The following is a 114,053-nucleotide window of genomic DNA, read 5'->3' as shown; positions in this document are numbered from 1 at the left end:
GCGCATCGGCGGAGTGCTGTCGGTACGCAATCCCAATCCGCGCATCGCCCGCATTCTGCAGACCGCCCGGCTGGACCAGATCCTGCCGGTGCACGTCGACGGCGCGGCGCCGCCGGCCGGAACCACCGCCCCTGGGGCTGTATCCAGCGACGCGGCTGTGAGTGCCGCCGGTCATCCGACGGTGTACGGCCGGGCGGCCGTCACCGTACGCAGCTGACCCGGCGAACACCGCCACTGCCAGGACGAGGAGCAGCATGACAATTCCCGGGATCGCCGCAGCCATCGCCGTCGGGCTCACCGTCGGCGCGCTCGGCCGGCTCGTCGTTCCCGGCCGTCCCGGTGTCCCGCTGTGGCTCACCATGACCATCGGCGCCGCCGCCGCGCTGCTCGGCGCCATCAGCGCCTGGCTCGTGGGTGCCCGCGAGCTCAATCTGCTGGCGCTGATCGTGCAAGCCGGTCTGGCCACGATCGGCGTGGTGATCGTGCTCGCCACCGCCAGCAAGGAACACTCAGACTCCCGCTGAGCACACCTGGCGACGGCCCAACGGCCGCCCGCCCCGAGTCCCGTCCCGCACCCCTGCACCGCCAGCACCGGAGAGGAAGCAGGATGACCGTCGTACCGGACGACAACCTGATGACCCTGATCTGCGACACGTGCGGCGAGACCACCACCGGCATGGCCTGCGTGCTGCCCGACGCCGAGGTCGTCTGGACGCTGGTTTCCGATCACGGCTGGAGCGGCTCCCCGTTCGCCACCGGTCCGCACCGCTGCCCACGGTGCAGCACCCTGCCGCCGGGCGTCACGACGAACGGCCGCACCGACCGCTCCGGTGCCGGCGACTCCACGGCCGGTGGGCCCGGTGCCGGCGGGCAGAGTCACGAGGTGACGGTGCTGAGCAGCGACGCCGTCATCGGCGCGGAGTCCAGCGAGGCGCTGCGTGCCGCGTTGCGCGCGGCCGCCAGCCTGGCCGGGACGGTCGTGGTGGACCTGGCACGGGTCCAGGTCATCGACTCGGTCGGGCTGGGCCTGCTGGTCCGTGCGCACCGGGAGGTCCGCGAGCGCGGCGAACGGCTCTGCCTGGCCGCCCCGTCGCGCTTCATCCGTACCGTGCTGCACACGATGAAGCTCGACGGCGTCTTCCCGATCTTCGCCAGCCTCGACGAGGCCCTCACCCAACTGCGTGCCCAGGCCTCCGCCACCGGCGACCCGGTACGGGTCGACGTGACGCCGGCCGAGGCCGGCCGGGTGCGCTCCACCGCGCCCAGAAACGCCGCCACCAGCCGCCCGGTCACCCGCGTCACCGTCTGAGCCCCGGCCACCGGTCGGGCGGGAGGACCCGGCCCGGGAGCGCAACTCGCGGGCGAAAAGCTTTTCCGGCCGGTGTTGAACCGATCCACTTCCGATGCCGTACCTGATGGCGAAGGGAGTGGCCCATGAAGCGCCTGACCCCGTTGCTCACCCTCCTGTCGGGGGCGGTGACGGCTGCCGTGCTGTTCACGATGAGTGCGCAGGCATCACCGCCGCGCACCCAGCCCACCGGGGAGAACGCCCCACCGGCCGTCGCCGCGCCGTCGCAGGACGAGGCGGACGTCGACGACGAGGCTCCGGTGGACGACGAGCAACCCGATCCGGAGAACAGCCGCCAGCCTGGAGTTTCGCCGCCCGACGAGCCGGAGGAGTCGCCGGACGACGTCGACGCCGACTCGGTCGAGCAGAACTGGATCGGCCAGCTGGAGAACGGCGCCACCATCGCCATCACGGTCTCCGGCGGCAAGGCCGAGGCGTACGTCTGCGACGGCCGGAGCATGGAGCTGTGGCTGTCCGGCACGGTCCGCGACGGAAAGATCGAACTGACCGGCAAGGACGCCAAGCTGACCGGCATCATCCGCGGTGACAGCGCCAGCGGCGAGATGATCGTCGGCGTACGCCGCTGGAAGTTCACCGCCCGACCGGACAACGAGAAGGCCGACGAGGCGGAGACCAAGTCCGGTGCGGGCACCGCTCCGGCGATCTACCGCGCGACCGACGAGATCCGCAAGGCCGGCATCGACGGCGGCTGGATCATGCTGCCCGACGGTACGCAGATCGGCATCGTCACCTGGAACGGCAAGCCGATCCCCGCGCCGCCGCTGGACCCGGCCTTCAACAGCACAGTGGTCAACGGAGTCACCATCGTCGCCGAGCCGGTCATCCCCGGGGCGCGGTGATGTCCCAGCACCGTCAGGGCAACGTGCGTACGGTGCCCCGCCGCCCGTCGGAGCCCGACGTCGAGGTGATCCGCGAGTTCGGCGCGGCACCGGCACCGCGACGGCGGCCCTCGATGATGGTGCCGCTGCTGGTCGGGGCGGGCGTGGCGGTGGCGCTGGGCGTCTACGGCCGCAACCACACCCCGACCGGCATCGCGGTCAACGTGGCAGGCTTCTCGTCACCGCTGACGGTGAAGGTGTGGCTGGGTACCGGGGCGGCGTTCTTCGCCGTCATCCAGCTGCTGTCGGCGTTGTCGATGTGGGGCCGGCTCGGCGGGTTCTCCCCGTCCTGGGCCGGTGCCGCGCACCGCTGGTCGGGGCGGGTCGCCTTCCTGCTGACCGTACCGGTCGCGGTGCACTGCCTGTACGCGCTCGGCTTCGACGGCTACGACACCCGTACGCTGCTGCACTCCCTGCTGGGTTGCTTCTTCTTCGGCGCGTTCGCCACCAAGATGCTCACCCTGCCCAAACGCGGTCTCGCCGGTTGGGTGCTGCCGGTGGTCGGTGGGGTGGTCTTCGTCGCCCTGATCGGCATCTTCCTGACCTCGTCGGTGTGGTACTTCACCACCTTCGGCATCCAGTTCTGATCTTCGAAAGGGCGGAGCAGCCACGATGAACCACGAGCAGGCCGGCTGTTGCCGGTCGCGACGGGCCCTGTTGGCCGGCACCGGCGCGGCGGGAGTGGCCGCGCTGACCGGCTGCGCGACGTACGGCCAGCCGGCGGCAGCCCCGCCGCCACCTGCCGCGCCGGGCGGCAGCACCGCGCCGGCCGGAGGTGGTACCGCCCCTGGCGGGGGCAGCCCCGCTCCCGGCGGGTCCGGTGCGCCGGACGACGAGCCGGGCCCACCGGCGCTGGCCACGCTCGCCGACATCCCGGTCGGCGGCGGAGCGATCTTCGCCTCGGCCGGGGTGGTGGTCACCCAGCCCACCGAGGGCACCATCAAGGCGTTCTCGGCCACCTGCACCCACCAGGGCTGCACGGTCACCTCGGTCGACAACGGCGCCATCACCTGCGCCTGCCACAACAGCGTCTTCGACATCGCCGACGGCTCGGTACGCAGTGGACCGGCGCGTGCCCCGCTGCCGGCCGCGAACGTCACAGTCGACGGTGACGCCATCCGGCTGGCCTAGACGCGGCCCATCCCAGGCCCGGGCCGCGCGGGGCCGTCCGGATCACGTGATCCGGACGGCCCCTGCCCCACCCGCCGGGCGGATGGGGCAGGTGTCCGGGCCGTTCGTGTCAGGACGCGACGCAGCTCAGCCCGGTCGGCACGCCCGATCCGTTGCCGGTCAGCCCGAAGGTGGTGCTGGCCGAGGCGGCGAGCTGCCCGTTGTACGGCTCGTTGCGCACCGTCACCGAGGTGCCGGACGTGGTCAACCTGCCGTTCCACAGTGACGAGATGGTGGTGCCGGCCGGGGCGGTCCAGCTGACCGTCCAGCCGCCGATCGCCGAGGTGCCGGAATTGCGTACGGTCACCTCCGCCTGATAGCCGCCCTGCCAGGAGTTGACCACCCGGTACGTCGCCGCGCAGCCCTGATCGCCACCACCGCCGTTGTCGGCCGGTGTGGTCAGGGTCAACGGCGGCGAGGCCGCCGAGATGTTGCCTGCCGCATCGCGTGCCCGCACCGTGAAGGTGTAGCTGGTCGAGGCGGTCAGGTTGGTGGCCCGGTAGCTGGTGCCGGAGACCGTGACCACGCTGGCCCCACCGGAGCCGCTGGTGGTCCGCAGCACCTCGTACGCGGTGACACCCACGTTGTCGGTGGCGGCGGCCCAGTTCAGCGTGGCGGCGGTGGCGGTCACGTCGGTGGCCGTGGGCTGGCCCGGCGCGGTCGGCGCGGTGGTGTCCACCGGGTCGGTGCCGTCGGCGTAGCGCTCGGCGAGGCTGATGCCGGTGGTGGCACCGGCACCGCCGAGGCGCACCTGGTGGTCGAGGCCGACGAACTTGCCGTTGTGCTGCCACAGCGCCGGCTTGAGCATCTGGTTGTACTTCGTCTCGTCCCAGCTGGTCCAGTCGTCGAGCAGCAGACCACCGGTGTCACCGGAGTTGGGGTTGAGGCACCAGAAGGTGTGGTGGATGCCGTTGTCGATCATCAGGTCGCGCAGCGCGGCCATCCAGCGGTCCTGCCGGGCGTCCTGGCCCAGCCGCCCACCCCACTCCCCGATCAACAGCGGGGCGATGTTCTGCTCGTGGATGTAGAACCAGTTCGGCCGCCACACGTCGTTGGTCAGCGACTCCTTGTCGAAGTCACCGGCGAACCAGGGCTGCTCGAACACCAGCGGCCCGTAGTCGTGCGGCGAGTAGACCAGTTGGTCCTGCTGGGCGCCCAGGTCGACCGGGTGCTCGGCGACACCGCGCAGGTTGCCACCCCACCAGTTGTAGAAGTAGTTGGGGCTGCGGTCCGGGTTGGTGTTTGGCGAGTTCCAGGTGGCGCCGGGACGCGGGTATACCTCGATGCCCTCGCAGAGGATCAGCAGGTTCGGGTTGATGGCCAGGATCCGCTTGCCCGCCGTCTCACAGGCGTACTTGAAGTTGTCCTGGTCGGTGCTGGAGTCCCACTTGGCCCGCTGCGGGTCGTTCGGGGTGCCGTGCGGCTCGTTCTTGATGTCCATCGCGACGATGGTGTCGTTGGTGCGGTAGCGGGCGGTGACCCATTCCCAGCCCTGGTAGAACAGCTCCGAGGTGACGGTGCCCTTCCACCACACCGGATAGGTGTGCCCGGAGTTGTCGGCCTCGGCGCTGTGCACGTCGAGCATGACCTTCAGGCCGTACTTCTCGCACAGTTGGAGCCAGTAGTCGAAGACCTGGAGGTTGTTCATGCCCTCCAGCTCCGGGTTGACGTACGTGTTGACGTTCGGCCGGATCGCCTGGCCGGCCTTCCACTCCAGCAGCAGCTGGGTGGAGATGGGCACCCGGACGATGTTGATGCCCCGCTGGGCCATCTGGCGGGTGATGTTCTCGATGTTCGCCGACCACAGGCCGTGGAAGACCCGTTCGGTGGCGTTGAAGCCGAACCAGTTGGCTCCGGTCAGCCAGACCTGGTTGCCGGCCTCGTCGACGATCTTGTTGCCGTCGGTACGCAGCCAGTCGTTGGCCGGGACGGCGGCGCTCGTCACGGCGTCGGCCGTGGGGGCCGCCGTTGCGGCGGGCGCGGCGGCAGCCAGGCCGAGCAGCACCGCAGCCGCGGTGGCGACGGCCTGGATTGTTCTCCGTGCGGACATGCGACTTCCTCTGTGGTGGGTGACGAGGAACGTCGACACAACGGCCCTGCCCGAGGCCGTGGGAGCGCTTCCATCGACACCTTATGCGGTCGTCGCCAGCAGCGGAAGTGGACGTACGCCGTTTCGGCGGCGCCACCGCCGACCGGACGCCGCCAATCCGGCGAAACGGAGTCGATCAAGCGCCGTCGCTACACGGCGAGAGCCTCCCGGACGGTGTGCTCCGCGTCGCCGCCACCCTCACCTGAGGAGGTGACCCGCCCGGACTCCAGCACGTGGTAGCGGTCGGCGACCCGCAACGCGAACCCGAGATGCTGCTCGACCAGCAGCACACTGAACCCGGTCTGCGCGATCAACGCCACGATCCGGTCCTGGATCTCGGCCACCACCGACGGCTGGATGCCTTCGGTCGGCTCGTCGAGCATCAGCAACCGGGGTCGGGTGATCAGCGCGCGGGCGATGGCCAGTTGCTGGCGTTGCCCGCCGGAGAGCAGCCCGGCCCGCCGGCGCAGCAGCGGTTGCAGTGCCGGGAACAGGTCCAGCACCTCGGCGGTGGCCGCCGCACCGTCGCGGCGACCGTCGGCCACCAGGCGCAGGTTCTCCGCCGCCGTCAGGTGCGGGAAGCACTGCTGGCCCTGCGGCACGTACGCGATGCCCCGGGCGACCCGCTGGTGCGGGGCGAGCCGGGTGATGTCCTCACCGTCCCACTCGACCTGACCGGCGGTGGGCCGCAGCAGCCCGGCGGCGACCCGCAGCAGGGTGGACTTGCCGGCACCGTTGTGCCCGAGCACCGTGGCGACCCCGTCGCCGGGCACCTGGACGTCGACGCCGTGCAGCACCCGGCTGCGACCGTAGCCGGCGTGCACGCCACGCAGACTGAACATCATGCCTCCAGAGGGGTCGGACCGGCGTCGACCGGGTGGCCGAGGTAGACCTCCTGCACCCGGGGGTCGGCCTGCACCTGGGCGACGCTGCCCTCGCTGAGCACCCGGCCGGCGTGCAGCACGGTGACCGTCCGCGCGAACCGACGCAGGAAGTCCATGTCGTGCTCGATGACGACCACCGTCCGGTCCCGGCTGACCTGCTCCAGCAGCTCACCTGTGGCGTCGCGTTCCTCGTGGCTCATCCCGGCCACCGGCTCGTCGAGCAGCAGCAGCCGGGCGTCCTGCACGAGCAGCATGCCGATCTCCAACCACTGCTTCTGACCGTGGGCGAGGGTGCCGGCGAGTTGGTCGGCCCGGCCCGCCAGGCCGATCACCTCCAGAGCCTCGGCCACCTCGTCGGGGATGCCGTGCCGGCGGCGCAGCAGGGTCGCCCAGCCGCGCCGGGCACCGGCCGCGATGTCGAGGTTCTGCAGGACGGTCAGTTCCTCGAACACCGTCGAGGTCTGGAAGGTACGGCCCACCCCGAGGCGACTGATCCGGTGCACCGGGCGGCCGAGCAGTTCCCGGTCGCCGAAGCGTACCGAGCCGGTGGCCCTGACCAGCCCGGTCACCGCGTCGACAAGGGTGGTCTTGCCGGCACCGTTGGGGCCGATCAGGAACCGGATGTCCCCCGGCGCCACGTCGAGGCTCACCCCGTCGACCGCGGTGAAGCCGTCGAAGCTGACCCGCAGATCCCGTACGTAGAGTCCGGGTAGCTGATCCGTCATGACGCCTGCCCTTCCGTGCGGCGGGTCCGACGCAGCCGGCCGAACCACCGCTCACCGTCGCCGCGCCGGGCCAGGCCGATAAGCGAGGCCAGGCCGCCGGGCAGGAACGCCACCACCACCACGAACAACAGCCCCTGCAGGTACGTCCAGCCGCCCGGAAACCGTTCCGACAGGGCGGTACGCGCCCAGGCCACCGCCACCGCCCCGAGCACCGGCCCGAGCAGGGTGGCCCGCCCACCGACGGCCACCCCGATGACGAACTCGATGGACGGGACTATCCCGATCAGGGCCGGGGAGATGATGCCGACCGCGGGCACGAACAGCGCACCGGCCAGCCCGGCCATGCCGGCGGCCACCACGTACGCGACGAGCTTGACCGTGGCCGGGTCGTACCCGAGGAAGCGGACCCGTTCCTCGCCGTCGCGTACGGCCACCAGCAGTTCGCCGTAGCGGCACTGCATCAGGTGCCGGGCCAGGGCCAGCAGCGCCAGCAGGGTGCCGGCGATGATGAAGTAGACCATCCGCTGGTTGACCGGGTCGTCCAGGTCGTAGCCGAAGAAGCCCTGGATGTCGGTGAGGCCGTTGGTGCCGCCGGTGGTGCCCTGCTGGCCGATCAGCAGGATCACCATGGCGGCGGCGAGGGCCTGACTCAGGATGGCGAAGTACGCGCCGCGGACCCGGCGGCGGAACACCAGCGAGCCGAGCACGAACGCCACCGCCATCGGCAGCAGCACCGTGGCGGGCAGCGCGAACCAGGGGCTGGCGAAGGGTCGCCACCACAGTGGCAACTCGTCGAGTTGCCCGTACAGCAGCATGAAGTCGGGCATGTTGCCCGGTCCCGCGTCGGCGAGCTTGAGATGCATGGCCATCGCGTAGCCGCCGAGGCCGAAGAAGACGCCCTGGCCGAGGGCGAGCATGCCGCCGCGCCCCCAGGCCAGGCCGATACCGATCGCGACCATCGCCACGCAGAGGTACTTGGCCAGCAGGGAGAGCCGGAAGTCCGACAGCACAAGCGGTGCCACGGCGAACAACAGCGCGGCGCCGAAGGCGAAGCCGGCCACGGCGCGGAAGCGGTGCCGCGACGGCCCGGCCGCCGGCTTGGCCGGTGGCGGCGCGGGGTCGACGACGGTACGGGAATCACGGGCGACGGTGGTCATGCCAGGCTCCGGGTTCGCAGGGTGAACATGCCCTGGGGCCGCCACTGGAGGAACGCGACGATGGCGACGAAGACCATCACCTTGGCGACGCTGAGGGTGGTCAGGTACTCGCCGGTGGCCTGGAGCACGCCCAGGGCGAAGGCGACGATCACGGTGCCCTTGAGCTGACCGATCCCGCCGACCACGACCACCAGGAAGGCGTCGATGATCAGGTTGGTGCCCATGGTGGGGCCGATCGGGCCGAGCAGGGTGAGGGCGACACCGGCGATGCCGGCCAGGCCGGAGCCGATGAAGAAGGTCATCCGGTCGACCCGGGCGGTGGCGATGCCGGAGACGGCGGCCAGGTCGCGGTTCTGCACCACGGCCCGGATCCGGCGGCCCAACGGGGTGATGCGCAACGCGACGGTCAGCGCGACGACGGCACCGCCGGCCAGCGCCAGGATGAACAGCCGGTTGTTGGCGACGGTGATCCCGCCGGGCAGCGCGATGTTGCCGGTGAGCAGCTCGGGGGCGCGGGTCTGCACGTTGGGGCTGCCGAAGATGTCGCGGGCCAACTGTTGCAGGATCAGCGACACCCCCCAGGTGACCAGCAGGGTGTCAAGTGGGCGGGCGTAGAGGCGGCGGATCAGCAGGAACTCCAGCAGCACACCCATCGCGCCGGCCACCACGAAGGCCACCGGCAGGGCGATCAGCAGTGACCAGCCGGCCGCCGAGATGACCTGTTGCAGGACGAAGGTGGTGTACGCGCCGGCCATGATGAACTCGCCGTGCGCCATGTTGATCACGCCCATCTGGCCGAACGTGAGAGCCAGGCCGAGCGCGATGAGCAGCAGCACCGCTCCGATGCTGACGCCGGTGAAGAGTTGGCCGATGAGAACTGTCACGGTGGGTACTCCGTACTGCTGGTGGGGCGGTTCGGGCGGAACCCGCAGGTCCCGCCCGAACCGGTTGCCGGCTAGCTCAGGCCACCGGCCCACGGGTAGCTCTTGAGGTACGGGTCCGGGGTGATCGGCTTGCCGGAGTTCCACACCTCGGTGATCAGGCCGTCCGGGCCGACCTTGCCGACGCGGGCGGTCTTGGCGATGTGCTGGGTCGCGCCGTCCACGGTGACCAGGCCCTCGGGCGCCTCGAAGGTGATGCCGTCGGAGGCCTTGCGGACCTGCTCCACCTCGAAGGTGCCGGCCTTCTCCACCATCGCCTTCCACAGGTAGACCGAGACGTACGCGGCCTCCATCGGGTCGCTCGTCGGCTTGTCCTTCCCGTACTTGGCCTTGTACGCGGCGACGAACTTCTCGTTCGCCGCACCCGGCGTGGTCTGGTAGTAGTTCCAGGCGGTCAGCTGCCCCTCCAGGTACTGGGTGCCGATGCTCTTGACCTCCTCCTCGGCGATCGACACCGACACCACCGGCATGCTGGTGGCGGTCAGCCCGGCGGACTTGTACTCCTTGAAGAAGGCGACGTTGCTGTCACCGTTGAGGGTGTTGAAGACCGCGTCGGCACCGGATGACTTCACCTTGTTGGTGATCGTGCCGAACTCGGTGGAGCCGAGCGGGGCGTACTCCTCCCCCAGCACCGTCATTCCGTTGGCCTCGGCGTACGCCTTGATGATTTTGTTCGCGGTGCGCGGGAAGACGTAGTCGGAACCGACCAGGTAGAGCGACTTGGCGCCCTGTGCCTTGAGGTAGTCCAGGCCGGGAACGATCTGCTGGTTGGTCGTCGCCCCGGTGTAGAAGATGTACGGCGACTGCTCCAGTCCCTCGTACTGCACCGGGTAGAACAGCAGCGCCTTGTGCTTCTCGAAGACCGGCTTGACTGCCTTTCGGCTGGCCGAGGTCCAGCAGCCGAAGACGGCTGCCACCCGGTCCTCGCGGATCAGTTTCTCGGCCTTTTCGGCGAAGGTCGGCCAGTCGGAGGCGCCGTCCTCACCGACGGGTTGGATCTTCTTGCCGAGCACCCCGCCCGCCGTGTTGATCTCCTCGATCGCCAGCATGATCGAGTCGCGGACGGTGACCTCGCTGATGGCCATCGTGCCGGACAGGGAGTTGAGCAGGCCCACCTTGACGGTGTCGCCGGAGGTGTCGGCGGTGACGCCGGCGGAGACCTTCTCGTCGGTGGTCTTACTGCCGCACGCGGCCAGCGCGGCCGCGGCGACCAGGGTCATGGCACCCGCCAGGATGCGTCGTCCCCGGAACAGTGTCATCAAATCTCCCTGCGTCGCACGTGAAGCGTGGAGTCAGTTGCCCGGAAACGAACGCCGGTCCCGAGCGAGGATGTCGAGCTGCGATTTGCGGTGCGGTCCGGTGGAACATCGCGGCGTCCGGCGGGGCGGGTGGACGCCGGCCGGGCACCGATTCGGATATCGGGCAGGGAAAGCTTCGATCCGCTTCATTGCGCGGATGTTTCCCGATCCTCAATAGACTGTTTCCGCTGCCGCGTAACGGCCGGTGTCGTGGACACGGAAAATGCCGGCACCTGCTGCCCCAAAAGGGCGTACAGGCGACCGGCATACGATTATCGGCCGCAGTGGACGGCAATTATTGGACTGCCGTCGAGCGGTTGGCGACTTCCGGCTCGGCACCGGATACTTCACGCAGGAAGTATCTTATGTGGCCGCTTCCCGGGCGTGTCAAGGCACGGTCGGGTCACGCCCTGATCGATTCGGCCCGATCACGCTGCCGCGGGTCAGAGCTCGGCGACGACTGTGAAATCCAGACCGTCGGCCTCAGCCAGGTAGATGCGCTGACGCACGTGCCGCCGCCGCAGCCGCAACTCACCACGCGGTCCGTCGTACGACACCACGTCCGCCGACGCCTCCACCGCCCGGACGTCAAGCGTGCCGGCCTTGGCGATGAGCGCGGCCAGCAGCATGACCCCCTCGTAACAGGACTCGCCGAGGCTGCCCAACGGCGGTGCCTCCAACCCGAAGCGGCGGGCGAACGCACCGTGGAAGTCCAGATTCTCCGGAGTGACCAGGCCGGCGAAGAAACCGGCTGTGCTGAACAGCCCTCGGGTGCCGGCCACCCCGCTGGCCAGCAGCATGTTCTCGTCCATCAGCGTGCTCAGCCGCAGACAGCGCTGATCCAGCCCGGAGCGGGCGAACGCTCGGTTGAAGCGCACCGCGTCCGCGCCGACCAGCAGCATCAGCACCGCGTCGGCGTCGCTACGCTCGATACGCCGCAACACCTCGGCGTAGTCGTGGGTCTCCAGCGGCAGGAAATGATGCCCGACCACGCGGCCACCGTTGCGCTGCGCGTACCGGTAGGCGGCCTGCGTGGTCCGCCGAGGCCAGACGTAGTCGTTGCCGACCACGAACCAGCGCCGCACCCCCAGGTCGGTGGCGAGCACCCGCATCGCCGGCAACAGCTGCGCATCAGGGGTCTCGCTGGTCAGGAAGACCCCTTCGGTACGCTCACCGCCCTCGTACAGCGCGGTGTAGACGTACGGCACCCGGTGCGCGATGCGCGGTGCCACCGCCTGACGGACCGAGGAGATGTGCCAACCGGTGACGCCCTGCACCGCACCGACCGACACCAGCGCCTCGACCTCGGCGGCCACCTCGGCCGGCGGTGCCCCGCCGTCGACCGGGATCAGCCGCAGTTGGCGACCGAGCACCCCGCCCCGGTTGTTGACCTCCTCCACCGCGAGTTGGGCGCACAGCTCGCAGCTCGGGCCGAACATCCCGGCGGGCCCCCGCATCGGCACCACCAACGCGATGCTGACCACGCCCCGGTCGACAGTCAGCCAGGACGTCCCGGCGGCGACACTCGACGTCGCCGATGGACTCCCGTTCCCCGATGCCGGACCGGACATGAACACATCGTGGCCGTCGCCGATCCCGGTGACCAGTTCTCCCCATTGGGCGGGACGTCTCGGTACGATGACCGGCAACCGCAAGGCGGGAGTGACATGTCAGAGTTCCCCGGCTCCGCAGCCGACCTGCTGCCCCTGCTCACCCGCGCCGAACGACTGCTCTCCCGCCGGGTCGGCGCCCTGCTGACCGACGAAGGGCTCACCATCGAGGCGTGGCGGGTGCTCGGTCTGCTCGCCGACGGGCTGGGCCACCCGATGAGCGAAGTGGCCGCCGAGGCGTCCCTGCCCCCGGGCACCCTGACCAAGCTGGTCGACCAACTCGTCGACCGCAACCTGGTCTTCCGTCGGGTCGACCCGATCGACCGCCGCCGCATCCGGGCCTACCTGACCGCCCGAGGCCGCCGCGAGCACGAACGCCTCTCCATGCTGATCCAGGCCGACCTGGCCGCCCTCAGCACAGTGGACGACCCCACCCTCGCCACCCACCTCTCCGCCCTCATCACCCGCCTAACCCCCCACCCCACCCCCACCCCCGCCTAACCCGGCCCCCTCCCCCACCCCCACTCGCCCCACCCCACCCCACCCCACCCCGCCTCGCCCCGCCCCACCCCGCCCCGCCCCGTCGATCTTGCACTTTTGGTCGCGGATTCGCGGCTTTTGGGGCGTTATGCCCCGACAGAAAGTGCAAGATCGACGGGGTCAGCGGGGGCGAGGTCGAGGCCAGGGGGAGGGAGCGAGAGGGTGGGAGGGTGTGAGGGTGGGGTGGTCAGCCGCCGTTGTTGGGGTGGAAGCGGGGGACGCGGTGGCGGGCGGGTGCGGTGCGGTTGGTGGTCGGGGAGATGGCGTCGAACATGGTGCGGCCGAGAACCGCATGGGCGCGTACGGCCGGGTGGGTGCCGCCGTAGTTGTCCAGGTCGCCGAGGGAGTCGGCGAAGAAGGCGTAGGTAAGGGTGGGTGCGCCGGTGGGGTCGAACATGACGCCCACCTCGTGTCGGGCAGCTCCCTGCGAGTCGTAGTCCGCGCCGTACTTGGTGGCCACCCGGCTGCGCTCGGCCGAGGACATGTCACGACGGATTCCGTCGTGGTAGCCGTTGATCCAGCGCAGGATCCCGAGCAGGAAGTCGCTGGACCGGGGGGACAGCAGGGTCTTGTTGACCAGCCGCCACAGCAGGTCGTGGGTCTCGCGTGGGGTGGTCACGCCGAGGAAGAACCGGTTCGGGTTGGCCACCGGCTCGACCCGGGTGTGGGTGAAGCCCTTGGCCGCGAGGATCTGGTTGATCTCCAGGGCCGGCACCACCCGGCCACACATTCGTACGGCGGTGTTGTCGGAGACGAGCAGCAGCGCGGTGAGGAAGTTCGCCACGGTGATCTCGTCGCCCCAGACGGTGTGCAGAAAGTAGATCCCGCTGCCGCCGAGGATGATGTCTCCGGTCAGGTCCAGACGCTGACCGAGGGACAGCTCACCACGGTCGATCTTGTCCATGACGGCCACCGCGACGGCGAGCTTCTGCACGCTGTAGCCGTGCGTCACCCGGTCGGCGTCGTCGTCCACGACGACACTCAGCCCACCGGCGGCACCGACCATCGCGACATGCGTGTGCCACGAACCCCCCGCCAGCGCCTTCTGCCTCCGGTACGCACGCCGGATCACCTCCGCCGCCGGCCGGGTGCCGACCGACGAGCCTGCGTCGGGGCCCGGTGCCGCCACGGCTCTGCCTGGCGTTGCGACAAACGCCGCCGTCGCCGCCCCGATCCCGATGGCGGCCCGACGACTCATCTGCTCGGCCATTCGCCACTCCTCCGCTCAGCGCTCCAACCCGGCAGGTGCCGGCACCGGACACACGGTGCCATATCACCTGATCCAGTGCAGTACCGGTCAGCGGCGGATCAGAGCGAAAACTCCCCAGCCCAGGTGGTCGCGGCGGTAGCGCACGTGGCGCAACGGATCCTCGGTCAACTCCTGACGTAGCTCGGGAGCGAGCGGGTCGTCCGGGTTGTCGTCCAGCCAGCGGCGCAGGTTGAGCCAGTGGGCCGCCGCGTAGCGGTCCCAGCTGTCCTGGTCGGCCAGCACCATCTCGACCACGTCCCAGCCCTGCTCACCGAAGAGCCCGACCAGGCCGGGCAGGTCCCGGAAGTCGTCCCGGTTGGTGACGTCGCAGCCCTCGACGGTCGCCTGGTCCGGCGGGTCGATCCGCCAGTACGGCTCACCGACCAGCGCCATCCCACCGGGCCGTAGTCGGCGGGCCAGGATCTCCAGAGTGCCGGGAACACCGTCGCCGATCCAGGTGGCCCCGACACACGTTGCCACGTCGACCGGTTCGTCGGCCACGTACGAGGCGGCGTCGCCATGGACGAACTGGACCTGATCGGACACGCCCAGCTCGGTCGCCCGCTGCCGGGCGGCGGCGGTGAAGGCGGTGCTGATGTCCACACCGGTGCCGGTCACCCCGTGATCGCGGGCCCAGGTGCAGAGCAGCTCGCCCTTGCCGCTGCACAGGTCAAGGATCGACGTGCCCGGGGCGAGCTTCAGTGCGCGGCCCAGGGTGGCCAGCTTGTCCGCGTCGAAGGGGTTGAGGATGCGCAGGTCACCCTCGCGGATGACGAATTGTCGCGGCAGGTCCATGCACCGGGACGCTAGCCACCGGCGACATCGGGGCCAACCGGATTACCAGGGACCGGCCGGATTACCAGGGACCGGCCGCTCAACCCAGGCTGGCAGGTGGCACGGTCGGTCCCGGGTCGACACGCAGGCCGAAGTCCGGCTGTCCCAGCCAGTCCAGCCGGGCCGAGGTCTGCTCGGCGTGCTCGGCCAGCAGCAGCCGGACCCGGTACGCGGCCAGCAGCAGCGCTTGTAGGGAGTCCACTCCGTACGCAGTCTGCACCGAATCCTCGCCCAGCCCTTCGACCTGGAACGGGCAACCCCAGTCGCCGTTGTGCGACAACGGATCCGGATACGGCCTCCCGAGGCGGACCACCAGTTCCGAGGTGGCACCTTCGGGGTCGATGACCACGATGCGCCGCTCGGCGACGACCTCACCCAGTCCGGACAACCTCGTGCTCCTCTCCCCCGACCGAATCTCCTCCGGTCCGATCTCCCCTGACCGAATCTCACCCGGCCGAATCTCACCCAGCCGAATCTCACCCGGCCGATCTTCCCCCGGTCGCAGCAGCGAGGCTGTCCGCAGGATCGTCCGGCTCAAGATACGACCGCAGGGTGTGTGCGTCGGGAGCGGTGGCGGTCCAGAGGGTCGCCGGCCCACCGGCCAACGGCAGGCGGGCGAGCGTGCCCCGTACCAACGGTGTGGCGGGGGGTAGGGTCGGGTCGACGACGAGCAGCGAGCCGGTGGCCGGTGCGCCTCCGAGGACCGCCGGGCCGGCCCAGCCTGGTGCCTCGGGTCCGACCGTCAACGACTGGCGCAACAGCGGCCGACCTGCCAGGTCCACCCAGGTGTTGATCTCGGCGTGACCGGGCTGCTCGCCGTGCCGGCCGCAGATCAACTCGTCCCGCCAGTGCAGGGTGCCGCCTTCGGCGACTTCCACCTGGGCGTCGGCGACGTGCGCGCAGCCGGCCGCGGCGACCAGTTGCTCCGGCAGCCAGTGCAGGACGGCCTCCGCCTCGACGGTGGCCCGTACCAGCATCCGGGAGACCGCGCCGGGGCGGCCCGGCAGCGCGATGGAGGCGGCGACTGTGTGCACGCGTACCACCGCACCCGGGCCGACCTCGACGTCCAGCCGCAGGTCGTCGCCGGCGAGCGGACCGGCCGCCCCGCCGACGACGTACACCGTGACGCCACCGTCCGGGCCGGGGACCTGGCGCAGCAGCAGTGGGCTCTCGCCGCGCAGCTCGGCCAGGGTGGTGCGGCCGTGCCGGTCGGCACGGGCCACCAGCCGGGCGGTGGCCCGCATCAGGCCTGCCCGGCGGGAACCGCCGCCCGGGTACCGGCGCTGGGCGCGGAATCGAGGCCGGTGGCGCGGTGGTGGGCCAGTTCGTGCCGGATCCACGCGGCGACCTGGGTGGCGAGGGGATCCTCGGTGATGGACTGGAACACCGTGGGCAGGCTGCCGCGCCGGGCCCGGGCGTCGCGGTCCATCACGGACAGGTCCGCGCCGACCATCGGCGCCAGATCCGTCTTGTTGATCACCAGGAGGTCGGCGGCGGTCACTCCCGGACCGCCCTTGCGTGGCACCTTGTCCCCGCCGGCCACGTCGACCACGAAGATCTGCCGGTCGACCAGCCCGCGGCTGAAGGTGGCGGTCAGGTTGTCGCCGCCGCTCTCGACAAGCACCAGGTCCAGCGGGCCCAGTGCTTCGGCCAGTTCGTCGACCGCGTCGAGGTTCGCGCCGATGTCGTCGCGGATGGCGGTGTGCGGGCAGCAGCCGGTCTCCACCGCGCGGATCCGGGACGGGTCGAGCACCCCGGCCCGCTTGAGGAAGTCGGCGTCTTCGGTGGTGTAGATGTCGTTGGTCACCACACCGAGGCGCAGTTCGTCGGCGAAGGCCCGGCACAGCGCGGCGACCAGGGCGGTCTTGCCGGAGCCGACCGGGCCGCCGATGCCGACCCGCAGCGCCCGGACGGCGGTGGGCAGCGGGGCGTGCGGGTCGACCCCCGGTTCGGGGTGGGTGTGGGGAACAGACTCGTCGTGCGCGATGTCAGGACGCAAAGAGACGCACCTCCCAGGTGGCATGAGCTTCGGCGTGGATGTCGGCAAGTGGCGCTGCGGCGGCGGGCAGCCGCCGCGGTGGTAGTTCGGCGGCCCGCGCCGCGCGGGTCGCGGTCGCGTCGCAGGCGTCGGCGAGCCGCACCAGCAGGGCCTGCACCTGGTACGGATCGAGACCGAGCAGGCGTACGGCGGCGCTTGCCGACCCGGTCACCGTGGCGTGTACGGCGACCGTGGCGACCTGTGCCGCGTCGAGGCCGGCGGCGGCCCCGACCAGACCGAGCGCGAGCGGTTGGTGCGGGCCGCCCGGTGTGGCGGGCAGATCGTCGAAGGTCGCGGCCGACCAGATCTCCCGACCGGCCCGCAGCAGCGCACGGCCCTGCCGACGGGACACCGCCCGCTGCGCCGGCGAGGCGGTACGGGCATCCAGTTCCGCATCGAGCAGGGCGAGCGCTGACCGTCGACCGGGGGCCTCGTCCGACCCCGGCGGCGCGGCCACGGACCGGGCCGCCGCCGCGAAGGCCGCCGCGACCAACCCGGCGGTGGCCAGTCGACCGCGCAGGTACTCGTCGAGCGTGGACAGGTCGGTCACCCGCCCGGCCGCGACGGCCGCCTCCAGACCGGACGAGTGGGCGTGCGCCCCGGCCGGGAACCGCCCGTCGGCGACAAGCAGCTGAATCGTCGTCGCGGTCATCAGAACAGGAAGTACCGCTGGGCCATGGGCAGTTCGGTCACCGGATCCGGTTCGACCACCTCGCCGTCGATGCGGACGGTGAAGGTGTCCGGGTCGACCTCGATGCGCGGCAGGGCGTTGTTCTCCGGCAGGTCCGCCTTGCCACGTGAACGCACGTCGGCCACCGGCACCACCCGGCGGCGTACGTCGAGGCGCAGCCCGGCCTCCAGCGCCGCCGGGGCGACGAACGCCAGGCTGGTCGCCGCCGCCGCACCGCCGTAGGCACCGAACATCGGCCGCGGCAACATCGGCTGCGGGGTCGGGATCGAGGCGTTCGCGTCCCCCATCTGCGCGTACGCGATCATGCCGCCCTTGATGACCAGGTGCGGTCGTACGCCGAAGAAGGCCGGTTCCCAGAGCACCAGGTCGGCCAGCTTGCCCGGCTCCACCGACCCGATCTCGTGGTCGAGGCCGTTGGCCATGGCCGCGCAGATGGTGTACTTCGCCACGTACCGCCGGGCCCGGTGGTTGTCGGCGGCGCCGTCACCCGGCAGCGCCCCCACCCGGGCCTTCATCACGTGCGCGCTCTGCCAGGTACGCAGCACGACCTCGCCGACCCGGCCCATCGCCTGCGAGTCGGAGCCGATGATGGAGATCGCGCCGAGGTCGTGCAGCAGGTCCTCGGCGGCCATGGTGGACGGCCGGATCCGGCTTTCGGCGAAGGCCAGGTCCTCCGGTACGGCCGGGTTCAGGTGGTGACAGACCATCAGCATGTCGAGGTGCTCGGCGAGGGTGTTGCGGGTGTACGGGCGGGTCGGGTTGGTCGACGAGGGCAGCACGTTGGGTTCCCCGGCGACGGTGATGATGTCCGGCGCGTGCCCGCCCCCGGCCCCCTCGGTGTGGTACGAGTGGATGGCCCGCCCGCCGATCGCCCGCAGCGTGTCGGCGACGAACCCGGCCTCGTTGAGGGTGTCGGTGTGGATGGACACCTGCACCCCGGAGGCGTCCGCCACCCGCAAACAGGCGTCGATGGCGGCCGGGGTGGTGCCCCAGTCCTCGTGCAGCTTGAACCCGCCGGCACCGGCCCGCAGCTGCTCCCACAGCGCCTCGGTGGAGACCGTGTTGCCCTTGCCGAGCAGCAGCACGTTGACCGGGAACGCGTCCAGGGCCTCGTGCATCCGGGCCAGGTGCCAGGCGTTCGGCGTGACCGTGGTGGCCCGGGTGCCCTCGGCCGGCCCGGTGCCACCGCCGACCAGGGTGGTGACCCCACCGGCGAGGGCCTCGGTGACGATCTGCGGGCAGATGAAGTGCACGTGGGTGTCGACCGCTCCGGCGGTGAGGATGCGACCGTTGCCGGCGATGACCTCGGTGGCCGGGCCGATCACCAGGTCGGGGTGCACCCCGTCCATGGTGTCCGGGTTGCCGGCCCGGCCCAGCGCCACGATCCGCCCGTCGCGCAGCCCCACGTCGGCCTTGACCACACCCCAGTGGTCGAGCACCACGGCACCGGTGATGACGGTATCCAGGGCGCCCGCGGCCCGGGTGGCCCGGGACTGGCCCATCGACTCGCGGATCACCTTGCCGCCGCCGAAGACCGCCTCGTCGCCGCCGACGCAGTGGTCGTGTTCGACCTCGATGAGCAGGTTGGTGTCGGCCAACCGGATCCGGTCACCGGTAGTCGGCCCGTACAGGGCGACATAACGGTTTCGCTCGACGATGCTCATGCCGCTCCTCCCGGCTCGGCGTCCAGTGCCCCGCCGCACTCGCCCCGCAGGCCGGGCACGATCCGGGCACCGGCCAACGGCACCAGGTCGACACTGCGGCTCACCCCCGGTTCGAAACGCACCGAGGTGCCCGCCGGTACGGCCAGCCGCTGCCCCCAGGCGATGTCCCGGTCGAAGTCCAGCGCGGGGTTGGCCTCGGCGAAGTGGTAGTGCGAGCCGACCTGCACCGGTCGGTCGCCGGTGTTGACCACCAGCAGGGTGGTCACCGGCCGACCAACGTTGATCTCCACCGGGTCGGCGGCCGGCAGGATCTCCCCCGGGATCACGGGATCGGGTGGTGCACCGTCACCAACTTGGTGCCGTCCGGGAACGTCGCCTCCACCTGCACCTCCCCCAGCAACTCGGGGATGCCGTCCTGGACGTCCTCGCGGGTCAGCACGGTACGACCGGCGGACATCAGGTCGACCACGGAGCGCCCGTCGCGGGCACCTTCGAGCAGGAAGGCGGTGATCACCGCGACGGCTTCGGGATAGTTCAGACGCAGGCCGCGTTCACGACGGCGCCGGGCGACATCGGCCGCCACGTGGACGAGCAGACGATCCTGCTCATGGGGAGTGAGATACAAGGGTGGCTCCCGGTGGGTGTCCGCGCCCCGTCGACCGCCGGCAGCGACGCCTCGACGCGCCGTCCCACGGTTCGGGGCTCGCCCGTCGAGTCCCGCCACGTGTGCGGGCCTCGGGAGTTCCACCCTCCCGGCCCACCTGGCGAGGCACCGACGGTGTCTTCTCGGATGCGGACCGCACCGCCCACCGCTGAGCCGACCGTAAGGGATCACGCGGCCGTCGGCAACACCCGTACCAACTTCGGTATATCGCGACACCAAATAGCGCGGTATTATGCCTCGCATGGTAGTGGCAGAAGGCCAACCGACCGACGACAACGACCGTCAGACCCAGCTTCTGCGCGGCGTGCTGGACATGTGCCTGCTGGCGCTGCTGTCCCGCGAACCCGCCCACGGTTACGAGCTGGTGCGGCGGATGGAGTCGGCCGGCTTCAGCACGATCAGCTACGGCACCCTCTATCCGCTGCTGACCCGGATGCGCCGCCTCGGCCTCGTCGCCGACGAACAGCAGATCAGTCCGACCGGCCCACCCCGCAAGGTGTACGCGCTGACCAGGGCCGGACGCGCTCGCCTCGATGCCTGGCAGAACCAGTGGACCCGCTTCGCCGGCACCGTCGACGCCATCCTCGTCCCGACCGACCACAGCCCGCCCAGGAGTTGACCGTGGAGACCATCGACAGCGTCCTGTCCGAGGCCGACCGTGCGTGGCGGGCCTACGGCGTCAGTTCGGCCGATCGGCGGGTACTCGCCGCCGACCTGCGCCTCGATCTGGCCGCCGCGGCCGCCGACGGGGGCGACCCGGTGCAGTTGGTCGGCGGTGACGTGGCCGGCTTCGCCCGACGGCTCGCCGACGAGGCCGCTGTCCGGCGGGTACGCCCGGAATACCACCGTCTCCTGCTGACCGCGTTGGCCGGTGCCCTGCTCGGCAGCCTGCTCGGTGCCGGCATCTTCACAGCGCTGTATCCGCTGCTCGTCCGTTTGATCGACATCCCCCGTTCGATCGAGATCCCGGTCCAGGTCGCTGTAGTCGTCTACTACGGCGTGCCGGCCGCCGTGGTGGTGGCCGGGGCGGTCACCGCGGTTCGGCTCCGGCTACGCGACCTGCCCCAGATCCGGAGAACCGCCCTGCTGATGAGCCTGCTGCTGCCGGCGGCCGGCATCGTCGTCACCCCGATCACCATGGCGTACGCCTGGTCCACCGACTACAGCACCGCACCGGAGGTGCTGGTCGTCGAAGTCGTCATGGTGCTCGCCGCGCTGGCCGGCGCCACGGTACTGGCCCGTCGCCTGTCGCTGCGCGAGCGCCGGCGGGCCACCGGCGCTGCGCCCGACGCCGCAGTCGAACCCGCCTGACGTGCCCGCGTTCAGCCGCCGCCGGGCAGGTCGACCCGCTCACCGGTGACGGCCTCGACCTCCCGGGCGCAGATCTCCAGCAACGGCATGTCGTCGTAATTGCTCAGAACCACACCGACCCAACCGGTGTCCGGGTAGACGGTCCAGTTCGCACCGACGCCGCCGGCGCCGCCGCCACGCCCGATCACCCACTGGCCGCCGATGATCGAGACAGGCATCGTGTACGCCTCGAACCCGGCGGGGCCGGGACCGGGAAGCTTGGCCCCGGCGAACAGATCGGCGTAGGGCCGCTCCAGCAACGTGCCGTCGTGCAGCGCGTACGCGAACCGGGCCAGGTCCGGTGCGGTGGCGAAGCCGTCGCTCGAGGCGTACCCGATGAAGCTGCGCCCCGGATTCCTGCCCCGGATGGGCGGGCTGACGCTGCCCTTGTCCAGGTTACGTACGGCGTCCACCCGGCTGCCGTCGTCCTGGCGCATGTACGGGTGCGCGATGCGCGCGTCGGTGAGCCACTGCGTCCGGGTGAAGAACCCCGAGCCGGTCATGCCAGCGCGTTCGAAAATGTGCTCGTGGGTGTAGTCCCAGTACGTCATGCCGGACACGACCTCGACGATCTGCGCCGCCATGGCCAGACCCACACCGCCACCGGGGAGATGAGCGTTGGCTCCCGAGCCGGGGACCCCCATCAACCGCGCCTGCCGGACCCACTGCTCGCCGACCTCGTGCACCTCTTGCCGACTGTGGTAGACGCGTTGCCAGTCCGGCATCGGAGCATCGATGCCGGAGGTGCTGGTGAGCAGGTGGTGGATGGTCACCTGCTCGGCGATCTCCGTCGCCACTCCTTCCAGGTGGCTGCCCACCGGGTCCGACAGCGACACCTTCCCCCGCTGCACCAACTGCAGGATCGCCACCGACAGGAACGGTTGGCTCGCCGAGGAGAGGTGGAACGCGACATTCTCGTGGTTGCGGATCCCCCGCTCCTTGTCGGCCATGCCATAGCTGCGTGACAACACCGTCCGACCCCGGTACGACAGCAGCACCACGCCGGAGAACCTGTCCTGTGCCGCCAGCTTCGCCACGAACCGGTCATAGGCCCCGCCGGGCCGGGTCTCCGGCGGGACCCGGCCCGATCCGGGCGGTCCGGCGGTGACGCGGCTGTCTGCGGTCGGCGGGGCGGCGCGGGCGAATTCGGTGCCCACCAGTGGCGCCCCGGCCGCCGCCAACCCGCCCCACTCGATCAGTCGCCGCCGGTCGATGCCACGTGCCGATTCCGGATTCATGTTCACGGTCCTTTCCTGTTCGACGAGCCGACCGGCATCGTCAGATCACGGTGGTCTGCGCTCTACCGAACAGGAACGGCTGTTGCGACGGCGTACGCGTTTTTCGATACGCCGACGACATGTCGCACCTCGTAGCATCGAGGGTGTGCGGGTGTTGATCGTCGAGGACGAGCCCTATCTGGCCGATGCCATTCGCGATGGTCTACGCCTCGCGGCGATCGCCGCCGACATCGCCGCTGACGGCGGCATCGCCCTTGAGTTGCTGGACAGGAACGCCTACAGCGTCGCCGTCCTCGACCGCGACATTCCCGGCCCGTCCGGCGACGAGATAGCCGAGAGAATCGTCGCCTCCGGCAGCGGTACGCCCATCCTCATGCTCACCGCCGCCAGCCGACTCGACGACAAGGCGTCCGGATTCGCACTCGGTGCCGACGACTACCTCACCAAGCCCTTCGAACTGCGCGAACTCGTGCTCAGGCTCAGAGCACTCGATCGGCGCCGCGCCCCCACCAGGCCACCCGTGCGGGAGATCGCCGGGCTGCGTCTGGATCCGTTCCGCCGCGAGGTCCACCGCGACGGCCGCTATGTCGCGCTGACCCGCAAACAGTTCGCCGTGCTCGAGGTGCTCGTCGCCGCCGAAGGCGGTGTGGTCAGCGCCGAGGAACTGCTGCAACAGGCGTGGGACGAGAACGCCGACCCGTTCACCAACGCCGTACGCATCACGGTCTCGGCACTGCGCAAACGACTCGGCGAGCCCTGGATCATTTCCACCCTGCCCGGCGTCGGCTACCGCATCGACGAGGCACGACCGTAGCCCGGCCACCCGGTTTGAGCGTTCGCCTCAAACTCACCCTCAGCTACGCCGGGTTTCTCCTGCTCGCCGTCGCCCTGCTGCTCGCGGTCGTGTGGCTGTTCCTGCTCCGCTACGTGCCCGACGGTGTGCTGGTCACGGGACCGCCGGGGTCGCCCCCCCGCCTCTTCATTCCCAATCGGTCCGACCTGCTGCGCGCCTTCGCGCCGAAGGCCGCGGCGCTGTGGGCGCTGCTACTTCTGTTCGGCCTCGTGGCAGGGTGGATCCTGGCCGGCCGGATGCTCGCCCCGCTGACTCGCCTCACCGATGCCACCCGCAGGGCCGCCGACGGATCGCTCTCCCACCGGATCCGGTTGCCGGGCCGCCAGGACGAGTTCCGCGAACTCGCCGACACATTCGACACCATGCTCGCCCGCCTTGAAACACACGTCGCGCAGCAGCGCAGATTCGCCGCCAATGCCTCACACGAACTACGCACCCCACTGTCGATCACGCAGACACTTCTCGACGTGGCACGTACCGATCGGCACCGCGACCTCGGCGAGATCATCGATCGCCTGCACGCCGTCAACTGCCGGGCCATCAAACTCACCGAGGCATTGCTTCTGTTCAGTCGTGCCAACGAAAAGTCATTCACCCGCGAACGCCTCGACCTTTCCCTGCTCGCGGAAGAGGCTGCCGAAACGCTCCTGCCGCTTGCCGAGAAACGCGGCCTGACCATTCAGTCGCGGGCCGATCTTGCCCCGGTCCTGGGCTCCCACCCGCTGCTGTTGCAGATGACGACGAACCTCCTGCACAACGCGATCATTCACAACACCGCCGATCAGGGCACCGTGTGGATCACGACAAGTGTCGCGCCCGGGGCTGTGCTGCTCACCGTCGAGAACACCGGCGAACGACTCACCCCACACCTGGTTTCCACGCTGGTGGAGCCGTTCCAGCGCGGCACCGAACGGGTCCGTGCGGAGCACGCCGGTGTCGGCCTCGGCCTGGCCATCGTCACGAGCATCGTCCAGGCACACGACGGTGCCCTCACCCTCGCCCCCCGCCCCACCGGCGGGCTCCACGTCACGGTGCGCCTACCTGCCGCACCACCGGAGATGACCAGAGCGTGAGGGCCGTCATACCGGGTGGACGCCGACCCGTCCCCTGCTGCTAGCCTCGGCCGCAGGTCATGAGTGCCAGCGTGAAGCCCCGGCTTGCTGGCCGGCAACCCTCGTCCGCGCAGGGGTGCCCCGGGTGAGGACCAGGCACCGGTGCAACCACCGGTGCAAGCGTGGCCTGGTTTCCAGGTCATCACGACCTCGAGGGAGACCCATGTCGTACCGCAGTCGATCCGCTCCCGTGGCGGCCTGCCTCGATCTGACCCAACGTCGGCACGTCGACATGATGCGGGTCTGTAGCGCCGCGTGTAGCTGACCGCGTCGCTGCCGGTCGCCGAGCCTGCGGGCCTCGGCATCTCCCCCTCTGCCATCGGTTCATCCCAGCGGTCCGTCCCACGGCGGACCGTCGGTGCGGCACGTCCGTGCCCGCCGTCGTTCATCCAGGAGACACCTGTGCGATTCGTTCCTGCCCTGACCCGGGCCGCCGCCGTCGGCGTCGCCGCAGTCCTCGCCGCCGTCACGCTTACCGCCTGCGGCTCGGACTCGGCCGGCGAGGCCGACAACCCGTACAACCTGCTCCAGCCGGGCGTGCTGCGGGCCGGCACCCTCACCGACGCGCCGCCGAACGTGTACCTCAAGGACGGCAAGTTCACCGGGTTCGACAACGACCTGCTTGTCGCCGCCGCCGACAAGCTCGGACTGAAGGTCGAGTTCGTCGGCACCGACTTCTCCGGCCTGCTGGCCCAGGTCAACAACCGCAAGTTCGACATCGGCAGCTCCTCGATCACCATCACCGAGGCGCGGAAGAAGACAGTCGACTTCGGCAACGGCTACGACTTCGGCTACCTCGGCCTCAACGTGCCCGCCGGTTCGACGCTGAGCAGCTTCGACGAGCTGCCCGGCAAGCGGGTGGTGGTCGTGCAGGGCACCGTCCAGGACGACTACGCCACCACCAAGGGCCTCGACCCGGTGCGGGTGCCCGACTACAACGGCGCGCTCAACCAGCTCAAGGCGGGCACCGCGGACGCCTGGATCTCCCCGGCCGAGATCGGTGAGAAGACCGCCGCGGACAGCGGCGGCAAGATCGAGGTGGCGGCGAAGGAACTCAGCCCGGCCCCGACGGCGTACGCCTTCGCCAAGGGCAACGACGCGCTGCGCGAGGCGCTGAACAAGGCCCTCGACGAGGTCATCGCCGACGGTACCTGGACCCGGCTCAGCGAGCAGTACTACCCGGGTCGGGCGATCCCGGCCGACTTCACCCCGGGCAGCGGCACCGTGACCGTCCCGTCGGCTTCCTGACGGCGAGTAGGAACGAGCAGGGCGGAGGTTGACCCGTGGATCCGTTGCGCACCCTGTGGGAGACGTTCTTCGACTGGGAGTCGATGCGCGAGGCGCTACCCGAGATGATCACTGTCGGGTTGCCGAACACGCTGATCCTGGCGGTCACCGCCGCCCTGCTCGGCTCGGCGCTGGGCATCGTGCTGGCCGTCGCGGGCATCTCGCGGACCCGCTGGCTGCGGTGGCCGGCGCGGGTCTACACCGACGTGTTCCGGGGCCTGCCAGCCGCGGCGACGATCCTGTTGATCGGGGTCGGCCTGGCCCCGCTCGGCATGCAGGTGTGGGGGCCCAACCCGTACCCGCTGGGCATCCTGGCGCTGTCGCTGATCGCGTCGGCGTACATCGGGGAGATCTTCCGCTCCGGCATCCAGTCGGTGGAGGCCACCCAGCTGGAGGCGGCCCGGGCGCTCGGCTTCTCCTGGGGCGAGGCGATGCGCCGGGTGATCATTCCGCAGGGCATCCGGCGGATCCTGCCGGCCTGGGTGAACCAGCTGATCGCCCTGATCAAGGACTCCAGCCTGGTCTACTTCCTCGGCCTGCTGGCCAGCCAGCGGGAGCTTTTCCGGATCGGGCAGGACTACGCCGCCAACACCGGCAACCAGTCGGCGTTGCTGCTGGCCGGGCTCTTCTACCTGGCGCTGACGGTCCCGCTGACCCACGTCGTCAACTGGATCGACGGGCGACTGCGACACGGCCGACCGGCCACCGGCCCGGCCGACGACGACCCCGACGACCTCGACCTGGCGCTGCCCGGCGCCGCCGGAGGGAACCAACGATGAGCGACTCGGTCAGTCTGAGCCTGCGCGACGTGCACCTGGCCTTCGGGCGTCACCAGGTGCTGCGCGGGGTGGACCTGGACGTGGCCCGGGGCGCGACGGCCTGCGTGATCGGCCCCTCCGGGTCGGGCAAGTCGACCCTGCTGCGTACGGTCAACCGGTTGTTGGAACCGGACCGCGGCGACGTGCTGCTGGACGGACGCAGCGTGCTGCGCGACGACCCGGACGCCCTGCGGCAGCGGGTCGGCATGGTGTTCCAGCAGTTCAATCTCTTCCCGCACATGAGCGTGCTGCGCAACATCACCCTCGCGCTGCGGCGCATCCGCAAGCTCGGCGAGGACGAGGCGGCGGCGGCGGCCCGCGAACACCTGGACCGGGTGGGGCTGGCCGCGAAGGCCGATGCCCGCCCGGCGCACCTGTCCGGTGGGCAGCAGCAACGGGTCGCCATCGCCCGCGCGCTGGCCATGCAGCCGCAGGTGATGCTCTTCGACGAGGCCACCTCGGCGCTGGACCCGGAGCTGGTCAAGGGCGTCCTGGCGTTGATGGCGGACCTGTCGGCGCAGGGCATGACCATGGTCGTGGTGACCCACGAGATGGGTTTCGCCCGGGAGGTCGCCGACACGGTCGCGTTCATGGACGCCGGGGTGGTGCTGGAGGCCGGTCCGCCGGCCGCGATCTTCGAAGCGGCGCAGCACCCGCGCCTGCGCCGCTTCCTCTCCCAGGTGCTCTGACCCCAGGTGCGCTGATCCCGGGTGCGCTGAGCAGCCCGGGGGCCGTCGTCACTGTCCGGTCGGCAGTTGCCCGTCGAACTCAGGGCAGCGCTTCATGGTGTAGTCCGACACCGGCGGCATCGCCGTCTTGAGCCCCTCCATGGTCTGGCCGAGGCGGGCGTACGCCGCAGGATCCTGAGGCATGCTCTTGCCCGAGGCCTCGATGACGGCGGCGTAGAACTCGCTCACCGTCGCCACGTCGGACTTGATCTCGGCGGGTGCCGCCGCCTTCAGCTCCTTCAGCTGGGTACGGGCCTGCGCCACCTCGGCCTTGCCCGCGCTCTCGGTGAACAGCGGGTCCATCGCCCCGGTGAACGCCTGCACCGCGTCGCACCAGCGGTCCCCGTCACCGGACCCGGTGTTCTTCCCGCCGCTGCCCTGGTCCGGCGCCTGCCCGCCGTCGGCGTCGGTGGTCGCCGCCGGCGGCTCGGCCCCACCCGAGGCGGTGTCGTCGTCCGTTCCGCCGGCACAGCCGGTCAGCATGAGCCCGGCCGCGAGCACGACAAGCAGCCCTCGAACCCGTCCCATCGTCTTCTCCTTCGACCTGAACACGCTGACCGCCCCCGTCCGCCTCCGGCGTCGCCACGGTCGCGGCACCCGCCACGTCGGCGTCCACCACGGCCGTGTCCGGACACCGAGCAGTCTGATCGGCGGTCTTCGGGGGCGGTTCAGGAATTGTTCAGGCGAGCCCGATCCGGTAGCGCGGCCGCGGCCGGCTCGACACCGATCTCGGCCATCCGCACGACGTACTCCTGATGGCGCCGGTTGGCCTCACCGTGCCGTCCGGCGGCCGACAGGGCACCGATCAGCCCGAGGTGGGCCGGCTCGTCGTAACCGTCCTCACCGACCAGCCGCAGGTACCAACCGATCGCCGCGTCGGCCCGGCCCAGGTGCAGATACCGCCTCGCCAGCCGGTGGGTCACCTCGCGGGCAGTGCGGACAGCAGCGCCCGGGGCCGCTGGACCGCCGCACCGACGACCTCGTCGTCGGCGCAGAGATCACCGGCGTACATGGCCACCACCGTCTCCAGTTGGCTCAGCAACCGATCGTCGGTGGCGGTGCCGGCCGGCGGCGGGCTCGCGGTGTCGGCGACGACGGCCGCCCGGGCCGCGTCGTGGAAGCGCAACGCGTCCACCACCACATGTGCCGTACTGAGCTGCACGGTGGCCGAGTCGGTGATCAGGTAACGGTCCGCCGGATGTCGCCGAACCGGGTCGAGCACACCCCGTACGGTCGAGATCAGCACCGACAGGCGGCGCAGCGCCACCTCGGCGCGGGCCTGCGGCCACAGCGCGGCGGCCAGGGCGTCGCGGGGCACCGGTCTGCCGAGCTGCGCGGCCACCATGTGCAGCAGATCGCGCGCCTTGCGGGACTGCCAGCTGCCGACCGGCACCGCCGCGCCGGCCAGCCGCACCGCGAACTGGCCCAGGATCTGCACCTCCACCTCGGGCACCGGTGCCGGCCCGATCGCCGCCAACGGTCCGGCGACGTGCCAGCCACCTTCCTGTACGCCGATGCGGCGCAGCCGCTCGTACGCGATCCGCTCCGCGACCAGGTCACCGGTGAGCCGGGCCTGGAGCAGGGCGTTGGTGGCGAGCGCGAACTCGTTGCCGAGCTCGGCCCAGATCGTCGCCGCCTCGACCAGGTCGGCGAGCAGTCGGCGTACCGTCCGGGGTGAACTCGCCCCGGGGTTGGCGCGGTGGGCGGCGAGGGTGACGAGTTCCATCGCCTCGGCCAGGCCCGCCGTGTCCCGACGGCGACCGGCCTCGGCGCGGACCTGTTCGCCGTACCGCAGGGCGGTGTGCGGGTCTCCGGAGCAGAGGGCGACCCAGCCGGCGGCCAGTTCGGCGACGGTGGGGCCGGCGGAGCTGGGCAGCGACAGGGCCCGCTCGGCGTGGCGGGCCGCCGCCTGCGGGTCGTCGGCGTAGCTGAGCCGGGCGAGCCCGGCGCACGCCTCCACCAGCACCTGCGCGTTGCCGTCCGGCTCTCCCATGGCCAGCGCGGCCCGGTAGGCGGCCACCGCCTGGTGGGTGGCCCCCCGTACCCGGTGCACCCGGGCGGTCAACGTCAGCCCGAAGGCAGCCAGCGGGGAACCGGCCCGCTGCCACCGGGCCAGCGCCTTGTCCGCGTCGCTGCGGGCGCGGTGCAGGTCGCCCAGGCCGAGCCATGCCTCCGCGCGGTTGTGCAGCGCCAGCGCGAGCAGCATCTGCTGGCCGAGCAGCTCGCCGAGCCGGACCGCCTCGTCGAGTTCCTCGATGGCCGGTCGGTAGTGTCCCTCCTCGACGAGCCGCGACCCGACATTGCACCGGATCCGCAGTTGCTGCCCGAAGTCGCCGGCGCGTTCGGCCGCCGCCAGGGCCTGGGCGTACGCGTGCTCGTTTCCCGCGCGGTCGCCGTCGCCGAACGCGGCCAGCGCCTGTGCCAGGTAGGCCGCCGCCACCGCCGCGTCGTCGCCGCTGCGTTCGGCGATCCGGACCGCATCGGTGGCCAGCTGCCGGGTCCGTGTCTGGTCGCCCTGGGCCCAGCGGGTCGCGGCCCAGCCGGCGAGGACCTGGGCGCGGTCGGCCAGCGCCGACGGGTGCTGGTCGTCGAGATCGAGGTCGAGGTCGACGCGGCGATAGCAGGCGTCGGCCGCGTCGAACCGGCCCTGCTGGTGCAGCAGCACACCGAGCCGCCAGGCCAACCCCGCGGGCAGCGGCAGGTCCGCCGGTACGGCCGCCAACCGGCGCAGGGCCTCGTCCTGGTGTCCCTGGTGGACGGCCGTCTCGATCGGGGTGAGCAGGTCGCGCATGCCCGGACCACCCGTGCCGTGGCCTGAGCGTCCTCGTCCCACCTCATCGAGTCTAGTGAGCCTCGCCGCACCGGCCCGCCGACGCGCGGTGGGCGTGCCGGGAGCGCACTCGAGAAGACCTGGTCACCGTGGGGTGTCGCGGTGGCGGAAGGCGGCCAGTCCGGCGGCCAGCAGCACCACCGCCACGGCGGTGAGGACCAGCAGCGGCGGTGCGGTCGCGTCGGCGCCGGGCACGGACGGCACGTGCGTGTACGGGGACAGGTTGAGGGCGGCCTGCGGCAGGTCGAGCACCGAACCGAGCTGGCCGAGCAGCAGGAACACGATAAGCGACGCCCAGCTCAGCCCGACCGACCAGCGGGGCAGCGCACCGAACAGCGCGGTGACCACCCCGGCGACCACCAGCAGTGCCGGTAGCCGCAGCAGCGCCGCCCCGGCCAGGTCGACCGTCCAGCCGACCGGATCGCCGTCGGCCACGCCGTACCCGAGGCCGGTGGTGATCCCGGCCAGCAGCACCAGCACCGACGCGCCGAGGACCGCGCCGAGGACCTGCGTGCCGAGCCACCGGGTGCGGCTGACCGCCGTGGCGAGCAGCGCCTCCAGGATGCCGTCGGACTCGTCGGTGCGGGTCCGCAACAGCGCCTGCACCACGTACGCGCCGATGGTCAGCGCGAAGATTCCGAGCATCGCGGCCAGGTACGCGTCGACAAGTTCGGCACCGCCGCCGAGCTGGGCGATCACCTCGGCCGCCTGCGGGTTCTCCGCGATCATGGCGTCGACCTCGTGCCCGGCCACGCCCATGGCGAGACCGAGGACCGCCACCGCGACCGCCCAACCGGCCAACGCCCCCCGGTGCAGCCGCCAGGTCAACCCGGCGGGGCTGAGCAGCCCGGACGCGGCCCGGGCCGGTCCGCGGCGGGCGGCGAGCAGGCCCGCGCCGACGTCCCGACGCTCGGCCAGCAGGTAGGCCACGGCGACGCAGGCGACGAGCAGGGCGATCGGCAGGGCCAGCACCCACAAGCGTTCCGGCCCGAAGGCCCGGACCTGGGTGCCCCAGCCCAGCGGGGACAGCCACACCGGCCAGGCGCTGTCCAGGCGGGTCGCGGTGGCGGCCCGCTCACCGAGCACGTCACCGGCGGCACGCAGCAGGAACGCGACACCGACCGTGGCGGCGGCGAGGGCGTTCGCGCCGCGCGAGGTGACGGTGAGCTGGGCGGTGACGGCGGCGACGCCGGTGAAGGCGACACCCACCCCGCCGATCGCCGCCGCGGCGGCCAGCGACCCGGCGACCGGCAGGCCGATGCCGACCAGGGCCAGGGCCAGCAGCCCGGCGGCCAGCACGTTGGCACCCACCACCACGACCAGGGCGGCGGTGAGCAGGGCGTACCGCCCGACCGGCGCGGCACCGAGCAGTTCCGCCCGGCCGGTCTCCTCGTTCTGCCGGGTGTGCCGGATCACCGCGAAGGTGCTGAGCAGCGCGGCGAGCAGAGCCAGGGTCAGGTACGACTCGGTGACCACCACGGCACCGACGTCCGCGCCGGCGATCGGGCCGTTGAATGCCCGGGCGACCACGCTGGTGATCGCGGTTTCGGCGTAGCCGAGGCGGGTCTGCGCGTCGGGGTAGAGCCCGGCGACGCTCTCGGCGATGGCGTACCCGAGCAGGGGGGCGCCGAGCACCCAGATGCCCAGCCGGATCCGGTCACGGCGCACGGCGAGCCGGGCCAGCCGACCGGTGCCGGCGAAGGTGCTCATCGGGCACCGCCGTCGGAGGTGGTGACAGTGTCGCCGTAGTGCCGCAGGAACAGCTCCTCCAGCGTGGGCGGTGCGCTGGTCAGGGCCCGGACCTGGAAGCGGAGCAGGTGAGCGAGCAGCGTGTCGAGGTGCGCCGGCTCGACCTCCAACCGGACCCGCCCGTCGACAGCGCGGACCTCGTGCACCCCCGGCAGCTCCGCCACCCCGGTCAGCGGGCGTACGGTCTCGACGGTGACCGTGGTGCGGGCCAGGTGCCGCAGCTCGGTGAGGGTGCCGGACTCCACGATCCGCCCCTCCCGGATGATGCTGACCCGGTCGCAGAGCGCCTCGACCTCGGCCAGCACGTGACTGGAGAGCAGCACGCTGGCACCGCCGGCGGTGAGTTCGCGGACCTCCTCCTGGAACACCGCCTCCATCAGCGGGTCGAGGCCGGAGGTCGGTTCGTCCAGGACGTACAGCTCGACGTCGGAGGCGAAGGCGGCGACGATGGCGACCTTCTGCCGGTTACCCTTGGAGTAGGTGCGGCACTTCTTCGTGGGGTCCAGTTCGAAGCGACGCAGCAGCTCGTCGCGGCGGCGCTCGTCGAGGCCGCCGCGCAGGGCGCCGAAGAGGTCGATCGCCTCGCCGCCGGAGAGGTTGGGCCAGAGGTTGACGTCGCCGGGCACGTACGCCAGCCGCCGGTGCAGCGCCACCGCGTCGCGCCACGGGTCGCCGTCGAGGACCCGCACCTGCCCGGAGTCGCGACGTAGCAGGCCGAGCAGGATCCGGATGGTGGTGGACTTGCCGGAGCCGTTGGGGCCGAGGAAGCCGTGCACCTCCCCCGGTTCCACCCGCAGATCCAGTCCGTCGAGGGCGCGTACGCTGCCGAAGGTCTTGACCAGGTTGTCGATGGCTATCACGGACATGGGGGCCTCCCGCCGCACCGAACACGACTCACTGCACTGACCGATGGTAAGGGTCGGAGGCGAGTCTGTCCGACCGCCGGTCAGGAGCGGTTACCCTCGACGGCATGACCTGGGCGGAGACCGACGGCACCCGCGAGAGGATCCTGCGCGCCGCGTTCGACCTGTTCACTGTGCACGGCTACCAGCGCACCTCGCTGCGCCGCATCGCCGAGCGGCTCGGGCTGACCAAGGCCGCGATCCTCTACCACTTCCCCAGCAAGGGGCACCTGCTCACCGCCCTGGCCGAACCGATGGTCGGCGACCTGGAGAGGCTCGTCGACGCCGCCGAGACGTTGCCGCCCGGGCCGGCGAGGTGGACGCTGCTGGAGGGCTGGGTGGACACGATGCTGGAGCACCGCGGCCGTCTCGGTCTGCTCCTGCACGACCTCGCGCTCGTCGATCAGGGCAGCACCTACCAGCGGCTGCTGCGCATCGCGATGCGGGCCAACCAGATCCTCGCCGGCCCCGACCCGAGCCGGCGGGACCGGGTCCGCGCGGTGCAGGCGATCGCGATGTGCAGCGACCCGGTGGTGTTCCTCATGGAGGTGCCCGCGCCGGTGCTGCGCGCGGACATGCTCGACGGCGTACGCCGCCTGCTGACCGACGATCCGCACGGCACCGATCCGCGAAGCACCGATCCCCTCGGCGCTGACCGCGATGGCAGCCATCGCAGCACCGATGCCCGGGATGTCGACGAGGAGCCGGCGGTCGGGGCGGTGGGCCGGCGGCGGCCCGGCCGACCCCGCTCGATGGGCCCGGAGCAGCTGCTGGTGGCCCGCCGGATGCACGCGGCAGGCACGCATTCCATCGACGAGATCGCCGCCGCCTGCGGCGTGTCCCGGGCGACCCTCTACCGGCATCTCAATTCGCCGGACAATAACGAGACAGTATCGAGATAGTTTTGCGACGCGGGTCGCGGGATCAGCGCACCAGACCGAGACCGGTGTACCGGCGCTCGTGCGCCGGGAAGTTCTCGGTGGTGTGCGGCGCGTAGATCCAGGTGCGCAGCGAGTCCGCCGCCGTGTCGATCTCGACCAGCCGGACCGGATTGGTCCGCTTGGAGTGGAAGGTCTGGAGGAACGAGTAGATCCGGTTGCCGTTCACACCGGTGTCCACCCGCGACGCCGCCGTGCCGGTGTGCCCGGAGAAGACGAACCGGATGTTGGGATAGCGCCGCACCAGGTTGTCGAAGACGTACTGCGGGCTGCTGGCACCGAATCCGGCGCTCTGCCCGATGCTCGCGTCGCTCTCCAGGTAGTGGTGGGTGACCAGGACGACGTTGTGGCGCGGGTGCGCGGCGACCACCTGCTGCGCCCAGGTGACCGCCGCCCGCCGGGGCCACAGCTCCAGGGTCAGCACCAGCCAGTGCACTCCCCCGGCCGTGTAGGTGGCGTACGCGTTGTCGACCTTGCCCGCCTCGAACTGGCCCTGCACCGACCCGAAACGCGCGGCGGTGAAGTACCTGTTGAACACGGCGGTGTCGCGCAGCAGCGGCCCGGCCGGGCTGCGTGGCTTGCCGTCCGGGCCGAAGACCTGCCCGTCGTGGTTGCCGATGGCCAACGTGTACGGCACCCCGGCCTGCTCCAGCGGGCGCAGCGCGTTGCTCGCCCGCACGTACTGGACGTGGTCCGAGGTGTCGTAGTTGATCACATCCCCGGAGTGCGTGACGAAGCGCAGATCCAGCGCGTTGCGCTGCGCCACCAGCCAGTCGATCCGCTGCCGGAACCGGTTGTCCGCAGCGTCCAGCACCTCCTCCTGAGTGTCCGGGACGACCGCGAAGCTGAACCTGGTGTCGGTCGGCGGCGTCGCCTCGGTCCGGACGTACGCCAGGTGGGCGTTACGGTCGCACGCGCCGGTGTAGCGGTCGTTGACCAGGTCGATCCGGACGGTGTGCTGTCCCGCGGGCAGCGGCGCGCCGACCTGGTAGGCGCCGTAGTCGGTGGCGCTGACCACCGTCACCTCGCCGACCGGGGTGCCGCCCACGCTCACCCGGATCGTGGGCCACCCCTCGCAGTGGTCGCCGATCGCACCCACCACAAGCGTCCCTGCGCCCTGCACGGTGGTCAGCGCGTAGCTGGTGTTGCGCCACAGGGTGGCATGGGTGCCCGACGCCGGCTTCGGCGTCCCGGTGGCCGGCTGGATGGATCCGTTGACCACGGTGAACGGTGACGACACGGCCGCGTTCGCCGATCCCGTCAACACCCCGGCCGACAGGACGACGACGATCGCCACGATCGCACGCGTGACCCGCATGGCTGCCCCTCTCCACGCCTGGCCCCCGTGCCCGACATCGGCGATGTTAAGCCACATCAGCCGGGTATGCCCGGCAACGGCCCGTCAGCGGGCGCGCCCCACCGCCGACCAGCCGCACAAAGGTGAGGTCACTCCACGTCCACCCAGTCCAGCGTGCGCCCGACCGCCTTCTGCCAGCCCGCGTACCCGGCCGCGCGTTGCTGCGCCGACCAGGACGGGTGCCACCGCCGGCTCTCGTTCCAGTTGTCCCGCAACTCGTCGGTGTCCTTCCAGAAGCCGACGGCCAGCCCGGCGGCGTACGCGGCGCCCAGCGCCGTCGTCTCGGCGACCACCGGCCGGCTGACCGGCACACCGAGGATGTCCGCCTGCAACTGCATGCACAACTCGTTCACGGTGACCCCACCGTCGACCTTGAGACACTCCACGGCCACCCCGGAGTCCTGCGCCATGGCCTCGGCCACGTCCCGGCTCTGGTAGCAGATCGCCTCCAGCGCGGCCCGGGCGAGGTGGGCGTCGGTGTTGTAGCGGGACAGCCCGACGATGGCCCCTCGGGCGTCGGCGCGCCAGTACGGGGCGAACAGGCCGGAGAAGGCCGGTACGAAGTAGACCCCGCCGTTGTCGTCGACCTGCCGGGCGAGGTCCTCGCTCTGCGCGGCGGTCCTGATGATCTTCAACTGGTCGCGCAGCCACTGCACGGCGGAACCGGTGACGGCGATGCTGCCCTCCAGCGCGTACACCGGCTGTTCGCCGGCGAACTGGTAGCAGACGGTGGTGAGCAGTCCCGACTCCGAGCGGACGATCTCCGTACCGGTGTTGAGCAGCATGAAGTTGCCCGTACCGTAGGTGTTCTTGGCCTCGCCCGGCGCGAAGCAGACCTGCCCGACGGTGGCGGCCTGCTGATCACCCAGGTCGCCGGTGATCCGGACCGTGCCGGCGAACGGGCCGCCCGACGCGGTGGTGCCGTAGGCGTGTGGGTCCGACGACGCGACGATCCGGGGCAGCATCGCGCGGGGGATGTCGAAGAACGACAGCAGCTCGTCGTCCCAGTCGAGGGTCTCCAGGTTCATCAACATGGTGCGGCTGGCGTTCGTGGGGTCGGTGAGGTGCACACCGCCGTCGGTGCCGCCGGTGAGGTGCCACAGCAGCCAGGTGTCGGTGTTGCCGAAAATCGCCTCGCCGCGTTCGGCGGCGGCCCGCACCCCCTCGACGTTCTCCAGGATCCACTGGATCTTCCCGCCGGAGAAGTAGGTCGCCGGTGGCAGCCCGGCCTTGCGCCGGATGATCTCACCGCGACCGTCGCGGTCCAGGGCCGCGGCGATCCGGTCGGTACGGGTGTCCTGCCAGACGATGGCGTTGTAGTACGGCCGGCCGGTGCGCCGGTTCCACACCACCGTGGTCTCCCGCTGGTTCGTCACGCCGAGCGCGACCAGGTCGGAGGCGGCCAGGCTGTGCGTGTTCAGCGCGGTACGCACCACCGTCTGGGTCCGTTCCCAGATCTCCAGCGGGTTGTGCTCCACCCAGCCGGCCCGCGGCAGGATCTGCTGGTGTTCCAGCTGGTGGCGACCCACCTCGTTGCCGCCATGGTCGAAGATCATGAAGCGGGTGCTGGTGGTGCCCTGGTCGACGGCGCCGACGAAGTCAGCCATGTCCGGATCTCCTTGTCATGCTCGTCGCGCCCCTGGCAACCACGGGCGCGGTCCGGCCCTGCCGCACCCGACTGCGGGGGCGGAGCGTGGCACGGATTGAAGCAGAGCAAAGCACGGCCAGGGCACGGCGGCCACCGCGACGCCCGCCTCACCCGAGACGGCACATCGGGCCGCGAAGCGTTGCCGGAGCGCCCGCTCGCAGGAGCTTGCCGTCGGGCAACGGGTGCGGATGTCGCCGGACGACGTAATCTGCCAGCATGAGCAACCTCGACCGACCGGATGCCAGCGGCCCGGACGGCGCCTCATCCGGCGGTGACGAGGTCGACTCATTACTCTCGCTGTCGTTCACCGGGCAGACGGTGACCGCGCTGCGGCACCTGCTCGCCGCGCGGATCGCCGCCGCCGGTCTGCGCGGCGACGCGGCCGAGGATCTCGTCCTGGCCGTCCACGAACTGGTCACCAACGCCGTGCTGCACGGGGGCGGCCGGGGCCGTCTCGAACTGCTCCGGTACCCCGACCGCCTGGTCTGCGAGGTGAGCGACCACGGGCCCGGTGGGGTCGACCTGACCGTGCAGCGGCCGGCCACCGACACCCCGGGCGGTCGGGGGCTCTGGTTGGCTCATCAGCTGACCGGGGCGTTGACCCTCACCCACCGGCCCGACGGCGTGACCGCCACGGTCACCGCCTCACTGATCATGGGCTCCACCAACCCCACCCTGGCGGAGGGCAGCGCCACCCTGGCGGAGGGCAGCGCCACCCTGGCGGAGGGCAGCGCCACCGGCGACGGTGGGCTGCCGCACCGGTGACCCGGTCCGGCAGCCCGTGCCGGGTCAGCCGTTCTGCTTCTGCTGGCAGGGCACGCAGAAGCGGGCCTGCGGCAGGATCTCCAAGCGCTCACGCGGGATGGCCGTGCCGCACTTCTCGCAGTCGCCGTAGCTCCCGCTGCTCATCCGTCGCAGCGCGTCGGTGATCTGGGCCAGGCTCTGGCGGGTGGCGGCGATCAACGCGGCGTTGGTGTGTGCCTCGGCCGGGTCGCCGGTGTCAGCGGTCAACTCGGTGAGCCGCGCGGTCTGCGCTTCGAACTCGTACGTCAGCGTCGTCTTGAGGTCGGTCAGCCACTTCTGGTCGAACGTGTCGGTGCTCATGTCGGATCCCTCTCCTGGAAAATAGAAAAGGGCCGAAGCCTTTGGCTTCGCCCTTGGTCGTCCGGTGGGTTGGACGATTCCCGGAGGGCTCCGGCCTGCGGGGCTCGGCTGGCCGTGACCAACCTGCCCGGGCACCCAGACCGTGCGGGTCGCCGCAGCCGACACCGGCGTCGCCGTGACGACGGCGACGCGGTTCAGCAGGGCGACGGGGTACATCGAACCACCATAGACGCATTCGCAGGGCAAACCAACGGCAATATCGAGGACCTGGCCGCCGGAGCCGACAGCCCGGCAGAGGAGGGCTCGTACCCGGATCAAAGCCGCTAAAGTGACAAACAGCGGCGGGGTCTGCGCTCCACCCGACCGACCGTTTGCGCGGATCCGATCCTTCGCTGCGATCACCGCCGGGCGCGACCCTTGGAGTTGGTGCGATGTCGGAGTCGGTTCGGGCGTTTTTCGACGACCTCACCCACGGCGGTGGTCGGATGCTCCGGCAGGTCTCCGGCAGCGTTCGCTTCGATCTCGTCCACGCCCGCGGGGTGGACCACTGGCTGGTCACCATCGACCAGGGCCGGATCACCGTCTCCCAGGGCGGCGCGGTGACGGCCGACACGGTGATCGGCGCCGACGAGACGCTGTTCCTGCGGATGGCACACGGCGAGATCAAGCCCCTGTCCGCCTGGCTGCGCAACGACTTCACCGCGGACGGCGAATTCCGTTTCGTGATCATGCTGGAGCGCCTCTTCGCCCCGCCGAAGGGTGCCCACCATCCGCGGGACGCGGCGACAATGCCGTCGGCGGAACCCGCATGAAACGGATGGTGCGCATCCTCGACGGCAACATCTTCGCGCTCAGCGAGGACAACGGGGACATGACCTTCGACCCGCCCAGCCCGAGCGGGTTCTTCGTCTTCGACACCCGCTTCCTGTCCACCTGGCGGCTGACCCTCGACGGCGAGCAGCTGCACCCGCTGGCGATCCACGAACCGAGCTACTACGAGCTCCGCTTGTTCCTGGTCCCCGGCAACCCGACGCACTACGTCGACGCGAAGGTCTCGATCATCCGGGACCGGTGGATCTCCGACAGCAGCTTCACCGAACGCCTCACCGTGCTCAACCACACCTGCGAGCCGGCCGACTACGTGTTGCGCATCGACATCGACAGCGACTTCGCGCCGATCTACAACGTGGTCTGGCCGCGGGCGACGCGGTTGCGCGGATACCGGGAGGTGTCCGAAGACCGGTTGCGGCTCGGCTACCGCCGGGAACGGTTCCACCGGGCCACCGAGATCTCGACCACCGAACCGGCCGCTGTCGACAACCAGGGGATGACCTACCGGATCCAGGTCGACCGGCAGGGGCGGTGGAGCACGACCCTGACCGTCCGGAGCCTGGTGCTCCGCCCGGACGGTGCCGACGTACGCGAACAGCTGGGGCACACCCACGGCCAGGTCGGTGCCCAGTTGCGCCACGACCTGAGTCGGTGGCTGGCCGACGCGCCCCGACTGCACTGCGACTGGCAACCACTGACCACGACCTACCAACGCGGCCTGGCCGACCTGGCCGGCCTGCGGTTCGCCCCGCTCGCGATGCCGCACGAGACGATGCTCACCGCCGGTCTGCCCTGGTCGGCCACCATCGTGGGCCGCGACGCCATCCTCACCTGCTACCAGACGCTGCCCTTCGTGCCCCGTACGGCCGCCACCACGCTCCGGCTGCTCGCCCTGAACCAGGGCACGGTGCTCGACGACTTCCGGGACGAGGAACCCGGGAAGATCCTCAACGAGTTCCGGTACGGGGAGTTGGCGGCCTTCGAGGAACGCCCCCAGTCCCCGTACTTCGGCGGCGCCGACGTCACGCCGCTGTTCGTCGTACTGCTCGACGAGTACGAGCGGTGGACCGGTGACGGTCAACTGGTCCGTGACCTGGAGGACACCGCCCGCGCGGCGCTGCACTGGATCGACGAGTACGGCGACATCCGAGGTGACGGTTACCTCTGGTACCGGCGACGCAACGAGAACAGCGGTGCCATGAACCACTGCTGGAAGGACTCGCCGGAGGCGATCTGCTACCGCGACGGCCGGCTGCCGGGACTGCCCCGCGCCACCTGCGAACTCCAGGGTTACGCGTACGACGCCAAGCGTCGTGGTGCCCGGCTCGCCCGTGAGTTCTGGGGCGACCCGGCGTACGCCGACCGCCTGGAACGGCAGGCCGAGGAGCTCAAGCAGCGGTTCAACCGGGACTACTGGGTCGAGGACGGCGAGTACTTCGCGCTGGCGCTCGGCCCGGACGGCGACCACGTCGACGCCCTCGCCTCGAACATGGGCCAGTTGCTGTGGAGTGGCATCGTCGACGAGTCCCGGGCCCCGGCGGTGGCCCGACACCTGCTCGGGCCCCAGATGTACTCCGGCTGGGGAGTGCGGACGCTGGGCACCGGACAGGCCAGGTACAACCCGCTCGGCTACCACCTGGGCACGGTGTGGCCGCTCGACAACGCGTTGATCGCCGCCGGGCTGCGCCGGTACGGCTTCGTCGCCGAGGCCGGGATCATCGCCGAGGGCATCATCGACGCCGCACAGCACTTCGGCGGGCGGATGCCGGAGTCGTTCGCCGGCTACGACCGGGAACTGACCCGGTATCCCGTGCCGTATCCGGCGGCGAACAGCCCGCAGGCGTCCGCGACCGGCTCGACCTTCCTGCTGCTGCGCACCCTGCTCGGCCTCGAACCGTACGGCGAGCACCTGGTGGTCCACCCCGCGATCCCGCAGCGCTTCGGCCGGATCGAGTTGCTCGACATCCCCGGCCGGTGGGGGCGGATGGACGCGATCGGCAACGCCCGCATCACCACCTGACCACACCGGACGGTGCGCGCCGACCCGGGCCGGCGATCGCGGGTGGGCGGGGCGTAACGTGCATCGGCATGACCGGAGTGGCCTACTCGCACTGCTCGTACTGCGGCACGGCGTATCCCACGGAGGCCGGTTGGCCCCGGCTCTGCGCGAACTGCGGTCAGACGGTGTGGCGCAATCCCCTGCCCGTCGCGGTGGCGCTGCTGCCGGTGCGCACCCCGGACGGCCTCGGTGTGGTGGCCGTACGGCGCGCCATCGAGCCCGCCCGTGGGCTGCTCGCCCTGCCCGGCGGCTTCATCGAGTACGGCGAGCAGTGGGCGCACGCGCTGGTGCGCGAACTGCGGGAGGAGACCGGGTTGGTCGCCGACCCGGACCAGGTCGACCTCGTCGCGGTGCGGAACGCGCCGGCGGGCGGCACCCTGCTCGTCTTCGGTGAACTGCCGGCCCGCCCGATCGAGGAGCTGCCCGCCTCGGCGCCCACGGCGGAGGCCACCGAATGGCTGGTGCTGACCCGGCCGACCGAGTTGGCCTTCTCCACCCACACCGAGGTGCTTGCCGACTTCTTCGCCCGCCACGCCGGCTGACCGCCCGGCTCCGCGCGGCTCCCTAGCCGCGCCCGGCCGGCACCGGTGGGGTGGCGAACGGGATGCCTGTGGGTTCGGGCACGGTCACCGCCGGTCGGGCCGGGTGCCGCCACAGGCCACGCTCACCCAGCACCGGCAGCACTCCCTCGCCGAACCAGTACGCCTCCTCCAGATGCGGCTGTCCGGACAGGACGAACTCGTCGATGCCGAGGGCGTGGTACTCGGCGATCCGGTCGGCCACCTCGGTGTGGCTGCCCACCAGGGCGGTGCCCGCGCCGCCGCGGACCAGCCCGACGCCGGCCCACAGGTTCGGCGAGATCTCCAGGTCGTCACGGGACCCGCCGTGCAGGTCGAGCATCCGGCGCTGCCCCTCCGACTCGCTGCGACGCAGCCCCTCCTGGGCGGCCCGGATGTCGGCGTCGGCGATGCCGTCGAGCAGCCGGCGGGCCTGCGCCCACGCGTCCTCGCTCGTGTCACGGGCGATGACGTGCAGCCGGATGCCGAACCGGACGTCGCGGCCGGCCTCGGCGGCCAGCCCCCGGATCCAGTCGAGCTTCGCGGCCACCTGCGCGGGTGGCTCGCCCCAGGTGAGGTAGACGTCGCTGTGCCGGGCGGCGACCGGACCGGCGGCGGCCGACGACCCTCCGAAGTAGACGGGTGGCACCGGGTCGGGCAGCCGGGCCAGTCGCGCCCGTTCGACCCGGACGTGTTGTCCGTCGTGGTCGACCGTCGCACCGCCCCACAGGGCCCGCACCACGTGCAGGAACTCGTCGGTACGGGCGTACCGGGCGTCCTTGTCCAGGAAGTCGCCGTAGGCGCGCTGTTCGTGGGCCTCGCCACCGGTGACCACGTTGACCAGCAACCGCCCACCGGACAGACGCTGGAAGGTGGCTGCCATCTGCGCCGCCAGGGTCGGTGAGAGCAGGCCTGGGCGGAAGGCCACCAGGAACTTCAGCCGCTCGGTGACCTCGGTCAGCATCGCGGTGCTCAGCCAGGCGTCCTCGCACCAGGCCCCGGTGGGCGTGAGGGCGCCGACGAAGCCCAACTGCTCGGCCGTACGGGCGATCTGGCCCAGATAGGCGACGGTCGGCGGACGAGAGCCGCCGGCCCTGCCCACCGGCACGCCGTGACCGCCGCCCACGATGTCCCGGCTGTCGCCGTACGTGGGCAGGAACCAGTGGAAGGTCAACATGGCTCGATCCTCCGGGCGCGGGTTGGCTGGTCCGACCGGTCGTCCTCGACGCGCTCGGGAACGACCACGCGAACAGACTACCCATAAAACCTATCGAGTTAGTAGGCTGTCGTCGCCGCTGGACCTCATCGATGTCCACGGGACCCCTTCCGCCGTCGAGGAGTGCTCATGCGTACCTCTGCCCCGCGCCGTTCCCGCGTCGTCACCGCCGCCCTGACGGTGCTCGCCCTGGTCGCCGTCGGGGCGCTGACCGGCTGCGCCGACGATCCGGCCGGCGGCGACGACACGCCCCGACTGCGCATCGGCTACCAACGTTTCGGCGGGCTGAGCCTGGTCAAGGCCCGAGGTGAAGCGCCGGATGCCGAGTGGTCGCTGTTCGAGAGCGGGCCGGCGCTGACCGAGGCACTCAAGGCCGGTTCCATCGACATAGGCCAGACCGGAGAGGCGCCGCCGATCTTCGCCGCCGCCGGCCGGATCCCGTTCCAGATCATCGGGACCTCGGAGCCGATTCCGCAGGGCGAGGCCGTACTGGTCAAGGAGGACTCCGGCCTGCGCACCTTCGCCGACCTCAAGGGGCGGACGGTGGCGCTCAACAAGGGCTCCAACGTGCACTGGCTGCTGGTCCGCCTGCTGGAGGCCAACAACCTGACGCTGTCGGACATCAACGTCAAGTACCTCAAGCCCGCCGAGGCCCGGCCCGCCTTCGACAACGGGCAGGTCGACGCCTGGATCATCTGGGACCCTTACTTCGCCCTCGCCGAGCGACCCGGGGTGCGGATCCTCGCCGACGCCACCGGCCTGGCCAGCAACCGCGAGTACGTGCTGGCCCACCCGGACGCGTTGACGAACAAGTCCCCGCAGATCGAAGCGTTCCTGCGCACCTACCGCACGGTCACCGACTGGGGTATCGCCAACCCCGCCGAACGCACCGCGGTGCTCGCCCCGGAACTGAAGATCCCCGAGGACGTCACCAGCCGGGCGCTGGCCCGCAGCGCCCGCGCGCTGGCACCGGTCACCCCGGCCGTCGGCGACGAGTTGCAGGCCATCGCGGACGGGTTCACCACTCTCGACCTGATCCCCGGCACGGTGGACATCCGGTCCCGGATCGACGGCCGATTCACCGAGGTGTTCCAGTGACCAGGGCGACCGCCGTACGGCCCGCACCGGTCACCGCGCCGGCCACCGCTGCGGGCACACCAGGACGGCCCGGACGCCGCCTGGCATGGCGTCGGTCGACCACCCCGCTGCTGCTGGTCCTCGGGTGGGAACTGGCGGCCCGGTCCGGGTTGCTGGCCGCGGAGAAGTTGCCCGCACCCAGCACGGTGCTGGCCACCGGTTGGCGACTGACCCGCGACGGCACCCTGCTGACCCACCTGCTCGACTCGCTCACCCGGGCCGGCGTCGGGTTGCTCATCGGCGGCGGACTCGCCGTCCTGCTCGGCGCGCTCGCCGGGCTGCTGCGCATCGGCGACGACCTGGTCGACCCGCCGGTGCAGATGGCCCGGATGCTGCCCCACCTCGGGCTGGTGCCGCTGCTGATCATCTGGGTCGGCATCGGCGAGTCGTTGAAGATCAGTCTGGTCGCCCTCGGCGCGTTCTTCCCGCTCTACTTCAACACGTACGCCGGCATCCGGGACATCGACGAGCGACTGGTCGAGGCGGCCCGTACCTGCGGATTGGGCGCACTCGCCCGGCTGCGACACGTGGTGCTGCCGGGCGCGCTGCCCGCGCTCTTCCTCGGCCTGCGGCTGGCCATCGGCGCGGCCTGGCTCAGTCTCGTGGTCGGCGAGCAGGTCAACGCCCAGACCGGCATCGGCTTCCTGATGATGGAGGCCCGCGAATTCAGCCAGACCGACGTGGTGGTCCTCGGCCTGCTCGTGTACGCCCTGCTCGGCCTGCTGTCCGACGTCGCCATCCGGATCGTGGAGAGGAGGACGCTGACATGGCGTCGCGGACTTCGGGCCAGCTGAACGGGCCGCTGCTCACCGCGACCGGCGTACGCCGCCGGTTCGGTGCCACCACGGTGCTGACCGGCGTCGATCTGCGCATCGCACCGGGTGAAGTGGTCGCCCTGCTCGGCGGCAGCGGCTCCGGCAAGAGCACCCTGCTGCGGGTGCTCGCCGGCCTCGACGACGAGGCCACCGGCGAGATCACGTTACGCGGCCGGGCGGCGGTGGTGTTCCAGGAACACCGCCTGCTGCCGTGGAAACGGGTGGCGGACAACGTCGCCCTCGGGCTGAGCGGTCCGGACATGGCCGAGCGGGTCGCCCGGGCGCTGGCCGAGGTCGGCCTCGCCGAACGGCACCGGGCCTGGCCCGCCGAACTCTCCGGCGGGCAGGCGCAGCGGGTGGCGGTCGCGCGGGCGCTGGTCCGCGAGCCGGACCTGCTGCTGCTCGACGAGCCGTTCGGCGCGCTCGACGCGCTCACCCGGCTGCGGATGCAGGGCCTGCTGCGCCGGTTGCGGGCCGAACACGGCTTCGCCGCCCTGTTGGTCACACACGACGTGGAGGAGGCGCTGCTGCTCGCCGACCGCCTGCTCGTCCTGGAAGCCGGTGTCATCGCCGAGGAACTGCCGGTTGACCTCGGGCCCACCCGCTCCCCCGACGATCCGGCCTTCGGCGCGCTACGCCGCCGCCTGCTCGACCGCCTCGGCGTACCCGCCCTGTGAGGACGGCGCGCGGCCGGGAACCGTCGTCCGGTCCCCGGCCGCGCGCCGGTGCCGCCCTGAGGGTCAGCTGAGGCTGAAGCCGGCGAACAACAGCGAGGCCAGGCCGAGCGCGAGAACCAGGTTGAACACGGTGGCAGCACCGAACACCGCGATGGGACGCCAGCCGGCCTGCCGCAGCGCCGCCACCCGGACCTCCAGGCCGATGCTGACGAACGCCAGGATGAAGAACCAGGTCCGCAGGTCGTTGACGATCGCGATGGTGGCCTTGCCGTCGGCGCCGACCGCCTTCAGGTACCAGGTGGCGATCACCGACGCCGCGACGAAGCCGAGGACGAACTTCGGAAAGCGCCGCCACAGTTCGCTCAGCCCTGGCCGGGCCGAGCCGGGCCGCCGTTCGACGTGCAGGGCAAAGTACGCGGTGAGCGCCACCGCCACCACGCCCATCAGCGCGTTCTGGGTGACCTTGACGATGCTGGCGATCTGGAGCGCGTCCTCGCCGGCCAGCGCCCCGGCCGCAGTGACCGCCGCGGTGGTGTCGATGTTGCCGCCGATCCAGGCACCGGCCACCGCCGGTGACAGCCCGAGCACGTCGGCCAACCAGGGCAGCAGGAAGATCGACGGAAGGGCGAAGACGATCACCAGGCTCGCCGTGTAGGCGAGTTGCTCGCGACGGGCGCGGACCGCCCCGGCAGCGGCGATCGCGGCGCTGACTCCGCAGATCGACACCGCGGAGGCGAGCAGGGCGCGCAGCTTGTCGTCCAGTCCGAGCCGCCCGGCCAGCCACCAGGTGAACAGGAACACGCCGGAGATCAACAGGAGCGCCTGGGCGATGGCGGGCCCGGCGGCACTGGCGATCACCGCCAGATTGATCGAGGCACCGAGCAGCACCAGGCCGGTCTTGATGAAGAACTCGGTACGGAATGCGGCGGCGATGCGGTCGTGCAACCCGGTCAGCGTGACCACCAGATTGCCGAGCAGACCGAGCACGATGGCGTAGACGGGATACTCGATCGCTGCCGCGATGTCCTCAAGCGCCGTGCCGGCCGCCCACTCGGGCACCTGCTGTTCGAGATAGCGGGTGAGCGCGGCGAGGAGCAGGACCACCAGCAGGCCGGCGGCCGTCCAGGCCCAGAACCTGCGGTCTCGCGGCGGCGGAGCGAGGAGCCCGGCCTGCGGCGCGGTCTGCGCGGCACCTCGGGTTGCGTCGGTGGCCATCAGGGCACCAGCCCAGCGGGGATCGCACCGGCCAGGACCAGGCCGAGCAGAGCGAGACCCAGGATGGTGGCGGCCCAGTCCTCGTTGATGGAGAACCGGCTCTCGGGTGCGGTGGGTGACGGTTGGGGTTCCAGCTTGGTCATGATCGTCTCTTTCGACAGATCGACGGGGCGGAGCGCCCGCCGAGGGCGGAAGCACAGATGAAGTAGACCTATATTCCTACCGGGAAACTAGGTTTTCAAGCCCCTTGTCCGCTCCCGTTCGTCGGGCCCGCCGCATCACCGGCAATCCCGTCCGGCACAACGTCCACCCCATGCCGCAGGCGTGACCGGCTTCGGGGCGGGTAGACGGCGACGCCGCACCCGCAGCGGTTCGGTCGGGTTCCGCCACGCCCGGCCGGCAGAGACGACCCCGGGGGACGAATGACAAGCGGACCGCAGGCCCACGTCGATGTCGTGGAACTGCGGGTCCATGGTGTGTCCGGTGCCGGGGCCGAGCAGATTCTGAACCGTCCGCACGCCTACCAGGTCGCCGGGGACGGCAGCGGCGGCTTCTACCGGCCGCATCCGGACTATCCGGACGCCAAGGGCCCGGCCGGGGTGACCCTGGAGGCGTACCGCTGGAGTGATCTGCCCTCCGGGACGACCGTCCGGACCTTGTCGCTGATGTTCCTGTTGCCGTTCATGCTCTGCAACGTCGCCATCTGGATGCGACCGGCGACCCGGGGCAACTCCGGCGCGGGGATCAAGGCGACCTGCCGGCTGCTCGCCCTCACCCTCACCATGCTGTACGTGCTCGCCACGATGGGGGTGGCACTGGACCTGATCGCCGTCCGGTGCATGTCGAACCCGATCTGCACGGCGAACCGACCGTGGTTGTCCTGGCTCAGCGGACGACCCACCGGCCTACGTCTGTCGGTGCTCGCCCTGGCACCGGCCGCCGCCCTCGGGCTGGTCTGGCGGCTCGGCATACGACCGGGACACAACTTCGACGCCTTCCACCGGACGGCCGACGAGTCGAACCCCCACGCACTCAGTGCGGTGGGCCAGTGGGACGGCGCGCCGCTGGTGGGTCGCCTGCGTTCGCTGCACGTCGCCGCTGGGTTCGCCACCCTGAGCATCGGCCTGCTCATCGCCCGCTGCGTCGCCGGCCCGTCGGCGGTGAGTGTCGCTCCCACCGTCGTGGCGATCGCGATACTCGGTGCCTGCGTCACGATGCTCTGCGTCCGGCCGTGGATCGACGCCCCGGTCAGCAGACGGGTGGACCGGTTCTGCTCTTTTCTGCGCACCGCTGCCTGCGTGCTCACCGCACTGGTCCTGGTCGTGGTGGCGGTCGACCCGACACCCTGGCGATCGGCGGAGGGGTTGCCCGGATACAGCGTGATGGTCGGCCTGGTCATCCTCGCGCAGACGGCCCTGCTGTTCACGCTCGGAGTGGCGGCCCTCGCCACCCGGGGCCAACTACGCGACAAGATTGGCGTGGCAATCCCGTCTAGCGGCTCGGGGATCGACCCGGACATGGGAATCGACCCGGAGGAGATGCGGCGTGGGTTCGGCTGCAACGGGCTCGGATGGGGGCCGTTGCAGGGGCTCGGGGCACCGGTCATCGCCGCCACCGCGACCGGTCTGGCGCTCGCCCTCACCGCAGACCTCGTCTTCCGGGTCGCGGATCTGCTCAACCGCCGGGCCCGGGCCGACGACGAACACACCGTCTCCGCGCCGCTCGGCTTCAAGTGGGCCATCTTCGTGTTCCTGCTGGCGGCGGTGATCGTCCTGGTGGGCGCGGTGGTGGTGACCCTCGCGAGCTGGCCGGTGCGGATGAGCAGCGCCCGGGCCACCGTCGCCCGCGACTTCCCCCACGCCCCCGCCTCGGCCTGGTACCGGTTGCGGCAGGTCGTACACACCATCGCCCGGGCACGGTTCACCGAACGTCTGGAGACCCTCGCGGTGATCTACGCCGGTGTGGTCGGTGTGGGGTTACCCACCATTCTGCTCGGGATGTTGCAACTCGCTCCCGGCCAGGTCGTCGAGCAGCTGACCGGGATACCGGAGGCGGCGACCAACTTCGGCATCCAGGTGGGCAGCTTCCTCATCGCGGCTGTGGTGCTCGCCCTGTTCATCGGCGGCATCTTCGCCTACCGCACAGCCGAGTTCCGCCGGTACGTCGGGGTGCTGTGGGACCTGGGCACCTTCTGGCCCCGGGCGGCACACCCGTTCGCCCCACCCTGCTACGCCGAGCGGGCGGTGCCGGAGCTGAGCCGACGGATCACCTACCTCACCGAGCAGGGTCACGGCGTCCTGCTGACCGGGCACAGCCACGGCGCGGTGCTGCTCGCCGCCACGGTGCTGCAACTGCCCCGGGAGGTCTGCGGCCACCTGGCCCTGCTCACGTACGGGTCACCGCTGCGCCGGCTGTACGGGCGGCTGTTTCCCGCGTACGTCAACGAGCAGGCGCTGCTCGATGTGGGCAAGCGGGTGAACTGGCGGTGGCTGAACCTGTGGCGCGACACCGACCCGATCGGCGGTTGGGTCTTCTCACCGCACCGCCCGGGCCGGGATCCGGTGCTGCCCGGGCCACCGGGCACCGTCGATCGACGCCTCCGCGACCCGGTCGACGTGGTTCCCCCACCCGGCGACAGCGTGCCACCACAGATCATCGGGCACTGGCCCGGCGAGGCCGATCCCCGGTTCCGGGCCGCGGTGACGGATCTGGCCGACCGGCTGCGCAACCGGCTGCCCTGAGCAGGGCGCTGCGACGTCGGTTCCGCCCGCGGCGGATATCCTTCGCCGGGTGAGCACCTCCCGCAGTGGCGAGCGGACCCTTGTCGCATCGAACCGCAAGGCCCGGCACGACTACACCATCCTCAAGACGTACGAGGCCGGGATCGTGCTGGCCGGTACGGAGGTCAAGTCGCTGCGGGCCGGCCGCGTCTCGCTTGTCGACGCCTTCGCCCAGGAACGCGACGGGGAGATCATGCTGTACGGCCTGCACATCGCCGAGTACGGCTACGGCAGTTGGACCAACCACGCTCCCCGCCGAACCCGCAAGCTGCTGCTGCGCCGGGTGGAGATCGCCCGGATCCTGGCGCAGATCCGGGAGGGCGGGTTCACCCTGGTGCCACTGTCGATGTACTTCTCCGGCGGCTGGGCCAAGGTCGAACTCGCCGTGGCCAAGGGCCGCAAATCGTACGACAAGCGTCAGGCGCTCGCCGCCCGCGACGCGGATCGGGAGATCGCCCGCGAGTTGGGCCGCCGCCTCAAGGGGCGGTCACGGCCCGGCTGACGGGGAGGGCGCCGGCAACGGCACCAGGCCGCCGCAGCGCGGATCGGGCGGGCCCACCGGTCGACGCGGCATGAGCCATTCCAACGCGGTGTCCTCCACCGGCCATCGGGCCACGGTGACCCGGCTGCTCGGCACCCGGTCGGCGTCCGGGCAGAGCACCTGCGCCCGCACCTCGTCGTTGGGCAGGAAGCGCACCTCGCCGGCGCGGCTCAGCACGATTGTCATCCGGTCGGTCACCGTCACCGCCTCGCCCAGCACCACCTCCTGGGTCTGCGGCTCACCGACCTCGACGGCCACCGCGGGCAGCAACGGGACGCGCAGGAACACCGCACCCGTCAGCAGCGGCAGCAGCCCGCCGACCGCGTAGATGACCGCCCGGGTCACCGCCGGGGCCATCCGCGCCGGCACCGGGCCGGTCAACACCAGCGCACCGGCGGGCGGGAGCGCCAGCAGCAGGGCCGTGGCCAGCTCGCCGTGCCCGACGGCCGACCCGATGGCCGGTGCGAGCCAGGCGTAGCTGGCCGCCGCCACGACGACCGGCAGGATCAGGCCGGTGGCCAGCAGCAGCCGCGGTCGATCCGGGTAGCGGCTGCGGGTGTGCAGGGCGACCAGCCAGACCAGCATCATCACCAGCCCGGGCAGGAACCGCAGCTGCCAGGTGAGGGCGGCGAGCGCCGCCGCCACGACCAGCACCCAACCCGGCGTACGCGCGGCGGCGTACGCCAGCAGCGACCGCTCCGGGTCGAATCGCTGCGGGGCGCTGACCTGCAACAGTCGACCGAGCACGACCGGCACCAGCACCACAAGCGGTACCGCCCAGACCAGCGCGATGAGCAGTGCGCTGAGCAGCCCGAGCGGGCTGACGTACTGCACCAGCAGCAGCATTGTCGACATGTCCTGTCGACTGAGCCGCCACAACCGCAGGACCAGCAGCAGTACCGGGAAGGCCGGCAGTACGGTCAGCAGCCACTGCTGCGTCTGGCGCGCACCCGGACGGCGGCGGCCGACAGGCCCGGCCGTGGCTGGTTCGGGTGCCGCCAGGCGAACCTCTCCCATGGCCACTGCCGCACCTCCACCTTGTCCGCCGGGCCGGGCGGTGGCTGCTGGTCAACCGCAACCTGCTGCTGGTCGTTGTATTTCTGCGAGTAGCCGAAGTAGCGGTCGAAGGCCGTCCGCCACCGCTTGCCGTTGCGGCCGTTGCGCGCCTCCTCCAAGGAGAGATTGACCAGGTCACGCATGGCCGGGTTGGGGCCGGTGTTGACCCCCCACAGTTCATCACCGTCGGCACCGATGTCGAAGTGACGCAACGGGGTGGGGTTTTTCAGCTTCCGCACCGGCGGCGCCTGCTCGGCGAGGGGCGGAGCCACGAATCCGGCCAGGACCGCCGCGTCGGTGGTGACCGCGTCGATCGTGCCGTCGTACAGCTCCTGGATGCACTGGCTGATCCGGTTGCGGCCGTGAGCCTGCGCACCGGCCGCAGCCAGGTTCCGCTCGGCCGTCGAGGTCGCCAGCGTGCAGACCTTGCGGCCGGCCAGATCGGCGAACGTGGTCGGTGCCAGCTTGCTGTCGGCGCGGGTGACCACCGACTGCTCGGTCTGCAGATAGGGTGCGGAGAAGACCACGCCTTGACGTCGACGGTCGTCGGTGATGCTGTACGAGGCGATGACCAGATCGACGGTGACGAAGCGCCCGTCCGGAGTGGGGGCCTGCCGACGGGCCCGGTCCTCGCTCTCGATGGGCAGGAACCGCACCCGTGGCGCGTCGAAGCCGAGATCCTCGGCGATCATGTAGGCGATCTCGATGTCGAAGCCCACGAACGCGCCGTTCTCCAGCAACTGCGACACACCCGGCTGATCGTCCTTGACCCCGATCAGCAGCTCCTGCTTGCCGGTGAGCCCGGCTCGTTCCCGCAACTGGTCACGACTGGGCGGGCCGGTCACGCTGACCACCCGCACCACCGTGACCACAGCCACCACCAGCAGCAGGATCAGCGCGGCGAGGCGCAGCCACCGCATCCGCGGCGTGGGACCGGAGCTCGCGGGTGACGGCGCGGGCGCGCCGCCTGGTGCTTCGGATCCGCTCATCGTCACCCCCGGCTACGCCCATCGTGAGGGTCTATTGTGGCCGACCAGCGCCATCGGGTGACCCACAGTTACCCAAGCGAGATGCGTGTCGAGGCGATGCAGCGGACGGTCAGCCGTCGAGCAGGTCGGCGTGTCCGGCGCGCAGCCGGGCCAGCTCGGCGTCGCCCGGCGCGGCCCGGCGCTCCAGCGCGGCCCACACCTCGGCCAGCGCCGCCCGCATCGCGCGCAGCTCGGCGGCGTGCCGGCGACCGGCCTGCTCACGCTGCGCTTCGAGGCGACGGGACCAACCCGCGGTGACCTCGGCGAGCCGGCCGGCGTCGGCGCGAGCCTGCGCGGCGCTGCGGGCGGCGTCGGCCGGCACGATCGCGGCGACCGGCCGGGAGTCGCCGTCGCGGGTGACCACGGTGACGGTGTCGGTCAGCTCCGCCATCGCGACGAGCTGACTCAGTCGGGTGCGCGCCTCGCGCAGCGGCAGCGAGCGCGGTGGGGTGTTGCGCGGGGTGAGGGCGGGGACAGCCATGAATACATGATGGGTACCGGGTACGACACTTTCCGCCACCGTCCACGAGGGACCGCGCAGATCGGTGCGCGCGGGTCAGCGCGGCGGACGGTCCCGGCGGGACGGGAACTGGGCACCGGGGCGGGCCAGGGTCGACCGGGCGCGCAACCCCACCGGGTCCGGCGAGTCGTCGCCGACCGGCTCGGCTGCCGGGGCTCGACGGGCGGCCAGGTAGGCCGCGGCGGCCCGGTCCTCGTCGGTGGGCGCCGCGAGCAGCGCGTAGACCAGGCCCACCACGCCGAAGATCACGAGCAGTACGATCGGGATCAGCAGGCTGCCCACCTCCGCGCCGGCGACCTCCCCCCGCCGCTCGTGCAGGTGCACCGACAGGGCGCTCATCCCGGTGAAGTGCATACCGTTGACCGCCACGCCCATCACCAGCGCCGACGCGAAGATCGCCACGCCGCGACGTACCGTCATCGCGAGCCACAGCGCGGCAGTGGCGGCGACCACGGCGATCAGCAGGGAGAGCGCGACCCGGGTGGGGTCGTAGCCCAGCTCGCCGTTGAGTCGCATCGCGGCCATGCCGGTGTAGTGCATCGCCGCCACCCCGGCGCCGGTGAACAGCCCACCGGCGAGCAGCCGTACCGCCGACAGCCGGCCGGTGCCGACGATGGCCAGCCCGATACCCACCGCCACCACCGCGAGCAGCGCGCTGACGACGGTGACCGGCACGTCGTATTTGATCCGGGAGCCGCTCACGGCGAAGCCGAGCATCGCCATGAAGTGCATCGTCCAGATGGCGGTGCCGCCGATGGCCCAGGCCGCGAGAATTCCCCACCAGGCCCGCTGGCCGGCACTCGACGCGGTGCGGATCCGGCCCGCACAGATCAGCCCGAGAACGGACCCCAGCACCGACAGCGCGTAGCTGAGCGCAGGTGTGATCCATCCGTACTCAAAGTGATTGATTTCCGCCACGACAGCTCCCCCCAGAGCTTCCACCGGCACGCGGCTTACGCACCGGTAGAATGATCAGGGAAGCGTTCAGCAGGCACAATAGGAACAGTTGTCGGATGCGAACCGTTGCCGTTCGGTGACCTCACCGCCAGCCCGACTCGACCTTACGTTGAGTGACGAAGCCGGATCAGGCCGGTGCGTGGTAGGCGAGCACACCCCGGTTGACGACACCGATCGCCTGCCGGGCGGTGGCCCGAAGGTCCGCCGAGGCGCCACCGGAGTCGGCGACCTGACCGAGCAGGTCCACCACCTGACGAGCCCAGCGGACGAAGTCACCGGCCGGCATCTCGCCGTCGAGTTCGTGTCCACTGGCCAGCACCTTGGCCAACGCCTCGCCCCGGGCCCACCGGTAGATCGGCCAGGCGAAACCCAGATCCGGCTCGCGGGTGACGGTCAGACCACGGGCGGCCTCGTCGGCCTCGATCTCGCTCCACAGCTTCAACGTCGCGTCGACCGCCTCGGCGACCGGACCGCGCGGCAGGGACGCCCGTTCGTCGACGTCACGCCGTGCCTCGAAGACCACCACCGAGACCGCGGCGGCCAACTCGGCAGGCGACATCCCGTCCCAGACCCCCCGACGTAGGCACTCCGCCACCAGCAGGTCGGCCTCGGTCCAGATCCGTCCCAGCATCCGCCCGGCGTCGGTCACCTCGCCCTCGGCGGTGAGATAGCCCCGGGCGGTGAGCAGGGCGACGATCCGATCGAAGGTACGCGCCAGCGATCCTGTCCGCCCGGCCACCCGCTCACGCAACTCCTCGGTGTCGCGCTCCAGCCGGCGACGACGCTCCGCCCAACGGGCGTGCTCCTCCCGCTCCGGGCAGGCGTGACAGGGGTGTCGCCGCAACTCGGCCCGCAACTGGGTGAGCTGGTGGTCCTCGCCCGACTGCCGGCCCCGGGCGCCTCGACGGCTGTGCCGGTCCAGGCCGGTGCCGCTGACCTGCGCCGCCAGGTCACGACGGGCCGCCGGGTTACGGGGGTTGAAGTGCTTGGGCACCCGGATGCGGGCCAGCACCTCGGCCGGCGTGGTGAAGTCGCCGGGGCTGATCCGCCCGGCCCAGCGATCCTGGGTCAGCACCAGCGGACGCGGCTCGCTGAACCCACCGGCGGCCGGGTCGAGCACCACGGCCAGGCCGGCACGCCGACCCGACGGCACCCGGATCACGTCACCGACACGCAGCCGCTCCAACGCGGCCACCGCCGCCGCCCGACGCTGGCTCTGACCCTGCCGGGCGATCGCCCGCTCCCGGTCGGCGATGGACACCCGCAACGCGAAGTACTCGTCGAAGTCACCGTGGTGGCACTCCGCCTCCACGCCGTACGCCTCGATGGTTTCGGTGTTGCGCTGCACCTGCCGGGCCAGGCCGACCACCGACCGGTCCGCCTGGAACTGGGCGAACGAGGACTCCAGCAACGCTCGGGCCGGGTCGGCGCCGACGCTGCCGACCAGGTTGACCGCCATGTTGTACGAGGGCCGGAAGCTGGACCGCAGCGGGTACGTGCGGGTCGAGGCCAGACCCGCCACGTGCCGGGGGTCGGTCTCCGGGGACCACACCACGACGGCGTGCCCCTCCACGTCGATGCCCCGCCGCCCGGCCCGCCCGGTGAGCTGGGTGTACTCCCCCGGCGTCAGGTCGACGTGCGCCTCGCCGTTGTACTTGACCAGGCGCTCCAGCACCACGCAGCGGGCCGGCATGTTGATGCCCAGGGCCAGGGTCTCGGTGGCGAAGACTGCCTTGACCAGCCCTCGGACGAACAACTCCTCGACGACCTCCTTGAACACCGGCAACATCCCGGCGTGGTGGCTGGCCAGCCCACGCTCCAGGCCGTCGAGCCATTCCCAGTAGCCCAGCACCGACAGGTCCTCGCCGGGGATGGCGGTCACCCGGGACTCCACCACCCGACGGATCTCGGCCCGTTCCTCGGGCGAGGTCAGTCGCAGCCCGGCGGCCAGGCACTGCTGCACGGCGGCGGCGCAACCGGCCCGGCTGAAGATGAACAGGATCGCCGGCAGCAGCCCCTCGCGGTCCAGCCGCTCGACGATGTCCGGCCGCGACGGCCCACGCCAGCGCGGTCCCCGCCGCCCACCCCAGCCGGCGGCGCGCCCCTCGCCCAGGTCGAGACGGCGGACCGTCTCCCGGGTGTAGCGCAGCAACTCCGGGTGCACGTCGTGTTTACGGGCGGCGGCCGCGTCGTGGAACAGGTCGAACATCCGCTTGCCGACCAGCATGTGCTGCCACAGCGGCACCGGCCGGTGCTCGCTGACCACCACCGTGGTCTCGCCCCGCACGGTGATCAGCCAGTCGGCGAACTCCTCCGCGTTGGACACGGTCGCCGACAGCGACACCAGGGTGACCGAGGCGGGCAGGTGGATGATGACCTCCTCCCACACCCCGCCCCGGAACCGGTCGGCGAGGTAGTGCACCTCGTCCATCACCACGTACGCCAGGCCTTCGAGCGTGGCCGAGCCGGCGTAGAGCATGTTGCGCAGCACCTCGGTGGTCATCACCACCACCGGAGCGTCGCCGTTGATGGCGTTGTCACCGGTGAGCAGCCCGACCTGCTCGGCACCGTAGCGGTCGACCAGATCGTGGTACTTCTGGTTGGACAGCGCCTTGATCGGCGTGGTGTAGAAACACTTGCGCCGCGCGCCGTCGGTCGGTGCCGGCTTGCCGGGCGTGCCGCGCAACGCCAGGTGTACGGCGAACTCGCCGACCACGGTCTTGCCGGCGCCGGTGGGCGCGCACACCAGCACGCCGCTGCCCCGTTCCAGCGCCTGACACGCCTCACGCTGGAAATCGTCCAGGTCGAACCCGATATCGGAGGTGAATTCTTCCAGCGCCGGGAACTGTGAGGCCTGGGCGGCCCGGCGGCGCGCCGCGGCGTACCGCTCGGCGGGGCTCGACATGTTCTCAAGATTAGTCCGTACGCCTGACAGGTACCCGGCAAGGCCGACCGCCAGCCGGGTCGGAGGGGGTCGGTAGGGTGCAGCACGTGCCGGATCATGCCGAACCGACCGACTCCGTACGTGATGTCCAGCCGACGCCGTCCCGCCGTCCGGTGGAGGCGGTACTGCTCGACTTCCACGGCACGCTCGCCCAGGTGGAGGAGCCCCGCGAGTGGGTCCTGGCCGCCGCCGCCACGTGTGGTGTGGACCTTGACCGGGTCCGGGCCACCTCGCTGGCCGACCGGCTGCTCACCGCAGGTCGGGCCGGCGGGCCGCTGCCCGCCCGGGTGCCACCGCAGCTGGCCGAGCTGTGGGCCGACCGGGATCTCTACGAGCACGCCCACCGGGGCGCGTACACCGGGCTGGCCGCCACGGTCGACGCGGGCATCGACGGCTTCGCCGACGCCCTCTACGAGCGGGTGCTGACGCCCGAGGGCTGGGTACCGTACCCGGACACCGCGCCCACCCTGGCGGCCCTACGGGCGGCCGGCGTACGGGTGGCGGTGGTCAGCAACATCGGCTTCGACATCCGCCCCCACTTCGCCGCCTGGGGCCTCGCCGACCTGGTCGACGCCTTCGTCCTCTCGTACGAGGTGGGTCGCTGCAAGCCGGACCCGGCGATCTTCTGGCGCGCCTGCGGAATGCTCGGCGTCGACCCGGAGCACGCCCTCATGGTCGGCGACACCCCGGCCGACGCGGGAGCAGTGGCGGCCGGCTGCGCCGCGCTGGTCCTCCCCGCCGCCGACGTAGGCCGCCCCAACGGCCTAGGCTCCATCCTCCCCCTCACCACCCCGTAACCCCCCACCCCCCACCCCACCCCCCGCACACTTGCACCCCGCACCCGCGGCCTGGACTGTTCCCGCGACCTGGGACCGCCCCCGCGATCTTGCACTTCTGGTCGCTGATATAGGGCATACGCCCGTTATTCCGCGACCGAAAGTGCAAGATCGCGGGGCCGAGAGAGCCGCGAGCGACGCGAGGGGCCCGCAAGGGGCGCCGCCCGCGATCTTGCACCGCCCCCGCGACCTTGGACCCGCCCCCGCGATCTTGCAGTTCTGGTCGCCGATATAGGGCATACGCCCGTTATTCCGCGACCGAAAGTGCAAGATCGCGGGGCAGGGCTGGGAGGGGCGCGCGGGTGGGGAGGGTGGGTGGGCTGCGGCGGGGGTGGGGTGGGTGGTTAGGGGAGGAGGATGTGGAGGGCGGCGGGGGTGGCGGTGATGGTGATCGGGAGGGGGAGGCAGCGTTCGCCGTCGGCGTAGGTGGTGATGTCGGGTGCGGCGATCTCCACGGTGCGCGCTCGGTAGCTGCGCACCAGCGGGTGGTGGATGTGGGTGCCGTGGTAGATGTTCGGCTTCTCGCGGATCAGCATGCGCCGGTTGAACCGCCCGCCCACCACGACGTCGAGCAGTCCGTCGGTCGGGTCGGCGTCCGGGCAGATTCGCATGCCGCCGCCGTAGGACGCACAGTTGCCGACGGCCACCAGCGCGGCGTCCAGTTCGTGGGTTTCGCCGTCGAGGCGCAGCGTGTAGCGACGCGGGCGCAACCGGGCCAACTCCACCAGGATCGCCAGGTCGTACCGGCGAGGGCCGCGCGGCCAGCGCATCCGGTTGGCCCGTTCGTTGACGATCGCGTCGAAGCCGGCCGCGAGCACGGCGCCGAACCAGCGGCGTTCGCCGGTCGCCGTGGTGATCCGGGCCAGGTCGACGGGGCGGGAACGGCCGTCCCGCAACGCCGTCGCGATGGTGTCCACGGCCGTCAGTGGATCGGCCGGGAAACCGGTCTCGACGGCGAAGTCGTTGCCGGTGCCGGCCGGCACCGCGCCGAACGGCACCCGGGTGCCGGCCACCGCCTGCAGGGCCACGTGCACCGTGCCGTCGCCACCCACCGCGACCAGTGCCGCCGCTCCGTCGGCCACGGCCTCGCGGCAGGCGGCCTCGGCCTGGCCACGGGTGTACGCCTCCAGCACCCGCACCGGGTGTCCACCCGCCGACAGGCGGTCCAGCACCTCGGGTAGCAGTCGCCGGTGCCGCCCCCGACCTGCAGTGGGGTTGGCCAGTACCGCGACCGGCCGATCGACGGCTGCGGGGTGAACGTCAGGTGTCACGGCGGCCGGCCGATCGACGGCTGCGGGGTCGTCGTCAGGTGTCACGGCGTACGCCGCATCCGTCCCGGCTGCTGCTGAGCCCTCGCCGCCAGACGCAGGTCGGCGGCGTCTTCACCGCCGACACGCACGACCCGGGCTCTCGGTCGCGTCGGCCCGCACCGCGAGGGGTCGCACCCACCGCCGTCGCCCGGGACCCGCCTGACATTTGTCACGGCCAAGAGTGTGGCACACACCTCACGTCATGACTGATCACACTGGAAGCGCCATAGGCCGAATAGACAAACTCATATCAGCCAGCAAGACCGAGGGCTCAGCCGATCGGCGGAGGGAGTGGTCACGGTGGACGATCGCTACGACAGCTACTGCGCCGCCGACCGACACTTCTACGACTCGCTGGGCAACGCCGCCGCAGAGCCCACCTTCGCGGCGGCCCGGCGGTCCCTGCCCGAGGGTTGGCGCACCGAGCCGCTCGACGACTGGCTGATCTACGCCCCTGACGGCGGCTCATTGCCGCAACAGGGCTGGAAGATCCACGTGTCGGCGACCCTGGACAACGCCGAGCAGGTGCTGGACGCCGTCTGGAACTACTGCGTCCCGCGTGGACTGTCGTTCAAGTTCCTCCGCGGCCCCCGCACCCTGCTGCTGCGCAACTCCAAGTACGCCTCCCGGGCGGCCAGCGGCAAGTTCGTCACCGTCTACCCGCATGACGACGCCGAACTGGAACTGGTCTGCAAGGAGCTCGACGAACTGCTCACCGGCGAGTCCGGTCCGTACATCCTCAGCGACCTGCGCTACGGCGCCGGCCCGGTGTACGTACGCTACGGCGGCTTCGCCGCCCGCTACTGCCACTCCGCCGACGGCCAGGTCGTCCCGGCGATCGAGGACGACAACGGCGCTCTGGTGCCCGACCGGCGTGACCCGGTCTTCCACGTACCGTCCTGGGTGAGCCTGCCCGACTTCCTCGCGCCGCACCTGGCCGCCCGCAACGCCACAAGCACCGACGAGGTGCCGTACCGGGTCGAGAAGGTCATCCACTTCTCCAACGGCGGTGGCCTCTACATCGGCCGGGACCTGCGTACCGACACGCAGGTGGTACTCAAGGAGGCACGACCGTACGCCGGTCTGGACGCCGACGGCACCGACGCGGTGGCCCGCCTGAGCCGCGAGGCAGCGGCGCTGCGTCGACTCGCCGACCTCCCGCAGGTGCCCCGGGTGCACGACGAGTTCACCCTCGGCGAGCACCGGTTCCTGGCCCTGGAGTTCATCGAGGGCCGGGCGCTGAACAAGGTGCTCGTCGACAGGTACCCGCTCATCGACGCCGACGCCACCGACGCCGACCGCGCCGCCTACACGCGCTGGGCGCTGGACATCCACCGGCAGGTCGAGGAGGTCGTCCAGGCCATCCACGAACGTGGCCTCGTCTACGGCGACCTGCACCTGTTCAACGTGATGGTCCGCCCGGACGACCGGATCGCCCTTGTCGACTTCGAGGTTGCCGCCCCGATCGACGGGCATCGCCGGCCCGGCCTGCGCAACCAGGGCTTCGCCGCACCCCGCGACCGCACCGGTCCCGCTGTCGACCACTACGCCCTGGCCTGCCTGCGCCTGGCCCTGTTCCTGCCGCTGACCCAACTGTTCCGGCTGGTACCGGCCAAGACCGCACACCTGGCGGACGTGATCGCCGCCCGGTTCCCGGTGCCCGGAGCACTCCTGGACGCCGCCGTCGCTCAGATCACCGGCGACAGCCCGGCAGCAGCGGAAGACCGACCCGATCTCACCGTCGACGTCGGACCTTCGCACCGCGACCGACTGGCCCGGGCGATCCTGGCCAGCGCGACACCTGAGCGCGACGACCGACTCTTCCCCGGCGACATCGAGCAGTTCCGCAGCGGTGGGCTCAACCTCGCCCACGGCGCCGCCGGAGTCCTGTACGCGCTGCACCTCAGCGGCGCCGGACGCCGGCCGGAACACGAACGGTGGCTGGTACGCCGGGCCACCTCGCCCGCCGCCGGCACCCGCTGCGGTTTCTACGACGGCCTGCACGGCGTCGCGTACGCCCTGGAGCAGCTGGATCGCCGGCAGGACGCCCTCGACGTGCTCGACATCTGTCTGCGGCAACCGTGGGACGGGCTGGACCACAGCCTGGCCGGCGGCCTGTCCGGGATCGCGCTCAACCTCGCCGAGCTGGCCGGACGCACCGGTGAGACCACCCTTCGCGACGCCGCCTGGCGGGCCGCCGACCGGGTGATCGCGCAACTCGCCGACGCACCGGAGTCCGACGTCAGCGGCGGCCGGCACCCGTACGCGGGACTGCTGCGCGGCCGTACCGGACCGGCCCTGATGCTGATACGGCTGTACGAGCTGACCGGCGATCCGCAGTTGCTGGAGCACGCCGCCACCGCGCTGCGGCAGGACCTGCACCGTTGTGTGGTACGCCCCGACGGCGCGCTGGAGGTCAACGAGGGCTGGCGCACCATGCCCTACCTGGGGCAGGGCAGTGTCGGCATCGGACTGGTGCTCGACCAGTACCTGCGGCACCGCGCCGACGAGCGGTTCGCCGAAGCGAGCGCCGGTGTCCGTCGGGCCGCCAGGTCCCCGTTCTACGCGCAGTCCGGCCTCTTCGCCGGGCGGGCGGGCATCGTCGCCTACCTCGCGGCGTACCCGGACGATCCGGAGCTGTCCACGGAACTGACCGCGCAGGTGCGACGCCTCGCCTGGCACGCCCTGCCGTACGCCGACGGGGTCGCCTTCCCCGGCGAGCAGCTGTTGCGGCTGTCCATGGACCTCGGCACCGGCACCGCCGGCGTCCTGCTGGCACTGGCCGCCGCCCGACCCGACACGGCGGTGACGTTGCCGTTCCTCGCGCCCCTGACGGGCGCCACCGACACCCTCGCCGATGCGAGGGGAACCGACCAACCCGACAAGCACGGGAGGAGGTGACACGACATGGCGCTTCTCGACCTTCAGGGCCTGGAGATGGCCCCCGCCGACCGCACCGGCGGTGGCAGCCGGGCGAGCCTGCTGCTCTGCGGCGACAGCTCGCTGTCCGTCACGACCTGCAACTGACGGGTCGCCACGCGAGGCCCTGGGCGGGGCGATGTACCCGCCCAGGGCCGCACGTCTTTCTCGCGGGAGGTCCGATGCCGACACCGACCGGCCCCGACCGGCTGCTGCGCCGGGTGGTCCGTGACGGCGGCGGTTGGACCGGCCTGCTCACCGTGGTGGCGCTGATCGGCGCCGCCGCCGAACTGGCTCTGCCGGCGTCCCTCGGGTTCGCCGTCGACGCCGCCGTGGGCGGTACGGCCTCCTGGTGGCCGGCCGTCGCCTGCGCGCTCGTCGTGATCCTCCTGACCACCGACATCCTCGGTGACGTCGCCGCCGGCTACGGCGCGGCCCGGGCCACCGCCCTGCTGCGTCGGCGGCTGCTGCGTCACCTGTTCGCCTGCGACGTACGCACCGTCCGCCGCTACCCGGTGGGTGACCTGGTCGGCCGGCTCGTCGGTCAGGCCACCGACGCCGGGCAGGCGGGGACCGCCGTGGTGTTCGGTGTGGTCGCGCTGCTGCCCCCGGTCGGCAGCGTCGTGGCGCTCACCCTGATCGAGCCGCTGCTGGGGCTCACCCTCCTCGGCGGGCTGGCGGTGCTCGCGGTGCTCATGCGGGCCTTCGTCACCGACGCCTCCGCCGCCGTGACCGGATACCAGCGCGTGCTGGGTGCCATCGCCGGGCGGCTGCTGGAGGCGCTCGGCGGGGCCCGCACCATCGCCGCCGCGGCAACCGTCGACCAGGAACGCGAGCGGGTGCTGAGCGCACTACCGGAACTGCGCGGGTACGGGCAGCTCGGCTGGCGGCTGCTGGCCCGGGCGAGCGCCCGTACCGCAGCCGTGGGTCCGCTGTTGCAGGCGGCCGTCGTGGCCGTCGGCGGGTACGCGCTCACCGTCGGCTGGCTCACCCCCGGGCAACTGGTCGCCGCGATGCAGTACGCGGCCCTCGGCGCCGGACTGGGCGCGGTGCTGGCCACGCTCCACCGGCTGGTACGCGCCCGGGCGGCCGCCAACCGGATCGCCGAACCCCTGGCCCACCCGACCCGCCGGTACGGCGACGAGCCCCTACCGTCCGGCCAGGGTGAGCTGCGGCTGTGCGGTGTCGGCGTGCGCAGCGGGGACGGGCGGCCGGTGCTGCGGGGCATCGACCTGCTGGTGCCGGCCGGTGCCACGCTCGCCGTCGTCGGGCGTTCCGGCGTCGGCAAGTCGACCCTGGCCGCCGTGGCGGGCCGACTGCACGACCCGGACGCCGGTGAGGTGTTGCTGGACGGGGTGCCGCTGCACCGGTTGAGCCCGGGAGCACTGCGCCGGGGCGTCGGGCAGGCGTTCGACCGCCCGGTCCTGGTCGGCGACACGGTGCATGACGCGATCGGTCTCGCCCTGCCCGACGAATCGGCCGGCCCGCCCGCCGGCGCCGCCCCGGCGACCCCCGAGGTGCTGGCCGTGGCGCGGGCCGCTCAGGTGGCCGACGTGGTGGACCGCCTGCCCGACGGGTTCCGCACCCGGCTGACCGAGGCGCCGCTGTCCGGCGGTGAGGCACAGCGGATCGGGTTGGCCCGCGCGTTCCCGGCGCAGCGGCTGCTGATCCTCGACGACGCCACGTCCAGCCTGGACACCGCCACCGAGCACCGGATCAGCCGGGCGGTGACCGAGGGGGTCGGCGGTCGTACCCGGCTGGTGGTGACCCACCGTGCGGCGACGGCGGCCACGGCCGACCTGGTCGCCTGGCTCGACGGCGGCCGGGTTCGGGCGGTGGGGCCGCACCGCCGGCTGTGGGCCGACCCGGACTACCGGGCGGTCTTCACCCCCGGTGGTGACCTCCGATGATCGGCGTACGCCGCACCACCTGGGCTGCCCTGCGGGCCCGCCGCCGCCCGCTGGGGCGACTGGCTGCCTGGTCGGTGGCCGAGTCCCTGCCGGCGCTGCTCAGCGGCCTGATCGTGGCCCGCGCGGTCGATCGGGGTTTCCTGGCCGGCGAGTTCGGCACCGGCCTGGTGTGGCTGGCCGGGCTGGCCGTTGCCGTGCTGGTCGGGGCGGTCGCCACCGGGCGGGTGTACCGCAGTCTCGGTGCCGTGGTGGAGCCGTTCCGCGACGAGTTGGCAGCCCGGGTGGTCGACGGTGCGCTGCGCGAGGCCACCCGGGCCGGTGGTCGCCCGGACAGCGCCGCCGTGGCCCGGCTGACCCAGCAGGTGGAGGTGGTCCGGGACACCTTCGGCGGGCTGCTGCTGGTGGTCCGCGGTTTCCTGTTCACCGCCGGTGCGGCGCTGCTCGGTCTGCTCTCCCTGTCGCCGCCGCTGGCCGCGGCGGTGGCCGCGCCGCTGGTGCTCGGGCTGGTCGTGTTCGCGGCGGCGTTGCCGTCGATGGTCGCCCACCAGCGGGCTCAGGTGGCGGCCGGTGAGGAACTCGGCCGGTCGGCGGCCGCCACGTTGGCCGGGCATCGTGACGTGATCGCCTGCGGTGGGCAGGAGCGGGTCGTGGCTGTGGTCGACCGGCGGGTCGTGGCTCAGGCCGACGCCGAACGGACGCTGGCCCGGATGGCGGCGCTGCGCTCCCTCAGTCTCGGGCTGGGCGGCTGGCTGCCGGTGGTGGTCCTGCTGCTGGCCGCGCCGTGGCTGGTGGGGCGCGGCCTCAGCACGGGTGCGGTGCTGGGCGCGCTGGTCTACGTCACCACCGGGCTGCAACCCGCCCTGCACGCCCTGGTGCAGGGCGTGGGCGGTGGCGGCCTGCGCTACGCCGTCACCCTCGACCGGATCCTGCGCAGCTGCCCGCCGACCGACCCGAACACCGCCGCCGGTCGAAACGCCGCCACGGCGGAGGGCGGCACGGCGGAGGGCGGCACGGCGGAGGGCGGCGTGGTGCCGGCGGTGCGGGTCCGCGGGCTGACCTTCCGGTACGGCCCGCACGCCCGGCCGATCCTCGCCGACTTCACCCTGACCGTGGCCGACGGTGAGCACCTGGCCGTGGTCGGGCCGAGCGGCGCCGGCAAGTCCACCCTGGCCGCGCTGATCGCCGGGCTGGTGCCGCCGGATTCCGGCAGCGTGCACCTGGCCGACACGGCGGTCGCCGCCGTTGCGCCGGAGACACTGGCCCGGCTGCGGGTGCTGGTGCCGCAGGAGGCGTACGTCCGCTCCGGCACCCTCGCCGACAACCTGCGGTACCTGTGCCCGGACGCCGACGAGGAGACGGTGGCGGCCGCACTGGACGCGCTCGGGGCCGGGCCGCTGGTCGAGCGTCTCGGCGGCCTGGCGGCCGAGGTCGAGCCCGGTCGCCTCTCGGCCGGGGAACGGCAGCTCATCGCCGCGGTCCGGGCCTACCTGGCCCCGGCACCGTTGGTCATCCTCGACGAGGCGACATGCCACCTCGACCCGATGCTGGAGGCCACTGTGGAAGAGGCGTTCGCCCGCCGCCCCGGCACCCTGGTGGTGATCGCACACCGGATCAGTTCGGCGATCCGCGCCCGGCGGGTGCTGGTGTTCGACGACGACCGGCCCCTGGCCGGCAGCCACGAGGAACTGTTGCGCCGCTCCCCCACCTACCAGGAACTGGTCGGCCACTGGCAGGAACTGACCATCCCGGCCCACCGGCCGCTCACCCGGACATGACCGCCGACCGCCGCCGCTCCGTCGCCCCGCCGCCGTCGCCGTCGCCGGCTCGCACGGCCACCTGAAGCCGGATCTCGGTCCCGGACGGCAACTCCACGCCCACCGACGTTCCGGGCGGTCAGATCCAGCCCGCCTCGTGGGCCACCCGGACCGCCTCCACCCTGGTGCGGGCACCGACCTTGCGGGTGATCCGACCGAGGTGATTGCGGACCGTGCCCGGCGCGAGACCGAGGGCCCGGGCGACCTCCGCGACCGGAGCGCCCGCTGCGGTCAGATCGAGAATCTGGGTCTCCCGGGAGGTGAGCGGGCTTGCCCGGGTCAACGCCGCCATCACCAATTCGGCATCGATCACCGACTCCCCGCGCGCGAGCCGCCGGACCCCGTCCAGGACCCGGTACGGGGCGACGTCCCTGCCGAGGATGCCGAGGGGACGCCCCGGCACGAGGACCCGGTGCAGGCGGCGTGCGCGACGCTTGTCGACGAGTACCAGCAACGGACACCACCCCGCGACGGTGGCCGTGCCGACCAGGTCGAGATCGATGACCGCCACATCGGGACGCCGGGCCCTGATCAACCGGGCCAGACCGTCTCCCCGGTCCACCTCCGCCACCACGCTGATGTCCGCCTCGGCGGTGAGCACGAGGGAGAGCGCGCCACGGACCAGAGCACCGTCGAGGGCAAGCAGGGTACGGATCACGGTGGACCTTCCCGGAGATCGCCAGGCGGATCACGAACCGTCAGCATTTAAACACGTACCGGTCAGTACGGCTCACGGTGTCTCCGGCCGCCCGAAGGGCCTAGATCCAGCCGTGGCGGCGGGCCTGCCATACCGCCTCCATCCGGTTGCGGGCACCCGTCTTGCGCATCACTGCCGACAGATGGTTGCGCACCGTGCCGTGCGCCAGGAAGAGACGGCGGGCGATCTCCTTGAGCGGCAGCCCTTCGGCGGCGACCCGCAGCACCTCCGCCTCCCGACGGGTCAGCGGGCTACCCGGGGGCATCAGCGCGGTCACGGCGACCTCGGCGTCGATCACCCGTCCGCCGGTCGCCACCTCCCGTACCGCCCCGACCAGCGCCTCCACCGGCGCGTCCATGCCGATCAGCCCGTGCGCTCCGGCCGCCAGCAGATCCCCGACCACCGTCGGACTCCACCGGCGGCCCATCGCCAGCACCGCGGCGTCGGGTGCCGCACCCGCGATCTCGGCGACCACCTCGACCGACGGCGCGACCTCCGAGGCCAGGTCCACCAGTACGACGTCAGGGCGGTGCCGTCGCAGGACGTCGGACAGGTCCAACGCCCGGGCCACCTGGGCCACCACCTCGATCTCATCCTCGCTCGACAGCGCTACGCAGAGCGCGCTGCGCAGCAGACTCATCTCCTCGGCGACGACGACGCGAATCAATACCTGGCTCCGATCGGGGAACGCACCCGCCGCCGTCGTGGTCCCGCTGATGGGACTCCCATGGGCAGCATGGGGTTAGGCCGGATTCTTCGCAGGACACGGGTGCCACAACGAGCCGGGCGGCTACCGACGGACGTGCGGGCAGCTGGCTCACCACCACACGGCCGGGACACACGCGGTCGTCGTCACCCGTGCACGAGCAGGTCAAGTCGGCGAGCGATAACGCAACGTACGGCGCACGTGGCAACGACCTTCCTCGTCGAAGTGCGACAACACATCGTTAAGGCGTCATTACCCGTCTGTTGCGCCGAGTAGGCCCGGTGACGGATTACCGACTGCATCGCTGACAGGCAGTGAGCCATGCGCTAGGAGCCCGTCGCAGCGCATGGCTGCCAACAGCAGGCGACCCGCCCGCTGCATCACAGGCGCGGACGGGTCACCTCGGCGACCGTCAGGTCACGTCGTCGTAGCGCCGCTCGATCGGCTTGGGCGCGGTGATCGGCTCCGGTGCCTCGATCGGGCTGACCGCCTCCACCGGCTGTCCCGCCGCCACCTGGTCGCGGTCGACCTCCAGCGGGGAGGCCTCGTCGTCGCCGATGCCGGCGTAGACCTCCTTGCCGCGGCCCTTGCGCCGGTCGTTGAGGAACGCCACCCCGACCGCGATGAAGTAGAGCAGGCTGAGGCAGAGCGCCAGCAGCGTCATCCCGAACGGGCCCGGGTCGGGCGTTGCCACCGCCGCGAACGCGAAGCAGATGAACACCACCACCCGCCACCAGCTCAGCAGCCGCTTGGCGCTGACCACCCCGGTGAAGTTGAGCATCAGCAGGGTGAGCGGGAACTCGAAGGCCACCCCGAACAGCAGGATCATGGTGGTGACGAAGCTGATGTAGCGGGTCACCTCGAGCTGCGAGTCGGTGCCCGTGACACCGGCCTCCAGCAGGAACGCCAGGCCCTTGTCGACCACGAAGTAGGCGAGCACCGCGCCGGCGGCGAACAGCGGCGCCGCGATCGTGACGAAGACGTACGCCCACTTGCGCTCGTGCCGGTGCAGGCCGGGCGCGATGAACGCCCACAACTGGTAGAGCCAGACCGGGGCGCCGATGATCAGCCCGATCCAGAGCGCCAGTTTGAGTTTGAGAATGAAGCCGTCGGCGGGGGCCAGCATCAGGAACTGCTGGCAGTCGCCGTCGACCATCATGCCCGGCAGTCGACAGTACGGCTGCTTGAGCAGGTTGAACGCCGGCTGGGCGAGCGCGAAGCCGGCGATCAGCCCGACCACGATCGCCAGCGACGCCCGGAACAGCCGGGAACGCAGCTCGCGGAAGTGCTCGACGAGCGTCATCGAGCCGTCGGCGGCCCGTTCGAACTTGCTCGGGCCACGCTTACGCAGGGCGAAGGCCACGGTGGTCGGGCCCCTCGCTCAGTTGTCGCGGACGCGCTGCACCGGGTCGACGACCGGCTGCTGCACCGTGCCCTGGTACGGCTGCTGCTGCGGGGGCTGCGGCGCGAGCGGCTGGTAGCCGGCCTGAGCGTCGGCCTTGCCGGCCAGGTCGCGGTCGTCGTCGTCAGCCAGGCTCTTGGTCTCGGCCTTGATGATGCGCAGCGAACGACCCAGGGAACGCGCCGCGTCCGGGAGCCGCTTCGCGCCGAAGAGCAGGATCATCACGACCACGAGTACGGCGATGTGCCAGGGCCTGAGGGCACCCATGTGAAGCTCCAGTCGCTTGTGTCAACGGGGGTGGTTCCGCAGCCCATCGTACGTGCGACGAGAGCTGTTGCCACCCACCGGGGCGGTGGTGGATCCGTTCCGGCGGGTGAAGTCTCAGCCACCCGCAAGCGTCTCGTCAACCAGTTGACTCCGATCTTCGGACCGAAAGCCGGTCCCGCTGCGCGAACGATCGGCGTGGCTGCCCACATCCACAGCACCGCAGCTCAGTCGCCTCGGCGGGCCCTGATCACGGCGAGGCGACGCTGGGTCGTCTCCAGCCGCCCCTGCAACCCTTCGGCCCGCTGCTGCAGGCTCTCCGCGGCCACGCCCAACGCCGCCGCCTCGTCGGCCCGCCGTTGCAGGCGCACCGCGGCCCGACGCAGCTGCGGCAACCGGGCGAGTAGCGGACGGACCGCCAGCGCGAGGACGACCAACGGCACCAGCACCAGCGCGAGCACGATCCACTTCAGCACGGCGTCAGCCTACTGCCTGGGCACCGCCGCCGCCGGGTCCGCGCCGGCCGGCACCGGCCTCGCGTACGCCTCCAGCGCCGCCACCGCCGTGTCCCGGACCTGCTCGGCCAGCTCCGCCGGGGCCAGCACGGTGACCTCCGAGCCCAGGCCCAGCACGAACCGTCGGGCCCAGCCGAGATCGGTGACCCGCAACGAGACCACCCACCGCTCACCGTCGGACTCCACCCGCTCGCACGGGTAGTACTCGGTGATCCACCGTTCGCCCCGACCGATCCGCAACGTGATCAGCGGCAGGTCCGGCGAGGGGCGGAACACGCCCTCGCTGAGATCCTGGGGGCGGGCCTGCGGCGGCACCACGGCCGGCTCGTCCAACTCGGTGACCGCGTCGATGCGGTCGGCCCGGAACAGCCGTACCGCCTCGGCCCGCCGGCACCACGCCTCGACGTACGCCCGACCACCGGCCATCAGCATCCGCAGCGGGTCGATCACCCGCTCGGTGGTCTCGTCGCGCGCCCGGGTGTAGTAGGTGATGCGCAACGCGCGCCCACCCTCCACCGCGGCCCGCAACTGCTCGACCCGGCGCGCGTCACCGGGCAGCCGTACCTCGACCGGCGCCGCCACCAGGTCGCCGCCGGCATCCTCGATCTTCGCCAGGGCCCGCTCGACGGCCTCCCGGTTGGCCACCCCGGGGGTCTCGGCCAGCATCCGCAGCGCGACGACCAGGGCGAGCGCCTCGTCCGGGGTGAGCCGCAGCGGCCGGTCGATACCCGCGTCGTAGGTGATGGTCACCCGGTCGCCGTCGAAAGCCATGTCGATCAGGTCGCCCGGACCGTAACCCGGCAGACCACAGACCCAGAGCAGCTCCAGGTCCTCCCGCAACTGCCGCTCGGTCACCCCGAGATCGCCGGCCGCCTCGGCGATCTCGATGCCGGGCCGGGCGAGCAGGTACGGCACCAGGTTGAGCAGCCGCGCCAACCGGTCGGCAGAGGTCCGCGTGCCAGCCTTCACACTCACCGGTTGGACCTTCCGTTCGCGACTGCGGGGCTCGCAAGCTCACTCCTCGCGCTCACCGGTCAGACCTTCCGTTCGCGACTGCCGGGCTCGCAAGCTCACTCCTCGCGCGTACCGGGACGGCGGGCGGGAGGTCGTGGTGGGCGGCGATCTCCTTGAGGCGCTGAATGACCGCGTCGCGCACCTCCGGTGGGTCCAGCACCCGCACCTCGGGTCCGTAGCCGACCAGGTGACTGGCGATCAGATCCACGTCGGTGTACGGCAGGACCAGGCGGTCCGCCTCCGGCCCGAGAGTCACCTCGACGGCCACCCGACGCAGCCCGGCGGCCCGCCCGGGAGTGACGAGCACGGTGGCCCGTCCGGTGTGTTCGGTCGGGCCGGACCAGCGTGCCACGTGGCTGATCAGGTCGACACCGACGGGCGGCTGGTAGGCGCCCGGCGTACCCGTGGCGCGCACCTGGCCGACCACCCGGGACAGCCGGAAACAGCGGGTGGCGTCACGATCCAGGTCGTGGCCGACCACGTACCAGCGTCCCCGCCAGCAGACCACGCCCCACGGCTGGAGTCGCCGGCGATCGGGTGCGTCCCGGTCCGGTACCCGGTAGTCGAAGCGGACCTCGCGCCGGTCCCGGGCGGCGGCCGTCAGCGGCGCGAACGCCGGATCGACGTTGACCATCGGTTCGAGCCCGAGGGTGGCATGGGGATCCACGTCCACGCCGGCCGCACGTAGCTTCGCCAGGCCGGACGACGCGGCGGCCGCCAACCCCGCGTGCTGCCACAGCCGGGCAGCGATGCCCACCGCGGCGGCCTCGTCGGGTTTGAGCGGAATCTCCGGGAGGGCGTACTCCCTGCGGGCGATCCGATATCCCGGCTCCGTGTCGAAGGCGCTCGCCGTGCCGGTCTCCAGCGGCACGCCCAACTCCCGCAGCTCGGCCTTGTCCCGCTCGAACTTGCGCTGGAACGCCTCGTGCTCACGGGCGTCGTCCGGATCGTGCTCGTAACCGGGCACGGTCGCGGCGATCTGCGCGGCGGTCAGGAACCGCCGCGTAGACAGCAGACAGATCACCAGGTTGACCAGGCGTTCGGTGCGGCTGCGCGACACCCCGTAGACGCTAGCAGCCAACCCACCCCCCACACGCACCCCCGCCGACACGTCAACCCCCTCCCTCATCCAACCCCGCCGATCTTGCACTTCCCGTCGCCAACTCACCCCTTTTGACATGTTATGCCCCGACAAGAAGTGCAAGATCCACGGGTCGGAGGGCGGGGCGGGGCGGGCGGGGGCGGACGGGGGTGGGGTGGCGGAGGGAGGGGGTGGGTTAGCGTGCGGGGCATGGTGCGGTGGCGGGTGGGGACGGTGGCGGGGGTACGGCGGCGGTGGGTGGGTGCCGTGGAGTTGGATGTCACGCTCGTCGACGGGACGTCGATGCGGGCGTTGGCGTACCCGGAGCTGGTGGGCGTGCCGGAGGTGGGCGACCGGGTGCTGCTCAACGCCGGGGCGCTGCTGATGGGGTTGGGCACCGGCGGGTACGCCCTGGTCGTGGCGGTACCGGACCGGCTGCCGCCGGATCCGCCGCAGGCGCTCGACAGTCGCGACGCCGGCCATCTGGTGAAAGCCCGGTACACCCCGTTGCAGCCGATCCTGCTCGGCGTCGACGAGGAGGCGTCACCGCATCACGAGGTGCTGGCCAGCGCCGAGGATCTGGGCGGCCTGCCGGTGGTGACCGCCGACCTGCACTCGGCGCTGCCGGCCATCCTCGCCGGCATCCGCGCTGACGCCCCGCAGGCCCGGGTGGCGTACCTGCTCACCGATGGTGGGGCGCTGCCCGCCTGGTTCTCCCGGACGCTGTCCGCCCTGCGCGACGAGTTGGTCGGCACGATCAGCGTCGGGCAGGCGTTCGGCGGTGACCTGGAAGCGTCGACGCTGCACAGCGGCCTGCTCGCCGCCCGGCACGTGCTGCACGCCGACGTGGCGGTGGTGGCGCAGGGCCCGGGAAACCTCGGCACCGGTACCCGGTGGGGCTTCTCCGGCGTGGCGATGGGTGAGGCGGTCAACGCGATCGCCACGCTGGGCGGCCGGCCGGTGGGCTCGCTGCGCATCTCCGACGCCGACCCGCGGCCGAGGCACCGTGGCGTGTCGCATCACAGCCTGACCGCGTACGGCCGGGTGGCGCTGGCCCGCGCGGAGCTGGTGGTTCCCGACGGTCTGGACCCGGCGCTGGCCGCCGAGGTCGACGCCGCGCTGGTGCCGCTCGCCGACCGGCACACCGTGCTGCGGGTGGACACCGCCGGGTTGGACGCCGCGTTGCGGCGCAGTCCGGTGCCGCTGTCGACGATGGGCCGCGGGCTCGACGCCGATCACGCCTACTTCCTGGCCGCCGCCGCCGCCGGTCGGCACGCCGCCCGCCTGCTCGGCAGCGGCACAGCCTGAGCTGACCGGGCGTACGCGTTAAAAGGGGGCCCCTGCTCTACCGCAGGCGTTAACAAGGTGCCCTTCCTTACGCCTCAGGCGAGGATGATCAAGGCGAGCCAGGCGCCGACGATCAGTGCCAGCGCTGCCGCCAGCACCCAGGTCGGGACGGTGTGCTCGCCTCGGCGATTGCGCTCGATCTCGGCGCGGACCTTGTCGCGGCGGCGTTCGAGCCAGCCCTGCCGCTGGGCGCCGGGGGTGGGAGGTTCGGAAGGCAACATGGTCCGGCCAGCGTACCCGGGCCCGTCCGGAGCGGACGGGCCCGGTGCAGCCGGTCACATGCTGGCGATCAGCCGCTCGACCCGCTCGTCGTACGCCCGGAACGGGTCCTTGCAGAGCACGGTGCGCTGCGCCTGGTCGTTGAGCTTCAGGTGCACCCAGTCGACGGTGAAGTCCCGCCGCTTTTCCTGGGCGTGCCGGATGAACTCCCCACGCAGCCGCGCCCGGGTGGTCTGCGGCGGCGTCTCCTTCGCCTCGAAGATCTCCGGGTCCGTGGCCACCCGATCCACGTCGCCGCGCCGTTCCAACAGGGCGTAGAGGCCCCGACCCCGGCGCAGGTCGTGGTAGGCGAGATCCATCTGCGCCACCCGGGCGTGCGACAGCGGCAGGTCGTGCTTGCGCTGGTAGCGCTCGATCAGCCGCAGCTTGGTCACCCAGTCGATCTCCCGGGAGACCGGTTCCAGGTCGCCGGTCTCCACCGCCCGCAGCACCCGGCCCCACAGCTCGACCACCCGCTTGGCGGTCTGGTCGCCGCCACGGCGCTCGACGAACTCGGTCGCCTTGGCCAGGTATTCCTGCTGGATCTCCAGGGCGCTGATCTCCTTACCCGAGGCCAGTCGCACCTTCCGTCGGCCGGTGATGTCGTGCGACACCTCCCGGATGGCCCGGATCGGGTTCTCCAGGGTGAGGTCGCGCATCACCACCCCGGCCTCGATCATCCGCAGCACGATGTCGGCGCTGCCGACCTTCAGCAGCGTGGTGACCTCGTTCATGTTGGAGTCGCCGACGATGACGTGCAGCCGGCGGTACCGCTCGGCGTCGGCGTGCGGCTCGTCGCGGGTGTTGATGATCGGACGGCTGCGGGTGGTGGCCGAGGAGACCCCCTCCCAGATGTGCTCGGCGCGCTGCGACAGGCAGTACACCGCGCCGCGTGGAGTCTGCAGCACCTTGCCCGCGCCACAGATCAACTGCCGGGTGACCAGGAACGGGATCAACACGTCGGCCAGCCGGCCGAACTCCCCGTGCCGGGAGACCAGGTAGTTCTCGTGGCAGCCGTACGAGTTGCCGGCCGAGTCGGTGTTGTTCTTGAACAGGTAGATCTCGCCCGCGATGCCCTCGTCGTGCAGCCGCTTCTCCGCGTCGATGAGCAGCCCTTCCAGGATGCGCTCACCGGCCCGGTCATGGGCCACCAGGTCGATGACGGAGTCGCATTCCGGGGTGGCGTACTCCGGGTGCGAGCCGACGTCCAGGTAGAGCCGAGCGCCGTTACGCAGGAAGACGTTGCTCGACCGGCCCCAGGACACGACCCGGCGGAAGAGGTACCGGGCTACCTCGTCGGGGGACAGCCTGCGCTGTCCGCGGTAGGTGCAGGTGACGCCGTACTCGGTCTCCAGACCGAAGATTCGCCGTTCCATGATGAGACATTAGCCGTACGGAGCCCTGATTCGTCACTGTCGTGACACGTACGCTTGCCGCATTCGCGACGTCAGCACCCGCCGGGCGTCTCGGCGTCCAGCTCGGCGGCGTGCCGTCGGCACGTTTCGTACTCCGGCAGCAGCCCTGCCGCGCGCACCTGGGCCAGGCGCGGCGCGGCGGCGTCGCGGGCGGACAGCAGCGGTGTGCCGGTCGGCCACTCGATGCCCAGCTCCTCGTCCAGCGGGTGCACCGCATGTTCGGCCGTCGGGTTGTAGGTGGTCGAGCAGAGGTAGCTCAGGGTGGCGTCGTCGGTCAGCGCGCAGAAGCCGTGGCCGAGCCCTTCGGCGAGGTAGACCGCCCGCCGGTCCACGTCGTCGAGGCGCACGCTCTCCCACTGGCCGAAGGTGGGCGAGCCGACCCGCAGGTCCACCACCACGTCCAGGACCGCGCCGCGCACACACGTCACGTACTTCGCCTGGCCGGGTGGCACGTCGGCGAAGTGGATGCCGCGCACCACGTGGCGGGCGCTGACCGACAGGTTGCCCTGGGCCAGCCGCAGCGGATGACCGACCTCCTCGGCGAGCCGGTCGAAGCGGTACCACTCCAGGAAGAGTCCTCGGGAGTCACCGTGCTGCTGTGGCGTGATCTCCCAGGCGCCCTCGATGCCCAACTGTCGCAGCTTCATCGCACCTCTCCCGGGCTGATCAGCTCGTGGCGCTCACCGGCGAGCAGGTCGAGCAGGTAGTCGCCGTACCCGCTCTTGGTCAGCGGCTCGGCCAGGGCCCGCAACTGGTCGTCGTCGATGAGCCCGGCCCGCCAGACGACCTCCTCGATACAGCCGATCTTCATACCCTGCCGTTCCTCGATCACCCGGACGAACTCGGCGGCCTGCATCAGCGAGGTGAAGGTGCCGGTGTCCAGCCACGCGGTACCCCGGTCCAGGACGGTCACCGACAGCTCACCCCAGCGGCGGTACGCCTCGTTGACCGCGGTGATCTCCAACTCGCCACGGTTGCTGGGAGTGAGGCCACGCGCGATCTCCACCACCCGGTTGTCGTAGAAGTACAGGCCGGGCACCGCGTACCGGGATCGGGGCTTGTCCGGCTTCTCCTCGATCGACAGCACCCGGCCGTCCGGGGCGAAGTGCACCACCCCGTACTCCTGCGGGTTCGCCACCGGATAGGCGAAGATCCGTCCGCCGACCGGGTCACCGGCGGCGGCGAGCTGTCGACCGAGACCGACGCCGTGGAAGATGTTGTCGCCGAGGATCAGCGCCACGCTCTCGTCGCCGATGAAGTCCGCGCCGAGTACGAACGCCTGGGCGATGCCCTCCGGCCGGGGCTGGGCGACGTACTCCAGCCGCAGCCCGAACTGGCTGCCGTCGCCGAGCAGGCGCCGGAACTGCGCCTGCTCCTCCGGCGTGGTGATCACCAGGATCTCGCGCACCCCGGACATCACCAGAGTGGAGAGCGGGTAGTAGATCATCGGCTTGTCGAAGACCGGCATCAGCTGCTTCGACACCGCCCGGGTGATCGGCCAGAGCCGCGATCCGGTCCCACCGGCAAGCAATATTCCACGCACCCGCGGAAGCGTACCGACAGCTCGGGCAACCGGCACGCGGGCGCGAGCGCAGGCGAATGCGGGCGTTTCGCGTAGACTTCCGGACCCGTGAGGATCCTGGTCACCGGCGGCGCCGGCTTCATCGGTTCGGAGTACGTGCGCATGCTGCTGGGCGCGCCCGGAGGCAGCGCCGAGGGGGTGCCCCCGATCCAGCCGTCCCGGGTGACGGTGCTCGACGCGCTCACCTACTCGGGCAACCGGGCCAACCTGGCGCCGGTGGCCGACGACCCCCGACTGGAATTCGTCCACGGTGACATCCGTCACGCCGAGGTTGTCGACGAGGTCGTCGCGGGGCAAGACGTCATCGTGCATTTCGCCGCCGAGTCGCACGTCGACCGTTCGATCTCCGGCGCCGGGCCGTTCGTCTGCACCAACGTGCTGGGCACGCAGACGCTGCTCGACGCCGCGCTGCGGCACGGGGTGCGTCGGTTCGTGCACGTCTCCACCGACGAGGTGTACGGCTCGATCGCCGAGGGCTCGTGGACCGAGGACTGGCCGTTGGCGCCGAACTCGCCGTACTCGGCCTCGAAGGCCGGCTCCGACCTGCTCGCCCTGGCCTACCACCGCACCCACGGCATGGACGTGGTGGTGACCCGCTGCTCCAACAACTACGGCCCCTACCAGTACCCGGAGAAGGTCATTCCGCTGTTCGTGACAAACCTGCTCGACGGCCGCACCGTGCCGCTGTACGGCGACGGCGGCAACGTGCGGGACTGGCTGCACGTGCACGACCACTGTCGGGGCGTGGCAATGGTCCAGCAGGGCGGACGAGCCGGCGAGGTCTATCACATCGGCGGCGGCACGGAATTGACCAACAAGGAGCTGACCGGCCGGCTGCTGCAGGCCTGCGGCGCGGACTGGGACCGGGTCACTCTGGTCGCCGACCGCAAGGGCCACGACCGCCGCTACTCGCTGGACATCAGCAAGATCAACAAGGAGCTCGGGTACGCGCCCACCGTCGGTCTCGACGACGGGCTCGCCAGCACCGTCGACTGGTACCGCGACAACCGCTCCTGGTGGGAGCCGCTGCGGAAGGCGGCGGCCGCATGAGATTCCTGGTGACCGGTGCCGGCGGGATGCTCGGGCGGGACGCCGTCGAGGTGCTCGCCGGTCATCCCGAACACACGGCGACGGCCGTCACCCGCACCCAGCTCGACGTCACCGACGCGACCGCCGTCGCCGACGCGGTGGCCGGCCACGACGTGGTGCTCAACGCCGCCGCGTGGACCGACGTCGACCGGGCCGAGCAGGACGAGGCGGCGGCGACCGCGGTCAACGGTGCCGCCGTGGCCCACCTCGCCACCGCCTGCGCCGCGCACGGCGCGTACCTGCTGCACGTCTCCACCGACTACGTCTTCGCCGGTGACGCCGACACCCCCTACCCGGAGGACGCGCCGACAGCCCCGGTCAACGCGTACGGTCGCAGCAAGCTCGCCGGAGAACAGGCCGTGCGCCGGCTGCTGCCCGACCGCGGCCACGTGGTGCGCACCGCCTGGCTGTACGGCACCCACGGCCGCAACTTCGTCACCACCATGCTCGGCCTGGCGCAACAGCGCGACTTCCTCGACGTCGTCGACGACCAGCGCGGCCAACCCACCTGGTCGTACACGCTGGCGGAGCAGTTGGTCAGGCTCGCCGAGGCGGCCCGGGACGGTCGGGCCCGGCCCGGCGTCTGGCACGGCACCTGCTCCGGCGAGACCACCTGGTACGGCCTGGCCCGGGCGGTGTTCGCCCTGCACGGGCTCGACCCCGACCGGATCCGACCCACCACCAGCAGTCGGTTTCCGCGTCCGGCACCGCGACCGGCGTACAGTGTGCTGCGGCACGGCCGATGGGCCGAAGCCGGCCTGTCCCCCCTGCCGGACTGGCACACCACGCTCACCGAAGCGTTCACCCCCGCCGCTCCACCCTCCCCGTGGAAGGTCGCATGAAGCTCACCCTGGTCACCGGCCTGACCGGACTCGTCCTGCTGGCCACGATCGTCGAGCTGTTGCGCCGGCGGCAACTGCGGGAGAAGTACGGCATGCTCTGGCTCGGGCTGCTGTTCGTGGTGATCCCGCTGTCGCTGTTCCCCCGACTGCTCGACGGCGTCGCCGACCTGGTCGGCGTCGCCTCCGGCGTCAGTCTGGTGCTCTTCCTCGGCATCGTCTTCCTCCTGCTGGTCTGCATCCACCTCAGCTGGGAGGTCAGCGCCCTGGAGGAGGAGACCCGGACGCTGGCCGAGGAGTTCGCCCTGCTCCGTGCCGAGGTCGAGGCCGACCGGGCGGAACGGACGCAGCAGCAGGAACTGGTGGGCCGCGATGGTTAACGGCAAACGACTGCTCGTCATCATCCCGGCGCTCAACGAGGCCGGCTCGATCGCCGACGTGGTCCGCGAGATCCGGGGCGAACTGCCCGGCGTGGACGTGCTTGTCGTCGACGACGGATCGGCCGACCGTACGGCCGCCGTCGCCGTCGCCGCCGGTGCCCGCGTCGCCCGGCTGCCGTACAACCTCGGTGTCGGCGGGGCGATGCGGCTGGGCTACCGCTACGCCCACGACCACGACTACGACGTCGCGGTGCAGATCGACGCCGACGGGCAGCACGACCCCCGGTACGTGCCGAAGCTGGTGGACCTGCTCGACGACTACGACCTGGTCATCGGGGCCCGGTTCGCCGGTGAGGGCGACTACGCCGTACGCGGGCCGCGCCGCTGGGCGATGGGCATGCTGTCGGTGGTGCTGTCCGGCCTGGCCGGCACCACCCTGACCGACACCACCTCCGGGTTCCGCGCCGCCAACCGCCGCATGATCGAGATGTTCGCCCGCTGGTACCCGGCCGAGTACCTCGGCGACACGGTCGAGACGCTCGTGCACGCCGCCCGCCGCGGCTACCGCATCCAGCAGGTCCCGGTGGCGATGCGGCGGCGGATGGCCGGCACCCCCAGCCACTCCCCCGCCAAGGCGATGATCTACCTCGGGCGGGCGCTGGCGGTCCTCACCCTGGCGCTCATCCGCCGGTGATCCGCCGACTGCTCCGCCTCGTCCCACCCGGCACCGTCCCCGTCGGGGCCGGGCTGGCCCTGGTGGGGCTGGCCTCGTACGTGCATCTCGCCGTGGCCGGACACACCCTCACTCCTGGTGACTACTCGTCGCTGTCGGTGCTCTGGTCGATCGTCTTCACCGTCGGCATCGGCGTGTTCCTGCCGGTGGAGCAGGAGGTCGCCCGGCTGGTCGCCGCCCGGCGTACCCGCGACCTGCCACCGGGGCCGGTGCTGGCGCGGGGCGCGACCGTCGCCGCCGCCGTGCTCACCCTGCTCGTCCTGGCCGTCACCGCCGCCACGGACACCCTCGCCGAACGCCTCTTCGACGGCAACCGCGCCATGGTGGCCACCCTGGTCGGCGCGCTTGTCGCCCTGGCGCTGGCGCACACCACCCGTGGGGTGCTCGCCGGGCTGGGCCAGTTCACCTGGTACGGCAGCCAACTTGGGCTCGACGGCGGGCTGCGCATCGGCGGGGTCGCCGCCCTCGCCGCAGCCGGAGTCGACTCTCCTGTGGCGTACGCCCTCGTGCTGGTCGCCGCGCCGCTGCTGGCGGTCGCCCTCACCGCCCCGCCGGTGGCTCGCGCCGTCGGGGGTGGGACGCCGATGCCCTGGCCGCCGCTGCTGCGCGGACTGGCACTGCTCACCGTCTCCAGCCTGTTGTCGCAGGTCGTGGTCAACGTCGGTGTGATCAACGTACGGCTGCTGGCCCCGGACGACGTCGCCACCGCCGGCGCGCTGCTGTCGGCGCTGGTGCTGGTCCGCATCCCGCTGTTCGTCTTCGGCTCGATGCAGGCCGCGCTGCTGCCCGGCCTGTCCACCGCCGCCGCCACCGACGACGAGGCGGCCTTCGGCGGTCTGCTGCGACGCGCCCTGGCAGTCGTCACCGCCCTGGGCGTCGGTGGCGGTGTGCTGACCGTGCTGCTCGGGCCGTGGCTCGTACACGCCCTCTTCGACGCGCCTGCGGTCCTCGGCCGCGGCGACTTCGCCTGGCTCGCCGTGGCCACCCTGGCGTACCTGTGGGCGATGGTGCTCGGCCAGGCGCTACTGGCCCGCGACCGGCACCGCGCCCAGGCGGCAGCCTGGACCCTCGGCGTCGCCGCGCTGGCCGCCGCGACCCTGGCCCCGCTGTCCGTCGCCCTGCGGGTCGAACTCGGCTACACCGTGGGCTCGGTGGTGGTCACCGCCGTCATGCTCGCCCTGCTGCGCCGCCGTCGTCAGTCCGACCCGAACCCACCCGTCGCGGTCACGTTGCCCGCGACCGCTCCCGGAGGTGTCCGATGAGCCCGGCCCGAGTGACCGCGGTGATGCTCGCCTACGGCCCCGAACCCTGGCTGGTCGACGCCGCGCAGGCGGTGCTGGCAAGCACCGGCGTCGACGTGGAACTCATCGTCGTCGACAACGGGTGCACCAGCGACGGCATCGACGTGGTCAAGGGCCTGCCCGGCGTACGGGTGATCCGCCCGGAGCAGAACACCGGATTCTCCGGCGGCTGCAACCTCGGTGCCGCCGAGGCCGGCGGCGACTGGCTGGCCTTCGTCAACTCCGACGCGGTGGTCGCCCCCGACGCGCTCGCCAAGGTCACCGCGGTGGCCGCCGAGCCCGGCGTGGGCGCCGCGATGGCCTCCATCCGGCTCGCCGACAACCCCGAACTGATCAACACCTCCGGCAACCCGCTGCACTTCACCGGCCTGTCCTGGGCCGGCGGCAACGGCGAGCCGGCCACCGCCCACGCGCGCCGCACCGCCGTACCGTCGCTCAGCGGCTGCTGCTTCATGATCAGCCGGGAACGCTGGGAGGAGTTGGGCGGCTTCGCCGCCGAGTACTTCGCCTACCACGAGGACACCGAACTCAGCCTCCGGCTGTGGCAACGTGGCCTACGGCTGGAGTACGTGCCCGACGCGGTGGTCCGCCACCACTACGAGTTCTCCCGCAACGCCCTCAAGCTCTACCTGGTAGAACGCAACCGGCTGATCACCCTGCTCACCGCGTACCAGGGACGGACCCTGGCGCTGCTGGCGCCGATGCTGCTGCTCACCGAGGCCGCCATGCTCGCCGCGGCCCTCGCCGGCGGTTGGGGCCGGCAGAAGGTACGCGGCTGGTCCTGGCTGTGGCGGCACCGCAACTGGGTACGCACCCGCCGCCGCCAACTCCAGTCCGAACGCACGGTCGGCGACGGCGCCCTCGCCCACCTGATCACCGCCCGGGTGGCACCGTCGAACGTGGACGCCCCACCCGGCATGGGCGTGTTCAACGCGATCGCCGCCGCCTGGTGGGCCCTGGTCCGCCCCCTGCTCGCCCGCCCCTGACCCAGCCCGGCCCACCCCGGCCCGCTCACCCTCGAGCCGGCGCAGTCCGTGCATCAGCGCGCGGAGGGCCGAGTCGAAACTCGTGGAGGATCGGGTCGGGCGTACGCCATCTCGGTGGGTGTTGCGCCGGGCAGGTGGGCCGACAACGGATGCGGCGCTCGGCAGCGGAAAGCTGCCGAGCGCCGCGCAGAACGTGGTCGGGCCGAGTCGGGTCGGCCGGACCGGGTGGGGTCAGGCCTCGGACGGGTTGCCGGGCTTGTCCTCCAGGTCGGCCGAGCCCGCCGAGGTGGTCGGCTTGTGGGCCTCCTCGGTCGGCGTGGTCGGGGTCTTCGCCCGGTCCTCGTCGGCGGCCTCACCCGCCGCGCTGCCGTCGAGCAACGCGGTCAGCGCCGCGCCGGTGATCCGCCGGAAGGTACGCCCCACCCGACTGCGGTCCAGGACCGCCACCTCCAGCTGGTTGGCGGCGATCGTCCGGGCGGCACCACCCTCACCACCGACGCTGCTCAGCGCCTGCACCGCCACCTTCACCGCGTCGCCGAGCGACATGTCCGGCCGGTGGTTCGACTTCAGCACCCCGGCGATCGCCTCGGACTGGCCACCCATCGCCATCCGGCCGGGCTCGTCGTTGACCGAACCGTCGTAGGTGAGCCGGTACAGCGAGTCCTCCTCCGGCGTGGCCCCCACCTCGGCCACACAGATCTCCACCTCGAACGGCTTGGACTGTTCGGTGAAGATGGCACCGAGTGTCTGCGCGTACGCGTTGGCCAGGGCCAGACCGGTGACGTCGCGCCGGTCGTAGCTGAGACCGTTCAGGTCGGCCATCCGCACCCCGGCGCGGCGCAGGTTCTCGAACTCGTTGTACTTGCCGACCGCGGCGAACCCGATGCGGTCGTAGATCTCACTGACCTTGTGCAGGGTGCTGGAGAGATTCTCCGCAACGAAGAGGACCCCGCCGGCGTAGCTCAGGACCACCGCGCTGCGTCCCCGGGCGATGCCCTTGCGGGCCAGCTCGGAACGGTCGCGCATGATCTGTTCGGGCGAGGCGTAGAACTGCATGGCCACGGCGGCGGCTCTCCTTCAGGCGCTGTGCTGGGCAACTGCGATCAGGTGGGATTGCGGGACCGGCTCAGCCGCCCGGGTTTTCCATCCGGCCGGCGACGACGCTCTCGGCGATCGCCGACGTCTCCGCGTCGGTCAGCCGGTGCGTCCCCTCCGCCGTCGCGGTCATCACCACCGGGTAGATCCGCCGGGTCAGGTCCGGGCCACCGGTGGCGGTGTCGTCGTCGGCGGCGTCGTAGAGCGCCTCCACCGCCAACCGCACCGCGTCGTCGATCGACAGGCCGGCCCGGAACCGCTTCTTCAACGCCGACCGGGCGAACAGCGAACCCGAGCCGATCGCGTCGTAGCCGGTCTCCTCGTAGGGGCCGCCGGTGACGTCGAAGCTGAAGATCCGACCGGCTCGGGCCGGGTCCTTGGCGGCCAGGTCGAACCCGGCGAACAGCGGGATCACCGCCAGCCCCTGCATCGCGGCACCGAGGTTGCCCCGGATCATCGAGGCGAGGCGATTGGCCTTGCCGTCGAGCGAGAGCATGGCGCCCTCGATCTTCTCGTAGTGCTCCAGCTCCACCTGGAACAGTCGCATCAGCTCGATGCCGATGCCGGCGGTGCCGGCGATGCCCACCAGCGAGTACGCGTCGGCCGGGTGCACCTTCTCGATGTCCCGCTGGGCGATCAGGTTGCCCATGGTGGCCCGCCGGTCGCCGGCCATCACGACGCCACCGGCTGCGGAGATGGCCACGATCGTGGTGGCGTGTGGGGCCAGGTCGGCGGCCATACCCGGGGGCAGTGGCCGGCGGCCGGGCAGCATCTCGGGGGCCACCTTGCTCAGAAACGACGTGAAGGAGGACGTCCCCGCGTTGGTGAACACATCTGGTAGACGCCCGGATGGATCAAAACCCGCTGCCACGTGGTTCCTCTCAGATACGTGATGGCCCTGGCCAGCCTCGTAGGACTGTCACGGAACTGGCCAAGACCACCGTTGCAGTTGAAGCAGAGTATCCCGCGCACCCACCCGGTGGCATGATCGTGGTCCACATGTTCCGGATCGGGGTCACCGCACACCCCGCAAACCCACCCTGCTCGGCCAACAGCTCGTCGAACTCCGCCTGCCCGATGCCGTAGCGACGCCGCAGGTGGTACTCGCGGATCCCACCGTAGAGCCGCTGAGCGGTCTCCTTGCCTCGCGCGTTGTGGCAGGGCTTGCAGTAGCTGTGCCGGCCGCTGGCCTTCCGGCTGGTGCTCGGAAAATCGTCCAGCGACTTGATCCGCTCGCAGTCGGGACACCACTTCAGGCCCTGTCCCACCGGTACCGCCGATCGTCGCGCCGGAGCAACGCCACGCTTGCGTCGGCTGGCCTCCGACCGGATGGTCGCGCACGCCTTGCAGTAATAGGCAAGACCGTCCACACGGCGGCGGTTACGGTGAAACTCCGTTCGCGGCAACGAACGCTGGCACTGCGGGCAGGTCTTGTCCATCCCAGGCGGAGAATCGGACATACGCCTCACTCTCCCCCTTTCTGGACATACCCCCTCACGAACTCTTCGGCGTTCTCCTCAAGGACGGAGTCGATCTCGTCGAGCAGGTCGTCGACGTCCTCGGTGATCTCGGCGTGCCGCTCGGCGACCTCCGGGTTCGCCTCGACGGTGACGTCCTCGACCTCTTCGCCCTGGCGGGACTTGCCCGACTGCGACTGACCGCCGCTGTCACGAGTGGCCACTGTTGCCTCCTCCACGATCTCCCTGCGATGAACTTACCTCGCGGGAGCGACGAATCACTCACACGCGCCGGTATGGAAACCGCACGCGGCGACAACCGACCACCGGCCACTCAGCCGCCGGTCAGGCTCTCCAGCAGGTCCTTGGCGCTGGCGCACCTGTCGAACAACGCCCCGACATGCGCCCTGGTGCCGCGCTCCGGCTCCATCATCGGCACCCGCACCAGCGACTCCCGGCCGACGTCGAAGATGACCGAGTCCCAGCTGGCGGCGACCACCTCGGAGGCGTACTGCGCCAGGCAGCGGCCCCGGAAGTAGGCGCGGGTGTCCTCCGGCGGCTGGGTCATCGCCGAGCGGCTCTCCTCGTCGCTGAGCAGCGTCTTCATCGCGCCCCGGGAGACCAGCCGGTGGTAGAGCCCCTTCTCCGGCCGTACGTCGGAGTACTGCAGGTCGACCAGTTGCAGCTTGTGCGAACCCCAGGCGAGCTTCTCCCGCTCCCGGTAGCCCTCCAGCAACCGCAGCTTGGCCACCCAGTCGAGTTCGTCGGCGCAGAGCATCACGTCGCGGCCGAGACGGTCCAGCACGGACTCCCAGCGGTCCAGCACGTCGGCGGTCTGCTCGTCGACGTCGCTGCCGTAGCGGTCCTCGACGAAGGCGCGTACCCGCTCCAGGTAGGCCCACTGCACGTCCAGCGCGGTGAGCCGACGGCCGTCGCGCAACCGCATCCGGTGGGTCAGCGACGGGTCGTGGCTGACGGCGCGCAGTTCACCGACCGGGTCGGCGATGCCGAGGTCCGAGCCGAGCGCCTTCTCCTCGATCATCGTCAGGATCAGCGCGGTGGTGCCGACCTTGAGGTACGTGGAGATCTCCGAGAGGTTGGCGTCGCCGATGATGACGTGCAGCCGGCGGTACTTGTCGGCGTCGGCGTGCGGCTCGTCCCGGGTGTTGATGATCGGCCGCTTCAGTGTGGTCTCCAGCCCCACCTCGACCTCGAAGAAGTCGGCACGCTGGGAGATCTGGAAGCCGTTCTGGCCGCCGTCCTGCCCGATGCCGACCCGACCGGCGCCGCAGACGATCTGACGGGTCACGAAGAACGGGGTCAGGTACGCCACGATGTCGGCGAACGGCGTCTGCCGGCGCATCAGGTAGTTCTCGTGGGCGCCGTAGCTGGCGCCCTTGTTGTCGGTGTTGTTCTTGTAGAGGTGGATCGGTGCGGTGCCGGGAATGGTGGCGGCCCGACGCGCCGCCTCCGCCATCACCCGCTCCCCCGCCTTGTCCCAGCGGACCACGTCACGCGGGTTGGTGACCTCCGGAGTGGAGTATTCGGGGTGGGCGTGGTCCACGTAGAGCCGAGCGCCGTTGGTGAGAATGACGTTGGCCAGCCCGAGATCATCGTCGGCGAGCGCCTCGGCCGGGTCGTACACCGCGCCGGAGTAGGTGAAGCCCCGGGCGTCGCGCAGTGGCGATTCCTCCTCGTAGTCCCAGCGCGCCCGACCGCCCCGGTTCAGTTCCGGGCGGGCGCCGTAGGCGTTCACCACCTGGGACGAGGTGACCATCGGGTTGGCCCCGGCCTGACCGGGCACGGAGATGCCGTACTCGACTTCGGTGCCCATGATCCGTCTTACGCTCATCGACCTACCCGCTTCGCTTGCCCGACCGATCCCCGTCACAGTCGAGCGTAGTCGGCATGTGAGCGCACGGGGGCCTGCCGTGGTGGTCGGTGCGTCGCAAGTCGCGCGGATCAGCTCGGCGGATCATCAATGATCATCGTCTCCATGTGCACCCGGTCGGCCAGCTCAGGCACGGCCCGCAGGATCCTGTTGGTCCGTACCCGGGCCCCGTCGGTGACCACCACCAGCCGGATCTCACCGGGCACGCGGTGCAGCATCTGCCAGGTCCGGCCCGGTTCGGTGAAGACCATCTCGTAGATGCCGGCCTCGGTCCGGGCGGTGGTGCCCTGCATCGTGGAGACGCAGATGTTGGCCAGGTAGGACTGGTACGGCCGACGGTCGAGGATGAGCGTGGTGACGCCGTCGACGGCCGGATAGCGCTGGTGGACCTGCTCGCACACGGCGGCGGCCCGGCCGGGTCGGTCGACGTCCTGGTGGATCCAGCGCTGCGCCCAGCTCTGCGGGGTGACCACGAGCAGGCTGCTCTGCCCGCCGGTGACCCCGGCGAACCAGACGGTGGCGACGGCGACCGTGACGGCGGTGAGACCGGCCACGGCCCTACGCGCCGGGCGGCCCCGGGTCGGCACCGGCAGCAGCCGCACCACCGCGGCGGTGCCGATGATGAGCAGCACGGTGGTGAGGTGACCGGCCTTGTTGAAGTAGTAGCCGGCCTGACCACCGACGCTGATGCTGGCCTGACCGATGGCCAGGGTGAGCGCCACGCTTACCAGCAGCGCGAACAGCCAGCGCCGCCAGGCCGGATCGGCCCGCCCGCGCCGTACCGCGTGCACCAGCAGGGCGGGCACCACGAACACGCCGAGGCCGCCGAGGGCGAGCCAGGTCTCGGTCAGGTCCGGCCCGACGGTGGCGGCCAGCGACTCGGTCTGGTTGGCACGGAGCACGCCGAGCAGGATCGGCACCGGGGCGAGCACGGCGGTGGCCAGGCCGACGACGAGCGTGGTGCCGGGCAGTCGGCGTACTTCGCGCCGCCGTGCCAGCAGCGCCCCGAGGACGAGGATGACGGCGGCGGGCAGGAACAGGTAGTAGGTGTAGCCGATGCCGACGAGCAGGGCACCGAGCAGCAGGAAGTGTTCCCGGGGCGCGGCCACCGGCCGGGCGACGAGCGCGGCGAGCACGATGGTGAGGGTCAGTCCGAGCGTCTCGGTGGGGTATCCGGACACCAGCATCCGGGGCATCTGGCTGCCGAGCACGAGTGCGCCGACCACGACGGTCAGCACCAGGCGGCTCAGTGGGTGCAGCGGGCCGGGGAGCCGCTGTGCGGCCCAGAGCAGGACGAGGACCAGCAGCCCGAAGGTGGCGAAGTTCCACCAGAGGAACGGCTCCACGGCGGCCGCGCCGGCCGGCCCACCGCCGGGCGGGGTGCGGTGGCCGTCGAGCAGGGCGACGAGCAGGTGCCAGCCCTGCGGGTAGTGCACGAGTGCGGAGAACAGGTCGTCGCGGACGGCGGCGGGGTCGACGAAGAGGTAGCCGCCGTGCCGACCGATGACGTCGACCAGGCTCAGGTGCCGCAGGTAGTCCTCACCGCGGTTGAGGATGCTCAGTCGACCGCCCAGGTCGCCGGCGCGCAGCAGGGGTTGGGCGAGATACCAGAGCAGCCCGGCGGTGCCGATGACGGGCAGCAGGTCGGCCCAGGCCGGGCGCGGCAGGATGGGACGCCGTCCGGTGATCAGGGCGGTCAGCACGAGGGCGGTGAGGGCGGTGCCGCTGACCGCCACCGGGTTCATCCCCCAGGGCCAGACCGCGAAGATCAGACCGGCCGCGGTGGTGAGGCAGACCAGCAGGATGGTGGCCAGCAACAGCCGGTCGAGCAGGGTACGGCCGCCGCGCAGCAGGCTCGCGGTGGCGAGCAGCACCAGTGGGGGCAATACCCAGCGGGCGTCGAGGGCGACCGCGGCGAGCGGCAGCAGCCAGGCCGCCGGCAGGGCGGCCAGCACGGCGAGATTGCGTCGACGGTACGGCTTGCCAGGGCTGGCGGTCAGACTCGGGACGATCGGCGGGGCCACGGTGCGCTGCTCGGCGGGCACGCGAAATCCTTGCATACGAGGAGGGTTGTCCGGAGTCTAGCGCTGACGCCCGATCTGTGCGGGCCGTGGCGCGGGGCCACACATAGACGTAGGGCCCGTGACGACAGCGTCACGGGCCCTACGGGTAGCGGTCAGAGGTACTGGCCGGTGTTGCTGGCGGTCTCGATGGAGCGACCGGCCTCGGTGCCCTTGCCACCGGAGACGAGCGTACGGATGTAGACGATCCGCTCGCCCTTCTTGCCGGAGATGCGGGCCCAGTCGTCGGGGTTCGTGGTGTTGGGCAGGTCCTCGTTCTCGCGGAACTCGTCGACGCAGGCGTCGAGCAGGTGCTGCAGGCGCAGCCCCTTGCGGCCGGAGGTGAGGAACTCCTTGATGGCCATCTTCTTGCCCCGGTCGACGATGTTCTGGATCATCGCGCCGGAGTTGAAGTCCTTGAAGTACAGGACTTCCTTGTCACCGTTGGCGTAGGTGACTTCCAGGAAGCGGTTCTCCTCCGTCTCGGAGTACATCCGCAGGACCACCGCGTCGATCATGGCGGCGACGGTGGCCTGGGCGTCTCCGCCGTGTTCGGCCAGGTCGTCGGCGTGCAGCGGCAGGCCGGAGAGGATGTACTTGGAGAAGATGTCCTTGGCCGCCTCGGCGTCCGGACGCTCAATCTTGATCTTGACGTCGAGTCGCCCCGGACGCAGGATCGCCGGGTCGATCATGTCTTCCCGGTTGGAGGCGCCGATGACGATGACGTTCTCCAGGCCCTCCACGCCGTCGATCTCGCTGAGCAGCTGCGGCACGATGGTGTTCTCCACGTCGGAGGAGACACCCGAGCCACGGGTCCGGAAGACCGAATCCATCTCGTCGAAGAAGACGATGACCGGCGTACCCTCGCCGGCCTTCTCCCGAGCCCGCTGGAAAATCAGCCGGATGTGCCGCTCGGTCTCGCCGACGTACTTGTTGAGCAGCTCCGGGCCCTTGATGTTGAGGAAGAAGCTGGTGTGCTTCTCCTCGCCCCGCCGCTCGGCGATCTTCTTCGCCAGCGAGTTGGCGACCGCCTTGGCGATCAGCGTCTTGCCGCAGCCGGGCGGGCCGTAGAGCAGGATGCCCTTCGGCGGACGCAACTGGTGCTCGCGGAACAGGTCCGCGTGCAGGAACGGCAGTTCCACCGCGTCGCGGATCTGCTCGATCTGGGAGTGCAGGCCACCGATGTCGCTGTAGTCGACGTCGGGCACCTCCTCCAGCACCAGCTCCTCGACCTCGCTCTTGGGAATCCGCTCGTACGCGTACGCCGAGCGAGGTTCGATCATGAGCGAGTCGCCGGCCCGGATCGCACTGCCGATCAGGGTCTCGGCCAGGTGGACGATCCGTTCCTCGTCGGAGTGCGAGACCACGAGTGCCCGGTCACCCGGCGCACCTTCGGGGCCCGCCAGGATCTCCTTGAGCATGACCACCTCGCCGACCCGCTCGTAGCCGAACGCGTCCACGATGTTGAGCGCGTCGTTGAGCAGGACCTCCTGGCCGCGCTGGAGTTCACCCACGTCGAGCGAGGGCGAGACGGCGACGCGCAACTTGCGCCCGCCGGTGAAGACATCCACCGTGCCGTCGTCGTGTCTGGCCAGGAAGACGCCGTAGCCACTTGGTGGCTGGGCCAGCCGGTCGATCTCCTCCTTGAGCGTCACGATCTGCGCGCGAGCCTCCTTGAGGGTGCTCACGAGCCGTTCGTTGTTCTCGGTCAGCCGCGCCAACTGCGCCTGGGTGGCGGACAGTCGCTCTTCGAGCTGCCGCACGTGTCGGGGGCTTTCGGTCAACTTGCGCCGCACCAGAGCGAGTTCCTCTTGAAGGAACGCGACCTGCGTGGAGAGATCGTGGGCCTCCTTCTCCCACCGTGCGGCGCGCGAGTCCGCGTCGTCGCTGCGTGCCACGTCCCACCTCCCCGGGGGGCTTGAACGTTCTGACCTAACACTAGCCGCTATGAGCCCGATTCGGTCCTCCGCAACGCGCCCGTCACCGAAGCTTGATCGCCAAGGGTGGGTTGGCGGGCGGGTACGGGCATTCGGGTACCGTCGGGGGGTGGGACGCGAGAACATGGGGGGTGCACCGGTGGCCGAGGTCGCGACCGACGAGGTACAGGTCTGGGTGGACCAGGATCTGTGCACGGGCGACGGGCTGTGCGTGCAGTACGCGCCCGAGGTCTTCGAGTTCGACGTCGACGGCCTGGCGTACGTCAAGGGCCCCGACGGTGAGCTCCAGCAGGCTCCGGGCGCCCGCGTCGGCGTACCGGAACACCTGCGCCTCGAGGTGATCGACTCGGCGCGGGAGTGCCCGGGCGAGTGCATCCACGTCGTCCGCGCCAGCGACGGCGTCGAGGTGGCCGGCCCCGACGCCGAGGACTGACGCCACCTCCCCGCGCTCACCGCAGCCGGGCGGCCGACCGCTGACCGCAGCCGGGCGGCCGACCACTCACAGCAGCGGGCGACCGACCACCGAGGCGACCAGCCGGGCGAACTCCTCCAGGCGGGCGATCTGCCCGGCGCCACCGTCGTCGAGGGTCTTGCCGAAGCGCAGCGCGTCGTGGCGTGGCCCGCCGACGCTCTCCTCGCTCGGCGGGGTCTCGTCGAGCGAGGTGAGCAGCAGGTACACGTCGATGCTGTCGACCCGGATCTCGCCGTTGTCGTGCCGGAACAGCCGACGGCGGCAGCCGACCTCGGTGACCGAGGAGACCGGCACCACCCGCAGCGACGAGGTCATCGACCCGGGCGGGCCCTCCCCCGGCGGCACGTCCTCGCCGTGCCAGAGCACCAGCCGGCTGCCGTCGCAGACGACGACCTCCTGCCACACCCCGTTCACCTCGTTGACGAAGCGTTCCAGGGTGAAGCCGAGCACCGAGGCCCCCCGCAGCACGCCGCCGAGCGCCTCCAGCGCGACGTCCGGGTCACGCAGGTAGGCCCGCGCCGCCGATTCGAGGTCGGTGTAGGGCGACCAGTCGGGGAAGACCGCCGGCAGGTCACCGCCGCCGAAACCGGGCCGACTCATGCGGCCACCCCCGGCCACCGCCAACCCGCGTCCAGGCTCCGCCCGTTCACTGCCAGCCGCCCCATTCCGCCGTCACGGCCTGCCCGTCTCCTGCGTCGTGTCCGGTGGCGTCTGCGACACCGTGCTCGCCTGTCGGGCCGCCTCCGCCTCGCGTAGCGCCTGCCGGCGCTGCACGTACGCCTCGGTGCCCTTGCTGGGCTTGCGCCGGCGCGGCGGTGCGGTCACTCCGGGGGCGAGCTTACGCGCGGAGACGAGGAACGCGGTGTGCGCGATCATCCGGTGGTCGGGGCGTACCGCGAGCCCTTCGGCGTGCCAGTCGCGCACCAGCGACTCCCAGGCCCGCGGCTCGGTCCAGCCGCCCCGTTCCCGCAACGCCTCGACCAGCTCGGACAGCTGCGGAGTGGTGGCGACGTAGCCGATGAAGACCCCGCCGGGCAGCAATGCCCGTTCGACCATGTCGAGGTTCTCCCACGGGGCCAGCATGTCCAGGATGATGCGGTCGAAACCCGTCTCGGTGCACTCGCCGACGTCACCGACGTGCAGGTGCCAGGCGGGGTGCGGCCCGTTGAAGAACGCCTCCACGTTGCGCCGGGCGATCTGGGCGAAGTCCTCGCGCAGCTCGTAGGAGTGCAGTTCGCCGCTGGTGCCGACGGCGCGCAGCAGCGAGCAGCTCAGCGCGCCGGAACCGGCGCCGGCCTCGAGCACCTTGGCACCGGGGAAGATGTCGCCCATGGCGACGATCTGCGCCGAGTCCTTGGGGTAGATCACCTGGGCGCCACGGGGCATGGACAGCACGTAGTCCGACAGCAGCGGGCGCAGCGCCAGGAAGGCCGTACCGCCGCCGGAGGTGGTGACCACGCTGCCGTCGGGCAGCCCGATCAGGTCGTCGTGCGCCAGGATGCCCCGGTGGGTGTGGAACTGTTTGCCCGGCTCCAGGGTGACCGTGTGCATCCGGCCCTTGGGATCGGTCAGCTGCACCCGGTCACCGGGCCGGAACGGCCCACGGTGCACCGGGGGCAGCTCCGGGGTCTCGGCGGGCACGGCGTCGCCCGGGGTGGCCGGGTCGGAGTGGGTCACGGTCACGTGTTCATCTTCCGGTGAGGTTCGAGCAGGTGCGCCAGATCCGCGATGTGCAGGATGCCGACGACATCTTCGCCTGCCGTCACGAGGTACTGCGCGCCCGGGTGTGCCTGCACCGTCTCCAGCACCCGTTCCCCGTCCGTGGCCACCGACATGCGCGGCAGGTCGGCGACCGCGCGGGCGACCGCGTCCACGGCGAGCCAGGGCCGGCGGTGCGGCGGCACGGCCGCCGCCGCGGCCGGGTCGACCACCGCCACCGGTCGACCCGCGGCGTCGGTCACCAGCAGCGCGACCGGCCTGTCCGGGGCCGACTCGTCGGCCCGGCGCTGGGCCTCGGCCAGCGGGGTGGCGGTGGGTACGGCGAACACCGGCCGGGCCAGCCGGGCCAGGTCGATCAGGGGCAGTCGCCGGCCGATCCGGGCCAACCGGATCGACTGTCCGGCGCCGTGCCAGATGGTGAGCGCGACCAGGGCGGTCAGCGGCAACGCCAGCAGACTCAGCAGGTCAGCGGCGTAGAGCAGGCCGACAAGCGCCACGGTCGCCACGGCGAGAACCCGGCCGACCCAGCCGGCCACCTCGGTGGCCCGGTGCCGGTCCCGGGTGACCGCCCAGATGACCGCCCGCAACGCCCGCCCACCGTCCAGCGGCAGCCCGGGCAGGCTGTTGAACACGGCGACGATGACGTTGCTCACCGCCAGTTGGAAGGCGAGCTGGTGGGCCACGGTGCGGTCGGGCAGCGCCACGGTCGCGGCGACGGCGGCCACGCCGAGCAGCGCGGAGACCGCCGGCCCGGCCAGCGACACCAGCAGGTCCACCCGGGGCGACGGCGCGTCCCGGTCCATCTCGGTGTACCCGCCGAGCAGTTCGAGAGTGATCCCCCGCACACCGATGCCGAAGTGGCGTGCGGTGAGCGCGTGGCCGAGCTCGTGAGCCAGCACCGAGCCGAGCAGCGAGACCACGAAGCCGGCGCCGACCAGGTAGCCGAGGGTCGGCGAGAGCGCCAGCCGCTGGCCGGCCAGTTCGCCGTAGAGCACGATGATCAGCAGGGCCAGCAGCAGGATCGAGGCGTTCAGGTACAGCGGCACCCCGAAGACCCGGCCGACCTGCAAGCCGGTACGCCGGCCCGGCCGTGACTGCCTGCTCTGCTCCACCGAGCCGATGCTACGCGGCGGGAGATCACCTTCGGTGCGGCGGCGGCCGCCCTGTCGTACCGGTGCCCTAGTCTTCCACGGCATGACCGCGGATCCGGTGATCGCCCAGCAGGCTCCGACCTCGACCCCGTTGCCACAAACGGTGCGGGCCTCGCTGTCACCCTCACGCGCCGCGGATTTCAAGACCTGTCCGCTGCTCTACCGGTTCCGCAGCATCGACCGGCTGCCCGAGCGGCCCACGGTCGAGCAGGCGCGCGGCACGCTTGTGCACGCGGTGCTGGAGCGGTTGTTCGACCTGCCGGCGGCCGGGCGCACCCCGCAGGCGGCCGGTGACCTCGTCGCCCCGCAGTGGGACCGGCTGGTCACCGAGCAGCCGGAGCTGGCCGGGCTGTTCGCCGACGACGGCACGGTCGACGCGGTCGAGTTCCTGCGTTCGGCGGCGGCCCTGCTGGAGGGCTACTTCGCGGTGGAGGATCCGCGCCGACTGGAGCCGGCCGAGCGGGAGAGCCTGATCTCCGCCGTGATCGACGAGGAGTTGCTCATCCGCGGCTACCTCGACCGACTCGACGTGGCACCCGACGGCGCGCTGCGGGTGGTGGACTACAAGACCGGTGGTGCGCCACGCGAGGCGTTCGAGGCGCGGGCGTTGTTCCAGCTCAAGTTCTACGCGCTGGTGCTGTGGCGCACCCGCGGCGTGGTGCCCCGGGTGTTGCGGCTGCTCTACCTGCGCGACACCGAGGTGTGCGACTACACCCCGGACGCCGAGGAGTTGGTGCGCTTCGAACGCACGGTGGTGGCGCTGTGGCGGGCGATCGAGCAGGCCACCGCCGCTCAGGACTTCCGGCCCCGGCCGAGCCGACTCTGCGACTGGTGCAGCCACCAGGCGCTCTGCCCGAGCTACGGCGGCACCCCGCCGCCCTTCCCCGAGCATCTGCCCGGCGCGGATCCGCTGCGTGACGCCCGCACCCGCCCCGCCACGCCGGGTGCGGACGAGTAGCTCTCCTCCTCAGGAAGGAGAGGCAGTTCACCAGCCGAGATGATCTTTTATCGGCTGGGGCGGCTAGCGTCGTGGCATGGGTAGGCAGCTGAGGCAGTGGCTACGGGCACGCCCGCTGGCCGGCGACGCGTTGTTGACCGTCGGGCTGGTGCTCGGTGAGGTGCTGTTCACCCTGCTGTCCCCGCGGGAGTTCTGGCCGCGGTCGCTGCCGGAGGCGCTGGGCTGGAGCCTGCTCTGTGCCAGCCCCGTGCTGTTGCGTCGGATCGCGCCGTGGCTCGCCGTGCTGGCCGCGCTGGCATCGCTGGCCCTGCCGGTCGTGATCGAGGTGGTGCCGACCACCCAGGGCCTCACCCTGGTCGTGCTCACCTACACCGTGGCCGCATGCCAGCCGATACGCCCGGCGGTGGCGACCGCGGTGGCGCTGTGGGTGCCGGTGGCGGTGCTGGCGCCCATGCTGCCCTCCGAGGGCCTGCCGCAGGTCGGCGCGGCGTACGTGGTGGCGAACAACCTGCTGGTCGGGATCGTGTCGTTCTCCGTGGGTCGTACGGTGCACGCCCGCCGGTCCACCACGGCGGCGCTACGGGAACGGGCCCGGGTCGCCGAGGCCAACCAGCGTGCCCTCGCCGAACAGGCGGTGGCCGACGAGCGGCGACGCATCGCCCGGGAACTGCACGACGTGGTGGCCCACCACGTCAGCGTGATGGGGGTGCTTGCCACCGGGGTCCGGCGGGTGCTGCCCCGCGATCCCAGAGCCGCAGACGAGGCGGTCGCCACCATCGAGGAAACCAGCCGGGCCACCCTTCGGGAGCTGCGACGGCTGCTGGACGTGCTGCGCACCGAGGCGGAGCCGGCCGCCGACCTGGCCCCCCAGCCCGGGCTCGCCGGCATCGAGACGCTCGTCGAACAGGTCCGCGAGGCCGGTCTGCCGGTGACCTTCGCGGTGACCGGCACGCCGGGGCCGGTGGAGCAGGGCGTGGCGTTGACCGTGTACCGGATCGTGCAGGAAGCGCTGACCAACGCCCTCAAACACGCCGGCCGGGCCACCGCGCAGGTACGCGTCAGCTACCCCGACGACGCCGTCGAAGTGGAGATCACCGACACCGGTCGAGGGCCGTCACCGGACCGCCAGCGGGTCGGGCACGGCCTGGTGGGGATGCGTGAGCGGGTCGCCCTCTACGGTGGTGTCCTGCGGACCGGGGCCCGCGCCGGCGGCGGCTACCGGGTGTATGCGCGCATTCCGGTCGAGCCACTGACCGAGACCCGCTGAGCGGCACCCTGACTCCGGAGGATGAGATGACCGATCCGACGCCGTCGACGACCCGACCGGTGCGCATCCTGCTCGCCGACGACCAGCCGTTGCTGCGTACCGGCTTCCGGATGGTGCTCGGCGCCGAGCCGGACCTGGACATCGTGGCCGAGGCCGGCGACGGCGCGGAGGCGGTGGAGTTGTCCCGCCGGCTGCTGCCCGACGTGGTGCTGATGGACATCCGGATGCCGCGGATGGACGGGGTGAGCGCCACCCGGGCGATCGTCGACGCCCGGCTGCCGGTCCGGGTGCTCATCCTGACCACCTTCGAACTCGACGAGTACGTCGTCGGTGGGCTACGGGCCGGGGCGAGCGGATTCCTGTCCAAGGACGTGCCCGCCGAGGATCTGATCACCGCGATCCATACCGTGGCCGCCGGCGACGCGGTGGTGGCCCCCCGCATCCTGCGGCGACTGCTGGACCGCTTCGCCGACGTGCTGCCCGATCCCGCAGCGTCACCACCGAAGGCGCTGAGCACGCTCACCGACCGGGAACGGGAGGTGCTGGGGCAGGTGGCCCGCGGGTTGTCCAACGCCGAGATCGCCCGTGCCCTGTCGGTCAGCGAGACCACAATCAAAACCCACGTCGGGAACGTGTTGACCAAGCTCGGGCTGCGCGACCGGGTGCAGGCGGTGGTGTTGGCGTACGAGTCGGGTCTGGTCCGGCCGGGGGCGTAACGTGACCGTTGCATCCGTCACCTACCGTGACGGTCTGCATCGAGAACAGTTGTCTCTCGCGGGGGCCAAGGTCACGGACTATCGTGTGGCGACGAGCTTCGTCGCTGCTCACAGCGCTGATCCGGGGATAACCCTGACCCCGGGTGGGGGACTACCCGCAGCCGGAAATCCGCACCCACTCCCCCAGGAGTCGTAGGGATCGCCGGCACTCGGCGCAGATGATGGAACTCGTGCCGGGATCCACGGGAGGGCGGCACGATCTGAACAGCAACGGAGAGGTTATAACGTGACCGCTACGACAGGCCGGTCGGCAGAGGCCGCAGCCCGGGCGAGCGACGTGTGGAAGGTGTACGGCAGCGGCGAGGCTCAGGTCATCGCGCTGCGGGGGGTCAGCGCCGAGTTCGAGCGCGGACGGTTCACTGCGATCATGGGCCCCTCGGGCTCCGGCAAGTCGACACTCATGCACTGCCTGGCCGGGTTGGACACGGTCACCCGAGGCACCGTGCACGTCGGCGACACCACGGTCACCGGTCTCGGTGACGCCGGCCTGACGAAGCTGCGCCGGGACAAGATCGGCTTCATCTTCCAGCAGTTCAACCTGCTGCCGACGCTGACCGCCAAGGAAAACATCCTGCTGCCGCTCTCCATCGCCGGCCGCAAGCCCGACCAGGCTTGGTACGACACCGTCATCGACACGGTCGGGTTGCGCGACCGGCTCGACCACCGGCCGGCGCAGCTCTCCGGCGGCCAGCAGCAGCGGGTGGCGTGCGCGCGGGCGTTGGTGGCCCGCCCCGAGGTCATCTTCGCCGACGAACCGACCGGCAACCTGGACTCGCGGGCCGGCGCCGAGGTGCTGAACTTCCTGCGCAACTCGGTACGCGAACACGGTCAGACCATCGTCATGGTCACCCACGACCCGACCGCCGCCGCGTACGCCGACCGGGTGGTCTTCCTGGCCGACGGGCAGATCGTCTCCGATCTGATCGAGCCGACCGCCGACACGGTGCTGGACACGATGAAGAAGCTGGACACCATTACCGAGGTGGCCCGCTGATGTTCCGGGCGACACTGAAGAGCCTGCTGGCCCGCAAGGTCCGGTTGATGTTGTCCGGCCTGGCCGTGGTGCTGGGCGTGATGTTCGTCTCCGGTGCGTTCGTGCTCACCGACACCCTCGGCCGCACCTTCGACCAGATCTTCGCCGACGCCTACGAAGAGGTCGACGTCAGCGTCGCCGCCAAGCCGAAGGTGCAAGGCAACGAGATGAACGGCCCGCAGTTGGCCGGGCCGGTGCCGGCTGCCCTCCTTGCGAAGGTGCAGGGCGTGGACGGGGTGGCCGAGGTGACCGGCACGGTGGTCGCCGAAGGTGCCCGTCTGATCGGCAGCAACGGCAAGGTGGTCGCCTCGTTCGGCCCGCCGCAGCTCGGTGGCAACTGGGTCGGCGAGGGCGACCTGGTGCAGCTGCGCGAGGGCCGCGAGCCGCAGGCCGACGACGAGATCGTAATCAACAAGGGTCTGGCGACCGCGGCCAAGGTGGCCGTCGGCGACCGGGTGGGTGTGCTCACCCTCCAGCCGCGCAAGGACTTCACCATCGTCGGCATCTTCGGCTACAGCGGCGACCGGGACTCCATGGGCGGCGCCAACGAGATCATGTTCACCACGCCGACGGCGCAGCAACTGATGCTCGGCGAGCCGGACGTCTACACCAACATCGTGGCCACCGCCGCCACCGGCGTCTCCGACGAGCAGTTGCGCGACTCGGTGGCCGCCGCGGTCGGCGACGCCTACGACGTGAAGACCGGCGAGCAGCTCTCCGCCGACGCCGCCGCCGGACTGAAGGAGGGCCTGTCCTTCTTCAACCGGATCCTGCTCGGCTTCGCCGCGGTGGCGCTGCTGGTCGGCACCTTCCTGATCCTCAACACCTTCTCGATCATCGTGGCGCAGCGCACCCGGGAACTGGCGTTGCTGCGGGCCGTCGGTGCCAGCGGCAAGCAGATCATCGGCTCGGTGGTGCTGGAGGCGATCGCCATCGGCCTGATCGCCGCCGTGTTCGGTCTGGCCGCCGGCATCGGCATCGGCGCGCTGCTGGCGTACCTGTTCAGCAACCTCGCCGGTGGGATGCCCCTGGCCGGGATCGCGGTGCCCGCGTCGGCGGTGATCGGTGCGTTCGGTGTCGGCCTGGTGATCACCGTGCTGGCGGCGTTGCTGCCGGCGCTGCGGGCCGCGCGGATCCCCCCGATCGCGGCGATGCAGGACGTCGCCACGCCGGACCGTCCGCTGACGAAGATCACCATCGCTGGTGCGGTGGTCACCGCGATCGGCGCCACCCTGCTCTTCCTCGGCCTGGGCGGCTACGCCGACAGCAACACGCTGGCCACCATCCTCGGTGGCGTGCTGTTCGCCTTCATCGGGGTGGCCCTGCTGACGCCGCTGATCAGCAAGCCGGTGGTGGCGGCGCTCGGCGCGGCCTTCTCCGGCTGGGTGCCGGGCAGGCTGGGCCGGCTCAACTCCGGCCGTAACCCGCGCCGCACCGCGATCACCGCCGCCGCGCTGATGGTCGGCATCGCCCTGGTCACCGGCATCACCGTGATCCTCGACTCGGCCAAGAGCAGCATCAGCGGTCTGGCCCAGGACACCGTCAAGGCGGAACTGGTGATCGCCGGTGCGCAGTCCGGCCCCCGCCCGCCGACCTTCGATCCCGCAGTGCTGGACGAGGCGAAGACGATCCCCGGGGTACGGCTGGTCGACGGCCTCTACGGCGACATGTCCCTGGCCGACGGCGAGCGCACCTACACCGGAGCGGTGACCGAACCGGCTGCGCTGAGCCAGGTCTACAGCCTGACCGCGACCGCCGGCAGCCTCGACCAACTGGGGCCGGGGCAGCTGCTGGTCAGCGTGGACACCGCAACCGACCGTGGCCTGTCCATCGGTTCGACAGTGCCGATCCAGTTCGCCCGCGGTGAGGCCCAGACCTTCACTGTCAGCGGCATCTTCGAGGACTCGCCGCTGTTCACCGGCGTGCAGATGGTGGTGCCGACCGAGGCGGCCCGCAACTTCGCCGTCCCGCAGCCCATCCAGGGCTTCGTCCAGCTGGAGCCCGGCACGGCGGTCGACGCGGTGCAGCCACGCATCGAGACGTTGCTGGCCAACAGCCCTGAGGTGTCGGTGGTCAGCCTCGACGCGTACATCGATCAGCAGGCCGGTCAGCTCGACAGCCTGCTCACGATGATCCGCATCCTGCTGGCGCTGGCCATCGTGATCGCCGTACTCGGCATCATCAACACCCTGGCCCTGTCGGTGCTGGAGCGGACCCGCGAGCTGGGCCTGCTGCGCGCCATCGGCCTGAAGCGGTCGCAGACCATGGGCATGATCACGGTGGAGGCGGTGGTGATCTCGGTGTTCGGCGCGCTGCTCGGCGTGGTCGTCGGCACCGGCCTGGGTGCCGCCGTGGTGGAGGCGCTGCGCGACGAGGGCATCACCGACCTGGTGCTGCCGTGGGGTCAGATGGGGGTCTTCCTCGGCCTGGCCGCGCTGATCGGCGTGATCGCGGCGGTCCTGCCCGCGGTCCGCGCCGCCCGCATCAACGTCCTGGGCGCCATCGCCCACGACTGAGGTGTAAGGAAGGGCCCCCTGTTAACGCCTAGCGCGGTACAGGGGGCCCTTTTTAACACAAGCGTCGGGTGCAGGCGTCAGGCGGCGGTGCGGGCGGCGAGCAGCGCGGCCAACAACTCCAGGTCCGCCGCGAGCAGGCTCTCCACCTGGTGTACGCCGTCGCGCGGCGCGATCGGCACCTCCGCCGGCACGGCCAGCACCGCCGCTCCGGCGGCCACCGCGCTGGCCACCCCGGTGGCCGAATCCTCGATCGCCACACACCTGTCGATCGGTACGCCGAGCAGCCGCGCCGCCGTCAGGTACGGCTCCGGGTGCGGCTTTGTCGCCTCGACCTCGTCACCGCAGACCACCACGTCGAAGCTGTCCCGGCCCAGGGTGTCCAGGGCGATCTCGACCAACGCCCGGCCGCTGGAGGTGACCAGGGCCGTCGGGACCTGCGCCGCCCGCACCGCCGCCAGCAACGCCAACGCGCCCGGCCGCCACTGCAACCCGGTACGGAACAGTTCGAGGATCCGTCGGTTGATCCACTCCGCGCTGGCCACCGGATCGCGGTGCGGCTGACCCAGGTCGTCGTGCAGGATCCGCATCGAGTCGGCCATCCCGGTGCCGACGATCGCCCGCCGCGCCTCGGCGGAAAGCCTGCCGCCGTACGTCTCGGCGAGCTCGGCCAACGCCACGTCCCAGAGTCGTTCGCTGTCGACCAGGGTGCCGTCCATGTCGAACAGCACGGCGGCGGGGTGACTCGTCACCGGATCCTCCTCGCGTCGGGTACCCGGTGAATCCTGTCAGCACGTCACCGCCGTACGCCCGGGTCGGTGACCTTTCTCAACCCAGCCCGCAGGCCGACAGCGACCGCTCGTAGCCCCGGAAGAACGCCTCGGCGCGCTGCTGCGGGGTGCCGTGCGAGCCCTCGGCGAACCACGGCTGACCCGGGTCGTCGCCGACGGCGAGCAGACCCTCACGGAACTCGTCCAGGTCGCCCTCGTCGAGGGTGAGCCAACCGGCTTCCACCGAACCACCCAGGTACGCCCCGGCCATGCAGTCGGCCTGCAACTCCTGCTGGATGGTGAAGTTGTACTGGACGCCCAGGCGGGTCTGGATCCCGTGGGCGTACTCGTGGCCGATCAGGTAGTACACGAACGCGTCACCGACCTGCCGGAACGCCCCGAACGACCAGTTGATGTCGTACGCGATGAAGTCGCTGACCGTGCAGTAGACGGCGTTGTTGCGCGGCACCTCCTGCCCACCGCAGGACACCTCGCCGTCACGCTGGTACGCGATCACCTGCCGGATCGGCCGGAACGAACTCCCGGACGCCTCGAACTGCGCCGCCCAGTAACGTTCGGCGGTGCGACGGGCGACCTCCACGTCCTCCTGGAACTCCTCGACCGTGTCGGTGCCGTCGGCCCGAGTCACCTCTTCGCTCGGCGACGCCGGTTCCCGCTGTTCGGTCGGCTCAGCCGGCTGACCCACCGGGTCGACCATGCACGCGGTCGCCGCCACCAGCGCCACCACCAGACCGGCGAACCTGCCCCGACGCCGCTTCCGCCCGTCTGCCGCCACCGCATCCTCCCGCCTCGGCGATGCCGGATCTCATACCCCCACGGTACGACCGGCATGCCCGTCGCCGTCTGGTACGCCGTATCGCCTTCCCCGGTTCACCGCCGGACGGTGCTGGCGTGCCGGCGGGGTGTCACGGGCTGGCGGCGAGGAAGACGAAGGCGGCGAACAGCACCAGGTGCACCCCGCCCTGCAGCAGGGTGGCCCGCCCCGGCACCACGGTCAGCACACCGGTTATCACCGTCAACGCGAGCAGGGTGACCTGGGTGCCGCCGAGGCCGAGCAGCAGCGGACCCTCCAGCCAGATCGAGGCGATCGTGATCGCCGGGATGGTCAGGCCGATGCTTGCCATCGCCGAGCCGAGCGACAGGTTGAGGCTGATCTGCACCCGGTCGCGGCGGGCGGCACGGGCCGCCGCCAGGGTCTCCGGCAGCAGCACCAGCAGCGCGATTATCACCCCGACGAACGCCGGCGGCAGGTTCACCGCCGCGACGCCCGCCTCGATCGCCGGGGACACCGACTTGGCGTCACCGACCACCGCCACCAGGGCGACAAGCAGCAGCCCGAGGCTGATCAGGGCCTGCCGGGTCGACGGGGGATCGGCGTGCACCTCTTCCGGCAGCGTCTCCCCTTCGCTGCCCACCGGCAGGAAGTAGTCCCGGTGCCGGCCGGTCTGCACCATCACGAACAGGGCGTACAGGGCCAGCGACACCGCCGCCGCGAAGGTCAACTGGGCCGGGCTGAACTGCGGACCGGACCGCCCTGTGGTGAACGTCGGCACCACCAGACTGAGGGTGGCCAGGGTGGCCACAGTGGCCAACGCGCCACCGGTACCTTCCGGATTGAACACGGCCAACCGACGACGCAACGCGCCGATCAACAGCGACAGGCCGAGTATGCCGTTGCAGGTGATCATCACGGCGGCGAAGACCGTGTCCCGCGCCAGGGACTGCGTCTTCTCCCCACCACTGATCATCAGCGTGACGATCAGGGCCACCTCGATCACGGTGACCGCCACCGCGAGCACCAGCGACCCGTACGGCTCGCCGACCTTGTGCGCCACCACCTCGGCGTGGTGCACCGCCGCCAGGACCGCGCCGGCCAGGAACAGGCCCACGATCACGACCATGATGCCGTCGAGCTTCTGGTTCCACGTCAGCGCGAGCACCAGCAGAGCAGCAATCGGTACGAACACGGTCCAGGTGGACAGGGTGCGGCGCAGGGCGAGCATGATCTACATCCTGCCAGCCATGATGATCATCGACGGCGAAGCCTCCCCCAGTCCCCCGTCCGCGCGGGCGCGCCATGTGCCAGCCCGGCCACCGGCCAGTCGGCGCCCACAGTTACGCCGAAACGGCGCCTACCGCCCCCGCCCGATACCACCGTTTCGCCGAAACGGAGTCGATCAGTACAACGCGGCCGGACGGCTGACAAGATCGAGCCGTGCTGAGATCGATTCAAGTCCGGACCGTCCTAGCCGTCCCCGAAACGCCGCTGCATCATCTGCACTGGCGTGGCAAGCTCGCCCTCAGCCTGGACTGCTTCATCTGCGAACGCACCGGGCGCACGACATCCTTCGAGCTAGGTGCGGAACGCGCGATCTGCTCCGGCACCCGCGAAACCGGCGAGCACTACACTGCCGCCCGGCTCGCCGCGTTCGACCAGACCCAGGGCGTCGTCAACGACGACGGTACGGCCGTCGGGCAGGGGCCGCCGCCAACCGGGCCTCGGTGAGACAGTCCGGCGGTGATCAGCCGGCGCGGATCAGATCCAGCGTGTGCGCTGCCAGCCGGACCGCTGCCGGCGGCAACGCCGCCGCCTGCTCGTCGCCCACCGAGCCCACGACTGTCACCCGGACCTCCATGATCACGTTGGCTTCCAGGATTTCGATCTTGGCATCATCCCGGAGCTGCTGATAACGGACCACATCGGCGACGATCTCCGAACCGCCCTCGAACGGCTCCACCGAACTCACGGTGGCCGAACGCTCGAAGCCGGTGCGGGCCTCACTCGCATCACCAAAGCTCTGCACCTTCACGAACACGAACCCGCCGAGAAACCCAGCCCCACTGAAAAAGCTCTTAGCGCACCGGAAGTCGGGGCCACGATCGTCGTCCGCCGGCGGAATCGGCGTCGGCTTGCCGCCGAAGGCCGACGTCGCGAGCGTGTAGTCGACACGGTCGCAGAAGTCGTCCGACACGACACGAATCGCGTCGGACGACGCCGTCCCCTCCGGCGCTGCGCCATCGGCGCAGCCCGCGAGCAACAGAACCGGCAGCACCGCACCGGTCACCGCGGTCAGCGCCGTACGACCACGAAAGATCATCACGGCGGGTGAGTGTGCCAGAATCCACGACCGCCGGTAAGGGCAGAGCATCGCGCGTACGTTCCGGACCGCGGCGACCCACCACGTCCAGCCCACCGACCGATGCGTTTACGCACCCAGCTCAACAATGCGCCGGCGCGGCGGGCGGCGCCGGGGCTGGCGCGGGCGCGGCGCCCTCGAGGGGCCAAAGGTGTGGAGAAGGTCGACTACGCTCCTGGCATGTTGGCCGCGTTCTCCGCCGTGACGGTCCGATACCGGCGGCCGATCCTCACCATTGCGCTTGTTATGGCCGTGGTCCTGGCCGTGGGCCGTCGGCTGTCCGATCAGTTGGGCTCGATCCTGGGCACCGCGACCATCCTCGCCGGGATGCTGGCGTTGTCGCTGGCCATACTCGCCCTGCTTCGGCCACGGCAGGCGGTCTTTCTGGTCAAGCCCGAGGTTCAGGCGTTCGCCACTGAACCGAGCGCGTTCCAGGTCTATATAGCCGTCGCGTACATGTTCTTGGCCTCACTGCCGCTGGGGGCTCGCGACCTTGGCGAAACTTACGGGGGCCACCCGTCCATGGTGTTGCCGTTGCTGCTCCTGGTCGGCGTCGGTGTACACGTTGCCGGCGGCTGGCGTGGTGTTTCGGTCGAGCTGCGACCGGACGGTATCTGTCAACGCGACTTCACCGGCTCCTTGATGGTGCCGTGGGAGGCCCTGGCACCCGGCCGCCCTTCCCAGCCCGCAGTCAGGGCATCCACCATGGCCCTGACCTACGCACAACCGGACCTGGTACGCCGCCGTGGCATACTGCCGCACGGCCGGCGGCGGCTGCGCATCGACAACGTCCACCCCTGGTTCATCGCCGACACGATCCGCCACTACGTCGACCACCCACAGCACAGGGCCGCGATCGGCGAACCAGCCGAGTACCAACGGCTCTTGCATGCGTTGACGTCTTCGGCCACTGGCCCCGGCCATGGGCACGCCTACTAACCCCACTGTCAAACAGTTGCTGGGACGGCCATGGTCCGTCGACCAACTCACCGCGTTCCGCGCGAAGATGCCGGACCGCTATCGGGTCAGCGTCGACCTGGGTGCGGGCTGCGGCCTGTGGCAGGGAGAGATCTTCGGCATGAGCCCTGCCGACCTCGACCCGACACGGCCCGTTCTCCACGTGGTCCGACAGGTGAAGCTCGTACGCGGGGCACTGATCTTCGCCCCGCCCAAGACTGGTGACCCGGTGTCGGTCACGCTCTACTGACCGACGCGGACGACCTGCCGCTCAGCCGCTCGAAGTTCAACCCTGGCGTCTGGAAGCACGCGATCCGGGCCACCGGCATCCCGGACGACCGGCCCAACGGGATGCACGTCCTGCGGCACACCTACGCCTCGGTTCTCCTGGATGCCGGGGAGAGCATCAAGGCCCTGTCGACGTACCTGGGCACGCCGACCGGATCCGGAACCCAGTGACGGCCTGGGGACGGCATGATCATGGTTCAACGCCTACCGCAGGTGCCGGAAGTGCAGGTCACGGCACCTGCGGTCATCACTTGGCGTTGAAGTAGCTGGCCTCGGGGTGGTGGACGACGATGGCGTCGGTGGCCTGCTCGGGCATGAGCTGGAACTCCTCCGACAACTGCACGCCGATCCGCTCCGCGCCGAGCAGCTCCACGATCTTCGCCCGGTCCTCCAGGTCGGGGCAGGCCGGGTAGCCGAACGCGTACCGGCAGCCCCGGTAGTCGGTGCGCAGCAGGCCGGCCAGGTCGGTCGGGTCGTCGTCGGCGACGGTACGGCCGTCGGGCAGGGTCAGCTCGGCGCGTACCCGCTTGTGCCAGTACTCGGCGAGGGCCTCGGTGAGCTGCACGGACAGGCCGTGCACCTCCAGGTAGTCGCGGTACTCGTTGCGGGCGAACAGCTTGGCCGCGTACTCGCTGACCGGCTGACCCACGGTGACAAGTTGCAGCGCGACCACGTCCAACTCCTCGCCGCGGGGGCGGAAGAAGTCGGCCAGGCAGAGCCGCCGTTCCTGCCGCTGCCGGGGGAAGGTGAACCGGGCCCGCTCGGCGTGCCCGTTCTCGTCCAGCACCACCAGGTCGTTGCCCTCGGAGTACGCCGGGAAGTAGCCGTACACCACGGCCGCCTCCAGCACCTGGTCGGCGATCAGGCGGTCCAGCCAGTAGCGCAGCCGGGGCCGGCCCTCGGTCTCCACCAGTTCCTCGTACGACGGGCCCTTGCCACCGCGCGCACCGCGCAGCCCCCACTGGCCCATGAAGGTGGCCCGCTCGTCCAGCAGCGCCGCATAGTCGGCCAGCGGCACCCCCTTGACCACCCGGGTGCCGTAGAACGGGGCGGTCGGCACCGGCACGTCGGCGGCCACGTCGGAGCGGACCGAGGTGTCCGTCAGCTCCGGCAGCGACTCGGTGACCATGGCGCGCTGCCGTTCGCGGCGGGCCCGGCGGGCGGCCAGGGCCGCCTCCCGCTCGGGATCGATGACCGGTGCGCCGCCACGCTTGGCGGTCATCACCCGGTCCATCAGGGACAGTCCCTCGAAGGCGTCGCGGGCGTAGTGCACCTGGCCGGGGAACATCGACCGCAGGTCGTCCTCGACGTACGCCCGGGTCAGCGCGGCGCCACCGAGCAGGACCGGCCAGCGCTCCGCGACCCCGCGCGTGGCCATCTCGGCCAGGTTCTCCTTCATGATGACCGTGCTCTTGACCAGCAGGCCGGACATGCCGATGGCGTCGGCGCGGTGCTGCTCGGCGGCGTCGAGGATGGCGGAAATCGGCTGCTTGATGCCGATGTTCACCACCTCGTAGCCGTTGTTGGACAGGATGATGTCGACCAGGTTCTTGCCGATGTCGTGCACGTCGCCCTTGACGGTGGCGAGCACGATGCGGCCCTTGCCGCCGTCGTCGGCCTTCTCCATGTGCGGTTCGAGGTACGCCACCGCGGTCTTCATCACCTCGGCGGACTGCAGCACGAACGGCAACTGCATCTGCCCGGAACCGAACAGCTCACCGACGACCTTCATGCCGTCGAGCAGGATGTCGTTGATGATGGCCAGCGGGGCGGTGCCGGCGAGCATCGCGGCGTCCAGGTCGGCCTCCAGGCCGTTGCGTTCACCGTCGATGATCCGCCGCTTGAGCCGCTCGTTGAGCGGCAGGGCGGCAAGCTCCTCGGCCCGGGTGGCCCGCGCGGACGCGGCGTCGACACCCTCGAAGATCTCGATGAACCGCTGCACCGGGTCGTAGCCCTCACGACGCCGGTCGTAGATCAGGTCGAGGGCGATCTCCCGCTGCTGCTCGGGGATCTTCGCCATCGGCAGGATCTTGCTGGCGTGCACGATCGCCGAGGTGAGCCCGGCCTGCACGCACTCGTGCAGGAAGACCGAGTTGAGCACCTGCCGGGCGGCCGGGTTGAGGCCAAAGGAGACGTTCGAGATGCCCAGGGTGAAGTTGACCCCCGGCCAGCGGCGAGCGATCTCCCGGATCGCCTCGATGGTCTCGATGCCGTCGCGTCGGGTCTCCTCCTGCCCGGTGGCGATCGGGAAGGTCAGCGCGTCGATGAGGATGTCGGCGCGGCGCAACCCCCACCGCTCGGTCAGGTCACCGATGAGACGCTCGGCGACGCGTACCTTCCACTCCGCCGTACGCGCCTGGCCCTCCTCGTCGATGAGCAGCGCGACCACGGCGGCGCCGTGTTCGGCGACCACCGGCATCACCCGGGCGTACCGGGAGTCGGGGCCGTCGCCGTCCTCGAAGTTGACCGAGTTGACCACGCACCGGCCACCGAGCATCTCCAGCCCGGCCTCGATCACCGCCGGCTCGGTCGAGTCAAGCATGATCGGCAGGGTGGAGGCAGTCGCGAACCGGCCGGCCAACTCCCGCATGTCGACGGTGCCGTCCCGACCGACGTAGTCGACGCAGAGATCCAGCAGGTGCGAGCCGTCGCGGGCCTGGCTCCGGGCGATCTCCACGCACGCCTGCCAGTCAGCGGCGAGCATCGCCTCCCGGAACGCCTTCGAGCCGTTGGCGTTGGTCCGCTCCCCCACCATCAGCACACTCGCGTCCTGCGCGAACGGCACGTGGTGGTAGATCGAGGAGACACCCGGGTCGATACGCGGCTCACGGGCCACCGGCGCGACGTCGCGCAGCCGTTCGGCGAGCACCCGGATGTGTTCTGGGGTGGTGCCGCAACAGCCACCGACAAGCGCCACGCCGTAGTCGACGACGAAGCGTTCCAGTGCCTCGGCCATCTCCTGCGGTTCGAGTGGGAAGTACGCCCCGTCGGAGGTGAGCACCGGCAGCCCGGCGTTGGGCATCACCGACACCGGGACGGTGGAGTGCTGGGACAGGTAGCGCAGGTGCTCGCCCATCTCGGCCGGGCCGGTCGAGCAGTTGAGGCCGATCAGGTCGATCCCGAGCGGCTCGATCGCGGTGAGCGCCGCACCGATCTCACTGCCCAGCAGCATCGTTCCGGTGGTTTCGACAGCCACGTGGCAGATGATCGGCACCTGCCGGCCCGCCTCGGCCATCGCCCGCTTCGACCCGATCACCGCGGCCTTCACCTGGAGCAGGTCCTGGCAGGTTTCAATGATCAGCGCGTCCGCCCCACCGGCGATCAGACCACCGGCATTCTGCTGGTACGCGTCGCGCAGGCTGGCGTAGGAGGCGTGCCCCAGGGTGGGCAGCTTCGTGCCCGGGCCGATGGAACCCAGCACCCAGCGGGGGCGCTCCGGCGTCTCGTACGCGTCGGCGGCCTCCCTGGCCAACCGCGCGCCGGCCTCGGACAGCTCCCAGATCCGGTCGGCGATGTCGTACTCGGCGAGGTTCGGCAGGTTGGCACCGAAGGTGTTCGTCTCGATGCAGTCGGCACCCGCCGCGAGGTACGCCTCGTGGACCCCGCGCACCACGTCCGGTCGGGTGACGTTGAGGATCTCGTTGCAGCCCTCAAGGCCATCGAAGTCGTCCAGGCTCAGGTCGGCGGCGTGGAGCATCGTCCCCATCGCCCCGTCGGTGATGAGGATCCGGTCTGCCAACGCATCGAGCAACGAAGTCCGCACATTGTCAGGTTAGTCCGCTCCGGCACGAACTGGGCTACCGCAGCGTGCCATCCCACATCGTGCCGTCGATGACAGCTGCCCCACTCTGCGGCGTCACGCCGGCAGACTTGAGATCGAAGGGAACCGGCCGCCCGGCGTCCGGCGGGGGGTGTCGGTACCGATCCGTAAGGCGTGTCGGTTGCGATCCGGCGCGGCCGGCGGGCCCGGTCCGGACAAGGCACGTAGGCTACCAATGTGAGGGACTACAGCGACATCACCATGCACGACGGGCGCACGACCGGGGCCAGCCCGAGTCGCGCCGGTGAGGCACGGGGTGAGGTGACGGCGTGACCGAATTCGACGGGCTGCCGGTGCTGCGGTCTCCGGTGGCCATAGCCGCCTTCGAGGGGTGGAACGACGCCGCCGACGCCTCGACCGCCGCAGTCGAACACCTGGAACAGGTGTGGCAGGCCAGACCGATCACCGAACTCGACCCGGAGGACTTCTACGACTTCCAGGTCAGCCGACCCACCATCGCGATGTCCGACGGCGCCACCCGGCGGGTCGAGTGGCCGACCACCCGGTTCACCGTGGCCAGCCCGGCCGGCACCGAGCGGGACGTGGTGCTGATCCGGGGCATCGAGCCGAGCATGCGTTGGCGCACCTTCTGCGAGCAGGTGCTGGAGATCTGCCACAGTCTTGAGGTCGAGCGGGTGGTGCTGCTCGGCGCGCTGCTGGCCGACGTGCCGTACACCCGACCGCTGCCGATCAGCGGCAGCGCCTCCGATGCCGACGCCGCCAAGCGCTACCAGCTCACCCCGACCCGCTACGACGGGCCGACCGGCATCGTCGGCGTCCTGCACGACGCCTGCACCCGCGCCGAGGTCGACGCGGTCTCGTTCTGGGTGCACGTGCCGCACTACGCCAACAATCCGCCCTGCCCGAAGGCGACCCTGGCCCTGCTGCATCGGGTCGAGGAGGTCGTCGACCTGCCGGTGCCGATGGCCGACCTGGCGGAAGAGGCCGCCGAGTGGGAGCAGCGGGTGCGCAGCGCCGCCGAGCAGGACGCCGAACTCGGTGAGTACGTCCGTGAGCTGGAGGAACGGGTCGGCGACGCGGGCATCACCCCGTTGACCGGGGACGAGATCGCCCAGGAGTTCGAGAAGTACCTCCGCCGTCGAGGCGGTTCCGCCGGCCCCACCGCCGGCTCCTGGTAGTCACCCCCGTCATTCCTCGCAGGCCCCAGGCGGTATCGCCTGGGGCCTGTTTCTGCTCACCTCTCCCCTGTCGCCTGGTGCGCTGGGGTGTCGGGGTGGCGCGGATCACCACGCGTGGGGCATCCTAGGAACCTAGCTGATAGGGGGTCGGGATGCAGATCAACCCGGGGGCGGCGGAGTTCCCGCACCGGCAGATCGCCGCGCAGCTCAAGTCGCAGATCCGGCGCGGCGACTGGGGTCCGGGCGAGCGCCTGCCGTCGATCCCGGCCATCGCCGAGATGTTCGGCGTGGCGAAGCAGACCGTGCAGCGCGCCGTCGACCAACTGCGCGTCGAGGGCGTCCTGATCACCAAACCCGGCTCCGGCACGTACGTCCGCGGCACCCGGCGACGACTCAACCGGCTCTCCCGGGGGCGCTACGGCGGCTTCCGCGGCTACCACACCGATCTGGCCGCCCGCTACCGGCAACAACTCGTCTCCGTGGGCCGCTCCCCCGCCCCACCCGAGGTGGCGGACGCGTTCGGCGTACCGGACGGCACCGAATTGCTCTGCCGTCGGCATCTGGTCCGTACCGAGGACTCACCGGTCGAGGTGGGCGCCTCCTGGTTCCTGCCCGCCGACACCGCCGGCACCACTCTGGAACGCGCCGAGGCCTTCGGCCGCCCGCTCTACCAGGAGGCCGAGGAGGCCACCGGCCGGCGGTACACCACCGCCACCGACACGATCACCGCCCGCCAGCCCAGTCGGGAGGAGGCCGAAACCCTCCAGATCCGCCCCGACACTCCCGTGCTGCACCTGCTGCACGTGGCGTACGACACCCACCGCAAGCCCATCGAGGTCGCCCAGGCCACCTGGCCCGGCCCGGTCACCACCCTCACCGAGGAATACAAGATCCCCGCCCCCACCCCAGACCCCCACCCCGACCCAGGCCTGATCCTCGGCTAACCCACCCACCCACGCCCTGCCCTCTACCCCTCACCCCCGCACCCCGCGCCCCGCCCGCGCCCGCGCCCGCGCCCGTCGATCTTGCACTTCCTGTCGCCGCATAAGCCTCAAAAGCCGCACATCCTCGACCAAAACTGCAAGATCGACGGGACGAGGGGCCCCCGGGGGGGGGTGGAGAGGGCGAGGCGCGAGGGAGGGAGGAGGGGCCGAGAGGGAGGGTCAGAGGCGGATGCCGAGGAGGGCGTCGAGGGTTCGGGAGAAGAGGGCGGGGGCGGTGGGGTCGGTGGGGGTGTCCGGCGAGGGGGTCAGGGTCTGGTCGGCCCACTCGTCGGCGAGGCGCAGGGCGCCGGGCGAGTCGAGGTCGTCGGCGAGGCGGTCGCGTACGGCAGCCAGGAAGGCCTCCCCGGACGGGCCGGCGGGGGCGGCGGCGGCCCGTCGCCAGCGGTCCAGGCGCTGGTGCGCGGTGGCCAGCAGGTCATCGGTCCACGACCGGTCGGCGCGGTAGTGGCCGGAGAGCAGCGCCAGGCGTACCGCCATCGGGTCCACCTTGTCGGCGCGCAGCCGGGAGACGAAGACCAGGTTGCCCAGCGACTTGGACATCTTCTCGCCGTCCAGGCCGATCATCCCGGCGTGCACGTAGTGCCGGGCGAAGGGCGCCGCGCTGGTCAGCCGCTCGGCGTGCGCGGCGGAACACTCGTGGTGCGGGAAGATCAGGTCGTTCCCGCCGCCCTGCACGTCGATGGTGTTGCCGAGCAGCGCCAGGGCGATCACGGTGCACTCGATGTGCCAGCCGGGCCGACCCTGGCCCAGTTCGCCGCCGGGCCAGGAGGGTTCGCCTTCGCGGGCGCCCCGCCACAGCAGCGGGTCGAGGGGGTCACGTTTGCCGGCCCGGTCCGGGTCGCCGCCGCGCTCGGGGAACAGTTCCAGCATCTCGGCGCGGGACAGGTTGGACTCGTAGCCGAAGCGGGGGGCGGCAGTGATGTCGAAGTAGACGTCGCCGGTGCCGTCGTCCAGCCGGTACGCGGCGTCGTCCTTGAGCAGCTCCGAGACCTTCTCGGCGATCTCCGGGATCGACTCGACGGCACCGACGTAGTGTGCCGGTGGGATGATCCGCAGCGCCTCCATGTCCTCCCGGAACAGCGCGGTCTCCCGCATGGCCAGGACCTTCCAGTCCTCGCCGTCCCGCTCGGCGCGTTCCAGCAGGGGGTCGTCGATGTCGGTGACGTTCTGCACGTACCGCACCTCGTGGCCGGCGTCCCGCCACATCCGCTGCACCAGGTCGAATGTGATCATGGTGGCGGCGTGACCCAGGTGAGTGGCGTCGTACGGGGTGATGCCGCAGACGTACATGGTCGCCGTGCCGGGCGGATCGGTCGGGTGCACAGCCTGCCGGGCCGTGTCGAACAACCTCAGCGCCCTGCTCCTGCCCGGCAAACGCGGCACCTCGTGCCCCACCCAAGACTCCATGACCGTCAGCCTAACCAGCCGGGGGGCGTGGCCACGGCCAGCCAGGGGTGATCAACACCTCAGCTCACAGTGGCGGCCAGGGCACTGCCGGCCAGTCCCGGGACGGCTGGGGAAAACGGCCGCGTCGGCACAGCCGGTCGATGCGCACCGCCAGCTCGGCGATCTCACTGAGCGTGAGATGTTCGGCGAGTTCGGTGCCGAGCGGACCACGGACCTGACCGGCGAGACGGTCGAGCACCTCGAGGACGTCGGTGGGCAACGGCCGCCCGGACCAGCCCCAGAGCACCGTACGTAGCTTCTCCTCGACGTGGAAGCTGACGCCGTGGTCGACTCCGTGGATCCGGTCGTCGGGGCCGAGCAGGACGTGGCCGCCCTTACGGTCCGCATTGTTGATCACCGCGTCGAGCACCGCGAGTCGGGCCAGCCGGGGGTCGTCGGCGTGGGCCAGGGCGTACGGTGTGCCGTCGTCGTCGCGGGCCGCGGCGATCGGGAACCAGCGGGGTGGCACGGCGTCGGCCGGGACGAACCCGACAAGCGGCTCGGCGTCGTCTGGTTCGTCGATCCACAGCTGACACGAGCCCGGCCCGAACGGCCCGTCCCGCAGCACGGTCGGCGGCACCAGATCCCAGCCGGTGGCCGCGGACACCAGGTAGGCGGCGACCTCCCGCCCGGCCAGGGTCCCGTCCGGGAAGTCCCACAACGGACGCTCGCCGCGCACCGGTTTGTACACGCAGCGGGCGGTGGCGCCGTCGAGGGTGAGAATGCCGCGCAGGGTGGTGTTCGACGCGTCGACCAGCCGGCCCTCCACGGTCAGCTCACCGTCGCGCAGCAGGCGCATCGCGGCGGCACCGTCCTGTCGGGGGGTCACGCCGGACGTCGTCACCGGTGATAGCCGTTGTTTCGGGGGCAGAGGTGACCCGCCGGGTCGAGCGGCTGGCCGCAGAGTGGGCAGGGTGGACGGCCGGCGTTTACCACGCGCCGGGCCCGTTCGATGAACTCGCGGGTCGCCTCGGGGGTCAACCGCACCCGGAGTCGGTCGAGGTCCTCGTCCGGCTCGACGTCGTCGGCCTCGTCCTCCTCGGACTCGCCCAACTCCATCTCGGCCTCGACTTCGCCGACCGCGATCGCCTCGATCACCACGGTCGCGGTGTCCGCGTCGAAGGCCAGGCCCAGCGTGCCGACCCGGAACTCCTCGTCGACCGGCGTGTCCAGCGGCTCGTTGTCGCCGACCGAGGCCGGCGCCTCGGGTAGTTCCACCCCGAACCGTCGCTGGGCCTCGGTGAGCAGCTCCTCCAGCTTCTCGGCGAGCAGCGAGACCTGAACCTTCTCCAACGCGACGCTTACCAGTCGGCCACCGCCGCGCGCCTGGAGGAAGAACGTGCGCTCCCCCGGCGGCCCGACGGTCCCGGCGACGAACCGCTCCGGCGGCTCGAAGGCGTGCACCTGGTGCGTCATACCCACGACCCTATCCGGCGGCCCCAGGCACCGCGCACCCCACCGACCCGATTTCCGGTACGCTCCCCGGCCCGCCCCGCCGCGCGTGCGCTCGTGCGGTTCGCGGGCCTGTCGTCGGTCCGGGCCGGGTGGCTCACCGGGCCCCTCCGGCCCCACCGCCCACCGCGGCGTCCGAGTCGGTGGGCCGGCTGGCCCGCCGACGCCGCTTACGCTGCGGCGGGACCAGCCCGGCCAGGTCGCCGCCGACATCGTTGAGGCGCAGCAGGAACGGGCGCAGCGGGGTGTAACGGATCGCGGTCACCGACGCCGGGTCCACCACGATCCGCTGAAAAAGATCAAGGTGTACGCCGAGCGCGTCCGCCACGATCGCCTTGATCACATCGCCGTGGCTGCAGGCCAGCCAGACCGCCTCGGGGCCGTGCTCGGCGGTCACCCGGGCGTCCCAGGCGCGTACCGTGGCGACGGCCCGTGCCGCCATCTGTGCCATCGACTCCCCCTCGGGGAAGACCGCGGCGCTGGGGTGCTGCTGCACCACGGGCCAGAGCGGCTCCTTTGCCAGCTTCTTCAGCGGCTGTCCTTCCCAGGTGCCGTATCCGCACTCGATGAGTCCGTCGTCGGGCACCGGCGACGCCTGCGGCAGCGCCAGTTCGAGGGTGCGCCGGCAGCGGACCAGCGGGCTGCTCACCACCGCGGCCAGGGGCAGCGCACGCAGGCGCTCACCCACCGCCGTGGCCTGGGCCTGACCGGTTTCGTCGAGGTCGACCGGTTGCCGACCGGCCAGTCCGCCGTCGGCGTTCGCGGTGGTACGTCCGTGCCGCAGGAGCAGAAGTGTGGCCACGTACCCACCCTAGGCCGCCGACGTCCCCCGATGGTCCGCACACCGCTCGCGGCGCGGACACCCGGTTCGTACCGTCCATGCCGTTGTAGGGCGTATCTGCCTGGCTGTGATCCGTGCCGACCGTTTGAGCGTTATGCCGGATTCAGCCACGTCGCTCGGACGGAATGCCGAGCGGGTGCCCGGCGTTGTAACCGGTGGCCGACCGAGCAGGGCCGTGCGCGCCACGATCCCCCATGCAGCGCCACGATCCCCGACGCAGATGGCACGGCCGGCGGGAATGACCCGCCCCGGCAGGTCGTTATACCTGGTCCGGTGCCGCGAAGACCTCAGGTCCGCCGCCGGAAACCCCCAAGTCTTTCCCCTCATGCTCTGTGCGCCATGACGGCGCTGGTGTCACCTTGCCGATCCCCCGTCGGTGACGCCCGACCCCCGAATGGAGCTT

General features: G+C 71.2%; 110 protein-coding genes, 1 pseudogene and 1 riboswitch (1 of these 112 running past the window's edge). Of the genes and pseudogenes, 47 read left to right on the top strand and 64 right to left on the bottom strand.

Features of this window, described 5'->3' with window-relative positions; genetic code table 11:
• The 6 genes and pseudogenes from Vgi01_RS08760 to Vgi01_RS08735 all read left to right on the top strand — a co-directional run.
• Positions 1–217: the 3' portion of an STAS domain-containing protein gene (locus Vgi01_RS08760; protein WP_204290653.1), read on the top strand. The gene continues 209 nt to the left of window position 1, outside the view; only the last 217 of its 426 coding nucleotides appear in the window; its start codon lies off the left edge, out of view; the stop codon is at positions 215–217.
• 37 nt (positions 218–254) lie between these two features.
• Positions 255–524: a GlsB/YeaQ/YmgE family stress response membrane protein gene (locus Vgi01_RS08755; protein ID WP_204290652.1), complete on the top strand. Its 270-nt coding sequence runs from the start codon at positions 255–257 to the stop codon at positions 522–524.
• A gap of 83 nt (positions 525–607) precedes the next feature.
• Positions 608–1,177 (top strand): annotated as a pseudogene (locus Vgi01_RS08750) (STAS domain-containing protein); the annotation flags it as partial.
• A 257-nt stretch (positions 1,178–1,434) separates the two neighbouring features.
• A complete protein-coding gene (locus Vgi01_RS08745) occupies positions 1,435–2,208 on the top strand; it encodes a hypothetical protein (RefSeq protein WP_204290650.1) in 774 nt (257 codons plus the stop codon).
• 113 nt (positions 2,209–2,321) lie between these two features.
• A complete protein-coding gene (locus Vgi01_RS08740) occupies positions 2,322–2,834 on the top strand; it encodes a DUF6529 family protein (RefSeq protein ID WP_233197019.1) in 513 nt (170 codons plus the stop codon).
• A gap of 25 nt (positions 2,835–2,859) precedes the next feature.
• A complete protein-coding gene (locus Vgi01_RS08735) occupies positions 2,860–3,378 on the top strand; it encodes a Rieske (2Fe-2S) protein (protein WP_102660301.1) in 519 nt (172 codons plus the stop codon).
• A 109-nt stretch (positions 3,379–3,487) separates the two neighbouring features.
• Here Vgi01_RS08735 and Vgi01_RS08730 read toward each other — a convergent pair whose 3' ends face one another.
• From Vgi01_RS08730 to Vgi01_RS08700, 7 genes are all read right to left on the bottom strand, one after another.
• Positions 3,488–5,467 carry a cellulase family glycosylhydrolase gene (locus Vgi01_RS08730; RefSeq protein ID WP_102660302.1) on the bottom strand — a complete coding sequence of 660 codons (1,980 nt, stop codon included), beginning with the start codon at positions 5,465–5,467 and terminating at the stop codon, positions 3,488–3,490.
• 188 nt (positions 5,468–5,655) lie between these two features.
• Complete coding sequence (gene urtE, locus Vgi01_RS08725) at positions 5,656–6,348, bottom strand: urea ABC transporter ATP-binding subunit UrtE (protein WP_102660303.1); 693 nt, start codon at positions 6,346–6,348, stop codon at positions 5,656–5,658.
• Positions 6,348–7,115, bottom strand: coding sequence for an urea ABC transporter ATP-binding protein UrtD (gene urtD, locus Vgi01_RS08720; protein ID WP_204290649.1), 768 nt, complete (start codon positions 7,113–7,115; stop codon positions 6,348–6,350). The genes urtE and urtD overlap by 1 nt, the downstream gene beginning before the upstream one ends.
• Entirely contained in the window at positions 7,112–8,272 is a 1,161-nt protein-coding gene (gene urtC, locus Vgi01_RS08715) for an urea ABC transporter permease subunit UrtC (protein ID WP_204290648.1), read from the bottom strand. The genes urtD and urtC overlap by 4 nt, the downstream gene beginning before the upstream one ends.
• Positions 8,269–9,156 carry an urea ABC transporter permease subunit UrtB gene (gene urtB / locus Vgi01_RS08710; protein ID WP_102660309.1) on the bottom strand — a complete coding sequence of 296 codons (888 nt, stop codon included), beginning with the start codon at positions 9,154–9,156 and terminating at the stop codon, positions 8,269–8,271. The genes urtC and urtB overlap by 4 nt, the downstream gene beginning before the upstream one ends.
• A gap of 71 nt (positions 9,157–9,227) precedes the next feature.
• A complete protein-coding gene (gene urtA / locus Vgi01_RS08705; RefSeq protein ID WP_204290647.1) occupies positions 9,228–10,472 on the bottom strand; it encodes an urea ABC transporter substrate-binding protein in 1,245 nt (414 codons plus the stop codon).
• Between the two features lie 482 nt (positions 10,473–10,954).
• Positions 10,955–12,082: a substrate-binding domain-containing protein gene (locus tag Vgi01_RS08700; protein WP_233197016.1), complete on the bottom strand. Its 1,128-nt coding sequence runs from the start codon at positions 12,080–12,082 to the stop codon at positions 10,955–10,957.
• A gap of 96 nt (positions 12,083–12,178) precedes the next feature.
• Between Vgi01_RS08700 and Vgi01_RS08695 the strand changes: the two genes are divergently transcribed.
• Positions 12,179–12,622 (top strand): MarR family winged helix-turn-helix transcriptional regulator, encoded by a 444-nt coding sequence (locus Vgi01_RS08695; protein ID WP_204290646.1) that lies wholly within the window; start codon positions 12,179–12,181, stop codon positions 12,620–12,622.
• 226 nt (positions 12,623–12,848) lie between these two features.
• Here the strand turns inward: Vgi01_RS08695 and Vgi01_RS08690 are convergent, their stop codons facing one another.
• The 9 genes from Vgi01_RS08690 to Vgi01_RS08650 all read right to left on the bottom strand — a co-directional run bounded on the left by Vgi01_RS08690 (position 12,849) and on the right by Vgi01_RS08650 (position 19,762).
• A complete protein-coding gene (locus Vgi01_RS08690) occupies positions 12,849–13,871 on the bottom strand; it encodes a serine hydrolase (protein WP_204290645.1) in 1,023 nt (340 codons plus the stop codon).
• An 87-nt stretch (positions 13,872–13,958) separates the two neighbouring features.
• Positions 13,959–14,705 carry an SAM-dependent methyltransferase gene (locus tag Vgi01_RS08685; RefSeq protein ID WP_204290644.1) on the bottom strand — a complete coding sequence of 249 codons (747 nt, stop codon included), beginning with the start codon at positions 14,703–14,705 and terminating at the stop codon, positions 13,959–13,961.
• Positions 14,706–14,784: 79 nt separating this feature from the next.
• A complete protein-coding gene (locus Vgi01_RS08680) occupies positions 14,785–15,132 on the bottom strand; it encodes a DUF6968 family protein (RefSeq protein ID WP_204290643.1) in 348 nt (115 codons plus the stop codon).
• A gap of 88 nt (positions 15,133–15,220) precedes the next feature.
• Positions 15,221–15,988: an urease accessory protein UreD gene (locus Vgi01_RS08675; protein ID WP_204290642.1), complete on the bottom strand. Its 768-nt coding sequence runs from the start codon at positions 15,986–15,988 to the stop codon at positions 15,221–15,223.
• Complete coding sequence (gene ureG, locus Vgi01_RS08670; RefSeq protein WP_204290641.1) at positions 15,988–16,743, bottom strand: urease accessory protein UreG; 756 nt, start codon at positions 16,741–16,743, stop codon at positions 15,988–15,990. Before ureG ends, Vgi01_RS08675 begins: the two co-directional genes overlap by 1 nt.
• Positions 16,733–17,434: an urease accessory protein UreF gene (locus Vgi01_RS08665; protein WP_102659553.1), complete on the bottom strand. Its 702-nt coding sequence runs from the start codon at positions 17,432–17,434 to the stop codon at positions 16,733–16,735. The genes ureG and Vgi01_RS08665 overlap by 11 nt, the downstream gene beginning before the upstream one ends.
• Positions 17,434–19,137, bottom strand: coding sequence for an urease subunit alpha (locus Vgi01_RS08660; RefSeq protein WP_204290640.1), 1,704 nt, complete (start codon positions 19,135–19,137; stop codon positions 17,434–17,436). Before Vgi01_RS08660 ends, Vgi01_RS08665 begins: the two co-directional genes overlap by 1 nt.
• Complete coding sequence (locus tag Vgi01_RS08655; protein WP_102659555.1) at positions 19,134–19,463, bottom strand: urease subunit beta; 330 nt, start codon at positions 19,461–19,463, stop codon at positions 19,134–19,136. Before Vgi01_RS08655 ends, Vgi01_RS08660 begins: the two co-directional genes overlap by 4 nt.
• Complete coding sequence (locus Vgi01_RS08650; RefSeq protein WP_013734263.1) at positions 19,460–19,762, bottom strand: urease subunit gamma; 303 nt, start codon at positions 19,760–19,762, stop codon at positions 19,460–19,462. The genes Vgi01_RS08655 and Vgi01_RS08650 overlap by 4 nt, the downstream gene beginning before the upstream one ends.
• A 280-nt stretch (positions 19,763–20,042) precedes the next feature.
• On the opposite strand from Vgi01_RS08650, the gene Vgi01_RS08645 reads away from it, so the two are divergent.
• On the top strand, positions 20,043–20,420 hold the full coding sequence (locus Vgi01_RS08645) for a PadR family transcriptional regulator (RefSeq protein WP_102659556.1): 378 nt from the start codon (positions 20,043–20,045) through the stop codon (positions 20,418–20,420).
• A gap of 2 nt (positions 20,421–20,422) precedes the next feature.
• Positions 20,423–21,112, top strand: coding sequence for a hypothetical protein (locus Vgi01_RS08640; protein ID WP_102659557.1), 690 nt, complete (start codon positions 20,423–20,425; stop codon positions 21,110–21,112).
• 11 nt (positions 21,113–21,123) lie between these two features.
• On the opposite strand, the gene Vgi01_RS08635 is transcribed toward Vgi01_RS08640, so the two are convergent.
• Positions 21,124–22,389, bottom strand: coding sequence for a serine hydrolase domain-containing protein (locus tag Vgi01_RS08635; RefSeq protein WP_204290639.1), 1,266 nt, complete (start codon positions 22,387–22,389; stop codon positions 21,124–21,126).
• A 145-nt stretch (positions 22,390–22,534) separates the two neighbouring features.
• On the opposite strand from Vgi01_RS08635, the gene Vgi01_RS08630 reads away from it, so the two are divergent.
• From Vgi01_RS08630 to Vgi01_RS08610, 5 genes are all read left to right on the top strand, one after another.
• The gene (locus Vgi01_RS08630) at positions 22,535–23,203 is read left to right on the top strand and encodes a response regulator transcription factor (RefSeq protein ID WP_102659559.1); all 669 of its coding nucleotides are present in this window, start codon (positions 22,535–22,537) and stop codon (positions 23,201–23,203) included.
• 113 nt (positions 23,204–23,316) lie between these two features.
• Positions 23,317–24,315, top strand: a complete 999-nt coding sequence (locus Vgi01_RS08625; protein ID WP_275409895.1) for a sensor histidine kinase — start codon at positions 23,317–23,319, stop codon at positions 24,313–24,315.
• A 55-nt stretch (positions 24,316–24,370) separates the two neighbouring features.
• A riboswitch (SAM riboswitch) is annotated at positions 24,371–24,483 on the top strand.
• A gap of 273 nt (positions 24,484–24,756) precedes the next feature.
• A complete protein-coding gene (locus Vgi01_RS08620; protein ID WP_102659561.1) occupies positions 24,757–25,602 on the top strand; it encodes an ABC transporter substrate-binding protein in 846 nt (281 codons plus the stop codon).
• A 35-nt stretch (positions 25,603–25,637) separates the two neighbouring features.
• Entirely contained in the window at positions 25,638–26,420 is a 783-nt protein-coding gene (locus Vgi01_RS08615) for an amino acid ABC transporter permease (RefSeq protein WP_102659562.1), read from the top strand.
• A complete protein-coding gene (locus tag Vgi01_RS08610) occupies positions 26,417–27,148 on the top strand; it encodes an amino acid ABC transporter ATP-binding protein (protein ID WP_204290637.1) in 732 nt (243 codons plus the stop codon). The genes Vgi01_RS08615 and Vgi01_RS08610 overlap by 4 nt, the downstream gene beginning before the upstream one ends.
• Positions 27,149–27,196: 48 nt before the next feature.
• Here the strand turns inward: Vgi01_RS08610 and Vgi01_RS08605 are convergent, their stop codons facing one another.
• The 5 genes from Vgi01_RS08605 to Vgi01_RS08585 all read right to left on the bottom strand — a co-directional run bounded on the left by Vgi01_RS08605 (position 27,197) and on the right by Vgi01_RS08585 (position 32,632).
• The gene (locus Vgi01_RS08605; RefSeq protein ID WP_146017592.1) at positions 27,197–27,715 is read right to left on the bottom strand and encodes a hypothetical protein; all 519 of its coding nucleotides are present in this window, start codon (positions 27,713–27,715) and stop codon (positions 27,197–27,199) included.
• A 140-nt stretch (positions 27,716–27,855) separates the two neighbouring features.
• Positions 27,856–28,110, bottom strand: a complete 255-nt coding sequence (locus tag Vgi01_RS08600) for a BTAD domain-containing putative transcriptional regulator (RefSeq protein ID WP_204290636.1) — start codon at positions 28,108–28,110, stop codon at positions 27,856–27,858.
• Complete coding sequence (locus tag Vgi01_RS08595; protein ID WP_204290635.1) at positions 28,107–30,020, bottom strand: ATP-binding protein; 1,914 nt, start codon at positions 30,018–30,020, stop codon at positions 28,107–28,109. Before Vgi01_RS08595 ends, Vgi01_RS08600 begins: the two co-directional genes overlap by 4 nt.
• 81 nt (positions 30,021–30,101) lie before the next feature.
• A complete protein-coding gene (locus Vgi01_RS08590) occupies positions 30,102–31,727 on the bottom strand; it encodes an ABC transporter permease (RefSeq protein ID WP_204290634.1) in 1,626 nt (541 codons plus the stop codon).
• On the bottom strand, positions 31,724–32,632 hold the full coding sequence (locus Vgi01_RS08585) for an ABC transporter ATP-binding protein (protein ID WP_102659566.1): 909 nt from the start codon (positions 32,630–32,632) through the stop codon (positions 31,724–31,726). Before Vgi01_RS08585 ends, Vgi01_RS08590 begins: the two co-directional genes overlap by 4 nt.
• A 104-nt stretch (positions 32,633–32,736) precedes the next feature.
• Here Vgi01_RS08585 and Vgi01_RS08580 point away from each other — a divergent pair, with 104 nt between their 5' ends.
• Positions 32,737–33,570, top strand: a complete 834-nt coding sequence (locus Vgi01_RS08580) for a TetR family transcriptional regulator (RefSeq protein WP_204290633.1) — start codon at positions 32,737–32,739, stop codon at positions 33,568–33,570.
• 22 nt (positions 33,571–33,592) lie between these two features.
• Here Vgi01_RS08580 and Vgi01_RS08575 read toward each other — a convergent pair whose 3' ends face one another.
• Together Vgi01_RS08575 and glpK are read right to left on the bottom strand one after the other, a co-directional pair.
• Entirely contained in the window at positions 33,593–34,924 is a 1,332-nt protein-coding gene (locus Vgi01_RS08575; RefSeq protein WP_204290632.1) for a carbohydrate-binding domain-containing protein, read from the bottom strand.
• Positions 34,925–35,052: 128 nt separating this feature from the next.
• Entirely contained in the window at positions 35,053–36,570 is a 1,518-nt protein-coding gene (gene glpK, locus Vgi01_RS08570) for a glycerol kinase GlpK (protein ID WP_204290631.1), read from the bottom strand.
• 257 nt (positions 36,571–36,827) lie between these two features.
• Here glpK and Vgi01_RS08565 point away from each other — a divergent pair, with 257 nt between their 5' ends.
• Complete coding sequence (locus Vgi01_RS08565; protein WP_204290630.1) at positions 36,828–37,376, top strand: ATP-binding protein; 549 nt, start codon at positions 36,828–36,830, stop codon at positions 37,374–37,376.
• A 24-nt stretch (positions 37,377–37,400) separates the two neighbouring features.
• Here the strand turns inward: Vgi01_RS08565 and Vgi01_RS08560 are convergent, their stop codons facing one another.
• On the bottom strand, positions 37,401–37,715 hold the full coding sequence (locus tag Vgi01_RS08560; RefSeq protein WP_102659571.1) for a TraR/DksA family transcriptional regulator: 315 nt from the start codon (positions 37,713–37,715) through the stop codon (positions 37,401–37,403).
• 431 nt (positions 37,716–38,146) lie between these two features.
• On the opposite strand from Vgi01_RS08560, the gene Vgi01_RS08555 reads away from it, so the two are divergent.
• From Vgi01_RS08555 to Vgi01_RS08545, 3 genes are all read left to right on the top strand, one after another.
• Complete coding sequence (locus Vgi01_RS08555; RefSeq protein ID WP_102659572.1) at positions 38,147–38,527, top strand: SCP2 sterol-binding domain-containing protein; 381 nt, start codon at positions 38,147–38,149, stop codon at positions 38,525–38,527.
• Complete coding sequence (locus Vgi01_RS08550) at positions 38,524–40,566, top strand: amylo-alpha-1,6-glucosidase (protein WP_204290629.1); 2,043 nt, start codon at positions 38,524–38,526, stop codon at positions 40,564–40,566. Before Vgi01_RS08555 ends, Vgi01_RS08550 begins: the two co-directional genes overlap by 4 nt.
• 68 nt (positions 40,567–40,634) lie before the next feature.
• Positions 40,635–41,147, top strand: a complete 513-nt coding sequence (locus Vgi01_RS08545; RefSeq protein ID WP_204290628.1) for an NUDIX domain-containing protein — start codon at positions 40,635–40,637, stop codon at positions 41,145–41,147.
• A gap of 22 nt (positions 41,148–41,169) precedes the next feature.
• Here the strand turns inward: Vgi01_RS08545 and Vgi01_RS08540 are convergent, their stop codons facing one another.
• Positions 41,170–42,339, bottom strand: coding sequence for an LLM class flavin-dependent oxidoreductase (locus tag Vgi01_RS08540; protein ID WP_204290627.1), 1,170 nt, complete (start codon positions 42,337–42,339; stop codon positions 41,170–41,172).
• Positions 42,340–42,507: 168 nt separating this feature from the next.
• On the opposite strand from Vgi01_RS08540, the gene Vgi01_RS08535 reads away from it, so the two are divergent.
• Genes Vgi01_RS08535 through Vgi01_RS08525 form a run of 3 tightly spaced genes read left to right on the top strand, consistent with a single transcriptional unit; the run spans position 42,508 to position 45,007 of the window.
• Positions 42,508–43,476: an aliphatic sulfonate ABC transporter substrate-binding protein gene (locus Vgi01_RS08535; protein WP_204290626.1), complete on the top strand. Its 969-nt coding sequence runs from the start codon at positions 42,508–42,510 to the stop codon at positions 43,474–43,476.
• Entirely contained in the window at positions 43,473–44,309 is an 837-nt protein-coding gene (locus Vgi01_RS08530) for an ABC transporter permease (RefSeq protein ID WP_204290625.1), read from the top strand. Before Vgi01_RS08535 ends, Vgi01_RS08530 begins: the two co-directional genes overlap by 4 nt.
• On the top strand, positions 44,282–45,007 hold the full coding sequence (locus Vgi01_RS08525; RefSeq protein WP_204290624.1) for an ABC transporter ATP-binding protein: 726 nt from the start codon (positions 44,282–44,284) through the stop codon (positions 45,005–45,007). Before Vgi01_RS08530 ends, Vgi01_RS08525 begins: the two co-directional genes overlap by 28 nt.
• 63 nt (positions 45,008–45,070) lie before the next feature.
• On the opposite strand, the gene Vgi01_RS08520 is transcribed toward Vgi01_RS08525, so the two are convergent.
• Positions 45,071–46,222 carry a YeiH family protein gene (locus Vgi01_RS08520; protein WP_204290623.1) on the bottom strand — a complete coding sequence of 384 codons (1,152 nt, stop codon included), beginning with the start codon at positions 46,220–46,222 and terminating at the stop codon, positions 45,071–45,073.
• Positions 46,222–46,365, bottom strand: coding sequence for a hypothetical protein (locus Vgi01_RS08515; RefSeq protein WP_204290622.1), 144 nt, complete (start codon positions 46,363–46,365; stop codon positions 46,222–46,224). Before Vgi01_RS08515 ends, Vgi01_RS08520 begins: the two co-directional genes overlap by 1 nt.
• Before the next feature lie 279 nt (positions 46,366–46,644).
• Here Vgi01_RS08515 and Vgi01_RS08510 point away from each other — a divergent pair, with 279 nt between their 5' ends.
• Together Vgi01_RS08510 and smpB are read left to right on the top strand one after the other, a co-directional pair.
• Positions 46,645–48,963: a hypothetical protein gene (locus Vgi01_RS08510; RefSeq protein WP_204290621.1), complete on the top strand. Its 2,319-nt coding sequence runs from the start codon at positions 46,645–46,647 to the stop codon at positions 48,961–48,963.
• 49 nt (positions 48,964–49,012) lie between these two features.
• Positions 49,013–49,504, top strand: coding sequence for an SsrA-binding protein SmpB (gene smpB, locus Vgi01_RS08505; RefSeq protein WP_102659580.1), 492 nt, complete (start codon positions 49,013–49,015; stop codon positions 49,502–49,504).
• Here the strand turns inward: smpB and Vgi01_RS08500 are convergent.
• From Vgi01_RS08500 to Vgi01_RS08480, 5 genes are all read right to left on the bottom strand, one after another.
• Positions 49,490–50,560: a hypothetical protein gene (locus Vgi01_RS08500; RefSeq protein WP_102659581.1), complete on the bottom strand. Its 1,071-nt coding sequence runs from the start codon at positions 50,558–50,560 to the stop codon at positions 49,490–49,492. The two genes, smpB and Vgi01_RS08500, sit on opposite strands and share 15 nt — an antisense overlap.
• Complete coding sequence (locus Vgi01_RS08495) at positions 50,464–51,519, bottom strand: transporter substrate-binding domain-containing protein (RefSeq protein WP_102659582.1); 1,056 nt, start codon at positions 51,517–51,519, stop codon at positions 50,464–50,466. The genes Vgi01_RS08500 and Vgi01_RS08495 overlap by 97 nt, the downstream gene beginning before the upstream one ends.
• A gap of 178 nt (positions 51,520–51,697) precedes the next feature.
• Positions 51,698–52,108, bottom strand: coding sequence for a type II toxin-antitoxin system Phd/YefM family antitoxin (locus Vgi01_RS08490; protein WP_102659583.1), 411 nt, complete (start codon positions 52,106–52,108; stop codon positions 51,698–51,700).
• A 75-nt stretch (positions 52,109–52,183) separates the two neighbouring features.
• Positions 52,184–53,065 (bottom strand): MHYT domain-containing protein, encoded by an 882-nt coding sequence (locus Vgi01_RS08485; RefSeq protein WP_204290620.1) that lies wholly within the window; start codon positions 53,063–53,065, stop codon positions 52,184–52,186.
• Positions 53,066–53,231: 166 nt separating this feature from the next.
• A complete protein-coding gene (locus tag Vgi01_RS08480; protein ID WP_102659585.1) occupies positions 53,232–56,009 on the bottom strand; it encodes a DEAD/DEAH box helicase in 2,778 nt (925 codons plus the stop codon).
• Between the two features lie 86 nt (positions 56,010–56,095).
• Here Vgi01_RS08480 and Vgi01_RS08475 point away from each other — a divergent pair, with 86 nt between their 5' ends.
• Positions 56,096–56,845 (top strand): HAD family hydrolase, encoded by a 750-nt coding sequence (locus tag Vgi01_RS08475; protein ID WP_373306907.1) that lies wholly within the window; start codon positions 56,096–56,098, stop codon positions 56,843–56,845.
• 383 nt (positions 56,846–57,228) lie between these two features.
• On the opposite strand, the gene Vgi01_RS08470 is transcribed toward Vgi01_RS08475, so the two are convergent.
• Positions 57,229–58,155 (bottom strand): diacylglycerol kinase, encoded by a 927-nt coding sequence (locus tag Vgi01_RS08470; protein ID WP_204290618.1) that lies wholly within the window; start codon positions 58,153–58,155, stop codon positions 57,229–57,231.
• A 339-nt stretch (positions 58,156–58,494) separates the two neighbouring features.
• On the opposite strand from Vgi01_RS08470, the gene lanKC reads away from it, so the two are divergent.
• The 4 genes from lanKC (at position 58,495) to Vgi01_RS08450 (ending at position 64,798) form a co-directional block, all read left to right on the top strand.
• The gene (lanKC, locus tag Vgi01_RS08465) at positions 58,495–61,095 is read left to right on the top strand and encodes a class III lanthionine synthetase LanKC (protein WP_239088838.1); all 2,601 of its coding nucleotides are present in this window, start codon (positions 58,495–58,497) and stop codon (positions 61,093–61,095) included.
• Positions 61,096–61,101: 6 nt separating this feature from the next.
• Positions 61,102–61,221, top strand: a complete 120-nt coding sequence (locus Vgi01_RS08460) for a SapB/AmfS family lanthipeptide (RefSeq protein WP_013734295.1) — start codon at positions 61,102–61,104, stop codon at positions 61,219–61,221.
• Positions 61,222–61,295: 74 nt separating this feature from the next.
• A complete protein-coding gene (locus Vgi01_RS08455) occupies positions 61,296–63,023 on the top strand; it encodes an ABC transporter ATP-binding protein (protein WP_204290616.1) in 1,728 nt (575 codons plus the stop codon).
• On the top strand, positions 63,020–64,798 hold the full coding sequence (locus tag Vgi01_RS08450) for an ATP-binding cassette domain-containing protein (RefSeq protein ID WP_204290615.1): 1,779 nt from the start codon (positions 63,020–63,022) through the stop codon (positions 64,796–64,798). The genes Vgi01_RS08455 and Vgi01_RS08450 overlap by 4 nt, the downstream gene beginning before the upstream one ends.
• Before the next feature lie 118 nt (positions 64,799–64,916).
• Here Vgi01_RS08450 and Vgi01_RS08445 read toward each other — a convergent pair whose 3' ends face one another.
• The 7 genes from Vgi01_RS08445 to Vgi01_RS08415 all read right to left on the bottom strand — a co-directional run bounded on the left by Vgi01_RS08445 (position 64,917) and on the right by Vgi01_RS08415 (position 70,495).
• Entirely contained in the window at positions 64,917–65,495 is a 579-nt protein-coding gene (locus Vgi01_RS08445; RefSeq protein WP_102660892.1) for a response regulator transcription factor, read from the bottom strand.
• A 100-nt stretch (positions 65,496–65,595) separates the two neighbouring features.
• Entirely contained in the window at positions 65,596–66,201 is a 606-nt protein-coding gene (locus Vgi01_RS08440) for a response regulator transcription factor (RefSeq protein WP_239088837.1), read from the bottom strand.
• Between the two features lie 451 nt (positions 66,202–66,652).
• The gene (gene tatC / locus Vgi01_RS08435; protein WP_102660890.1) at positions 66,653–67,603 is read right to left on the bottom strand and encodes a twin-arginine translocase subunit TatC; all 951 of its coding nucleotides are present in this window, start codon (positions 67,601–67,603) and stop codon (positions 66,653–66,655) included.
• Between the two features lie 18 nt (positions 67,604–67,621).
• Positions 67,622–67,909, bottom strand: coding sequence for a Sec-independent protein translocase subunit TatA (tatA, locus tag Vgi01_RS08430; RefSeq protein WP_102660889.1), 288 nt, complete (start codon positions 67,907–67,909; stop codon positions 67,622–67,624).
• Positions 67,910–68,133: 224 nt separating this feature from the next.
• The gene (locus Vgi01_RS08425) at positions 68,134–68,382 is read right to left on the bottom strand and encodes a hypothetical protein (RefSeq protein WP_102660888.1); all 249 of its coding nucleotides are present in this window, start codon (positions 68,380–68,382) and stop codon (positions 68,134–68,136) included.
• Positions 68,383–68,391: 9 nt separating this feature from the next.
• A complete protein-coding gene (locus tag Vgi01_RS08420; protein ID WP_102660887.1) occupies positions 68,392–69,396 on the bottom strand; it encodes a helix-turn-helix transcriptional regulator in 1,005 nt (334 codons plus the stop codon).
• 52 nt (positions 69,397–69,448) lie between these two features.
• Complete coding sequence (locus Vgi01_RS08415) at positions 69,449–70,495, bottom strand: helix-turn-helix transcriptional regulator (protein ID WP_102660886.1); 1,047 nt, start codon at positions 70,493–70,495, stop codon at positions 69,449–69,451.
• Between the two features lie 231 nt (positions 70,496–70,726).
• On the opposite strand from Vgi01_RS08415, the gene Vgi01_RS08410 reads away from it, so the two are divergent.
• On the top strand, positions 70,727–71,824 hold the full coding sequence (locus Vgi01_RS08410; RefSeq protein ID WP_204290614.1) for a DUF3866 family protein: 1,098 nt from the start codon (positions 70,727–70,729) through the stop codon (positions 71,822–71,824).
• A 74-nt stretch (positions 71,825–71,898) separates the two neighbouring features.
• Here the strand turns inward: Vgi01_RS08410 and Vgi01_RS08405 are convergent, their stop codons facing one another.
• The 4 genes from Vgi01_RS08405 to rfbA all read right to left on the bottom strand — a co-directional run bounded on the left by Vgi01_RS08405 (position 71,899) and on the right by rfbA (position 75,079).
• Positions 71,899–72,084, bottom strand: coding sequence for a hypothetical protein (locus Vgi01_RS08405; RefSeq protein ID WP_102659841.1), 186 nt, complete (start codon positions 72,082–72,084; stop codon positions 71,899–71,901).
• Between the two features lie 54 nt (positions 72,085–72,138).
• Complete coding sequence (gene pafA / locus Vgi01_RS08400; RefSeq protein WP_102659840.1) at positions 72,139–73,497, bottom strand: Pup--protein ligase; 1,359 nt, start codon at positions 73,495–73,497, stop codon at positions 72,139–72,141.
• A gap of 71 nt (positions 73,498–73,568) precedes the next feature.
• Positions 73,569–74,183, bottom strand: a complete 615-nt coding sequence (locus tag Vgi01_RS08395) for a dTDP-4-dehydrorhamnose 3,5-epimerase family protein (protein WP_102659839.1) — start codon at positions 74,181–74,183, stop codon at positions 73,569–73,571.
• Positions 74,180–75,079: a glucose-1-phosphate thymidylyltransferase RfbA gene (rfbA, locus tag Vgi01_RS08390; protein WP_102659838.1), complete on the bottom strand. Its 900-nt coding sequence runs from the start codon at positions 75,077–75,079 to the stop codon at positions 74,180–74,182. The genes Vgi01_RS08395 and rfbA overlap by 4 nt, the downstream gene beginning before the upstream one ends.
• Before the next feature lie 87 nt (positions 75,080–75,166).
• On the opposite strand from rfbA, the gene rfbB reads away from it, so the two are divergent.
• From rfbB to Vgi01_RS08360, 6 genes are read left to right on the top strand one after another with little or no spacing between them, the layout of a single operon-like run.
• Positions 75,167–76,168, top strand: coding sequence for a dTDP-glucose 4,6-dehydratase (gene rfbB / locus Vgi01_RS08385; RefSeq protein ID WP_204290613.1), 1,002 nt, complete (start codon positions 75,167–75,169; stop codon positions 76,166–76,168).
• Positions 76,165–77,049, top strand: a complete 885-nt coding sequence (gene rfbD / locus Vgi01_RS08380) for a dTDP-4-dehydrorhamnose reductase (RefSeq protein WP_204290612.1) — start codon at positions 76,165–76,167, stop codon at positions 77,047–77,049. Before rfbB ends, rfbD begins: the two co-directional genes overlap by 4 nt.
• Positions 77,046–77,426 (top strand): DUF2304 domain-containing protein, encoded by a 381-nt coding sequence (locus tag Vgi01_RS08375; RefSeq protein WP_102659845.1) that lies wholly within the window; start codon positions 77,046–77,048, stop codon positions 77,424–77,426. The genes rfbD and Vgi01_RS08375 overlap by 4 nt, the downstream gene beginning before the upstream one ends.
• Positions 77,419–78,120 (top strand): glycosyltransferase family 2 protein, encoded by a 702-nt coding sequence (locus Vgi01_RS08370; RefSeq protein WP_204290611.1) that lies wholly within the window; start codon positions 77,419–77,421, stop codon positions 78,118–78,120. Before Vgi01_RS08375 ends, Vgi01_RS08370 begins: the two co-directional genes overlap by 8 nt.
• Complete coding sequence (locus tag Vgi01_RS08365) at positions 78,117–79,421, top strand: lipopolysaccharide biosynthesis protein (protein ID WP_204290610.1); 1,305 nt, start codon at positions 78,117–78,119, stop codon at positions 79,419–79,421. Before Vgi01_RS08370 ends, Vgi01_RS08365 begins: the two co-directional genes overlap by 4 nt.
• On the top strand, positions 79,418–80,446 hold the full coding sequence (locus Vgi01_RS08360) for a glycosyltransferase family 2 protein (RefSeq protein ID WP_102659834.1): 1,029 nt from the start codon (positions 79,418–79,420) through the stop codon (positions 80,444–80,446). The genes Vgi01_RS08365 and Vgi01_RS08360 overlap by 4 nt, the downstream gene beginning before the upstream one ends.
• A 231-nt stretch (positions 80,447–80,677) precedes the next feature.
• Here the strand turns inward: Vgi01_RS08360 and prcA are convergent, their stop codons facing one another.
• From prcA to arc, 7 genes are all read right to left on the bottom strand, one after another.
• Positions 80,678–81,508, bottom strand: coding sequence for a proteasome subunit alpha (gene prcA / locus Vgi01_RS08355; protein ID WP_204290609.1), 831 nt, complete (start codon positions 81,506–81,508; stop codon positions 80,678–80,680).
• 64 nt (positions 81,509–81,572) lie between these two features.
• Positions 81,573–82,412: a proteasome subunit beta gene (gene prcB, locus Vgi01_RS08350; RefSeq protein ID WP_043721183.1), complete on the bottom strand. Its 840-nt coding sequence runs from the start codon at positions 82,410–82,412 to the stop codon at positions 81,573–81,575.
• Positions 82,331–82,540, bottom strand: coding sequence for an endonuclease VII domain-containing protein (locus Vgi01_RS30545; protein WP_239088859.1), 210 nt, complete (start codon positions 82,538–82,540; stop codon positions 82,331–82,333). The genes prcB and Vgi01_RS30545 overlap by 82 nt, the downstream gene beginning before the upstream one ends.
• 466 nt (positions 82,541–83,006) lie before the next feature.
• Entirely contained in the window at positions 83,007–83,222 is a 216-nt protein-coding gene (locus Vgi01_RS08340) for a ubiquitin-like protein Pup (protein ID WP_092380345.1), read from the bottom strand.
• A 110-nt stretch (positions 83,223–83,332) separates the two neighbouring features.
• Positions 83,333–84,850, bottom strand: a complete 1,518-nt coding sequence (gene dop / locus Vgi01_RS08335; protein ID WP_102659830.1) for a depupylase/deamidase Dop — start codon at positions 84,848–84,850, stop codon at positions 83,333–83,335.
• 110 nt (positions 84,851–84,960) lie between these two features.
• A complete protein-coding gene (locus Vgi01_RS08330) occupies positions 84,961–86,934 on the bottom strand; it encodes a hypothetical protein (RefSeq protein WP_204290608.1) in 1,974 nt (657 codons plus the stop codon).
• 131 nt (positions 86,935–87,065) lie between these two features.
• On the bottom strand, positions 87,066–88,847 hold the full coding sequence (arc, locus tag Vgi01_RS08325; RefSeq protein WP_013734322.1) for a proteasome ATPase: 1,782 nt from the start codon (positions 88,845–88,847) through the stop codon (positions 87,066–87,068).
• Between the two features lie 178 nt (positions 88,848–89,025).
• Here arc and Vgi01_RS08320 point away from each other — a divergent pair, with 178 nt between their 5' ends.
• Positions 89,026–89,319, top strand: a complete 294-nt coding sequence (locus tag Vgi01_RS08320; protein ID WP_013734323.1) for a ferredoxin — start codon at positions 89,026–89,028, stop codon at positions 89,317–89,319.
• Positions 89,320–89,385: 66 nt separating this feature from the next.
• Here Vgi01_RS08320 and Vgi01_RS08315 read toward each other — a convergent pair whose 3' ends face one another.
• The 3 genes from Vgi01_RS08315 to Vgi01_RS08305 all read right to left on the bottom strand — a co-directional run bounded on the left by Vgi01_RS08315 (position 89,386) and on the right by Vgi01_RS08305 (position 92,189).
• Positions 89,386–89,958, bottom strand: coding sequence for a hypothetical protein (locus Vgi01_RS08315; RefSeq protein WP_102659828.1), 573 nt, complete (start codon positions 89,956–89,958; stop codon positions 89,386–89,388).
• Positions 89,959–90,030: 72 nt separating this feature from the next.
• Positions 90,031–91,041, bottom strand: coding sequence for a tRNA (adenine-N1)-methyltransferase (locus tag Vgi01_RS08310; RefSeq protein ID WP_373306904.1), 1,011 nt, complete (start codon positions 91,039–91,041; stop codon positions 90,031–90,033).
• Positions 91,038–92,189, bottom strand: a complete 1,152-nt coding sequence (locus Vgi01_RS08305) for a M50 family metallopeptidase (RefSeq protein ID WP_102659827.1) — start codon at positions 92,187–92,189, stop codon at positions 91,038–91,040. Before Vgi01_RS08305 ends, Vgi01_RS08310 begins: the two co-directional genes overlap by 4 nt.
• An 82-nt stretch (positions 92,190–92,271) precedes the next feature.
• Here Vgi01_RS08305 and Vgi01_RS08300 point away from each other — a divergent pair, with 82 nt between their 5' ends.
• The 5 genes from Vgi01_RS08300 to Vgi01_RS08280 all read left to right on the top strand — a co-directional run bounded on the left by Vgi01_RS08300 (position 92,272) and on the right by Vgi01_RS08280 (position 98,778).
• Positions 92,272–93,186 carry a RecB family exonuclease gene (locus tag Vgi01_RS08300; RefSeq protein WP_204290607.1) on the top strand — a complete coding sequence of 305 codons (915 nt, stop codon included), beginning with the start codon at positions 92,272–92,274 and terminating at the stop codon, positions 93,184–93,186.
• Between the two features lie 76 nt (positions 93,187–93,262).
• Positions 93,263–94,453: a sensor histidine kinase gene (locus Vgi01_RS08295; protein WP_102659825.1), complete on the top strand. Its 1,191-nt coding sequence runs from the start codon at positions 93,263–93,265 to the stop codon at positions 94,451–94,453.
• A gap of 26 nt (positions 94,454–94,479) precedes the next feature.
• Positions 94,480–95,169: a response regulator gene (locus Vgi01_RS08290; RefSeq protein WP_102659824.1), complete on the top strand. Its 690-nt coding sequence runs from the start codon at positions 94,480–94,482 to the stop codon at positions 95,167–95,169.
• A gap of 286 nt (positions 95,170–95,455) precedes the next feature.
• Positions 95,456–96,223: an ABC transporter ATP-binding protein gene (locus Vgi01_RS08285; RefSeq protein ID WP_204290606.1), complete on the top strand. Its 768-nt coding sequence runs from the start codon at positions 95,456–95,458 to the stop codon at positions 96,221–96,223.
• Positions 96,223–98,778 carry an ABC transporter permease gene (locus Vgi01_RS08280; protein ID WP_204290605.1) on the top strand — a complete coding sequence of 852 codons (2,556 nt, stop codon included), beginning with the start codon at positions 96,223–96,225 and terminating at the stop codon, positions 98,776–98,778. The genes Vgi01_RS08285 and Vgi01_RS08280 overlap by 1 nt, the downstream gene beginning before the upstream one ends.
• 77 nt (positions 98,779–98,855) lie before the next feature.
• Here the strand turns inward: Vgi01_RS08280 and Vgi01_RS08275 are convergent, their stop codons facing one another.
• From Vgi01_RS08275 to Vgi01_RS08265, 3 genes are all read right to left on the bottom strand, one after another.
• Positions 98,856–99,506, bottom strand: a complete 651-nt coding sequence (locus Vgi01_RS08275) for an HAD family hydrolase (protein ID WP_204290786.1) — start codon at positions 99,504–99,506, stop codon at positions 98,856–98,858.
• 97 nt (positions 99,507–99,603) lie between these two features.
• Positions 99,604–100,341 (bottom strand): neutral zinc metallopeptidase, encoded by a 738-nt coding sequence (locus Vgi01_RS08270; RefSeq protein WP_204290604.1) that lies wholly within the window; start codon positions 100,339–100,341, stop codon positions 99,604–99,606.
• Positions 100,342–100,471: 130 nt separating this feature from the next.
• Entirely contained in the window at positions 100,472–101,569 is a 1,098-nt protein-coding gene (locus Vgi01_RS08265; protein WP_102659820.1) for a calcium:cation antiporter, read from the bottom strand.
• 212 nt (positions 101,570–101,781) lie between these two features.
• On the opposite strand from Vgi01_RS08265, the gene Vgi01_RS08260 reads away from it, so the two are divergent.
• Complete coding sequence (locus tag Vgi01_RS08260) at positions 101,782–102,072, top strand: hypothetical protein (RefSeq protein WP_204290603.1); 291 nt, start codon at positions 101,782–101,784, stop codon at positions 102,070–102,072.
• Between the two features lie 16 nt (positions 102,073–102,088).
• Here the strand turns inward: Vgi01_RS08260 and Vgi01_RS08255 are convergent, their stop codons facing one another.
• Positions 102,089–102,667, bottom strand: a complete 579-nt coding sequence (locus tag Vgi01_RS08255) for a hypothetical protein (RefSeq protein WP_204290602.1) — start codon at positions 102,665–102,667, stop codon at positions 102,089–102,091.
• A 216-nt stretch (positions 102,668–102,883) separates the two neighbouring features.
• Between Vgi01_RS08255 and Vgi01_RS08250 the strand changes: the two genes are divergently transcribed.
• Both Vgi01_RS08250 and Vgi01_RS08245 read left to right on the top strand, forming a co-directional pair.
• On the top strand, positions 102,884–103,642 hold the full coding sequence (locus Vgi01_RS08250) for a hypothetical protein (protein WP_204290601.1): 759 nt from the start codon (positions 102,884–102,886) through the stop codon (positions 103,640–103,642).
• 16 nt (positions 103,643–103,658) lie between these two features.
• Positions 103,659–103,910, top strand: a complete 252-nt coding sequence (locus Vgi01_RS08245) for a site-specific integrase (protein WP_204290600.1) — start codon at positions 103,659–103,661, stop codon at positions 103,908–103,910.
• A gap of 285 nt (positions 103,911–104,195) precedes the next feature.
• Here Vgi01_RS08245 and metH read toward each other — a convergent pair whose 3' ends face one another.
• Positions 104,196–107,711: a methionine synthase gene (metH, locus tag Vgi01_RS08240; RefSeq protein WP_204290599.1), complete on the bottom strand. Its 3,516-nt coding sequence runs from the start codon at positions 107,709–107,711 to the stop codon at positions 104,196–104,198.
• A 326-nt stretch (positions 107,712–108,037) separates the two neighbouring features.
• On the opposite strand from metH, the gene Vgi01_RS08235 reads away from it, so the two are divergent.
• Positions 108,038–108,907 (top strand): PAC2 family protein, encoded by an 870-nt coding sequence (locus Vgi01_RS08235; protein WP_102660966.1) that lies wholly within the window; start codon positions 108,038–108,040, stop codon positions 108,905–108,907.
• Between the two features lie 152 nt (positions 108,908–109,059).
• Positions 109,060–109,851 carry a GntR family transcriptional regulator gene (locus Vgi01_RS08230; protein ID WP_204290598.1) on the top strand — a complete coding sequence of 264 codons (792 nt, stop codon included), beginning with the start codon at positions 109,060–109,062 and terminating at the stop codon, positions 109,849–109,851.
• Positions 109,852–110,070: 219 nt separating this feature from the next.
• Here Vgi01_RS08230 and mshC read toward each other — a convergent pair whose 3' ends face one another.
• The 4 genes from mshC to Vgi01_RS08210 all read right to left on the bottom strand — a co-directional run bounded on the left by mshC (position 110,071) and on the right by Vgi01_RS08210 (position 113,611).
• Positions 110,071–111,318 (bottom strand): cysteine--1-D-myo-inosityl 2-amino-2-deoxy-alpha-D-glucopyranoside ligase, encoded by a 1,248-nt coding sequence (gene mshC, locus Vgi01_RS08225; protein WP_204290597.1) that lies wholly within the window; start codon positions 111,316–111,318, stop codon positions 110,071–110,073.
• Positions 111,319–111,382: 64 nt separating this feature from the next.
• The gene (locus tag Vgi01_RS08220; protein WP_239088858.1) at positions 111,383–112,156 is read right to left on the bottom strand and encodes an SCO1664 family protein; all 774 of its coding nucleotides are present in this window, start codon (positions 112,154–112,156) and stop codon (positions 111,383–111,385) included.
• A gap of 41 nt (positions 112,157–112,197) precedes the next feature.
• Positions 112,198–112,773: a DUF3090 domain-containing protein gene (locus Vgi01_RS08215; RefSeq protein ID WP_102660963.1), complete on the bottom strand. Its 576-nt coding sequence runs from the start codon at positions 112,771–112,773 to the stop codon at positions 112,198–112,200.
• A gap of 133 nt (positions 112,774–112,906) precedes the next feature.
• Positions 112,907–113,611: a histidine phosphatase family protein gene (locus tag Vgi01_RS08210; protein ID WP_102660962.1), complete on the bottom strand. Its 705-nt coding sequence runs from the start codon at positions 113,609–113,611 to the stop codon at positions 112,907–112,909.
• Positions 113,612–114,053 lie beyond the last annotated feature (442 nt).

Source organism: Micromonospora gifhornensis (assembly GCF_016863515.1).
Lineage (GTDB): Bacteria > Actinomycetota > Actinomycetes > Mycobacteriales > Micromonosporaceae > Micromonospora > Micromonospora gifhornensis.
The sequence above is the reverse complement of the archived record's forward strand: the minus strand, read 5'-3'. Positions and strand labels throughout refer to the sequence as shown.

Coding starts and splice junctions, on each gene's coding strand:
- Vgi01_RS08565 (WP_204290630.1), top strand. CDS start 36,828: ATGAGCAACCTCGACCGACCGGATGCCAGCGGCCCGGACGGCGCCTCA.
- Vgi01_RS08590 (WP_204290634.1), bottom strand. CDS start 31,727: ATGAGCACCTTCGCCGGCACCGGTCGGCTGGCCCGGCTCGCCGTGCGC.
- Vgi01_RS08395 (WP_102659839.1), bottom strand. CDS start 74,183: ATGAAGCTGCGACAGTTGGGCATCGAGGGCGCCTGGGAGATCACGCCA.
- Vgi01_RS08360 (WP_102659834.1), top strand. CDS start 79,418: ATGAGCCCGGCCCGAGTGACCGCGGTGATGCTCGCCTACGGCCCCGAA.
- Vgi01_RS08315 (WP_102659828.1), bottom strand. CDS start 89,958: ATGAGTCGGCCCGGTTTCGGCGGCGGTGACCTGCCGGCGGTCTTCCCC.
- Vgi01_RS08545 (WP_204290628.1), top strand. CDS start 40,635: ATGACCGGAGTGGCCTACTCGCACTGCTCGTACTGCGGCACGGCGTAT.
- Vgi01_RS08295 (WP_102659825.1), top strand. CDS start 93,263: ATGGGTAGGCAGCTGAGGCAGTGGCTACGGGCACGCCCGCTGGCCGGC.
- Vgi01_RS08495 (WP_102659582.1), bottom strand. CDS start 51,519: ATGCGGTGGCTGCGCCTCGCCGCGCTGATCCTGCTGCTGGTGGTGGCT.
- Vgi01_RS08220 (WP_239088858.1), bottom strand. CDS start 112,156: ATGCGCCTGCTGCGCGACGGTGAGCTGACCGTGGAGGGCCGGCTGGTC.
- Vgi01_RS08230 (WP_204290598.1), top strand. CDS start 109,060: ATGCAGATCAACCCGGGGGCGGCGGAGTTCCCGCACCGGCAGATCGCC.
- Vgi01_RS08290 (WP_102659824.1), top strand. CDS start 94,480: ATGACCGATCCGACGCCGTCGACGACCCGACCGGTGCGCATCCTGCTC.
- urtD (WP_204290649.1), bottom strand. CDS start 7,115: ATGACGGATCAGCTACCCGGACTCTACGTACGGGATCTGCGGGTCAGC.
- Vgi01_RS08755 (WP_204290652.1), top strand. CDS start 255: ATGACAATTCCCGGGATCGCCGCAGCCATCGCCGTCGGGCTCACCGTC.
- tatA (WP_102660889.1), bottom strand. CDS start 67,909: ATGGGTGCCCTCAGGCCCTGGCACATCGCCGTACTCGTGGTCGTGATG.
- Vgi01_RS08540 (WP_204290627.1), bottom strand. CDS start 42,339: ATGTTGACCTTCCACTGGTTCCTGCCCACGTACGGCGACAGCCGGGAC.
- Vgi01_RS08265 (WP_102659820.1), bottom strand. CDS start 101,569: ATGCTCGCCCTGCGCCGCACCCTGTCCACCTGGACCGTGTTCGTACCG.
- Vgi01_RS08555 (WP_102659572.1), top strand. CDS start 38,147: ATGTCGGAGTCGGTTCGGGCGTTTTTCGACGACCTCACCCACGGCGGT.
- dop (WP_102659830.1), bottom strand. CDS start 84,850: ATGAGCGTAAGACGGATCATGGGCACCGAAGTCGAGTACGGCATCTCC.
- Vgi01_RS08585 (WP_102659566.1), bottom strand. CDS start 32,632: ATGTCCGTGATAGCCATCGACAACCTGGTCAAGACCTTCGGCAGCGTA.
- Vgi01_RS08510 (WP_204290621.1), top strand. CDS start 46,645: ATGACAAGCGGACCGCAGGCCCACGTCGATGTCGTGGAACTGCGGGTC.
- Vgi01_RS08405 (WP_102659841.1), bottom strand. CDS start 72,084: ATGTTGCCTTCCGAACCTCCCACCCCCGGCGCCCAGCGGCAGGGCTGG.
- Vgi01_RS08550 (WP_204290629.1), top strand. CDS start 38,524: ATGAAACGGATGGTGCGCATCCTCGACGGCAACATCTTCGCGCTCAGC.
- Vgi01_RS08690 (WP_204290645.1), bottom strand. CDS start 13,871: ATGGCCGAGCAGATGAGTCGTCGGGCCGCCATCGGGATCGGGGCGGCG.
- pafA (WP_102659840.1), bottom strand. CDS start 73,497: ATGGAACGGCGAATCTTCGGTCTGGAGACCGAGTACGGCGTCACCTGC.
- Vgi01_RS08575 (WP_204290632.1), bottom strand. CDS start 34,924: ATGCGGGTCACGCGTGCGATCGTGGCGATCGTCGTCGTCCTGTCGGCC.
- Vgi01_RS08730 (WP_102660302.1), bottom strand. CDS start 5,467: ATGTCCGCACGGAGAACAATCCAGGCCGTCGCCACCGCGGCTGCGGTG.
- Vgi01_RS08635 (WP_204290639.1), bottom strand. CDS start 22,389: ATGAATCCGGAATCGGCACGTGGCATCGACCGGCGGCGACTGATCGAG.
- Vgi01_RS08370 (WP_204290611.1), top strand. CDS start 77,419: ATGGTTAACGGCAAACGACTGCTCGTCATCATCCCGGCGCTCAACGAG.
- Vgi01_RS08500 (WP_102659581.1), bottom strand. CDS start 50,560: ATGGGAGAGGTTCGCCTGGCGGCACCCGAACCAGCCACGGCCGGGCCT.
- Vgi01_RS08375 (WP_102659845.1), top strand. CDS start 77,046: ATGAAGCTCACCCTGGTCACCGGCCTGACCGGACTCGTCCTGCTGGCC.
- Vgi01_RS08525 (WP_204290624.1), top strand. CDS start 44,282: ATGGCGTCGCGGACTTCGGGCCAGCTGAACGGGCCGCTGCTCACCGCG.
- Vgi01_RS08250 (WP_204290601.1), top strand. CDS start 102,884: ATGTTGGCCGCGTTCTCCGCCGTGACGGTCCGATACCGGCGGCCGATC.
- Vgi01_RS08605 (WP_146017592.1), bottom strand. CDS start 27,715: ATGGGACGGGTTCGAGGGCTGCTTGTCGTGCTCGCGGCCGGGCTCATG.
- rfbD (WP_204290612.1), top strand. CDS start 76,165: ATGAGATTCCTGGTGACCGGTGCCGGCGGGATGCTCGGGCGGGACGCC.
- Vgi01_RS08300 (WP_204290607.1), top strand. CDS start 92,272: ATGACCGCGGATCCGGTGATCGCCCAGCAGGCTCCGACCTCGACCCCG.
- Vgi01_RS08660 (WP_204290640.1), bottom strand. CDS start 19,137: ATGAGCATCGTCGAGCGAAACCGTTATGTCGCCCTGTACGGGCCGACT.
- urtA (WP_204290647.1), bottom strand. CDS start 10,472: ATGACACTGTTCCGGGGACGACGCATCCTGGCGGGTGCCATGACCCTG.
- Vgi01_RS08745 (WP_204290650.1), top strand. CDS start 1,435: ATGAAGCGCCTGACCCCGTTGCTCACCCTCCTGTCGGGGGCGGTGACG.
- Vgi01_RS08535 (WP_204290626.1), top strand. CDS start 42,508: ATGCGTACCTCTGCCCCGCGCCGTTCCCGCGTCGTCACCGCCGCCCTG.
- Vgi01_RS08580 (WP_204290633.1), top strand. CDS start 32,737: ATGACCTGGGCGGAGACCGACGGCACCCGCGAGAGGATCCTGCGCGCC.
- Vgi01_RS08645 (WP_102659556.1), top strand. CDS start 20,043: ATGGTAGTGGCAGAAGGCCAACCGACCGACGACAACGACCGTCAGACC.
- Vgi01_RS08520 (WP_204290623.1), bottom strand. CDS start 46,222: ATGGCCACCGACGCAACCCGAGGTGCCGCGCAGACCGCGCCGCAGGCC.
- urtC (WP_204290648.1), bottom strand. CDS start 8,272: ATGACCACCGTCGCCCGTGATTCCCGTACCGTCGTCGACCCCGCGCCG.
- Vgi01_RS08735 (WP_102660301.1), top strand. CDS start 2,860: ATGAACCACGAGCAGGCCGGCTGTTGCCGGTCGCGACGGGCCCTGTTG.
- Vgi01_RS08560 (WP_102659571.1), bottom strand. CDS start 37,715: ATGAGCACCGACACGTTCGACCAGAAGTGGCTGACCGACCTCAAGACG.
- Vgi01_RS08675 (WP_204290642.1), bottom strand. CDS start 15,988: ATGCGGGCCACCGCCCGGCTGGTGGCCCGTGCCGACCGGCACGGCCGC.
- urtE (WP_102660303.1), bottom strand. CDS start 6,348: ATGTTCAGTCTGCGTGGCGTGCACGCCGGCTACGGTCGCAGCCGGGTG.
- Vgi01_RS08455 (WP_204290616.1), top strand. CDS start 61,296: ATGCCGACACCGACCGGCCCCGACCGGCTGCTGCGCCGGGTGGTCCGT.
- Vgi01_RS08215 (WP_102660963.1), bottom strand. CDS start 112,773: ATGACGCACCAGGTGCACGCCTTCGAGCCGCCGGAGCGGTTCGTCGCC.
- Vgi01_RS08460 (WP_013734295.1), top strand. CDS start 61,102: ATGGCGCTTCTCGACCTTCAGGGCCTGGAGATGGCCCCCGCCGACCGC.
- Vgi01_RS08695 (WP_204290646.1), top strand. CDS start 12,179: ATGTCAGAGTTCCCCGGCTCCGCAGCCGACCTGCTGCCCCTGCTCACC.
- Vgi01_RS08665 (WP_102659553.1), bottom strand. CDS start 17,434: ATGACCGCGACGACGATTCAGCTGCTTGTCGCCGACGGGCGGTTCCCG.
- Vgi01_RS08700 (WP_233197016.1), bottom strand. CDS start 12,082: ATGTCCGGTCCGGCATCGGGGAACGGGAGTCCATCGGCGACGTCGAGT.
- Vgi01_RS08515 (WP_204290622.1), bottom strand. CDS start 46,365: ATGACCAAGCTGGAACCCCAACCGTCACCCACCGCACCCGAGAGCCGG.
- Vgi01_RS08610 (WP_204290637.1), top strand. CDS start 26,417: ATGAGCGACTCGGTCAGTCTGAGCCTGCGCGACGTGCACCTGGCCTTC.
- Vgi01_RS08685 (WP_204290644.1), bottom strand. CDS start 14,705: ATGGACCTGCCGCGACAATTCGTCATCCGCGAGGGTGACCTGCGCATC.
- mshC (WP_204290597.1), bottom strand. CDS start 111,318: ATGGAGTCTTGGGTGGGGCACGAGGTGCCGCGTTTGCCGGGCAGGAGC.
- Vgi01_RS08410 (WP_204290614.1), top strand. CDS start 70,727: ATGGTGCGGTGGCGGGTGGGGACGGTGGCGGGGGTACGGCGGCGGTGG.
- Vgi01_RS08280 (WP_204290605.1), top strand. CDS start 96,223: ATGTTCCGGGCGACACTGAAGAGCCTGCTGGCCCGCAAGGTCCGGTTG.
- glpK (WP_204290631.1), bottom strand. CDS start 36,570: ATGGCTGACTTCGTCGGCGCCGTCGACCAGGGCACCACCAGCACCCGC.
- Vgi01_RS08450 (WP_204290615.1), top strand. CDS start 63,020: ATGATCGGCGTACGCCGCACCACCTGGGCTGCCCTGCGGGCCCGCCGC.
- Vgi01_RS08480 (WP_102659585.1), bottom strand. CDS start 56,009: ATGTCGAGCCCCGCCGAGCGGTACGCCGCGGCGCGCCGCCGGGCCGCC.
- Vgi01_RS08490 (WP_102659583.1), bottom strand. CDS start 52,108: ATGGCTGTCCCCGCCCTCACCCCGCGCAACACCCCACCGCGCTCGCTG.
- Vgi01_RS08740 (WP_233197019.1), top strand. CDS start 2,322: ATGATGGTGCCGCTGCTGGTCGGGGCGGGCGTGGCGGTGGCGCTGGGC.